Annotated in this window: 102 protein-coding genes and 1 tRNA gene (2 of these 103 running past the window's edge); 53 read left to right on the top strand and 50 right to left on the bottom strand. The window is 70.3% G+C overall.

Annotated features, from left to right (window positions below; translation table 11 throughout):
* On the bottom strand, positions 1–58 hold the 5' portion of the coding sequence (locus tag EPO13_10870; GenBank protein ID TAK68597.1) for a polyisoprenoid-binding protein. Its footprint begins 512 nt before the window's first position; only the first 58 of its 570 coding nucleotides appear in the window; its start codon is at positions 56–58; its stop codon lies beyond the left edge, outside the window.
* A 325-nt stretch (positions 59–383) separates the two neighbouring features.
* Between EPO13_10870 and EPO13_10865 the strand changes: the two genes are divergently transcribed.
* Positions 384–1,082, top strand: a complete 699-nt coding sequence (locus EPO13_10865) for a TIGR00730 family Rossman fold protein (GenBank protein TAK68708.1) — start codon at positions 384–386, stop codon at positions 1,080–1,082.
* A gap of 56 nt (positions 1,083–1,138) precedes the next feature.
* Here EPO13_10865 and EPO13_10860 read toward each other — a convergent pair whose 3' ends face one another.
* Together EPO13_10860 and folP are read right to left on the bottom strand one after the other, a co-directional pair.
* Positions 1,139–1,951, bottom strand: a complete 813-nt coding sequence (locus EPO13_10860) for a hypothetical protein (GenBank protein ID TAK68596.1) — start codon at positions 1,949–1,951, stop codon at positions 1,139–1,141.
* Between the two features lie 153 nt (positions 1,952–2,104).
* Positions 2,105–2,920, bottom strand: a complete 816-nt coding sequence (gene folP, locus EPO13_10855; GenBank protein ID TAK68707.1) for a dihydropteroate synthase — start codon at positions 2,918–2,920, stop codon at positions 2,105–2,107.
* A 273-nt stretch (positions 2,921–3,193) separates the two neighbouring features.
* Here folP and EPO13_10850 point away from each other — a divergent pair, with 273 nt between their 5' ends.
* From EPO13_10850 to EPO13_10835, 4 genes are all read left to right on the top strand, one after another.
* Positions 3,194–3,799, top strand: coding sequence for a DivIVA domain-containing protein (locus tag EPO13_10850; protein TAK68595.1), 606 nt, complete (start codon positions 3,194–3,196; stop codon positions 3,797–3,799).
* On the top strand, positions 3,796–4,260 hold the full coding sequence (locus EPO13_10845; protein TAK68594.1) for an SRPBCC family protein: 465 nt from the start codon (positions 3,796–3,798) through the stop codon (positions 4,258–4,260). Before EPO13_10850 ends, EPO13_10845 begins: the two co-directional genes overlap by 4 nt.
* Positions 4,261–4,508: 248 nt before the next feature.
* Positions 4,509–4,676 (top strand): DUF3117 domain-containing protein, encoded by a 168-nt coding sequence (locus EPO13_10840; protein TAK68593.1) that lies wholly within the window; start codon positions 4,509–4,511, stop codon positions 4,674–4,676.
* Between the two features lie 76 nt (positions 4,677–4,752).
* Entirely contained in the window at positions 4,753–6,369 is a 1,617-nt protein-coding gene (locus EPO13_10835) for a leucyl aminopeptidase family protein (GenBank protein TAK68592.1), read from the top strand.
* Between the two features lie 99 nt (positions 6,370–6,468).
* Here the strand turns inward: EPO13_10835 and EPO13_10830 are convergent, their stop codons facing one another.
* Positions 6,469–7,125 carry an O-methyltransferase gene (locus tag EPO13_10830; protein TAK68591.1) on the bottom strand — a complete coding sequence of 219 codons (657 nt, stop codon included), beginning with the start codon at positions 7,123–7,125 and terminating at the stop codon, positions 6,469–6,471.
* Positions 7,126–7,378: 253 nt separating this feature from the next.
* On the opposite strand from EPO13_10830, the gene sigE reads away from it, so the two are divergent.
* From sigE to EPO13_10805, 5 genes are read left to right on the top strand one after another with little or no spacing between them, the layout of a single operon-like run.
* Complete coding sequence (gene sigE / locus EPO13_10825; protein ID TAK68706.1) at positions 7,379–8,044, top strand: RNA polymerase sigma factor SigE; 666 nt, start codon at positions 7,379–7,381, stop codon at positions 8,042–8,044.
* Entirely contained in the window at positions 8,041–8,820 is a 780-nt protein-coding gene (locus tag EPO13_10820; protein TAK68590.1) for a hypothetical protein, read from the top strand. The genes sigE and EPO13_10820 overlap by 4 nt, the downstream gene beginning before the upstream one ends.
* Positions 8,817–9,914 carry a hypothetical protein gene (locus tag EPO13_10815; GenBank protein TAK68589.1) on the top strand — a complete coding sequence of 366 codons (1,098 nt, stop codon included), beginning with the start codon at positions 8,817–8,819 and terminating at the stop codon, positions 9,912–9,914. The genes EPO13_10820 and EPO13_10815 overlap by 4 nt, the downstream gene beginning before the upstream one ends.
* A gap of 56 nt (positions 9,915–9,970) precedes the next feature.
* On the top strand, positions 9,971–11,380 hold the full coding sequence (locus EPO13_10810; protein ID TAK68588.1) for a PDZ domain-containing protein: 1,410 nt from the start codon (positions 9,971–9,973) through the stop codon (positions 11,378–11,380).
* The gene (locus tag EPO13_10805; GenBank protein TAK68587.1) at positions 11,377–11,976 is read left to right on the top strand and encodes a hypothetical protein; all 600 of its coding nucleotides are present in this window, start codon (positions 11,377–11,379) and stop codon (positions 11,974–11,976) included. Before EPO13_10810 ends, EPO13_10805 begins: the two co-directional genes overlap by 4 nt.
* 103 nt (positions 11,977–12,079) lie before the next feature.
* On the opposite strand, the gene EPO13_10800 is transcribed toward EPO13_10805, so the two are convergent.
* The 4 genes from EPO13_10800 to EPO13_10785 form a co-directional block, all read right to left on the bottom strand.
* On the bottom strand, positions 12,080–13,222 hold the full coding sequence (locus tag EPO13_10800) for a DUF59 domain-containing protein (GenBank protein TAK68586.1): 1,143 nt from the start codon (positions 13,220–13,222) through the stop codon (positions 12,080–12,082).
* Positions 13,223–13,315: 93 nt separating this feature from the next.
* Entirely contained in the window at positions 13,316–15,046 is a 1,731-nt protein-coding gene (locus EPO13_10795; protein ID TAK68585.1) for a type II/IV secretion system protein, read from the bottom strand.
* A gap of 47 nt (positions 15,047–15,093) precedes the next feature.
* Positions 15,094–15,696 (bottom strand): DUF1003 domain-containing protein, encoded by a 603-nt coding sequence (locus tag EPO13_10790; GenBank protein ID TAK68584.1) that lies wholly within the window; start codon positions 15,694–15,696, stop codon positions 15,094–15,096.
* On the bottom strand, positions 15,686–17,095 hold the full coding sequence (locus EPO13_10785; GenBank protein TAK68583.1) for a magnesium transporter: 1,410 nt from the start codon (positions 17,093–17,095) through the stop codon (positions 15,686–15,688). Before EPO13_10785 ends, EPO13_10790 begins: the two co-directional genes overlap by 11 nt.
* A gap of 110 nt (positions 17,096–17,205) precedes the next feature.
* On the opposite strand from EPO13_10785, the gene EPO13_10780 reads away from it, so the two are divergent.
* Complete coding sequence (locus EPO13_10780) at positions 17,206–18,177, top strand: CoA ester lyase (protein ID TAK68582.1); 972 nt, start codon at positions 17,206–17,208, stop codon at positions 18,175–18,177.
* Positions 18,178–18,233: 56 nt separating this feature from the next.
* On the opposite strand, the gene EPO13_10775 is transcribed toward EPO13_10780, so the two are convergent.
* Entirely contained in the window at positions 18,234–18,641 is a 408-nt protein-coding gene (locus EPO13_10775; GenBank protein ID TAK68581.1) for an ATP-binding protein, read from the bottom strand.
* Positions 18,642–18,648: 7 nt separating this feature from the next.
* On the bottom strand, positions 18,649–19,599 hold the full coding sequence (locus EPO13_10770; protein TAK68580.1) for an alpha/beta hydrolase: 951 nt from the start codon (positions 19,597–19,599) through the stop codon (positions 18,649–18,651).
* Positions 19,600–19,634: 35 nt separating this feature from the next.
* Between EPO13_10770 and EPO13_10765 the strand changes: the two genes are divergently transcribed.
* A complete protein-coding gene (locus tag EPO13_10765) occupies positions 19,635–20,393 on the top strand; it encodes a ParA family protein (protein ID TAK68579.1) in 759 nt (252 codons plus the stop codon).
* Between the two features lie 61 nt (positions 20,394–20,454).
* On the opposite strand, the gene EPO13_10760 is transcribed toward EPO13_10765, so the two are convergent.
* A complete protein-coding gene (locus EPO13_10760; protein TAK68578.1) occupies positions 20,455–22,482 on the bottom strand; it encodes a DEAD/DEAH box helicase in 2,028 nt (675 codons plus the stop codon).
* On the opposite strand from EPO13_10760, the gene EPO13_10755 reads away from it, so the two are divergent.
* The gene (locus EPO13_10755) at positions 22,481–23,155 is read left to right on the top strand and encodes a tRNA 2-methylthio-N6-isopentenyl adenosine(37) hydroxylase MiaE-like protein (GenBank protein TAK68577.1); all 675 of its coding nucleotides are present in this window, start codon (positions 22,481–22,483) and stop codon (positions 23,153–23,155) included. The two genes, EPO13_10760 and EPO13_10755, sit on opposite strands and share 2 nt — an antisense overlap.
* Positions 23,156–23,169: 14 nt before the next feature.
* Here EPO13_10755 and EPO13_10750 read toward each other — a convergent pair whose 3' ends face one another.
* From EPO13_10750 to EPO13_10735, 4 genes are all read right to left on the bottom strand, one after another.
* The gene (locus tag EPO13_10750; GenBank protein TAK68576.1) at positions 23,170–23,697 is read right to left on the bottom strand and encodes a hypothetical protein; all 528 of its coding nucleotides are present in this window, start codon (positions 23,695–23,697) and stop codon (positions 23,170–23,172) included.
* A gap of 14 nt (positions 23,698–23,711) precedes the next feature.
* A complete protein-coding gene (locus tag EPO13_10745; protein ID TAK68575.1) occupies positions 23,712–24,305 on the bottom strand; it encodes a hypothetical protein in 594 nt (197 codons plus the stop codon).
* A gap of 58 nt (positions 24,306–24,363) precedes the next feature.
* The gene (locus EPO13_10740; GenBank protein TAK68574.1) at positions 24,364–24,591 is read right to left on the bottom strand and encodes a DUF3107 domain-containing protein; all 228 of its coding nucleotides are present in this window, start codon (positions 24,589–24,591) and stop codon (positions 24,364–24,366) included.
* A 138-nt stretch (positions 24,592–24,729) separates the two neighbouring features.
* Positions 24,730–25,389, bottom strand: coding sequence for a TetR/AcrR family transcriptional regulator (locus EPO13_10735; GenBank protein ID TAK68573.1), 660 nt, complete (start codon positions 25,387–25,389; stop codon positions 24,730–24,732).
* A gap of 212 nt (positions 25,390–25,601) precedes the next feature.
* Between EPO13_10735 and EPO13_10730 the strand changes: the two genes are divergently transcribed.
* Together EPO13_10730 and EPO13_10725 are read left to right on the top strand one after the other, a co-directional pair.
* Positions 25,602–26,843: a hypothetical protein gene (locus EPO13_10730; protein ID TAK68572.1), complete on the top strand. Its 1,242-nt coding sequence runs from the start codon at positions 25,602–25,604 to the stop codon at positions 26,841–26,843.
* Positions 26,840–27,790 (top strand): alpha/beta fold hydrolase, encoded by a 951-nt coding sequence (locus tag EPO13_10725; GenBank protein ID TAK68571.1) that lies wholly within the window; start codon positions 26,840–26,842, stop codon positions 27,788–27,790. Before EPO13_10730 ends, EPO13_10725 begins: the two co-directional genes overlap by 4 nt.
* Positions 27,791–27,871: 81 nt before the next feature.
* Here the strand turns inward: EPO13_10725 and EPO13_10720 are convergent, their stop codons facing one another.
* The gene (locus EPO13_10720; protein TAK68570.1) at positions 27,872–28,408 is read right to left on the bottom strand and encodes an alkyl hydroperoxide reductase; all 537 of its coding nucleotides are present in this window, start codon (positions 28,406–28,408) and stop codon (positions 27,872–27,874) included.
* A gap of 2 nt (positions 28,409–28,410) precedes the next feature.
* Positions 28,411–28,998 carry a peroxiredoxin gene (locus EPO13_10715; GenBank protein ID TAK68569.1) on the bottom strand — a complete coding sequence of 196 codons (588 nt, stop codon included), beginning with the start codon at positions 28,996–28,998 and terminating at the stop codon, positions 28,411–28,413.
* Between the two features lie 209 nt (positions 28,999–29,207).
* Here EPO13_10715 and EPO13_10710 point away from each other — a divergent pair, with 209 nt between their 5' ends.
* Both EPO13_10710 and moeZ read left to right on the top strand, forming a co-directional pair.
* Complete coding sequence (locus EPO13_10710) at positions 29,208–30,155, top strand: LysR family transcriptional regulator (protein TAK68705.1); 948 nt, start codon at positions 29,208–29,210, stop codon at positions 30,153–30,155.
* Between the two features lie 128 nt (positions 30,156–30,283).
* Entirely contained in the window at positions 30,284–31,474 is a 1,191-nt protein-coding gene (moeZ, locus tag EPO13_10705; protein ID TAK68568.1) for an adenylyltransferase/sulfurtransferase MoeZ, read from the top strand.
* Positions 31,475–31,509: 35 nt separating this feature from the next.
* On the opposite strand, the gene EPO13_10700 is transcribed toward moeZ, so the two are convergent.
* Entirely contained in the window at positions 31,510–33,936 is a 2,427-nt protein-coding gene (locus EPO13_10700) for a flippase-like domain-containing protein (protein ID TAK68567.1), read from the bottom strand.
* A gap of 422 nt (positions 33,937–34,358) precedes the next feature.
* On the opposite strand from EPO13_10700, the gene EPO13_10695 reads away from it, so the two are divergent.
* From EPO13_10695 to EPO13_10680, 4 genes are all read left to right on the top strand, one after another.
* Positions 34,359–37,820 (top strand): ATP-dependent helicase, encoded by a 3,462-nt coding sequence (locus EPO13_10695; GenBank protein ID TAK68566.1) that lies wholly within the window; start codon positions 34,359–34,361, stop codon positions 37,818–37,820.
* On the top strand, positions 37,814–41,137 hold the full coding sequence (locus EPO13_10690) for an ATP-dependent helicase (protein TAK68565.1): 3,324 nt from the start codon (positions 37,814–37,816) through the stop codon (positions 41,135–41,137). Before EPO13_10695 ends, EPO13_10690 begins: the two co-directional genes overlap by 7 nt.
* A gap of 240 nt (positions 41,138–41,377) precedes the next feature.
* Positions 41,378–41,824 carry a hypothetical protein gene (locus tag EPO13_10685; protein TAK68564.1) on the top strand — a complete coding sequence of 149 codons (447 nt, stop codon included), beginning with the start codon at positions 41,378–41,380 and terminating at the stop codon, positions 41,822–41,824.
* The gene (locus tag EPO13_10680) at positions 41,821–42,234 is read left to right on the top strand and encodes a hypothetical protein (GenBank protein ID TAK68563.1); all 414 of its coding nucleotides are present in this window, start codon (positions 41,821–41,823) and stop codon (positions 42,232–42,234) included. Before EPO13_10685 ends, EPO13_10680 begins: the two co-directional genes overlap by 4 nt.
* A 91-nt stretch (positions 42,235–42,325) precedes the next feature.
* Here EPO13_10680 and EPO13_10675 read toward each other — a convergent pair whose 3' ends face one another.
* Positions 42,326–43,519, bottom strand: a complete 1,194-nt coding sequence (locus tag EPO13_10675) for a Fic family protein (GenBank protein TAK68562.1) — start codon at positions 43,517–43,519, stop codon at positions 42,326–42,328.
* A gap of 324 nt (positions 43,520–43,843) precedes the next feature.
* Here EPO13_10675 and EPO13_10670 point away from each other — a divergent pair, with 324 nt between their 5' ends.
* Positions 43,844–44,626 carry an SDR family oxidoreductase gene (locus EPO13_10670; GenBank protein TAK68561.1) on the top strand — a complete coding sequence of 261 codons (783 nt, stop codon included), beginning with the start codon at positions 43,844–43,846 and terminating at the stop codon, positions 44,624–44,626.
* A gap of 31 nt (positions 44,627–44,657) precedes the next feature.
* Here EPO13_10670 and EPO13_10665 read toward each other — a convergent pair whose 3' ends face one another.
* Together EPO13_10665 and EPO13_10660 are read right to left on the bottom strand one after the other, a co-directional pair.
* Positions 44,658–45,515, bottom strand: coding sequence for an XRE family transcriptional regulator (locus tag EPO13_10665; GenBank protein ID TAK68560.1), 858 nt, complete (start codon positions 45,513–45,515; stop codon positions 44,658–44,660).
* Positions 45,516–45,599: 84 nt separating this feature from the next.
* Complete coding sequence (locus EPO13_10660) at positions 45,600–46,805, bottom strand: acyltransferase (GenBank protein ID TAK68559.1); 1,206 nt, start codon at positions 46,803–46,805, stop codon at positions 45,600–45,602.
* Between EPO13_10660 and EPO13_10655 the strand changes: the two genes are divergently transcribed.
* Positions 46,804–47,889, top strand: coding sequence for an NAD(+) diphosphatase (locus tag EPO13_10655; protein TAK68558.1), 1,086 nt, complete (start codon positions 46,804–46,806; stop codon positions 47,887–47,889). The genes EPO13_10660 and EPO13_10655 overlap by 2 nt on opposite strands.
* Positions 47,890–47,967: 78 nt before the next feature.
* Here the strand turns inward: EPO13_10655 and EPO13_10650 are convergent, their stop codons facing one another.
* Complete coding sequence (locus tag EPO13_10650) at positions 47,968–48,210, bottom strand: mycoredoxin (GenBank protein TAK68557.1); 243 nt, start codon at positions 48,208–48,210, stop codon at positions 47,968–47,970.
* Positions 48,211–48,391: 181 nt separating this feature from the next.
* On the opposite strand from EPO13_10650, the gene EPO13_10645 reads away from it, so the two are divergent.
* The 5 genes from EPO13_10645 to EPO13_10625 all read left to right on the top strand — a co-directional run bounded on the left by EPO13_10645 (position 48,392) and on the right by EPO13_10625 (position 53,144).
* A complete protein-coding gene (locus tag EPO13_10645; protein ID TAK68704.1) occupies positions 48,392–50,557 on the top strand; it encodes an ATP-dependent DNA helicase UvrD2 in 2,166 nt (721 codons plus the stop codon).
* Positions 50,558–50,572: 15 nt separating this feature from the next.
* A complete protein-coding gene (locus EPO13_10640) occupies positions 50,573–51,598 on the top strand; it encodes a Gfo/Idh/MocA family oxidoreductase (protein TAK68556.1) in 1,026 nt (341 codons plus the stop codon).
* 122 nt (positions 51,599–51,720) lie between these two features.
* Positions 51,721–52,077, top strand: a complete 357-nt coding sequence (locus EPO13_10635; protein ID TAK68555.1) for a hypothetical protein — start codon at positions 51,721–51,723, stop codon at positions 52,075–52,077.
* A gap of 113 nt (positions 52,078–52,190) precedes the next feature.
* Positions 52,191–52,784, top strand: coding sequence for a WhiB family transcriptional regulator (locus tag EPO13_10630; protein TAK68554.1), 594 nt, complete (start codon positions 52,191–52,193; stop codon positions 52,782–52,784).
* A 174-nt stretch (positions 52,785–52,958) separates the two neighbouring features.
* Positions 52,959–53,144, top strand: a complete 186-nt coding sequence (locus EPO13_10625) for a hypothetical protein (GenBank protein ID TAK68553.1) — start codon at positions 52,959–52,961, stop codon at positions 53,142–53,144.
* A 134-nt stretch (positions 53,145–53,278) separates the two neighbouring features.
* Here the strand turns inward: EPO13_10625 and EPO13_10620 are convergent, their stop codons facing one another.
* Positions 53,279–54,673, bottom strand: a complete 1,395-nt coding sequence (locus EPO13_10620; GenBank protein TAK68552.1) for an AarF/ABC1/UbiB kinase family protein — start codon at positions 54,671–54,673, stop codon at positions 53,279–53,281.
* Positions 54,674–54,734: 61 nt separating this feature from the next.
* Complete coding sequence (locus tag EPO13_10615; GenBank protein TAK68551.1) at positions 54,735–55,805, bottom strand: hypothetical protein; 1,071 nt, start codon at positions 55,803–55,805, stop codon at positions 54,735–54,737.
* Between the two features lie 1,233 nt (positions 55,806–57,038).
* Between EPO13_10615 and EPO13_10610 the strand changes: the two genes are divergently transcribed.
* A complete protein-coding gene (locus EPO13_10610) occupies positions 57,039–57,722 on the top strand; it encodes a M48 family peptidase (protein TAK68550.1) in 684 nt (227 codons plus the stop codon).
* A gap of 22 nt (positions 57,723–57,744) precedes the next feature.
* Here the strand turns inward: EPO13_10610 and EPO13_10605 are convergent, their stop codons facing one another.
* Positions 57,745–58,263: an NUDIX domain-containing protein gene (locus EPO13_10605; GenBank protein TAK68703.1), complete on the bottom strand. Its 519-nt coding sequence runs from the start codon at positions 58,261–58,263 to the stop codon at positions 57,745–57,747.
* A 77-nt stretch (positions 58,264–58,340) separates the two neighbouring features.
* On the bottom strand, positions 58,341–59,765 hold the full coding sequence (locus EPO13_10600; protein ID TAK68549.1) for a zinc-dependent metalloprotease: 1,425 nt from the start codon (positions 59,763–59,765) through the stop codon (positions 58,341–58,343).
* Between the two features lie 211 nt (positions 59,766–59,976).
* On the opposite strand from EPO13_10600, the gene EPO13_10595 reads away from it, so the two are divergent.
* The 3 genes from EPO13_10595 to EPO13_10585 all read left to right on the top strand — a co-directional run bounded on the left by EPO13_10595 (position 59,977) and on the right by EPO13_10585 (position 61,828).
* The gene (locus EPO13_10595; protein ID TAK68548.1) at positions 59,977–60,399 is read left to right on the top strand and encodes a molybdenum cofactor biosynthesis protein MoaE; all 423 of its coding nucleotides are present in this window, start codon (positions 59,977–59,979) and stop codon (positions 60,397–60,399) included.
* Positions 60,400–60,510: 111 nt separating this feature from the next.
* Entirely contained in the window at positions 60,511–60,783 is a 273-nt protein-coding gene (locus EPO13_10590) for a hypothetical protein (GenBank protein TAK68547.1), read from the top strand.
* Between the two features lie 37 nt (positions 60,784–60,820).
* Positions 60,821–61,828 (top strand): PDZ domain-containing protein, encoded by a 1,008-nt coding sequence (locus tag EPO13_10585; GenBank protein TAK68546.1) that lies wholly within the window; start codon positions 60,821–60,823, stop codon positions 61,826–61,828.
* A 124-nt stretch (positions 61,829–61,952) separates the two neighbouring features.
* Here EPO13_10585 and EPO13_10580 read toward each other — a convergent pair whose 3' ends face one another.
* Positions 61,953–62,459 carry a hypothetical protein gene (locus tag EPO13_10580; GenBank protein ID TAK68545.1) on the bottom strand — a complete coding sequence of 169 codons (507 nt, stop codon included), beginning with the start codon at positions 62,457–62,459 and terminating at the stop codon, positions 61,953–61,955.
* Between the two features lie 39 nt (positions 62,460–62,498).
* Between EPO13_10580 and EPO13_10575 the strand changes: the two genes are divergently transcribed.
* From EPO13_10575 to EPO13_10540, 8 genes are all read left to right on the top strand, one after another.
* A complete protein-coding gene (locus EPO13_10575) occupies positions 62,499–65,438 on the top strand; it encodes a UPF0182 family protein (protein TAK68702.1) in 2,940 nt (979 codons plus the stop codon).
* A gap of 238 nt (positions 65,439–65,676) precedes the next feature.
* A tRNA-Met gene (locus EPO13_10570) sits at positions 65,677–65,750 on the top strand.
* A 765-nt stretch (positions 65,751–66,515) separates the two neighbouring features.
* Complete coding sequence (locus EPO13_10565; protein TAK68544.1) at positions 66,516–66,941, top strand: hypothetical protein; 426 nt, start codon at positions 66,516–66,518, stop codon at positions 66,939–66,941.
* Positions 66,942–66,984: 43 nt separating this feature from the next.
* The gene (locus tag EPO13_10560; protein ID TAK68543.1) at positions 66,985–67,506 is read left to right on the top strand and encodes an XRE family transcriptional regulator; all 522 of its coding nucleotides are present in this window, start codon (positions 66,985–66,987) and stop codon (positions 67,504–67,506) included.
* Positions 67,506–67,754 (top strand): hypothetical protein, encoded by a 249-nt coding sequence (locus EPO13_10555; GenBank protein TAK68542.1) that lies wholly within the window; start codon positions 67,506–67,508, stop codon positions 67,752–67,754. The genes EPO13_10560 and EPO13_10555 overlap by 1 nt, the downstream gene beginning before the upstream one ends.
* Positions 67,755–67,769: 15 nt before the next feature.
* Complete coding sequence (locus EPO13_10550; protein ID TAK68541.1) at positions 67,770–68,189, top strand: hypothetical protein; 420 nt, start codon at positions 67,770–67,772, stop codon at positions 68,187–68,189.
* A gap of 75 nt (positions 68,190–68,264) precedes the next feature.
* Positions 68,265–69,029 (top strand): DUF1837 domain-containing protein, encoded by a 765-nt coding sequence (locus tag EPO13_10545; protein TAK68540.1) that lies wholly within the window; start codon positions 68,265–68,267, stop codon positions 69,027–69,029.
* A complete protein-coding gene (locus tag EPO13_10540) occupies positions 69,019–72,528 on the top strand; it encodes a DEAD/DEAH box helicase (protein TAK68539.1) in 3,510 nt (1,169 codons plus the stop codon). The genes EPO13_10545 and EPO13_10540 overlap by 11 nt, the downstream gene beginning before the upstream one ends.
* A 128-nt stretch (positions 72,529–72,656) precedes the next feature.
* Here the strand turns inward: EPO13_10540 and EPO13_10535 are convergent, their stop codons facing one another.
* The gene (locus tag EPO13_10535; protein ID TAK68538.1) at positions 72,657–73,967 is read right to left on the bottom strand and encodes a nuclease PIN; all 1,311 of its coding nucleotides are present in this window, start codon (positions 73,965–73,967) and stop codon (positions 72,657–72,659) included.
* Between the two features lie 125 nt (positions 73,968–74,092).
* On the bottom strand, positions 74,093–75,997 hold the full coding sequence (locus EPO13_10530) for an SIR2 family protein (GenBank protein TAK68537.1): 1,905 nt from the start codon (positions 75,995–75,997) through the stop codon (positions 74,093–74,095).
* A gap of 1,014 nt (positions 75,998–77,011) precedes the next feature.
* Here EPO13_10530 and EPO13_10525 point away from each other — a divergent pair.
* The 4 genes from EPO13_10525 to EPO13_10510 all read left to right on the top strand — a co-directional run bounded on the left by EPO13_10525 (position 77,012) and on the right by EPO13_10510 (position 87,618).
* Positions 77,012–77,866: a hypothetical protein gene (locus EPO13_10525; protein ID TAK68536.1), complete on the top strand. Its 855-nt coding sequence runs from the start codon at positions 77,012–77,014 to the stop codon at positions 77,864–77,866.
* Between the two features lie 176 nt (positions 77,867–78,042).
* Entirely contained in the window at positions 78,043–81,576 is a 3,534-nt protein-coding gene (locus EPO13_10520) for a DUF3883 domain-containing protein (protein TAK68535.1), read from the top strand.
* Entirely contained in the window at positions 81,468–84,275 is a 2,808-nt protein-coding gene (locus EPO13_10515; protein TAK68534.1) for a DUF1156 domain-containing protein, read from the top strand. Before EPO13_10520 ends, EPO13_10515 begins: the two co-directional genes overlap by 109 nt.
* 1 nt (position 84,276) lies before the next feature.
* Positions 84,277–87,618, top strand: coding sequence for an ATP-binding protein (locus EPO13_10510; GenBank protein ID TAK68533.1), 3,342 nt, complete (start codon positions 84,277–84,279; stop codon positions 87,616–87,618).
* 91 nt (positions 87,619–87,709) lie between these two features.
* Here the strand turns inward: EPO13_10510 and EPO13_10505 are convergent, their stop codons facing one another.
* Together EPO13_10505 and EPO13_10500 are read right to left on the bottom strand one after the other, a co-directional pair.
* Complete coding sequence (locus EPO13_10505) at positions 87,710–87,979, bottom strand: hypothetical protein (GenBank protein TAK68532.1); 270 nt, start codon at positions 87,977–87,979, stop codon at positions 87,710–87,712.
* An 84-nt stretch (positions 87,980–88,063) separates the two neighbouring features.
* On the bottom strand, positions 88,064–88,651 hold the full coding sequence (locus EPO13_10500) for a deaminase (GenBank protein ID TAK68531.1): 588 nt from the start codon (positions 88,649–88,651) through the stop codon (positions 88,064–88,066).
* 179 nt (positions 88,652–88,830) lie between these two features.
* Here EPO13_10500 and EPO13_10495 point away from each other — a divergent pair, with 179 nt between their 5' ends.
* On the top strand, positions 88,831–89,409 hold the full coding sequence (locus EPO13_10495; GenBank protein TAK68530.1) for a GNAT family N-acetyltransferase: 579 nt from the start codon (positions 88,831–88,833) through the stop codon (positions 89,407–89,409).
* A gap of 67 nt (positions 89,410–89,476) precedes the next feature.
* Here the strand turns inward: EPO13_10495 and EPO13_10490 are convergent, their stop codons facing one another.
* Genes EPO13_10490 through EPO13_10475 form a run of 4 tightly spaced genes read right to left on the bottom strand, consistent with a single transcriptional unit; the run spans position 89,477 to position 93,010 of the window.
* Complete coding sequence (locus EPO13_10490; GenBank protein ID TAK68529.1) at positions 89,477–90,682, bottom strand: ABC transporter permease; 1,206 nt, start codon at positions 90,680–90,682, stop codon at positions 89,477–89,479.
* Positions 90,682–91,374, bottom strand: coding sequence for an ABC transporter ATP-binding protein (locus EPO13_10485; protein ID TAK68528.1), 693 nt, complete (start codon positions 91,372–91,374; stop codon positions 90,682–90,684). The genes EPO13_10490 and EPO13_10485 overlap by 1 nt, the downstream gene beginning before the upstream one ends.
* On the bottom strand, positions 91,371–92,471 hold the full coding sequence (locus tag EPO13_10480) for an HlyD family efflux transporter periplasmic adaptor subunit (GenBank protein ID TAK68527.1): 1,101 nt from the start codon (positions 92,469–92,471) through the stop codon (positions 91,371–91,373). Before EPO13_10480 ends, EPO13_10485 begins: the two co-directional genes overlap by 4 nt.
* Positions 92,468–93,010: a hypothetical protein gene (locus EPO13_10475; protein TAK68526.1), complete on the bottom strand. Its 543-nt coding sequence runs from the start codon at positions 93,008–93,010 to the stop codon at positions 92,468–92,470. The genes EPO13_10480 and EPO13_10475 overlap by 4 nt, the downstream gene beginning before the upstream one ends.
* A gap of 171 nt (positions 93,011–93,181) precedes the next feature.
* On the opposite strand from EPO13_10475, the gene EPO13_10470 reads away from it, so the two are divergent.
* The 4 genes from EPO13_10470 to EPO13_10455 all read left to right on the top strand — a co-directional run bounded on the left by EPO13_10470 (position 93,182) and on the right by EPO13_10455 (position 98,154).
* On the top strand, positions 93,182–93,838 hold the full coding sequence (locus EPO13_10470; GenBank protein ID TAK68525.1) for a response regulator transcription factor: 657 nt from the start codon (positions 93,182–93,184) through the stop codon (positions 93,836–93,838).
* A complete protein-coding gene (locus EPO13_10465) occupies positions 93,835–95,163 on the top strand; it encodes a HAMP domain-containing protein (protein TAK68524.1) in 1,329 nt (442 codons plus the stop codon). Before EPO13_10470 ends, EPO13_10465 begins: the two co-directional genes overlap by 4 nt.
* Before the next feature lie 24 nt (positions 95,164–95,187).
* A complete protein-coding gene (locus EPO13_10460; protein TAK68523.1) occupies positions 95,188–96,075 on the top strand; it encodes an alpha/beta hydrolase in 888 nt (295 codons plus the stop codon).
* A 75-nt stretch (positions 96,076–96,150) separates the two neighbouring features.
* On the top strand, positions 96,151–98,154 hold the full coding sequence (locus EPO13_10455) for a peptidase M13 (GenBank protein TAK68522.1): 2,004 nt from the start codon (positions 96,151–96,153) through the stop codon (positions 98,152–98,154).
* Between the two features lie 111 nt (positions 98,155–98,265).
* Here EPO13_10455 and EPO13_10450 read toward each other — a convergent pair whose 3' ends face one another.
* The 4 genes from EPO13_10450 to EPO13_10435 all read right to left on the bottom strand — a co-directional run bounded on the left by EPO13_10450 (position 98,266) and on the right by EPO13_10435 (position 101,129).
* The gene (locus EPO13_10450; GenBank protein TAK68521.1) at positions 98,266–98,700 is read right to left on the bottom strand and encodes a hypothetical protein; all 435 of its coding nucleotides are present in this window, start codon (positions 98,698–98,700) and stop codon (positions 98,266–98,268) included.
* 72 nt (positions 98,701–98,772) lie between these two features.
* The gene (locus tag EPO13_10445) at positions 98,773–99,417 is read right to left on the bottom strand and encodes a uracil-DNA glycosylase (protein TAK68520.1); all 645 of its coding nucleotides are present in this window, start codon (positions 99,415–99,417) and stop codon (positions 98,773–98,775) included.
* 18 nt (positions 99,418–99,435) lie between these two features.
* Positions 99,436–100,209 (bottom strand): hypothetical protein, encoded by a 774-nt coding sequence (locus tag EPO13_10440; protein ID TAK68519.1) that lies wholly within the window; start codon positions 100,207–100,209, stop codon positions 99,436–99,438.
* Entirely contained in the window at positions 100,206–101,129 is a 924-nt protein-coding gene (locus EPO13_10435; protein TAK68518.1) for a ParA family protein, read from the bottom strand. Before EPO13_10435 ends, EPO13_10440 begins: the two co-directional genes overlap by 4 nt.
* A 194-nt stretch (positions 101,130–101,323) precedes the next feature.
* On the opposite strand from EPO13_10435, the gene EPO13_10430 reads away from it, so the two are divergent.
* A complete protein-coding gene (locus EPO13_10430; protein ID TAK68517.1) occupies positions 101,324–102,016 on the top strand; it encodes a metal-dependent transcriptional regulator in 693 nt (230 codons plus the stop codon).
* Between the two features lie 128 nt (positions 102,017–102,144).
* Here EPO13_10430 and EPO13_10425 read toward each other — a convergent pair whose 3' ends face one another.
* Together EPO13_10425 and EPO13_10420 are read right to left on the bottom strand one after the other, a co-directional pair.
* A complete protein-coding gene (locus tag EPO13_10425; protein ID TAK68516.1) occupies positions 102,145–103,404 on the bottom strand; it encodes a methyltransferase domain-containing protein in 1,260 nt (419 codons plus the stop codon).
* 12 nt (positions 103,405–103,416) lie between these two features.
* Positions 103,417–104,826 carry an FAD-binding oxidoreductase gene (locus EPO13_10420; protein ID TAK68515.1) on the bottom strand — a complete coding sequence of 470 codons (1,410 nt, stop codon included), beginning with the start codon at positions 104,824–104,826 and terminating at the stop codon, positions 103,417–103,419.
* A gap of 187 nt (positions 104,827–105,013) precedes the next feature.
* Here EPO13_10420 and EPO13_10415 point away from each other — a divergent pair, with 187 nt between their 5' ends.
* Complete coding sequence (locus EPO13_10415; protein TAK68514.1) at positions 105,014–105,541, top strand: peptidase; 528 nt, start codon at positions 105,014–105,016, stop codon at positions 105,539–105,541.
* Between the two features lie 36 nt (positions 105,542–105,577).
* Here EPO13_10415 and EPO13_10410 read toward each other — a convergent pair whose 3' ends face one another.
* The 4 genes from EPO13_10410 to EPO13_10395 are packed head-to-tail and all read right to left on the bottom strand — an operon-like array spanning position 105,578 to position 108,829.
* Positions 105,578–105,862, bottom strand: coding sequence for an N-acetyltransferase (locus EPO13_10410; GenBank protein TAK68513.1), 285 nt, complete (start codon positions 105,860–105,862; stop codon positions 105,578–105,580).
* Positions 105,863–105,917: 55 nt separating this feature from the next.
* The gene (locus EPO13_10405) at positions 105,918–106,421 is read right to left on the bottom strand and encodes a DUF664 domain-containing protein (protein ID TAK68512.1); all 504 of its coding nucleotides are present in this window, start codon (positions 106,419–106,421) and stop codon (positions 105,918–105,920) included.
* 10 nt (positions 106,422–106,431) lie between these two features.
* Positions 106,432–107,397 (bottom strand): aldose 1-epimerase, encoded by a 966-nt coding sequence (locus EPO13_10400; GenBank protein ID TAK68511.1) that lies wholly within the window; start codon positions 107,395–107,397, stop codon positions 106,432–106,434.
* Positions 107,398–107,434: 37 nt separating this feature from the next.
* Complete coding sequence (locus EPO13_10395; protein TAK68510.1) at positions 107,435–108,829, bottom strand: MBL fold metallo-hydrolase; 1,395 nt, start codon at positions 108,827–108,829, stop codon at positions 107,435–107,437.
* 264 nt (positions 108,830–109,093) lie between these two features.
* Between EPO13_10395 and EPO13_10390 the strand changes: the two genes are divergently transcribed.
* Positions 109,094–109,981, top strand: a complete 888-nt coding sequence (locus EPO13_10390) for a hypothetical protein (protein ID TAK68509.1) — start codon at positions 109,094–109,096, stop codon at positions 109,979–109,981.
* 91 nt (positions 109,982–110,072) lie between these two features.
* Here EPO13_10390 and EPO13_10385 read toward each other — a convergent pair whose 3' ends face one another.
* Positions 110,073–111,062 carry an ABC transporter substrate-binding protein gene (locus tag EPO13_10385; GenBank protein ID TAK68508.1) on the bottom strand — a complete coding sequence of 330 codons (990 nt, stop codon included), beginning with the start codon at positions 111,060–111,062 and terminating at the stop codon, positions 110,073–110,075.
* A 125-nt stretch (positions 111,063–111,187) separates the two neighbouring features.
* Here EPO13_10385 and EPO13_10380 point away from each other — a divergent pair, with 125 nt between their 5' ends.
* Positions 111,188–112,150, top strand: coding sequence for a sulfotransferase (locus EPO13_10380; GenBank protein ID TAK68701.1), 963 nt, complete (start codon positions 111,188–111,190; stop codon positions 112,148–112,150).
* On the opposite strand, the gene EPO13_10375 is transcribed toward EPO13_10380, so the two are convergent.
* The 4 genes from EPO13_10375 to EPO13_10360 form a co-directional block, all read right to left on the bottom strand.
* Positions 112,125–113,036: a hypothetical protein gene (locus EPO13_10375; GenBank protein TAK68507.1), complete on the bottom strand. Its 912-nt coding sequence runs from the start codon at positions 113,034–113,036 to the stop codon at positions 112,125–112,127. The two genes, EPO13_10380 and EPO13_10375, sit on opposite strands and share 26 nt — an antisense overlap.
* 109 nt (positions 113,037–113,145) lie before the next feature.
* Entirely contained in the window at positions 113,146–113,520 is a 375-nt protein-coding gene (locus tag EPO13_10370; protein TAK68506.1) for a helix-turn-helix domain-containing protein, read from the bottom strand.
* 252 nt (positions 113,521–113,772) lie between these two features.
* Positions 113,773–114,270 carry an NADPH-dependent oxidoreductase gene (locus EPO13_10365; protein TAK68505.1) on the bottom strand — a complete coding sequence of 166 codons (498 nt, stop codon included), beginning with the start codon at positions 114,268–114,270 and terminating at the stop codon, positions 113,773–113,775.
* A protein-coding gene (locus EPO13_10360; GenBank protein TAK68504.1) for an LLM class flavin-dependent oxidoreductase crosses the window boundary here: on the bottom strand, positions 114,267–115,343 show its 3' portion. 72 nt of this gene lie beyond the right edge of the window; only the last 1,077 of its 1,149 coding nucleotides appear in the window; the start codon falls outside the window, past its right edge — the gene reads right to left on this strand; its stop codon occupies positions 114,267–114,269. Before EPO13_10360 ends, EPO13_10365 begins: the two co-directional genes overlap by 4 nt.

Raw genomic sequence — 115,343 nt, 5'->3', positions numbered from 1 at the left:
GGGTGGTGTGGGTCGGATCGATGGTCCAGGTGCCGGTGTACTGGCTGAGGTCGGTCATGACAGCTCCTCGATCGGTGAGGCAAGGCGGTGGGTGGTCAGGGCGTCAGGCGTGGTGCCGGGACCGGCCCCGATCTCGTTGAATCGGGGATAGTCAAAGCGTCAACCACCTGAGTAGTTGAACACGAAACGATTCACGGCGCAAGTCGTCGCGAAATCCCGCCTTGGGCGTCGCCCACCCCACGGGCCCACGGCCCAGCGGAACGGGCCGGGCGGGCAGCGACAACGGCGGCTAGCGTGAGCCCGTGCCCGCGACCTGGTACGGCGACGACCCCGATCCCGACCCCTCGGGTCCCCCGCCGGAGCGGCAGCGCGGCCCGGTCACGCTGCGGCGCGGCCAGATCCAGACGTCGACCACCGACCAGCGGCTGCTGGACACCCGCGGTCCGGGCGACTGGGTGCACACCGACCCGTGGCGGGTGCTGCGCATCCAGGCGGAATTCGTCGAGGGCTTCGGGGCCCTGGCCAACCTCGGTCCGGCCGTCAGCGTGTTCGGCAGCGCTCGTACGTCGCCCGGCGACGCGGACTACGCGCTGGCGCGCGAGGTGGCCTGGCACCTGGCCGACGCCGGCTACGCGGTGATCACCGGCGGGGGGCCCGGGATCATGGAGGCGGCCAACCACGGGGCGGTCGCCGCCGGCGGCCTGTCGGTCGGGCTCGGCATCGAATTGCCGTTCGAGCAGGGCCTCAACGAGTGGGTCGACATCGGAATCAACTTCCGCTACTTCTTCGCCCGCAAGACCATGTTCGTCAAGTACGCCCAGGGCTTCGTCGTGCTGCCCGGCGGGTTCGGCACCCTGGACGAGTTGTTCGAGGCGCTCACCTTGGTGCAGAACCGGAAGGTGACGTCGTTCCCGGTGATCCTGGTCGGGTCGGACTACTGGCGTGGTCTGGTCGACTGGCTGTCGGGCACCATGGCCGCCGCCGGAAAGATCCGCCCGGGCGAATTGGACCTGTTCAGCGTGACCGACGACCCGGCTGAGGTCGCCCGCATCATCGTCAGTTCAGACGACCGGCGCCACTAGCCGCTCAGACGACCGGCGCCACCAGCCGGGGCCACGCGGGCGCGACTGCCCGCGGCTCAGGCCGCCGAGGCCGACGGGCTCGCCGAGCCGGTGGCACTCGGCGTACCGCTCGGTGCCGTGCTGGGGACGTCGCTCGGCTTGCCGCCCGGGGCCTTGCCGCCCTCGTCGCCGTGGTGGTCGCGCCACTTCTCGACGCGGTCGCGCAGGCCATCGACCTTGTCGGCGAAGTCCTGTCGCCGTTGCTCCAGCGCCGCGGCGGCCTCCGGGCTCAACGCGACGACCACGCGTCCGGTCACCGTGTCCCCGGACACCGTGCCGAGGACGAAGACCGTGTCGTCGGCGGTGATCGCCGACGCCTTCACCTCGTCGCGGTCCCGGTAGACCGTGGTGTCGCCGGTGATCGCGTACGTCGACTCGTAGCCGTCGGTGCTGCGGACCGTGATCGAGCTGTCCGAGGTGGCGGTCGCCTTGCCGCGCTGCAGCCGCAGCGTCGTGGCCGTGCCGGACTTGTCGGCCACGGCGATGTCGCCGTGCAGCAATCCGCCTGCCGCGAGATCCCGGACCTGATCGAGCGCCTGCCCGGCGTCGGCCAGTCCGCCGAGGAAGCCGACGCCGGCCAGTCCGCCGAGGAAGCCGAGGCCGCCGAGCCCCGGCAGGCCGAACCCGGGACCGCCGCCTGGCCGGCGCGGACCGGACGTGGCGTCCGGGCTGGGAGCGGCGTCAGCGGCAGCGGCGTAGTCGCCGTTGGCCGGTCCGTTGCCCTGCACGGCATTCACCCCGGCGAAGGCGACGCCGGTCAGCACGGTGGCGCCGACGGCACCGGCAGCGGTCCAGGCGGCGGCGAGGGCGATCGTGCGAGAGCGGCTCACGGGGTCCTCCAGCGACGGCAGCGACGGGCGTTCCACTGTGCACAGCCGGACCGCGACGAAGCCAGGTCCGCGGTGTTCGGGCCATGTACGAACGCTTTTAGCGCCGGGCTAACGACGCCCATGAGCCGGCCCGGTAGTGCCCCGGTACGCCGGTCAGGCCAGCCCGCGACGGCTCAGGTACGGCTCCCGCGTCCCGCGGATCGACGCGACCATGTCGAGCACCGCACGCGTCGCGGCGACGTCGTGCGCCCGGAAGACCCGGGCGCCGAGCCAGGCGCAGACCGCCGTGGCCGCCAGCGTGCCGGTGAGCCGGTCGGCCGGCTCGGGCAGGTTGAGTGTCTCGCCGACGAAGTCCTTGCGGGACAGCGAGACCAGGACCGGCCAGCCGGTGTCGACGAGGTCGCCGAGCCGGCGGGTGACCTCCAGGGAGTGCCGGGTGTTCTTCCCGAAGTCGTGACCGGGATCGACGATGACGGACTCCCGGGCGACGCCGAGGGCGACGGCACGCTCGGCCTCGGCCGTGGTCCGCCGTACGACGTCGGCCATGACGTCGTCGTACGCGACGCGGTGCGGCCGGGTCCGTGGCTGCTGCTCGCCGGCGTGGGTACAGACCAGGCCGGCGCCGTAGCGGGCCGCCACCGCCGCCAGCTCCGGCTCGATACCGCCCCAGGCGTCGTTGAGCAGGTCCGCCCCGGCGTCGCAGACCGCGACGCCGACCGCCGCCCGCCAGGTGTCCACGCTGATGACCAGGTCGGGATAGCGGGACCTCACCGCGGCCACGAAACTCGCGGTACGGCGGATCTCCTCGGCCGCGTCGACCTCGGCGCCGGGGCCTGCCTTGACCCCGCCCACGTCGACGATCGCCGCACCGCCCGCGACGGCGACCTCGACGGCGGCCATGGCGGCGTCGTCGGCGACGTACGCGCCGCGGTCGAAGAACGAGTCGGGCGTGCGGTTGACGATGGCCATCACCACGAGTTCGTCGTCGCCGAAAGTACGGCGGCCTAGCCGGAACGGCACCAGTCCTCCTCCGCCGGATGGCCCGGCTCCAGGCCGCAGCGTGGCACCATCGTCGCAGCCCAATGAGCCGGGGCCCGGTGGGCGACGACGAGGGCCGCCGGGACGGCGATCGGGCAGGACCCGACCGGGCAGCCGGCGCCAGCGGCGGTCAGCGGCGAGAGTGAGCGGCGACGGGCAGCGTGATCGCGCGACCGGACGTTCGCGGGTGGGAGGAGGCAGGCCATGTCGTGGTTGTTCGTGATCGTGGGGATCGCTGTGGTGGTCGGCGTGGCACTGCTGGCCGTCGGTGGCCCCGACGGACTGCCCGAGCCCACGCGTGACCGGGTGCCCGACCTCACCGCTGCCGACCTGTCCGCCAGCGACCAGCCGGCCAGCGACCGCTCGGCCAATGACCTGCTGGCCGGCGACCCGGTCGCGCGTGACCTGGCCGGCACCGGCCTCGCGGCAGCCGACCCGGCGGCCAACGAGTTGCCTTCGGCCGGCCTCGCGGATGGCGCGCCCGGCGACACACCCGCTGTGGCACGAGCCGTCGACGTCGACGAGATCCGCTTCGACATCGGGCTGCGGGGCTACCGGATGGACGAGGTGGACGAGGTTCTGGACCGGTTGGGCGACGAGCTGTCCGCCCGCGACGCTCGTATCGCGGCCCTGCAGGCCCGCCTCGACCAGGCGACAGCCGGACCTGGGCACGAGGCCGGACCCGCGTACGCGGCCGGACCCGAGTTCGAAGCCACACCTGTGTACGAGGCCACACCTGCGTACGAGGCCGGACCCGGGTCCGAGGCACAGTCGGGCGGCGCCGTACGCCGGGACGAACCGGGCCAGTGACCGAGCTACGGGTCGACCTCGCCGTCCGGGCACCCCAACACGTGGTGTTCGACGCGCTCACGCAGTGGCCGTCACAGGGCGCCTGGATGGTCGCGACGACGGTGGAACTCATCAGCGGCGACGGCCGCGGCCCGGGGTCGGTGCTGCGGGCGGTCACCGGCCGTGGCCCGCTTCGCGTCGTCGACACGATGACGGTGAGTGCCTGGGAGCCGCCGGACCGGGTCGAGGTGCGGCATACCGGCCGGGTGGTGCGCGGCCTGGGGATCTTCGAGGTCCAGGCGATGGCCGCTGACCGGTCCCGGCTGGTGTGGACCGAGCGGCTGGACGTGCCGCTCGGCTGGCTCGGCCGGTGCTGCTGGCTGCTGCTGCGACCCCTCGTCGCGGCTGGCATCCGCCGGTCCTTGCGGACGTTCGCGGAGCTGGTCGCGGCCGGCGAGCTTCCCGCGACTGGCCGGACCTGAGGGAAGCCGGCTCGCGATCGGCCGGCTCAGGCGCATTCCCGGCGCGCGACGGGGGTCGCAGGGGCGCGCTCCGGATGGCGCTGGGATCCCGCGAACGGCCCGCTCGGACGTACGGCCGACCAGCGGCGTGGGGGTCATAGCGGGCCATTGATCACGACATCGTCGCCCTACGACACCCAGCCAGCGGCCGGTCGGCGATAATGACCGCAGCCCGCGTCGTCGACGCGGGACCGATCGAAGGAGAGCCGATGGCCGCCATGAAGCCGCGGACGGGTGACGGCCCGCTCGAGGTGACCAAGGAGGGACGCGGCTACGTCATGCGCGTCCCGCTCGAAGGCGGCGGCCGTCTCGTCGTCGAGTTGTCCGCAGACGAGGCGCGCGATCTGGGGGACAAGCTGCTCGCCGTCGTCGCCTGATCCGCCGGACCCCGGCGTGCCCGGCGGACTCGTACGTCCGCCCCGGCGCCGGGGTCCTCCATTGCCGGGAGGCCAGATGCCCGCCGCCGCGACCCCTGCTCGGCCGGCCCGGCCACGGCTGGACATCCTGACGCGAGCCGAGGTCGACGACGGCACGGCAGCGCCCGCGGTCGTCGTACTGGCGCTGCGCGAGGGCGGCTCGCCGGCTGCGTCCGACGTCGAACTGGCCCGCGAGTACGGCGTCGACCTGCCGCGGCGCCTGGCCCGGGTCGACGCGGCCGGGGCCGCAGCCGACATCACCGTCGTCGATCTGGAACGTGACGGGCCGCATCGGCTGCTGGTCGCCGGGCTCGGTTCGGCCGAGCCGCAGCCGGTGCGGCGTGCCGGGGCTGCCGTGGCCCGCCGGTTGCCCCGTACCGGGATCGTGCGCATCCTCGCCACCGCCGCCCTGCCGGCCGATTCCGTGCGCGCCTTCGTCGAAGGCCTCGTGATCGGCGGGTACTCGTTCTCCCGCAAGTCCGGACTGCCGCGCGGCGCAGCCGGGCCCGGTACGCCGCAGGTCGCGGAGCCCGCGACGATCCAGCTGGTCGTGCGGGACGCGGCGGCGGCAGCTGCCGCCCGCCGAGGACTGCTGACCGGGGACGCGGTCTGGCTGGCCCGAGACCTGGCCAACACCCCGTCGCGGGAGAAATCCCCGGCCTGGCTGGCCGACCAGGCCGTCGCGGTGGCCGAAGCGGCCGGCCTGACGGTGACCGTCCGCGACGAGGTCGCCCTGGCCGCCGAGGGTTTCGGTGGCCTGCTGGCGGTCGGTGGCGGCAGCGTCCGGCCACCCCGGCTGGTGACGCTGCGCTACCGGCCGGCGGCCCGGCACGGCACGGCGGCCCGGCACGGCACGGCGGCCCGGCACGACAAGGCAGCACGGCACGACAAGGCAGCGCGGCAGGGCACGCCGGACCGGCACGTGCTGCTGGTGGGCAAGGGCATCACCTTCGACTCCGGCGGCCTGTCGCTGAAGCCCCCGGAAGCGATGATCCCGATGAAGACCGACATGGGCGGCGCGGCGGCGGTGCTGGCGGCGATGTCGGCGCTGGCCGCGCTCGACGTACCCGTGCAGGTCACCGCCCTGCTGGCCTGCGCGGAGAACCTGCCCAGCGGTACGGCGATGCGTCCGGGCGACGTCGTCACCCACTACGGCGGTCGAACGACGGAGGTCCTCAACACCGACGCCGAGGGCCGCTTGGTGCTCGGCGACGCGTTGGCGTACGGCATCGCCGCGCTGCGGCCGGATCTGGTCGTCGACCTGGCAACGCTGACCGGCGCGGCCACGCTGGCGCTGGGCCGCCGCCACGCCGCGCTGTTCAGTCCCGACGACCGGCTCGCCGCGGAGTTGTCCGCCGCCGGGGACCGGTCCGGCGAGTTCCTCTGGCGTATGCCGCTGGTCGAGGACTACGCCGCCGCTATCGCGTCCCCGGTCGCCGACGCCGTCAACGCGGTGCGTGATCCGACCGTTCGTGGCGGGGCGATCACCGCGGCGCTGTTCCTCGCCGGTTTCGTCGGTGACGCGCGGTGGGCCCACCTGGACATCGCCGGCCCGGCGCGGGCCGACAGCGACCGGGACGAGTTGACCAAGGGCGGCACCGGCTTCGGCACCCGGGTGCTGCTGCACTGGCTGGAGGCCGGCGCTCCAGCCTGACCGGCGTCCGCCTCAGCCACCCAAGGCCGAGGGGCGCACGTCAGCTACCCACGGGGCGTAGCGGCTTCAGCTGCTCAGGACCCCGGCCCTGGAGGCCCGTCAGCTACGCAGGACCGCGGCGAGCAGGCCGTCCCCGACGGTCAGCAGCGCCGGGACCAGCCGCTCGTCCTCGCGGAGCGACGTACCGACCTCCCGCAACGCGACGGTGTCGGCGTCACGCTGCGCCGGGTCGGCGACCCGGTCGTGCCACAGGGCGTTGTCGAAGACGACGATTCCGCCGGGCCGCAGCAGCCGGAGCGCCTGCTCCAGGTACGCCGGGTACTCGGCCTTCTCGCCGTCGACGAAGACCAGGTCGTAGGCCGCGTCGGTAAGGCGGGGCAGCACGTCCAGCGCCCGGCCGGCGATCAGCCGGATCCGCGAGGCGGGGTAGCCGGCCGCCGTGAACGTCGCTCGCGCCACTCGTTGGTGCTCGGCCGATACGTCGACGGACGTCAGCACCCCGTCCGCGGCCATCCCGGCCAGCAGGGCGAGGCCGGAGACCCCGGTCCCGGTCCCGATCTCCACGACATGGCGAGCGCTGACGGCGGCGGCAAACAACCGCAGCGCCGTGGCAGCACCCGGAGACACCGGGGGCGCCGGCAGCGCAGCGGCCCGGCTACGGGCTGCTGCCGCCACGTGGTCCTCACCGCCGTACCCCTCGGCGTACGCCCAGGTCGCCGCGGTCGGCGGCGGGAACGGGTCCGGTTCCTCAGCCATGGGGGGCAGCGTAGTGGTCGGCGGCGGCGGTGATCAGCGGTCGACCGGTCACGTCCGGGGCCGGGGCGGGGGAACCCTCGGGCCGCCCCGCACGTCGCCGCAGGTGCCCGGTCCGCGGCCCGAGCGGTCAGCTCGGTCCGACGCTCCTGCCGTGCCGGAATTTGGCGCACCCGACCCTCGGAGAGGCACCATGGTGTTGACGACGCTGCCTGGCAGCGCCGACGTCGCGACCGGCCGGCAGTCCCGGCCGACGATGTCGCTCCCACGGTTGGAAGGGCGGAGTCGGATGGCTGAGCGGAGCGCGCCACCGTCGCTGGAGTCCACCGCGGTCGAGGCGACGGCGGACAGCTGCCCCAGCTGGGACGACGTCGTCACGCTGCACGGAGCGCGGGTCTACCGCCTGGCCTACCGGCTGACCGGAAACCGGCACGACGCCGAAGACCTCTCCCAGGAGGTCTTCGTCCGGGTGTTCCGGTCGCTGTCCCAGTACACCCCCGGCACCTTCGAAGGCTGGCTGCACCGGATCACCACCAACCTCTTCCTCGACCTGGTACGCCGCCGCGCCCGGATCCGCTTCGACGCGTTGCCCGATGACGCTGCGGACCGGCTGCGTGGTCGGGAACCGAGCCCCGCCGAGCACCATGCGGACCGCAGTTTCGACGCCGACGTGCAGGCGGCGCTGGACCGGCTGTCGCCGGACTTCCGGGCCGCCGTCGTGCTCTGCGACGTCGAGGGATTGACGTACGACGAGATCGCGGCCGTCCTCGACATCAAGATCGGGACGGTCCGGTCGCGTATCCACCGCGGTCGCGCCCAGCTGCGCGCCGACCTGGCGCACCGGGCGCCGCGGACGGCCACCCGACTGCCGGCCACCGAGCCGCTGGCTGCCCCGGGGCGGGCCGGAGAGCAGGCCTGGTGAGCGCGGATCGTCACCTCGGGGAATGGGTCTCCGGGCTGCTCGACGGTGCGCTGAGCGGTGCGGAGCGGGATCGGGCGCTCGCCCACCTGGCCCGCTGCCCGCAGTGTCGCGACGAGGTCGACGCCGTACGGCAGCTCAAGGCGGCGTTGCGCGACTGCCCTCCGCCACCGCCCGGTCTGCTCGACCGGCTGCGTGAAGCGCCGCCGCGGATCGTGCGGGCCGCCGACGCCGCGACCGAGTCGCTTCCCGTGGTCGACGGCGGAACGAGCCCGGCAGCCCTCACCCCGACCGGACTTACCCCGACCGGATCGCGGCCGGGGCGGCTGTACCGCACCAACCGGCGCGCGGGCCGGCTCGCGCGTCCGCAGTGGCGCCGCGCCCGGGTGACCCTGATCGCCGGCGGCGACGCGCCGCGCGCTGCGCAAGGCGTCGCCGCTGCGGCCGGCGTACCGCGGTCCGGCACGGCGACCGGTGCAGCACGCGGGGAGCGCACCCGGCCCGGCCGCCGCCGGTCGCCCGCGCTGTCGGCTGGCCAACCGCGCCGGCACCGGCACCTCCGCTCGGTGGTCGGCGGCGCCGCGGTCGCCGCCGTGGTCTGCGTGCTCGGGGTCGCCCTGGTGGTTCCCCATCGCGGGGCGGACCCGGTCGTCGTTCCGCCGGTGGGCCGGTTCGCCGCCGAGCACGACGCGACGACGGGTGGCCTGCCGGTGACGTCGCCGGGATTGCGGGTCAGCCAGGTCGGTATCTCCGAGGGCCTGGGGGCGGCAACGCCGTGAGACCGGTGGTACTCGCCGTTGGCGCGGCGGGTGCGGCGGTCGTGCTCGCACTGGCCGCCCTGCTCATGCTGGGCTCGGCGCCGGCGGGGACCGGGACCGCCTGGAACGGCGCGGTGGTGCCGGCGCCGCGCCCCGACCTGCCCGACGACCCCGCCGCGGTCGCCGAGCTGACCCGCGCGGTGTCCGCGTCGGCCTCGGTGGGCTACTCCGGTGTCGCGGTGGTCCGTGCGTTCGCCGCCGGCCGCGAATCGACCCGCTCGGTCAACGTCGTACGGGCGCCGGGGACCGGCACCTCGCTGACCGTGCTGGGCAAGGGCGGCAAGGTCGTCGGCAGCCAGTTCAGTCCCGACGAGGGCGGCCCCACCGCGGTACCGGGCGACGCCGGGCGCATGCTCGGTTTGGTCGCCGACAACTACGGCGTCGGCTCCGGCCCCCCCGGGTCGGTCGCCGGACGTCCCGCCAGCGTCGTGGTCGTGCAGCGGGCCAGCGCCGAGGTCGCCGCGCGGTTCTGGATCGACCGGCAGACCGGTCTGGTGCTGCAACGGGAGCTGTACGACAACCAGGGTGACCTGGCGCAGTCCGCGGCGTTCCAGTCGCTCAGCGTGGGCACACCCGTCCTCGCTCCCGAACTATCCGCCGACGCGGTGTGGACGCATCCGGTCGACGACGCGCGATACGACCAGATGCGCGCATCCGGCTGGACCTGCCCGGCGGCGCTGCCGTTCGGCCTGTCGCTGTACGAAGTCCGCGAAGGCGAGGCCGACGGGGCCGACGTGCTGCAGATGATCTATTCGGACGGGCTGACGACCGTGTCGCTGTTCGAGCAACGCGGTTCGTTGGACGGGAACGGCCCGGCCGGTTTCACCCGGGCGGACATGGCCGGTTCGGTCGCATGGACCAGGACCGGGCCGCCCACCCAGGTGGTCTGGCAGTCCGAGGCGTCGGTGTTCACCCTGGTCTCCGACGCCCCGGACGACCTCGTCCGATCGGTCGTGGCGGCACTGCCGGGCAACCCGGTGACCGCGGACGGCTGGTCGGACCGGATCGCGAGAGGATGGGGCCGAGTCGTCGACGGCCTGAGTCCGTGGTCGTGACGGCGAGCCCGGTGCCGCCTGCCGACGTCGTTGACGTCCGTCTCCCGTGAGGTCCCATGGCCGACGAGTCCGACGCCGCCGCGTGGGCGCCTCCGCCCGCGAGCGAGCCCACTCGCTCCGAGCCGGCCGCGACGCCGCCGTACCCGAGCCACCCCACCGACGCCGGGTCGCCCCCGGCTGACGCCAGCCTGACTCCAGCGGGCCCGACGGACGCCGAGTTCTATCCGGCGGGTGCCGAGCCACCGGCGCCGCAGCCGGCGGACGCCGGGTCGTATCCCGGCCCGCCGGAGTACGGCCACTACCCGTATGCCGGGCACGACCCGTACGCCGCGCCGTACCCGTACGGCGGCCAGTACCCGAGCCAGCCGTCGTACGCCGGGCCACCCCGTCGCGCCGGACTCGGCGGCGGCCGGCTGATCGCCATCGTCGCGGTGGTCGCCCTGCTGGCCGGTCTGATCGGCGGCGCCACCGGTTTCGCGCTGGCCCGCCGGACCGCGCCGGCCGCCATCGTCCCGCTGCCGCAGGCGCCCGGGGACACCTCACCGCGGGGGGCCACGACGATCGCCGGGATCGCCGCGGCGATCCTGCCCTCCGTGGTGTCGTTGCGCGTCAACGGGTCTCAGGTGTCCGGCACCGGGTCGGGCTTCGTGGTCCGGGCCGACGGGTACCTCGTGACGAACAATCACGTCGCGGCGCCCGCGGCCGCTGGCGGCGCGATCGAGGTCGTGTTCAACGACGGCAGCCGCGCGAAGGCGACGGTGGTGGGCCGCAACGTGTCGTACGACCTGGCCGTGCTCAAGGTCGACCGCAGCGGCCTGCCGGTCGCGGCGCTGGGCAACTCCGACTCGGTCGAGGTCGGTGACCTCGCCATCGCCATCGGCTCGCCGCTGGGGCTGTCCGGCACCGTCACGTCCGGGATCGTCAGCGCGCTGGACCGGCCGGTGACGGCCGGCGGCCGGCAGGAGGCGTCGTACATCAGCGCGATCCAGACCGACGCCGCCATCAACCCCGGCAACTCCGGTGGACCGCTGCTGGACGGCGCCGGTCAGGTCATCGGGGTCAACTCCGCCATCGCGACGCTGGCCACCGAGGGCGCCTCCGGCCAGGGCGGTTCGATCGGGCTCGGCTTCGCCATCCCGGTGAACCAGGCCAAGCGGATCGCCGAGGAGATCATCGCGACCGGACGGTCGACCACCCCGGTCGTCGGTGTGTCGCTGGACCTGCAGTACGCCGGCTCCGGTGCCCGCATCGGCGACCTGACCAGCGGCGGACCGGCCGCCGGGGCGGGGTTGCGCGTCGGCGATGTCGTCGTCGCGGTGAACGGCCGGCCGGTCGACGACGCGACGTCGTTCATCGTCGCCGTGCGCAGTTCGGCACCCGGCGACACCGTGGTCCTCACCGTCGAACGCGACGGCGACCGGCGTGAGCTGAAGGTCCAGCTCGGCGCCGACACCTCGGGGGGATGAGCGGCGCCGGCGGCGCCTACGCTGGGTCGGGTACGGCATCCGGCGCCTCGGCCAGTGGCTGGGGGCGGTGCGGTGGAGCGTCAGGAGCAGCCATGTTCGACGTCGGTCCGTGGGAGTTCGCCGCGGTCGCCGTCGTCGCGCTGCTGGTGCTCGGCCCGGAGAAGCTTCCCAAGGTCATCGGCGATGGCGCCCGCTTGCTGCGGCAGTTGCGGGACATGGCCACCGGGGCGCGGCGGGAACTGGCGGAGTCGTCCGGGCTGGACCTCAAGGAGACCCTCGAACCGCTCCGTGAGATCGCCGACCTGCATCCGCGGCGGCTGGCCGCGTCGATCCTGTCCGACGTCAACGACGACGGGCTCGCCGGCCCGCGCGGCCGAGCCGGCGGCGCGGGGGCGTCTGGGGATGTCGCCGCTCGATCCGCGGCCGGCGAGGCGGATCCGGCCGAGTCCGGCCGCGGCGCGGGAACGTCCGGGTCGGCCGGTTCGGCAGGACGGCCCGGCTCCGCCGGATCGCCGGGCACAGGGTCGCCGGCCACACGGTCGGCGAGCAGCCCCGGAGCCGACGGCGTACCGCTGTTCGACCCCGACGCGACCTGACCGGCGTCGCGCCGTACGCGATCTGACTCGCTGACGGGCGTAGCGCCGTACGCGATCTGACTCGTTGACCGTCGCTGTCCGATGCGAGCTGGCCGGCGTCGGGCTAGGCCCGGCCGGCCGGGGTGAGCCCGAGGGATCGGCCGGCCAGACCGCGGGGCCGCAGCCCGAGCCGGCTCGCGACCTGCCGGAGCACGGTCGCGGCACCGCTGTCCGGGTCGCTGGCCACCAGCGGCGAGCCCGTGTCGCCGCCCTCGCGCAGCCGTACGTCGAACGGCACCCGGCCGAGCAGCGGGACGTCCGTACCGAGCTCCGCGGACAGTTGCGCGGCGACCCGCTCGCCGCCACCGGACCCGAACAGCTCCAACGGTTCGCCGCAGTGCGGGCACGGCACGCTGCTCATGTTCTCCACCACACCGGCGACTTTCTGGTGGGTCTGGGCGGCCAGCATCCCGGCCCGCACGGCCACCTCCGCCGCCGCCAGTTGCGGCGTGGTGACGACGATCAACTCGGCCCCGGGTAGCAGTTGCGCGGTGGAGATCGCCACGTCACCGGTGCCGGGAGGAAGGTCCAGCAGCAGCACATCGAGGTCGCCCCACCACACGTCGGTGAGGAACTGGTTGAGGGCCCGGTGCAGCATCGGACCGCGGAACGCGACCGGCTGGCTGACCCCGCCGGGCTTGAACGGCAGCATCGAGATCGCCCGGACGCCGTAGGCCTCCGACGGCATGATCAGCCCGTCCACGACGGTCGGTGCCTCGGTCAGGCCGAGCATCCGCGGGATCGAGTGGCCGTAGATGTCGGCGTCGATGAGCCCGACGGTCAGCCCGAGGCCGGCCATCGCGACCGCGAGATTGGCTGTGACAGAAGACTTCCCGACGCCGCCCTTGCCGGAGGCGACGGCGTAGATCCGGGTCAGCGACCCGGGCCGGGTGAACGGGATCTCCTTGTCCTCGCGCCCCCGCAGCCGGGTACGCAGCGCAGCGCGCTGCTCGTCGTTCATCACGTCGAGGACCACGGTCACACCCGTCACGCCGGGGACCGCGGATACGGCGGCGTCGACCCGCTCGGTGATCGTGTCGCGCATCGGGCAGCCGGCCACGGTGAGCCACACGTGCACCTGGACCTGCCCGGCCGGATCGACCTCGACGGCCTTGACCATGCCGATCTCCGTCAGCGGCCGGTGGATCTCGGGATCCTCGACGGTGGCCAGCGCCGCAGTCACGGCCTCGACAGTGGGGGCGGGCATGCCCCGATCGTAGGCGGCGGCCGACCGGCCCCTGCCGCTGGCCGGACCTGGCCAGGACGGCTCGGCGCCCGGCTGCGGCAGGCCGCCGCCGGCTCAGTCGGCGAGGGTGGTCGCGACGACCCGGAGCACTTCGGCGATGGTGGTCCGGCCGGCCGCGGCGGCCAGTACCGCGCGCTGCGCGAGCGGCAGCCAGCCGGTGGCGAGCGCGGCTCGTCGTACCTCGGTCTCGCCGGCCCCTGACAGCAGCGCGTCGCGGACCGCCGGGGTGACGACGAGGGTCTCGAAGACGCCGATCCGGCCGGCGTAGCCGGTGTCGCCGCAGTGCGCGCAGCCGACGGCCCGCGGATAGGCGTGGGTGGCGTACTCCCCGGTCAGCCCGAGCCGGGTCGCGACGTCGGCGGGCATGGGCTCGTGGACGACGCAGTCCGGGCAGGGCCGCCGCAGCAGCCGCTGCGCGAGGACCAGCGACAGCGACGACGCGACGAGGTACGGCGCGACTCCCATGTCGGTCAACCGGGTCAGCGCTGCCGGCGAGTCCAGGGTGTGCAAGGTCGACAGCACCAGGTGGCCGGTGAGGGCCGCGCGGATCGCCAGTTCGGCGGTCTCCTGGTCCCGGATCTCGCCGACCAGCACGATGTCGGGGTCCTGCCGCAGTACCGCGCGCAGCCCGCGAGCGAAGGTCATCCCGACCTTCTCGTCGATCTGGACCTGCGTCGAGCCCGGCAACTCGACCTCGACCGGGTCCTCCAGCGTGATGACGTTGCGCTCGGCGTCCACCACCTCGCTGATGCCGGCGTACAGCGTGTTGGTCTTGCCGGACCCGGTCGGGCCGGTGATCAGCACCAGTCCCTGCGGCAGGTGCAGGACGTCGCGCAGCACCCGGGACTGGTCCTCGGCCATGCCGAGACCGTCCAGGGTGGGCAGCGACCGGCTGTCCGGCAGCAACCGCAGCACGACCTTTTCGCCCCGCAGCGACGGCAGCGTCGAGACGCGCACGTCCAGCGCGCGGCCCTCGATGCTGATCCGGGTGCGGCCGTCCTGCGGCACCCGCCGCTCGATGACGTTCAGCCCGGAGATGATCTTGAGGCGGGCCACCATCGAGCTGTACGCCGCCTGCGGCAGGTGCAGCACCTCCCGCAGGATGCCGTCGACCCGCATCCGGACCCGGACCCCGTCGCGCTGCGGTTCGACGTGGATATCGCTGGCATTGAGGCGAGCGCCGTGCGCGAGCACCCGGTCGACCATCTTGATCGCCGCGGCGTCGTTCTCGTTGCCGGTCTCGGCCTCCACGGCCTCCGGCGTGACCTCTTTGAGGAACTCGTCGTACACGGCCTGGTCGACCGCCTCCGACCACACCGTCTCCAGCGCCGCGGCGATCTGGCTTTCCGGGGCGACCGAGACGTCCAGCCCGGCCGCGCCGGCCAGTGTCCGGACGTCGTCGAGGGCCACCACGTCGACCGGGTCGGCGACCGCGACCCGCAGCAGCCGGCCGTTCCAGCCGAGCACGAGCACCTTGTGACGTTCAGCCGCTCCCCGCGGGATCAACTGGGCGGCAGCCCGATCCAGCCGCGTGGCGTCCAGGCCGATCACCGGCAGGTTATGGACGCGGGCCAGTGCCGCGGCGATCTGCCGGTCGTCGACCAGGCCGAGCGACACCAGCACCGTGCCCAGCCGCCGCCGGGGCTGCGGTTCGCTGGCCTGCAGCTGCAGGGCGCGGGCGAGGTCGGCCTCGCTGACCTCCCCCGCGGCGACCAGGACGTCGCCGAGGCGCAGCCGGGCGATCGCCTCCCCGACGGGACGAGTGGAAGAGGTGGGAACGCTCACCTAGGCCCTATCGGCACGAACCCCGGTTCACCTTGACCCCGGGCCGGTCAGGACGGTGCCGGCCGGTCGCGCGGCCGCTCTGTTGACCGGTCGCTGGACCGCTCGGTGGGCCGCGCATGGGTCCGGTCGACCGTCCGGTCACCGGCTCGGTCGCCGGGGCGGTCGGCCGCGCTGTCGAGCTCGGCCAGCAGGTCCCGCAGCTCGCTGCGGACGAAGTCGCGGGTGGCGACGTCGCCGACCGCCATCCGCAGCGCCGCGATCTCGCGGGCGAGGAACTCCGCGTCGGCCAGCAGCCGTTCGGTGCGAGCCCGGTCGTCCTGGTACTGCACCCGGTCACGGTCGGCCTGCCGGTTCTGCGCCAGCAGGATCAGCGGTGCGGCGTACGACGCCTGCAGGCTCAGCAGCAGCGTCAAGAAGATGAACGGGAACGGGTCGGGTCGCAGGTCGACCGGAGCAGCGACGTTCCAGCCGATCCAGATGACGACGAACGCCGTCATCCAGGCGATGAAGCCCCAGGAGCCGATGTAGCGCGCGACCCGTTCGGACAGCCGCCCGAACGTCTCCGGGTCGTATGTCGGCCGCAGCGTTCGGCTGCGCTCCAGCGGCTGGTCCAGCCGCGGGGTACGGCGGTCCTCGCCGTCACGCGCCACGACGTGCCCCGCTGTCCGGTCCCGTGGTACCGCCGGTCGCCGTCCCGGGGGTCGCCGAACCGGGCGTCGACCGCGCGGCGTGGCCGGCCGCGTCGTCGTCGACGTCGTCCGGGTCGTCGTCCGGATCGATGTCCGGGTCCCGCCAGCCCTCGGGCAGCATGTGGTCGACCACGTCGTCCACGGTGACCGCGCCGAGCAGGTGGTCGCCGGCGTCGACGACCGGTAGCGCGACCAGGTTGTACGTGGCGAAGTACCGCGCCACCTGCCCCAGCCGGGCGTCCGGGCCGATCGGCTCCAGGTCGTTGTCCACGACCGCGGAGACCAGCGCCGCCGGGGGCTCCCGCAGCAGCCGCTGGAAGTGGGCCACTCCCAGGTACTTGCCGGTCGGCGTCTCGACCGGCGCGCGTACGACGTACACCTGGGCGGCCAGCGACGGCGACAGGTCGGGGTTGCGTACCCGGGCCAGCGCTTCGGCGACCGTGGCGTCGGGGGGCAGCACGACCGGCTCGGTCGTCATCATCCCGCCGGCGGTGTCGTCGTCGTACGCCAGCAGCCGCCGCAGGTCGGCGGCCTCGTCCGGTTCGATGAGCGCGAGCAGGCGGTCGGCCTGCTCCGGCGAGAGCTCGCCGAGCAGGTCCGCTGCGTCGTCGGGGTCCATCTCCTCCAGGACGTCGGCGGCCCGTTCGGCTTCCAGCAGGCCGAGGATCTCGACCCGGTCGTCGTCGGGCAGCTCTTCCAGGACGTCGGCGAGGCGTTGGTCGTGCAGCGCGCGGGCGACCTCCAGCCGGCGCTTGGGTGACAGCTCGTGCAGCACGTTGGCGAGGTCGGCCGGACGCAGCTTCTCGATGGTGGCCAGCAGGTGCGAGGCGCCCTGGTCGGGCGCCGGCCCCGCGGCGGACAGCCCGCGGACCGCACCCCATTCCACGACCCGGCCGTCGGCCCGCCGGCGCAGCCGGTTCGGCTCCACCCGCAGCCGGCGGCGGCCGGTGTCGGGCCGGACGTAGAGCCGGGTGACCAGCCAGTCGCGGGACCGATCCGCCTCGATCCCGACGTCCATGACCGTGACCTGCTCGGCGGTGTCGGCGAGCGTCACGTGCCGGTCGAAGATCTCGGCCATGACCAGCGTTTCGCCGTCTCGCTGCTCGAATCGCTTGAGGTTCACCATGCCGGAGACCACGACCGCCCCCGGGTCGATGGAGGTCACCCGTCCGATCGGGACGAAGATCCGCCGCCGCGGCTGCACCTCCACCACGAGGCCGAGCACGCGGGGCTGCTGCTGCCCGGACCGCAGGGTCACCACGACGTCGCGGATCCTGCCCACCTGGTCGCCGTCGGGCTCGAACACCCCGACACCGGCCAGCCGCGCGAGGAAGATCCGCGAAGGCGCGCCCGTGCTCACGCTGCGCAGGCTACCGGCGGGGCGGGCGGCAGACCGGTTGGCGCGGTCGGCGTCGGACTAGGGTCGCGCTGCGGGTGAGCGCCCGCCGACCTCGCCCTTGGAGGCCTGCCGTGACGCCGTCGCCCGCCCGCCCGCTGCGTTCCCGCCGCTCCTGCCTGGCGGTCCCCGGGTCGAACCCCCGCTTCCTGGAGAAGGCCCGCGAGGTCGGCGCCGACCAGGTCTTCCTCGACCTGGAGGACGCCTGCGCACCGCTGGCCAAGCCCGGCGCCCGCGGGCTGATCGTCGAGCACCTCAACGCCGGCGGCTGGGGGGACACCGTCCGGGTGGTCCGGATCAACGACGCCTCCACGCACTGGGCGTACCGCGACGTGATCGAGGTGGTCGAAGGTGCGGGGGAGCACCTGGACTGCCTCATGCTGCCCAAGGTCACCGACGCCGGCCAGGTGGTGTGGCTGGACACGCTGCTGACGCAGGTGGAACTCACGATGGGCCTGCCGGTCGGCGGTATCGGGATCGAACTGCAGATCGAGGATGCCCGCGGCCTGGTCAACGTGGATGCGATCGCCGCGAGCAGCCCGCGGGTGGAGACGATCATCTTCGGGCCCGCCGACTTCATGGCCAGCATCGCGATGAAGACCCTCGTGGTCGGCGAGCAGCCGCCCGGCTACGACGTCGGCGACGCCTATCACTACGTGCTGATGCGCCTGCTGATGGCGGCGCGGGCCTTCGGAAAGCAGGCCATCGACGGGCCGTACCTGCAGATCCGCGACGTCGACGGGTTCCGGCGGGTGGCGGGACGCTCGGCCGCGCTGGGCTTCGACGGCAAGTGGGTGCTGCACCCGGACCAGGTCGGCGCGGCCAACGAGATCTTCTCGCCCCGACAGAGCGACTACGACCACGCCGAACTGATCCTGGATGCGTACGACTGGCACACCAGCGCGGCGGGCGGCGCCCGAGGTGCGGCGATGCTGGGCGACGAGATGATCGACGAGGCGTCGCGCAAGATGGCCCTGGTGATCTCGGCGAAGGGCCGCGCGGCGGGGATGGTCCGGACCGAGGTCTTCACACCGCCGGTCAGTTGATAGCAGAGCCGATGAGTCACGTGGTACGGCGAGCCGACAGCCGCCGGCAGCCCCGATCAGGCTGTGATCGGCAGGTCGAACTCTGCCCAGACGATCTTGCCCCCGTGGTCGGGGTCCACGCCGTACCGGTCCGCGGTAGCCGCGATGATCGCCATACCCCGTCCGCGCGTCGCCATGGCATCGGCATCGACCACCGGGATCGGGGGATCCGGCGACCCGTCGTGGACCTCGACGCGCAGCGTGCTGCCGGACAACCGCAGCCCCAACCACACCGGCGGCAGGCCGTGCACCACGGCGTTGGTGGTCAATTCGCTGACGGACAACACGATGTCACCCAACAGGTCCGGGTCGGCAGTTCGCCGTTCTCCGAGCCAGGTACGAACGGCCGACCGTGCTTCCCGCACCGCGGTCGGGCCGGGCGGCAGGGCCAGCTCCATACTCACCGGCCCTCTGTACCCCGACATCGTGGACCTACACCTGCTCGTCCGGCGCCGGTGCGCCTGCGGTGGCCGGGCCGTCCTGGACCGGGCCCGCGGTGGCCGGGCCGTCCTGGGCGGACCTGGACCACAGCTGGTCGAGGGTGGCTGCGGTGGTGTCGGGCAGTTCCGCGGTGGGGCTGTGGCCGCAGCCGGCGATGACGACCGGAGTGACGCCGAGCACCCGGGCCATCTGGTCCTGTTGGGCGGTCGGCCAGACGTCGTCGCCGTCGCCGTACACCACGTGGACCGGCACCGCGCCGAGTGTGGCCGCCAGCGCGGCCGTGCTGTCGGTGGTCGTCACCAGCTGGTCGGCCAGCGCCCGCAACGACCAGGGGTTGTTGGCGACGAACCGGTCTCGGCAGAACTGTTCGACCGCGGCGCTGGGGGGGACCCAGCCGGCGGCACGGTCCCGCTCCTCGCGGATCGCCCCGATGACGGCCAGCGGGGTGGTCGGCAGGGCGCCGTGCAGTCGCCGCAGCGGCCCGTGCTGGTCGGCCGGCAGTCCCGTCGGCCCGGAGCACAGCAGGGTGACGCTGGCGAACGCCTGGGGTGACCGGGTGGCCGCGGTGCGCAGCACGAGGCCGCCGAACGAATGCCCGACCGCGTGCACCGGTCCCGCGCCGAGTTCCGCGACGACCGTGAGCAGGTCGGTGCCGAGGGCGTCGACGGTGTACGCCGATTCGTCGTCGGGGCCGGGACTCTCGTACTGGCCGCGCTGGTCGTACGCCAGCACCGACCAGCCGCGCTGCTGCAGCGGAGCGAGGACGGCGATGAAGTCCTCCTTGCTGCCGGTGAAACCCGGGACGAAGACCACGGTGCCTCGGGGTACGCCAGCCGCCGGCGCCCACAGCGCAGCCAGCGGGCCGCCGGGGACGGCCAGCTCGCGGCGCTCGGTCCCGGCGGGGATCTCGACGAAGGGCGGCGTACTCACCTGCCGCACAATAGGGTCCTACCGCGCGGCGGGAGGTGGTGGAGGACGTGACCCGCACCATCGCGGTGGCCAATCAGAAGGGCGGCGTCGGGAAGACGACGACCGTCGCCACCCTCGGCGCGGCACTCGCCGAACGCGGAGCGGCCGTCCTGGTCGTCGATCTGGACCCGCAGGCGTGCCTGACGTTCTCGCTCGGGCTGGACCCCGAGGGCGTCGCGTTGTCGGTCTACCACGTGATGCTGCAAGGGGTGCCGGTCACCGCGGCGGTCGTCGACACCGACGACCGGGTGGATCTGCTGCCGGCGACGATCGAGCTGGCCGGGGCGGAGGCCGCGCTGGTGGCTCGGGCCGGCCGGGAACACGTCCTGCGGCACGCGCTGACCGAGCTCGCCGACGCCTACGACTTCGTCCTCATCGACTGCTCACCGTCGCTCGGTGTCCTGACGATCAACGCCCTGACCGCGGCCGGCGAACTGCTGGTGCCGTTGCAATGCGAGACCTTGGCGCATCGCGGCGTCGGGCAGCTGCTCGACACCGTCGCGGACGTCCGCCGGCTCACGAACCCCTCGCTTCGGGTGCTCGGGGTGCTGCCGACGTTGTACGACGGCCGCACGCTGCACGCCCGCGGAGTCCTCGGTGACATCGGTGACCGGTACGGCGTCGACGTGCTGGATCCGATCGCGCGGTCGATCCGGTTCGCCGAGGCGCCCGCGGTGGGTCGCTCGATCCTGGCCAGTACCGGCACGTCGCGGGGGGCCGACGACTACCGGGCGCTGGCCGGCCGGCTGCTCGGCTCGGCTGCCTGACCGGCACGCGGAAACGCCTGAGCCGCAGGGGGATCCGGCTGGCCGCCGCTGGCCCAGTGGTTCAGCCGTCGGTGGCCGGGCTCGCCGGAGTGTCGGTGGCTGCGCCGGTCCCCGCCGTACCACGGCCCCGGCCGCCGCGCCGCCGCCGGCGACGAGCCGGGCCTGAGGCAGCAGTCGGCTGGTCGCCGTCCGGTGCTGCCGCGGTGTGAAGCTCCCCGGTGGTGTCCGGCTGCGCGGCGGGGGCGGCGTCGGGAGCGTCAGCTGTCGTGACGCCGCCGGCGAGGACGGTGCGGGTACGCCGGCGCGGGCGTCGTGCCGGCCGGTCGCCGTCGGTCCCCTCGCGTGGCGTCGGCTCGGCACTGCCGGAGGCTCGGCCGCTGTCACGGCTCGGGCGGGGGGCGCGTCCGCGGTCGCGGTCGTGGCGGCTGCGGGGGGCCTTCCCGGTCTCGCCGAGGTCCTCGACCGCTTCGGCCTGCAGGCCGGCGCGGGTCCGGTTCGCGCGGGGCAGCGTGCCGCTGACCCCGGCGGGAATGCCGAGCCCGGTGTAGATGTGCGGGCTGGACGAGTAGGTCTCCAGCGGCTCGGCGAACGGCAGGCCGAGGATGCGGTCGATCATCTGCCAGCGGGCGACGTCTTCCCAGTCCACCAGCGTGACGGCCACGCCGGAGGCGCCGGCCCGGCCGGTGCGTCCGATGCGGTGCAGGTAGGTCTTCTCGTCGTCCGGGCACTCGTAGTTGACGACGTGGGTGACCGCTTCGACGTCGATGCCGCGGGCGGCGACGTCGGTCGCCACGAGGACGTCGACCTTGCCGTTGCGGAACGCGCGCAATGCCTGCTCGCGAGCGCCCTGGCCGAGGTCGCCGTGAACCGCGGCGGCAGCGAACCCGCGCTCGGACAGTTCGTCGGCGACCTTCTGGGCGCGACGCTTGGTCCGGCAGAAGATCATCGTGAGGCCGCGGCCCTCGGCCTGCAGCACCCGGGACAGCAGTTCGACCTTGTCCATCGGGTGGGCGCGCCAGACGTGCTGCTCGATCGCGTCGACCGTGGCCCGGTCGTCGCCGGGGTCGGCGGCCCGGATGTGGGTGGGGCGGTCCATGTAGCGGCGGGCCAGGTTGACGATCTGCCCGGGCATCGTCGCGGAGAACAGCATCGTCTGCCGGGCCACCGGTAGCTGCGCGACGATGCGCTCGACGTCGGGCAGGAAGCCCATGTCGAGCATCTCGTCAGCCTCGTCGAGCACGAGGATCTTGACCTTGGACAGGTCGAGGTGGCGCTGCTGGGCCAGGTCGATGAGCCGGCCGGGGGTGCCGACGACGACGTCGACGCCGTTCTTCAGCGCCTCGACCTGGGGCTCGTACGCGCGCCCGCCGTACACCGTGAGCACCCGCACGCCTCGCTTGCTGCCGGCCCGGGCCAGATCGCCGGCGACCTGGACGCCGAGCTCCCGGGTCGGTACCACGATGAGCGCCTGCGGCTTGCCGGCGACGTCCGCCGGGAGGTCGTCGTAGCCGGGGTCGGTGACGGTGACGACCCGCTGCAGGATCGGGACGCCGAAGCCGAGGGTCTTGCCGGTGCCGGTCTTGGCCTGCCCGATGAGGTCGTGCCCGTCGAGGGCGAGCCCGAGCGTCATCTCCTGGATCGGGAACGCGTGCACGATCCCGGCTTCGGCTAGCGCCGCAACGATGTCCGGGTGGGCGCCGAGTTCGGCGAACGTCGGCCCGGGACCGCTGCGCGCAGCGTCGCTCTCAGCTGGGGTGCCGCTGTCCGGCGCGCTGGCGTCAGCTGGAATGCCGCTGTCGGCTGCAGTGCTGGTGTCAGGTGCGGTATCGGAATCGGGTGCGGTGGTGCTGGTCAGAGTGGGCTCCGGTGCTCTGGTCGGGGCGCACGCACCCGGTCCACCGCGTGAGCGGAGTCCGGGGGCGCCGGCAGCGACGTTCGTGGGGCCCTCACGGACCCGTCCCGTAGACCCGTGGGGTCCCGGCGACCACAGAAGGGTCGAGCGCAGTGTACGCCGCCGCCCGGCCGCCGGCGCGTTCGCCGTACGCCGGCCGGCCGCGGGGCCTCCGGTCGCGTGAGAGGCTGCGGCCATGACCGACCTGTCCGTCCAGCGCGCTGCGGTCTCGCCGGCGCCGTCGGGCATCGTCGAGTTGCTCGGCATGCTGGCCTGCGCCGAACTCTTCGCGTTCGAGCGGCTCGCGGCCGACGCAACGATGGCGCCCGTCCTCGCCGACAGGGCGGCGCTGGCCCGGATGGCCGCGGCCGAGTGTGACCACATGGAACGGTTGCGCGCCCGGCTCGGCGACCTCGGCTGTGACGCCGACCAGGCAATGGCTCCGTTCGTCGCCACGTTCGAGGCCTTCCACGCGCTGACCGTGCCCAGCGACTGGCTCGAAGGCCTGGTCAAGGCGTACGTCGGTGACGGTCTGGCCGCGGACTTCTATCGGGAGATCGCGGCGTCGGTCGACGCCGACACCCGCGACCTCGTCCTCGAGGTGTGCGCGGACCTCGGTCACGCCGCTTTCGCCGAGGACCGGGTGCGGGCGGCGGTCGCCGCCGATCCGCGCGTCGGCGCCCGGTTGGCGCTGTGGGGCCGTCGTCTCGTGGGAGAGGCTCTCGCGCAGGCACAAGCGGTCGCCGCCGAACACGACGCGCTGGCAGGCCTGCTCGTCAAGGGCGCCGACCTCGCCGAGCTCAGCGCGATGTTCACCCGGCTGACCACCGCTCACGCTCGCCGGATGACGGCGCTGGGACTAGCCGGCTAGATCGTGCTCCGCGACTAGCGCTGCAGCCCCGGTCGGCTGAGGTCGACCACGTGCGACTCCTGGATCAGGTACCCGACGACGGTCACGCCGTCTCGGGCGTAGACGGTTAGTTTCGGCGGATTGCCCAGGGCGCGCTGGCGTTCTCGTTCTGCCTGCTGGGCCAGGGCAATCTCCGGCGAGGCGGGCGCATCCTTGCTGAGGTCGCCGACCCGGGAGTAACCCAGTACGCCGTTGCTCGCCATCGTCTCGACCAGTTCGGGAATGCGCTCGGCCCCGGTGTCCGACACGACACCGTCACCGTCGACATCTCCGGGGTAGGGCCCGAATGCGGGCCGCGATTCGGTGACCGACGCAGCGTCGGGCGGCGCCGACTGAACCACCGGAGCGGCCGCGGACGATGTTGAGAAGGTGTCGGTCGCCGCGGTCCCGGCGGTAGCCGATTGGCTTGCTCCGGCGACGGCAGCCGTGACTAGGCCGATAGCCGAGCCAGCGGCGACTACCAGGCCGACGGTCGAGACCTTGATGATTTTCGTGAGGGACATGGACCCGCCCGTTCTCAGAAGTTGAGATTGGGGCTGTTGACGTCTGTCGGAGCCGTCACATAGCCACCGGTGTTGGGATTCCACTCTCTGCCCCGTGCCCGAGCAAAGTAGCCACCCGAGAGGCATGAACCAGAATTGGACCAGTAGACGCCACGCGCGAGACCGTTTGAATCCTGCATGACGTACTGCCAGTCGGTATCGCCACAGACAATCCCACCTGGCCCCGAGGTGCCCTTGATGAGGAAGACCCGGACGGCGAGCCAACCGGCGGGTCGGTTCTCCGAGGACTGGCACGGCGTCGAGGCCCACGCGTCAACGAGTCCGAGGGCCATCTTGTCTGGCGCATTCGACAGGTAGGCCTGCTCCTTCGCGCAATGCTGGAGTCCGCCTTGGCTGTACTCGCCAAACTTGACCTTGGCACTATTGGTCTGGGCGGCCCAAGCGATGCCGCCGCTCAGTAATGCTGAACCGACCAAGGCCGCAGCAAGGAGCCCAGTCCAACGAAGTCGATGCATCAATGACCCCCGTGGGAACTGTTGAGATGTCAATTCTTCTACAACAAGCAACCGGCCACGACAGTAGCGCCGATCTGCCACCTGCACAAGCATCTTGACGCACCGTCGAACGGGGTCGGTCACAACGGGGCGGCGAAGCCGCCCTGGTCGGTCAGAGCCGGGCGGCGAAACCGACCCGGCCGCGCTCGGTGGCCCCGATCTCGACGTACGCGATCTTCGCGCCGGGGATGACGACGACGCGACCCTTCTCGTCCTCCAGCTGCAACAGCGAACCGTCGCTGACGGCCGTGGCGACGGCCTTGCCGACCTCGGCGGGCGTCTGCGTGCTCTCCAGGACGATCTCCCGGCCCGCGTGCTGCACGCCGATCTTGATCTCCACGGCACAACTCCTCGTCGTCGGTGGCACCGGATCCGTGCCGCTGATGGCGCGCCGCCCGCGCCCGATCACCCTAACCAGGCTCGTATCGCCGGCCGTCCCGCCTGCGGGGACCGGGACGTACGCCGAACGCGAACGCCCTCAGCCCGACGGATGCGACAGCGGGAAGCCGCCGATGCCGCGCCAGGCCAGCAGATCCACGAGTGCCGCAGCGTCCTCGAGCGGGACGGTGTCGCGGTCACGAAGCCATCGCCGCGCGCTGACCTGCGCCATCCCGAGCAGGCCCGAGGCGAGCAGTCGCGCCTGAGCCGCCGACAGCCCGGTGTCAGCGGCGATCACCGCACTGACCAGGTCGGCGCACTGTCGGTCGAGAATCTCCAGTCGCCCCCGCACCGCCGGGTCGTTGGTGAGGTCGCTTTCGAACACCAGCCGGTAGGCACCGGCGGGATCGTCGACGAAGGCGTAATAGGCGAGCACGGTCGCCTGCACCCGCAGCTTGTTGTCCTGCGTGGATCCCAGCGCGTCCCGTACCGCGGCGACCAAGGCGTCCGCGCCAGCGTCCAGCAGCGCCAGGTAGAGATCCAACTTGCTCGGGAAATGTTGGTAGAGAACGGGTTTCGATACTCCGGCGCGGACGGCGATGTCGTCCATGGCCGCCGCGTGGTAGCCGTGGGCGACGAAGACCTCGCGAGCGGCCGCGAGCAGCTGTTCGCGTCGTTCGCGCCGGGGGAGCCGTACGGCGCGGCCGGACTCGGCTCCGGCATCGGCCGGCGCACTCGCCGCCGCCGGTCCGCTGATCATGGCGCGGGAGTCTACTCGCCGGTAACCGGCGCGACGATCCCCGGAGTCGGACCGGCGTGAGTTGCCGGGTGGACGGCGTGACGGGACCGGGCGGATCCGGTACGCCGCTGTCGTGTGCGGACCGGTGCGCGCGCCGTACGGCGCCGTACGGCGTAGCCCGGACGGGCCGTAGCCCGCGCCCCGGCGGCCCCGGCGCGGCTAGCCTCGCGGACATGACAGCCGTCGACCGCCTCGCCGTACAACGGGCGCTGGCCGACGTGCCCGGCGTGCTGTCGGCCGAAGTCGAGTCGGGCTCGGATGGCGCCGGGACACTGCGGGTTTCGCTGGCGCCGGGCGCCGACGACCACGCGGTTGCGGCGGCCGTCGACCAGCTCCTGCGGGAGCGGTTCGGCATCGGCGTCGGGTCGGGTCGGGTCGAGCCCGGCGCCCCTGATGCTCCCGCTGCGCCCCCTGCCCCAGGTGTTCCGGTCGGTCCCGGTGTTCCCGCTGTTCCCGGCGGAGAGACCGCCGCCGCGGTCACTCCGCCGGTTACTCCGGTCGGGGACACCGAACTGCCGGAGGTCGCGCCGGCGGCTCAACCTGCGGCCCCGGTCGAGCTGGCCACCTTCCTGCAGGGCCTGCCGTGGGGCGTGCCGCACCTGCAGGTCGTGCCGTCGCCGTGGGACGACGACGTCGAGCCGGAACCGGAGCCTGCGGCGCAGGCGAGTGCCGAGGCGCTCGATCCGGCGTTGATCGCGCGGGTTCGCCGGCCTGGGGTCGCGGAACCCGAGCAGCCGGCCGAACCCTGGCAGGCCGGTGCAGCGCGACACCCGTCCCGGCTCGGTCCCCGGCAGGCGCCGTCGGATCCCGAGGTGCCCGCAGCGGCCGACCAGCCGGTTGCGGAGCGGATCGCGGGTTCCGCGGACCAGCTGCCCGTGGAACCTGTTGCGGGCGACCGCCCCGCCGCAGAGCTGCCCGCTGCGGGCCGGCCCGATGCAGACCACCCGGCCGTGGCTGACGAGGAACCGGCCACCGACTATCGGCTGCAGCTTCGGCGGTTGCGGGTCGCGGCCGCCGACCTCGGGGTCGCGGTCGCGGTGACGCTGCGACGCGGCGAGCTCGAGTTCGTGGGCGAGGCGGTGGGGCCTGCGACCGCCGCCGGGGTGAATCGAGCCGCCGCCGAGGCCACGGTCCGCGCCGTCAGCCAGGCCCTGCAGCCCCGGGTGCGCATCGACGTCGACCAGGTGGACGTCGCCGTCGTCGGGTCTGCTCCGGTCGCCGTCGTGCGGCTGGTGCTGGCGTCGCCACTGGGCGTCCAGCCGCTCACCGGCGCCGGCGACGTCCGGCAGGACGTCAGGCAAGCGGTCGTCCGCGCGGTGCTGGCGGCGACGAACCGGCAGGTGGCCCGGTACCTCGCCGAGGCCGATGCGGCTGCCGCAGCCTCGCCGCCGGACGCCGGCGACGACGCGGGATGACCGGCGTACCGGCGATCAGCGGTGGGCAGCACGACACCGTGGAGTTGCCACCCCCGTGGCCGGGAGCAGACGTCCGGTTGGCCGACCGGACCCTGTTCGTGCGCGAGGCGCGCTCGACCGGGGCCCAGCCGGAGCCGGCGGTGATGATCCACGGACTGGGTGGATCGTCGCTGAACTGGACGGACCTTATGGCGGCGCTGCAGGATCGATTGGCCGCTGTCGCACCGGATCTCAGCGGTTTCGGCGCCTCGCCGCCGCCGCGTGACGGCGACTACAGCCCGGCCGGGCACGCCCGCGGGATGGCCGCCCTCATCGAGCACCGCTTCGGCCGGCGAGCCGTCCACGTCTTCGGCAATTCGCTGGGCGGGGCGGTCGCGGTCCAGCTCGCCGCCCGGCGGCCCGATCTGGTCGCCAGCCTGACGCTGGTCTCGCCGGCGCTGCCGGACCTACGGCCCAAGCGCACCAACGTCCACCTGCCGATCGCGTCCATCCCCGGCGTCGGCGAGGCTGCCCTGCGGCGGTACGCCCGGGTCGATGCCTCGGCGCGGACCCGGGCCACGCTGCAGCTGTGTTTCGGCGACCCGACCCGGGTGAATCCTCGCCGGTTCGCCGAGGCCGTCGAGGAACTGGAACGCCGAGATGACCTGCCGTACGCCGGCGACGCGCTGCTGGGCTCGCTGCGCGGGCTGATCGCGACGTATCTCGACGCCGGGCGGGACCGGCCGTGGCGGCTGGCCGAACGCATCACGTGCCCGGTCCTGCTGGTGTACGGGCGGGCCGACAAGCTGGTCGATGTGCGGGCGGCACACCGCGCGAGCCGGCACTTCCGCGACGTCCGGATCACCGTGCTGTCCGACACCGGGCACGTCGCCCAGATCGAGCACCCCGACCGGGTCGCGCTGGCCTGGACGACTCTGCTCGATCGCCGCCGGCCGACGACGCCGTGACCGGCCCGCCGGTATGACCGACGCGCGAAACGGCCGGGCGGCCGACGCCCCGCAGGACGCCGGCCGCCGGGCCGCTGGACGCTAGACCGCCTGCAGGACCGCGGCGGTGTCGACGGCCTGAGCGGCCGCCGAGACCACCGCGGCGATGCGCAGTGCGTCGTGCACCTGTTCGCGCGAGAGGCCGCCCTCGCGGACGACGTGCTCGTGAGACTCCAGGCAGCTACCGCAGCCGTTGATGGCCGACACCGAGATCGCCCACAGCTCGAAGTCCACCTTCGGTACGCCGGGGGAGCCGATGATCTGCATGCGCAACCGCGCCGGCAGGTCGTCGTACCGGCCGTCGAGCAGGTGTCGCGACCGGTAGTAGACGTTGTTCATCGCCATGATCGAGGCCGCCGACAGGGCTGCGGTCACCGCCGCCTCCGAGAGGTGTCCGCGTGCCTCCTCCAGCAGTTCGACCAGCACTCGCGGCGAGCGAACCGCCGCAGCAGAGGCGAGCACCGCGCCCCAGTGCTGCTGCTCGGACAGCGTCGCCGGCGTACCGACGATCGAGCCGAGGTTGAGCCGGGTGTCCTTGGCCCAGTCGGGAATTCCCGCGCGCAGCGTCTCCAGCGACACGGTCAGACGCCCGCCTTCATGAGGCTGCCGGCGTCGATGGTCGACTGCCCCTTCTTCCAGTTGCACGCGCACAACTCGTCGGTCTGCAGGGCGTCGAGCACCCGCAGCACCTCGTCGACGTTGCGGCCGACCGAGCCGGCGGTGACCATGACGAACTGCACGATGCCGTCGGGGTCGACCAGGAACGTCGCGCGGTCGGCGACGCCGTCGGCGTTGAGCACGCCGAGTGCGCTGGTCAGCTCGCGCTTGACGTCGCTGAGCATCGGGAACGGCAGGGTCTTCAGGTCGTCGTGGCTGGTGCGCCAGGCGAAGTGCACGAACGCGGTGTCGACCGAGGCGCCGTACACGACCGCGTCACGGTCGGCGAACTCGCCGTTGAGCCGGCCGAACGCCGCGATCTCGGTGGGGCAGACGAACGTGAAGTCCTTGGGCCAGAAGAAGACGACCTTCCACTTGCCGGGGGCGTCGTCCGACGTCACTGTCGTGAAGTAGTCCTCGGGCTTCTTGGCGTCGACGGCCGACAGGTCGCCGGGGATGACGGCTTCGAGCGAGAACTCCGGAAATGCGTCGCCGATGGTGAGTAGGGGCACGGTCTCTCCTCAGAGTACGAGCGCGGCAGTGAACAGTCGGACGGTCGAGCAGCAGCATGCCGGTCGCCGACTCATATGTGTAATCATGAAGTCAGTCAGGATAGATAAGACAAGGCGATGATCAAGGGTGGCCGTCGAGCGAGCCACCCGGGCAGGAGGCGACGTTGTCCTGGGCTGACACGCTGGCTCACCAGGACCCGGTCCCGGGGGTGGCGACGCCGACGGTGCCGCAGTTGCGCGCCTTCGTTGCGGTGGCCGACCTGCGTCACTTCGGCGATGCCGCGGCCCTGCTCGGAGTCTCCCAACCGGCTCTGTCGCAGGCGTTGTCCGCCCTCGAGCACTCGCTGGGGATCCAGCTGGTCGAGCGTACGACGCGACGCGTGCTGGTCACCGCCGACGGCGTGCGGCTGCTGGACCCCGCCCGTGCGGTGCTCGACGCCGTCGACCGGTTCCGGATCGCCGCCGACGCCGACCGGGGCCTGTTCGCCGGGCCACTGCGCATCGGGGTGATCCCGACAGTGGCGCCGTACCTGCTGCCCGCGGCCCTGCGGTCCCTGGGCCGGCAACTGCCCGCGGTCACACCGCAGATCCACGAGGAGCAGACCGGGCGGATCCTCACCGCGCTGCGCTCCGGGACCCTCGACGTGGGCATCCTGGCGCTGCCGACGGGCGAACCGGGTCTCGCGGAGGTCCCGTTGTACGACGAGGACTTCCTGCTGGTGGTGCCCGCAGGTCACCGGTGGGCCGGTGTGACCGACCTGCCGCACTCGGCGCTGGGCGAGGCCCGGCTGCTGTTGCTCGACGAGGGTCACTGCCTGCGCGACCAGGCGCTGGAGGTGTGTGCCCAGGCCGGCGCGCACTCTCCGGAGGCCGGGTCGACGCGGGCGGCAAGCCTCGCGACCGTCGTGCAGCTGGTGGCCGCTGACCTCGGGACGACCCTGCTGCCGGAGTCCGCCGTGGCCGTGGAACTGCGGCGCGGTGCCCTCGCGACCGCCCGTTTCGCCGATCCCGCGCCCGGCCGGCGGATCGGGCTGGTGCATCGCGGTTCCAGCGCGCGTACGGCGGACTACGAACGGCTGGCCGCCGTCCTGCGCAGCGCCGTGCGGACCGCGCGGGTACCGGTACGGCCGGTTGTCGCCGAGCCGGCGACCGGGTGAGCCGTATCCGGGCCGCCGCCGTACCCTCGACGCCGGGAATGGCGTCCTGCGCGGCACCGTTGTCGTCGCACGAGGCACCCGCACGCACCGGCTCGGCAACGAGATCGGCCAGACCAGGAGGATCATCCGTGGCCCTGCCACCGCTCGTCGAGCCCGCCGCCGACCTGACCGTCGACGAGGTACGCCGATACAGCCGGCACCTGATCATTCCCGACGTCGGGATGGCCGGCCAGAAGCGGTTGAAGAACGCCCGGGTGTTGTGTGTGGGCGCCGGCGGTCTGGGCAGTCCGGCCCTGATGTACCTGGCCGCGGCGGGTGTCGGCACGCTCGGCATCGTCGAGTTCGACACCGTCGACGAGTCGAACCTGCAGCGGCAGATCATCCACGGGCAGAGCGACATCGGCCGCAGCAAGGCGGAGTCCGCGCGCGACTCGGTGAAGCAGATCAACCCCTACACCGAGGTCGTCATCCACGAAACCCGGCTGGACTCCGACAACGTGATGGACGTCTTCAGTCAGTACGACCTCATCGTCGACGGCACGGACAACTTCGCCACCCGCTACCTGGTCAACGACGCGTGCGTGCTGCTGGGCAAGCCGTACGTCTGGGGGTCGATCTACCGGTTCGACGGCCAGGCCGCGGTGTTCTGGGCCGAGCACGGGCCGTGCTACCGGTGCCTGTACCCGGAGCCCCCGCCGCCGGGCATGGTGCCGTCCTGCGCTGAGGGCGGTGTGCTGGGAGTGCTCTGCGGTTCGGTCGGGTCCATCCAGGTGACCGAGGCGATCAAGCTGCTGACCGGCATCGGCGAGCCCCTGGTCGGCCGCCTGATGATCTACGACGCCCTTGAGATGTCGTACCGCACCGTCAAGGTCCGCAAGGACCCCGAGTGCGCGGTCTGCGGCAAGAACCCCACGGTGACCGAACTCATCGACTACGAGGCGTTCTGCGGTGCGATCTCCGACGAGGCCGCGGAGGCCGCGAAGGACTCCACGATCTCGGTCCGCCAGCTCAAGGACATGCTCGATGCGCGGGAGCGCGGCGAGATCGACTTCGACCTGATCGACGTCCGCGAGCCGAACGAGTGGGACATCGTGTCGATCCCCGGCGCGCGGCTGGTTCCCAAGGGGGAGTTCCTCGCCGGCACCGCGCTGGAGCAACTGCCGCAGGGCAAGCGACTGGTGCTGCACTGCAAGGTCGGGTCTCGCTCGGCCGAGGTTCTCGCCCTGGTCAAGGCCGCCGGCTTCGCCGACGCGATCCACGTCGGTGGCGGGGTCGTGGCGTGGGTCAACCAGATCGAGCCGGCCAAGCCGATCTACTGATTCCGGGTGGCCGGCCTTCGTTGGGCGGGCCGCGGCTACAGGTAGTCGTGCTTCTGCAGCCAGTTGAAGGCGAACCAGCCGGGGACGGTGGGCACCCAGAAGGTGACGACGCGGTAGAGCAGCACCGCCGACAAGGCGATGCCGGCGTCTACCCCTGCGACGGTGAGCGCACCGGCCATCACACCTTCGACCGCTCCGACGCCACCCGGGGTCGGCGCGGCCTGACCGATCGTGGCACCGGCCAGGTACACCACGGCCACGGTCGCCACCGGCAGATCACCGCCGAACGCCTTCACGCTGGCAACGAGGACGGCGATGTACGCCAGGTTCAGCAACACGATCCCACCGAAACCCTCGACCAGCTTCAGGGGACGCTGCGCGATGGTGATCATGCGGGGACCGACTTCCCGCAGCAGCGGCGCGACCCGTTGTGCCAGTTGACGACGGACCGGCGGCAGCGGCGTCGCCGCGAGGGCCAGCGCTGCCAGTACCAGGATGCCGATGACCACCCAGCGGGGCGGGTCGAAGCTGAGGTCGGTCTGGGTCCCGGCCGCGATACCGAATCCGACCAGCAGGCACAGGTGGACACCGAACGCCGCGACCTGGGAGACCCCCACACTGGCGCCCGCCAGCGCCGGATGCAGGCCGGCCTTGGTGAGGAACCGCACGTTGATGGCGACCGCGCCGAGTGTGGGCGGCGCGACCAGGGTGGCGAAGTCACCGGCGACCTGGGCAAGCATGGTGCGCAGCAACGAGATCCGCTCGGGTACGAAGCCGGATAGCGACAGTGTCGCACCGACGTACGTGATCAGGCTCGCGATAGCGGCGACGACGGCCCACTCCCACTGGGCGGACCGGAAGACGGCGACGAGGTCGACCTGGGCCAGCTGCGATACCAGCACGAAAGCGGCGATGAGGCCCGCGAGAATCGTCAGGATGGTTCGCGGCCGGATCCGCTCCAGCTTGATCTGCTCGACCGCCGCGTCCGGCCGGATCTCTTGCAGGCCATCGCGAAGCGCGAGCAGCAGCCCCTTGTTGCGCCGTACCGCCCGGCGGGTCGATGGTGAGAGCGCCACCGGCTGCAGCGCCGGCAGCGCCCGGGCCAGTGTCGTGACGCCGAGGACCTGCTGCCCGGTGCGAAGCGCCCGGCCGGGGTCGGTGAGCAGGGCCAGCGTGCACAACAGTTCGGCGATGTCGATTCGTTCTGCCACGTCGCTGGCCGCGATCGATCCGCTGGCGGTGCCCAGCAGCCATACCCGGCCGTCGACGCCGCGCAGCAGGTGGTCGGCGGTGAGCGCGCGGTGGGCGACGCGTCGCCGGTGCAGGGTGGCCATGGCCCGCCACGCCCCGACGAGATCGTCGTCGGTGAGGGTGTCGCCGAGTTCGTCGAAACGCTTGCCCTGCACCCGTTCGTGGACCAGTACGGCCGAGTCCGGGCCGACCTCGCTGGCCAGCAGCAGCCGTGGGATGGGCGCGTCGGCGACTTCGGTGGCATACGACATCAGGGCGTGGTGGTCCAGGGCGCGGCGCATGTTGAACACGCCCGTGCCGGGGTCGTCTGCCAGCCGGATCGCCCGCCACGCCGACCGCACCAGCCCGGCGCCTTCGAGGTCGCGGTCGAGGACGACGACGGTCAGCGCCTCACCGGACCGCGTGGTGGCGATGTAGCGCCGCCCGACCTCGGTGGTCTCCTGGGCCCGTAGGACCGAGACGCCGAAACCGCCGCGCTCCATCGCTTCCGCGACCTCGATGCCGCGCGGCCGGGTGGTCGGCGTGCCCAGGCTGTAGCGGACAATCAGCCCGACCGCCCAGCCGAGCAGGATCGACAGCGCGATACCGGCGGTGGTGATGTCGGCGCGGAACAGCGCGACGACGCCGAGCGAGCCGACGACGAGCACCGTCAGCACGTTCCAGCGCGACCGGCTGATCAGCCGCGCGACGGTGACGAAAGCGACGATCGCGGCCAGCGGTGCACTCAGTGGGGTCGAGTCCGGCGCGACACTGCCGGCCAGGGCCAGGATCAGCTGGCGGTTGTCGTACAGGTGCAGCAAGGCGTTGGCCGCCAGCACGATCCCGGCGGCGAGCACGAGCGCGACCAGCGCGTCGAGCAACTGTCGGCCGCGGCGGCGTACCAGCAGGTCGATGGCGGCGGCGATGGGGAGCCCGACGACGCCGAGGATTGCCGCGAGGTTGAGCAGCAGCTGGATGATGTTCGGCAGGTTCCGTGAGGCGCTGGTCAGATCGGCGTCGATACCGGTGGTCGTGCTGGTGGCGAAGTACGCCAGCAGGACCACGCCGGCGAACGCCGCCAGGGCGAACCCGAACCGGACCAGGTCGAGCGGCCGGCGCAACCGGCGGGGGATGACGCCGTCCTCGATCACCAGGGTGCCCGGACCCAGGTCGGCGTCCGGTCTGGCCGATGCCGGAAGCGATGCGGACGCCGGAGGTGGTGCCGGAGCCATCGCCGCATCCGAAGTGTTACGGGGCGTTGCTTCCGGCGGATTGAGCTGTCGTTCGCCGGCTGGTGCGTTGCCTGGTGGTTGGCCGGCTTGCGGCCTCTCGCCTTCGGGCCGGTTGGTCGGTACGTCGCCGGCTTGCTGCCGGTCATGTGGCGGCTGGTCGCTTCGAGGCTGCTCATGTGGCGGCCGGCTCGTTGCGGAGGTGGGCAACGGGTCGGAGCCCGGGCCGAGCGGTGGCCACGCGACAGCGGCGACGTCGTTCGCCGGATGCGCGTCCTGCTCGGTCATCGCCCGATGGTCGCAGAGGTACCGCTCGCGCGCCGGAGGCGACACGGCAGCGCCGGCCGCCCGGCCGTTGTCGGTGCGAGGTGCTGTCATCAGCGGCGCCGGCGACAGGCGCCGGTCCTACGGGTGGAGGCCCGACGATGACCCTGCTGCTCGACCGGTCGGCCCCGGCGCCGCCGGCGGCGATCCGGCTCGATGCCGCCCAGCGACGCGTCGTCGCCCATCGGCACGGGCCGTTGCTGGTGCTCGCCGGCCCCGGGACCGGGAAGACCACCACGTTGGTCGAGGCCATCGCCGCTCGACTGGCCCGTAGCCCATCCGACGGCACCCCAGCCGATGGCCACCCATCCAACGGCGGGCCCGACCGAAACAAGGCTGACGACCGCCCGTCCGGCGGGAACCCATCCGACGGAAGCGGGTCTGATCCTGACTGGCTCGCTTCGGGCCGGACCGACGCGGCGCGACTCGAGCCAGACCAGGTGCTCGCGCTGACCTTCGGCCGTCGAGCGGCCGCCGAGCTTCGCGATCGCGTCATCGCCCGGGTCGGCGGTGGGCTCGTGCCGACCGTGACCACGTTCCACTCGTTCTGTTACGCCCTCGTGCAGCAGTGGTCGGACCCGGCATCGCTGAGTGGCCCGCCGCGATTGCTGTCCGGACCGGAACAGGAATGGCGAGTCCGCGATCTGCTGGCGGGTTCGGCCGGTGCCCAGTGGCCGGCGAGCCTGCGCGCCGGGCTGGGCACCCAGGGTTTCGCCGAGCAGGTTCGTGACCTGCTGTCCCGGCTGCGATCTGCCGGGCTCGACCCCGCCGACCTGGCTGCGGCCGCTGCAGCCAGCGGTGTCGCGGAGTGGGAGCAGCTGGCCTGCTTCGCCGAGGAGTACCTCGACGTGCTGGACGCCGAAGGCGTCGTCGACTACGCCGAACTCGTCCACCGCGCGGTCCTGCTGGCCGAACGTCCCGACGTGCAGGAGGCGTTGCACCGGCAGTTCCGGGCGGTGTACGTCGATGAGTTCCAGGACACCGATCCCGCCCAGGTGCGGCTGCTGCGCGCCCTGGTCGGCCCGACCGCGAGCCTGGTGGTCGTCGGTGACCCGGACCAGGCGATCTATTCCTTCCGCGGGGCCGCTGTCCGCGGCCTGTTGCAGTTTCCCGCCGAGTTCGCCGGCCCGGGCGGCGTGCCGGCCGGAGTCGAGGTGCTGGATCGCACCCGGCGGTTCGGTCCGGTGATCGCCGCGGCCGCGCGCGCTGTCCTCGGCGATCAGGTCCCGGCCGGCCTGCCTGCGGCTCACCTGCGTCGCCACCGGGCGGCGCGCTGCGAACCCGGCGTCGTACCGGGCCGCGTCGATGTGCTGACGTTCGACGACCCCGCAGCGCAGGCAGCCCACATCGCCGACCTCGTCCGGCGGGCGCACCTCGACGACGCAGATCCGGTGCGGTGGGCCGACATCGCCGTGCTGGTGCGCTCCGGGACGCGACAGTTGCCAAGCCTGCGGCGTGCCCTCGTCGCCGCCGGAGTGCCGGTTGAGGTCGCCGGCGACGAGCTGCCCTTGGCGGCCGACCCGGCGGTTGGCGTCCTGCTGCGGGCGTTGGATGTCGCTGCCGCACTAGCTGTTGCGGGCGAGCGCGACGTCGACCAGGTCCTTCCGGTGGACGTCGCGCGCGACCTGCTGGTGTCGCCGCTGGGCGGTGCGGATCCGTCTGACCTGCGACGGCTCGGGCGGGCCCTGCGCCGCCACCACGACGATCGGCTGCCTCGCAGCGATGACGACCCTCTGGTGCCGGCGCCGTCGGCGGCGGTGTTGCTGCGCGACGCTGTCCTGCATTCCGACCGGCTCGCCGCGGTCGACCTGCCGTACGGCGCTGCGCGCGCGGGAGCCGCCGTACGCCGGGTCGGCCGGCTGCTGGCCGCGGCCGCTGCGCGGGTGGCCGAGCACGCCTCACCCGAGGAGGTGCTGTGGACGTTGTGGTCGGGGACGGGTTGGCCCCGCCGGCTCGAACGCGCCGCGCTGGCCGGCGGACCCGCAGGTCGCCGGGCCGACCGTGATCTGGATGCGGTGTGCGCGCTCATGGACGCCGCGGCGCGCGCGCAGCTGCGCTGCGGCGTCAGCGGCGTGCAGGCCTTCGCCGCTGAGCTGGCCCAGCAGGCGATTCCCGCCGACGCGTTGGCCGAACGACCGGTGCGTGGGGACGCGGTGCGGCTGCTCACCGCCCACCGGGCGAAAGGCTTGCAGTGGCGTTGGGTCATCGTCGCCGGAGTCCAGGAGGGCACCTGGCCGGACCTGCGCCGCCGCTCGACGCTGGTGCGCGGCGAGGAGTTGCTGCCGGTGATGGCGGGCGCCGGCGACGGGGCACCGGACACGCCCGGCGGCCCGGCGGGTCGCTCGCCGGTCGGCCCCACGCGGTCGGAACTGCTCGCCGAGGAACGCCGACTGCTGTACGTCGCCTGCACGCGGGCCCGGGAACGGTTGGTGGTCACCGCGGTACGCGGCGGTGGCGGCACGCCCGACGTCCCCTCGCGGTTCCTCGACGACCTCGGCGTCCCGGTGCGCCACGTGTCCGGCCGACCGACCCGGCCGTTGTCGACCGCGGGACTGGTCGCTGCGTTGCGGGCCAGGGCGGAGGATCCGGCGACGTCAGCCGGCCTCCGTGCGGCAGCCGTGCGGAGGCTGGCGGTGCTCGCCGGGCTTCGCGATCGCAGCGGCAAACCGCTGGTGCCGGCAGCGAACCCGGATCGCTGGTGGGGCGTCGCCAGGCGCACCGAAGGCGCGGCGCCGGTGCGTCCGGCGGACGCGCCGGTAACGCTGTCCGCGTCCGCGTTGACGGCGTTGGAACGCTGCCCCCTGCAGTGGTTCCTCAGCCGTGAGGTCGGTGCCGACGGCGTCGGAGGGCCGGCCGCAGGCGTCGGTGCCCTCGTCCATGTGCTCGCGGACGCCGTGGCCCGCGGCGAACTGCCGGATGATCTCGACGGTCTGCGGGGCATCCTCGATTCGGTCTGGCCAGCAGTCGGTTTCGGGGTGCCGTACGAATCGCAGCGGCAGCGGGAACTGGCCGACGCGGTGCTGGAACGCCTCCTGGCCTACCACCGGCGTGGCGGCCAGGTCCTGGTCGGATCGGAGGTGCCGTTCGACGTCGTCCTCGGTGTGCCGGCGCCCGACGGGTCGACCGTTCCCGTCCGGCTGCGGGGCACCTTCGACCGGGTGGAGATCGACGCCGCCGGCGCGGTCCACGTGGTCGACCTGAAGACGTCGGCGACCAAGCCGACGGCGCGTGACCTCACCGAGCATCGCCAACTCGGTGCCTATCAAGCGGCGGTCGCCGCCGGCGCCGTACCGGATGCGGGCACGGTCTCCGGGGGAGCGGAGCTGGTCATGCTCGGCGTCGGTGTCCGAGGCGACGACAGCGCGCCGGTCGTGCTCGGGCAGGTCCCACCGGGCACGGCCGCTGCCGAGGAGCCCGGACCAACGTGGGTCGACCTGGCTCTGGGACGGGCAGCTGCGGCAGTGCGAGACGAGCAGTACCCGGCGCGACCAGGCCCGGCATGTCAGACCTGTCGGGTGAAATCGGCGTGTCCAGCTGATTCGAGGGGAGCGCGGCCATGGTGATCACTCCGGGTCGATTGCGCGACCTCATCGGCGTACCGCTGTCCGACGACCAGCTTGAGGCTGCCACCGCACCACTCGCGCCCGGCGTGATCGTGGCTGGCGCCGGGACCGGCAAGACGACGGTGATGGCCGCCCGGGTGATGTGGCTCGTGTTGACCGGTCAGGTGGCGCCGGAGGCTGTGCTCGGTCTCACCTTCACGACCAAGGCCGCTGCCGAACTGCATGGCCGGGTCCGGGACCTGTTGCGGCGCAATGCGCAACGGGCTGAGCTGCCCCGCGCCGAGGTCGAGCCGACCGTCACGACGTACCACGCGTTCGCCGACCGGCTCGTCGCCGAACACGGGCTTCGGCTGGGCCTGGAGCCGTCGGCGCGGCTGCTCACCGACGGTGCCCGCCACCAAGTCGCGTACCGCGTGCTGTGCCGGACGGGCCGGCCACTGCGCTCCTGGCACACCCGTCCCGTGCATCTGGTCGGTCAGTTGCTTGCTCTTGACGACGCCCTCACCGAGCACGCCGTCGCCCCGGAGGACCTCATCGCCGAGGACGAGGCGCTGGTTGCCCTCGTCGCCGACGACGGTCGGCCGCAACGGATCGCCGTCGACATGGCCGCCACCGCGCGACGGCGGATCGAACTCGCCGAACTGGTCGTCGAGTTCCGCGAAGCCAAGGCGGCCGCCGGAGTGCTGGACTTCGCCGACCAGCTGCGGCTGGCGACGATGCTCGCGCGGCGCTGCCCGGAGGTTGTCGCGGACTGTCGATCCCGGGCCGCTGTCGTGCTGCTCGACGAGTATCAGGACACCTCGGTGACGCAGCGCCTGTTGCTGCAACACCTGTTCGGCGGTGGGCATCCGGTGACTGCCGTGGGCGACCCGTGTCAGGCGATCTATGCCTGGCGCGGCGCCAGTGTGCACAACATCGACACCTTCGCCGAGCACTTCCCGGGTTCGTCGGCGGTGGGCCAGCCACGGCCCACCCGTCGGTTCTCGTTGCGGGACAACCGGCGATCCGCGTCCGCCGTGATCGACGTCGCTAACCGCGTCGCTGCCCCGTTGCGGTCGTATCACGCTGGTGTCCGCGCGCTGCTCGGCGGTGCAGGCAAGGGCGGGGGCGAGCTGCGATACGGGCTGTTCGACACCCATGCCGCGGAACTGGACTGGATCGCCGGCCAGGTCGTGGACCTGCAGCAGAGTGGGCGGGGCTGGTCGGACATCGCGATCCTCTGCCGGGCCGCCAGCGAGTTTCCCGCCCTCGCCGCAGCATTGGCCGCGCGCGACGTACCGGTCGAGGTGGTCGGCTGGGCCGGTCTGTTGCAACTGCCGGACGTCGCTGACGTCGTCAGCGTGCTGCAGATCCTGCACGACCCGACCGCCAACGCCGCGCTCGTCCGGTTGCTCACCGGTCCCCGCTGGGCGATCGGTCCGCGTGACTTGGCCGCGCTCGGTCGCCGTGCCCGCGCTCTTGCCGGTCCGACCGTCGGCGGGCGCCGCCCGGGTCGGGATCGTGTGAGCGGCGACCATCTCGCCGAGGACGCAGCAGGCTCGGATCCGGTGGCAGCGCAGGGATCTGACCCGGGGCGCGACGGCTTGTCGGCGGCGCTGCGCCGGGTCGTCGAGGGATCTGACGCCGCCGATGCGGTGGCGCTCGCCGACGCGCTGGACGACCTCGGCGACGAGCCGGTGTCGTCGGCGGCGCGGCAGCGGTTCTCCGCGTTGGCCGCCGAACTGCGTGAACTGCGCCGGTACGTCGGTGAACCGTTGGGAGATCTCGTCCACCGGGTCGTCGCGGTCACCGGGCTCGACGTGGAACTCGCCGCGGCTATCGGGGACAGCGCCGGTCAGCGCCAGGCGGCCGTGGCGGCGCTGGTCGAGCTGGCCGCCGAGTACCGCGATGTGGACGGCCGCGCCGGTCTGGGTGGATTCCTGGCGTGGATCGCCGACCTGGATCGGTTCGATGTCGCCGTCGGGGTCCCGCAGCCGCCTCGCATCGACGCGGTCCAGGTGCTTACCGTCCATCGGGCGAAGGGACTGGAGTTTCCCGTCGTCGTCCTGCCGTCCCTGTGCCGCAAGGTGTTCCCGTCCGACCGCAGCCAGGACCGCTGGCCGACCTCGCCGGTGGCCCTGCCGTACGCCGTACGCCACGAGCCAGCGCCGCAGGCTCTGGCGGCCTTCCCGGGTCCGGACGGCCCACGCCGCGTCGACCATCAGCAGTTCGCGACCGACAGCGCGCAACTGGAACTGCTCGACGAGACCCGGCTGGCGTACGTCGCGGTCACCCGAGCGGAGGAGGTGCTGGTCGCCAGCGGTCACTGGTGGGGTCCCACCCAGTCGACGCCCCGGGGACCCAGCCCCTTCCTGGAGCAGATCCGGGCCGTCGCTGACGTCCTCGGACAGCCGCCCGGTCCGTGGGCACCGGCGCCGGGTCCCGACGGTCGCAACCCCGCGGTCGACGCGGACCGTGTCGTGGCCTGGCCCGTGCCACTCGACGTCGCCCGTGCGGCGCCTCGGCGCGCTCTCGCCGAGGCGGTGGCCGCGCAGCTCGATACAGCTCACGGCGACACCGACTGGCTGCCGGACCCCGCCGAGCAGTTGGGTTTGAACGCCGCGGACCGGGGCGTTCTGGCCGAGTGGGACGCCGACGTACGGACCCTCCTGACCGAACTCCGGCGAGATGAGGGCGGTGACCGCGTCGTCCACTTGCCCGCGGCCCTCACGGCCACGCAGCTGCAGCAGCTGGCCCGCGACCCGACCGGTCTTGCCCGGGCCCTGGTCCGGCCGATGCCGCGACCGCCGGCCGCGCGCGCCGTGCAGGGGACCCGGCTCCATGCGTGGATCGAGACCCAGTACGGCCAACGACCGCTGCTCGATCCTGCGGAACTGCCCGGTGCTGCAGACGACGGCATCGACAGCGACATCGATCTTCGTGACCTGCAGGAAGCCTTCCTGGACACCGACTATGCGGCGCGGACCCCGGTCGCCATCGAGGAGCCCTTCGCCGTCCTGCTCGGCGGACGGGTGGTTCGCGGCCGCATCGACGCGGTGTTCCATACCCCGGGCGGCGGTTGGGAGGTCGTCGACTGGAAAACCGGACGAGCCGCCTCAGCCGATCCGCTCCAGCTGGCGATCTACCGGTTGGCCTGGGCCGAGCGCGTCGGCGTCGAACCCGACCAAGTGGAGGCGACGTTCCTGCACCTGCGGACCCGCACCACGTCGACGCCGGCCGGACTGCCGGGTCGAGCGGAGTTGACGGCACTGCTCACCGGCACCGGGTCCGCCGACCAGAGCGGCTCCGTCGACGGCGCGGCGGGGACGGCGGCGTGAGTCGGTGGACCGCGTGTTCCCTTACAGCGCGGCGGATACGGCGGTCGCCTTAACGTCGTTGAGGACGTCGACGAGTGCATCGATGTCGGCGCCGCTGAACAGCGCTTCCCGGTCAGGCCGGTGCGTGGTCGGTGAAAGGAGCTTCATAGATGCGGGCGACATCCGTCGCCAGGAGCCGATCCAGTCGATGCAATGGCTGAGCTTGTGACTCCGATATCTGGCCGCCGCTACAATGTAGTCATGGGTAGTGGGTTGCCGAGGTCGATCCGTTTCGAGGAGGCGGTCGGCACGCGGCTCTCGGCGTACGTCGCGCGGCACCCCGGATCATCCGGATCGTCGGTGGCGAATCGCTTCGTCGATGAGGGCCTTCGCATGGACGAGCATCCGGGCGTCCTGTTCCGCGACGGCCGCAGCGGCCGCCGGGCAGTTCTTCTGGGCGGTCCCGATGTGCGCGAGGTGATCCGCGCGGTCAAGTCCTCCCGTGCGGCTGAACCGCAGTTGGATGCCGCCGGCATCGTCGCCCTCGTAGCGTCGAACACCGGTGTGCCGGCGCGACTGGTCGACACCGCGGTGCGCTACTGGTCGTCGTACCCGCACGAGATCGACGCCTGGATCGCCGATGTCGACCAGCTTGAGGCAGACGCACTCGCCGCGTGGGAGCGTCAGCAGCATCTCCTGGCCCAGTGACCGGGACACGGCGAGCCCGGCTGCTGCTTGACGAGATGCTCAGCGGCACCATCGCCGCCCGGCTCCGCGATCACAACCTCGACGTGACGGCCGTCGTCGAAGAGCCTGCCCTCCTCTCGACCCCGGACGAGGATCTGCTCGCCTTCGCAACTGACCAGCGCCGCGTCCTCGTCACCATCAACATCGCTGACTTCGCCCCCATCGCCAACGATTGGCGACGTGTCGGACGCACCCACCACGGCCTCGTCTACGTTGCCAATCGGACTTTCCCCCAAGATCGATCCTTCGTCGGGGCCATCACCAACGCACTCGTTTCCCTCTGTGCATCCGGTGCAGCTCCACGACCCGGTACTGAGGTGTTCCTGGCCCGCCTAGATGGCCGAACCGGGCGCGGCGCAGTCAAGGATTGAACGGCGGGAGCGACTTTTGCGTGAACGACCCGATCGCCCGTACCTTCATTCAGCACTGAACTCGTACGAGATCAAGGGCGGCAGTGGTCGGTCACCTGCCGCGCCTTCCAGCGCGGGCTGCGAAGTCGTCTAGGGCAGTGAGGATCTCGGTCGCCTGCCACATTCGGTTGCGCTTGAAGCCGGTGAACTCGGTGAGTATGCCGCCTTCGACGAGTGGCCTGATCGCACGTTGGACGTTCTGCGGCGCGAGATCGAGCTCGGCGGCGACGGCGGATGCATCGACCACTGGCTGATGTACGAGGAGGTCGGCAAGGCGCCAGGCAGCCGCACCCCGGCGTGCCTTGATCTTGGTACTCCAGCTCGCGCGGGTGGATCGCAGTTCGTTCACCAGCTGTCGGCCATTGATGATGGCGGCGAGTGAGGCGTCGGCCAGCTTGGCGACGATGGCGGTGGGGTTGCCGTCCCGGTAGGCAGTGAGGGCCTGGAAGTAGCCGCTGGTGTCCGTGAGCAGACCGGCTGAGACCGGCACGGTGACGTTGCGGGTCAGCCCGTGGCCGCGAAGCATCGCATGGATCAGCGCCCGTCCCGTTCGGCCGTTGCCGTCCGGGAACGGGTGGATGGTCTCGAACTGGGCGTGCGCGATCGCGACCTGCACGAGCAGCGGCAGGTCGACGCGTTGAGTGAAACGGACCAGATCATCGATCAGGGCGGCCACGTGCTCATGGTGCGGCGGAACGAATGAGGCCGTGTGTGGGCCGATGGAGGTGCCGCCGATCCAGACCTGCTCAGTACGCCACTGCCCTGTCATGCCGGGCTGTACGTCGCCGAGCAGCGCCGCGTGCATGGCGATGATCGCCGCGCCGTCCAACCTGTCGGCAAGATCAAGCGCCGCCCGCATGGCGGCCACGTTGCCCACGATCTCGGTGGCATTCCGCTTGTCTCTGCTACCCAGTTCGGCCAGCGCGATCGACTTCGCTCCGGAGGTCAGGTTCTCGATCATGGATGACGATGCGGACTCCGAACGCAGCAGTACGGCCGAGAACGGTGCAACCTCCGCGCCCACCTCGGCGTCGAATCGCGCGATCTCGGTGCTTGCCTCGTCGGCAGCGGCGAGCAGCTCACCCGGCAAGGTCGGTGTCAGGTCGGCGATGCGGGGCACGACAGCGGCGCGATACGGCCCCGTATGACGTCGGCGGACGGCCGCCGAGATCAGGTCGGGCGCGATTCGGGGCGTCCACGGCCGATCTTCCCAATCGATAGACGGCCACGCTGCTTCTGATGCCACCTCGCGATCGTACTATCAGATAGCAGATAACTGATACTAAGCAAGCCGGCTATGCCCACTTACGTTGGGCATCCCGTCATGCCCACCGACCTCCCAACCGCACCACGTCGTCGCTGCCGGTCACCCCAGGCCCTCGCGGGTGACCCTGCCAGTACTAGTCAACGCGGGGTACTGGCTTGCCGGCCCTCTCCGTCGCACGGTGAACGCACCAACCAAAGGTGGCGGTCTGTCGCGGGATCCGTTGCGCGAGGCGGCCCGTCGCGTGAGCACTGCGCCGGCCGCGACGAGCGAACCCACAGCGGACGTAGGAGAGACGGAGTCCTGATGCACCTTCACCTCGATGACAAGGTCGTGATCGTCACCGGTGGTACCAGCGGTATCGGCCTGGCGGCCGTTCGCGAACTGACCGCCGAAGGTGCCCATGTCGTCGCCGTGGCTCGCCGCCCTCCCGAGGAGGGCGTACTGCCTGACGGTGCCGCCTTCGTTGCGTCCGACCTCACCGACCCGGCAGCCGCCGGCACCACGGTTGCATGGGCAACCGAACGCTACGGTCGCGTCGACGGCCTGGTGAACAACGCCGCGCTCTTCGATACCAGGGACTCCTTCGCCGACCTCGACGACGAGCTGTGGCGGATGACGTTCGAGGTCAATCTGTTGGCCGTCGCCCGACTGACCCGTGCCGTCCTGCCTGCCATGCGGGCGGGCGGCGGCAGCATCGTGCATGTCGGCAGCGAGGCGGGGCGGGCGCCCGACCCGACCATGGCCGCCTACGCGGCCTCGAAAGCCGCGCTCCTGTCCTTGTCGAAGGCCGTTGCGGTCGAGTTCTCGCCGGCGGGTATCCGCTCCAACGTCGTCTCGCCGGGACCGACCCGCACCGCGTTGTTCGATGCACCAGGGGGTTTCGCCGATCAACTGGCGGCGCGGTACGGCGGCGAACCCGGCGCCGCGGTGGACAAGTTCATCCGCGAAGAACGCCGCCTGCCGACCGGCCGTATCGGTGAGCCCGAGGACGTCGCGGGGCTGATCGCCTATCTGCTGTCGCCGCGCGCCTCGCAGGTCACCGGCGCCGAGTGGTCGGTCGACGGCGGTGCCCTGCGCCAGATCTGAATCAGGTCCGGTCGTACGGCCAGCCGGCGGCTCAACTCGTCGTGAGCAAACGCAGCGCAGCGTACGAGGCACTTCCCGGCTCGGCGGTGTGGGCGAGAATGCGCTGGCCGCTGCCCTCGGGTAGCTGAAGTACCTCGTAGTCCAGTCGCAGTTCGCCTACCGTGGGATGCCGCAGCCGTTTGGTCCCGCTGGTGCACAACCGCACGTCATGTCCGGCCCACAGCGTGGCGAACTCCGGGCTGCGCACCTGCAGTTCGCTGACCAATTCGGCCGAGCGCCGGTCGTCGGCGAACTGTGCTGAGATGTACCGCAGCGATGCAACCGCCAGGGCGGCCTCGTCGTTCCAGTCGAGGTACAGATCCCGCGTGCGCTTGTCCAGAAACAGCATCCGCAGCTGATTCGGCCGCTCTGCTCCGGCATTGGGCGCCTCGTAGTCCAGGTGGCCGGCCAGCAGTACCTGTCCGGCACGGTTCCACGCGAGGATGTCGTGGAAGCGGCCCAGCAACACTGCGGGCACGTGTCCCATAGCCTGCAGCAGTTGTGCCGCGCCCGGTTTCGCCTCCTCCTGCGCGACGTTGCGGCGCCGCTGCTTTCGGGCGGGGTGGGCAAGGACGCCCAGATGCGTCCGCTCGTCGGCGTCGAGCTGCAGAGCGAGCGCGAGCGCATCGATGACAGCGTCGGACGCGTTCTGCGACTGACCCTGTTCAAGGCGCGTCAGGTACGTCACCGACACGCCGGCGAGCTGGGCCAGCTCCTCCCGGCGGAGGCCAGGAACCCGGCGCCGTCCGTGACTGCGGACGCCGGCATCCTGGGGAGTGAGCCGGTCGCGGCGGGATCGGAGGAATTCGCCCAGCTCGGTCACCGGACGTTGTGCATCGGGTGTTCGCAACTGCGCCCCCCTCCAGACGGTTCGTACCCGCAGGCGCTCGCGGCCGCTGCCGGCACCGGTCGACCTACTGTGCCACCGGCCAGGTCAGCTCCGGTGCAGTTCCGGCTCGGCCACGGCCCGGCGCCGGACGCCGACCAGCCCGCGCATCCATTCCCGCGCCGGTTCTTCGACGTACCGCCACATCAGCCAGGCGATCAGCAGGGCGCCGGCGACGAGTGCCACCACGCCGACCGCGTACAACGCCCCGCCGGTGATGTGGACCGCGTTCATCCCGGCCCGCCACAGGCCGTACCAGACCAGGTGCGTCATGTAGAGCGAGTACGAGATGAAGCCGCCGAGCACGAGCGTTCGGGTGGACAGCCACCGCGAGACTCCGCGCCGCGACAGCGCGAGCGCGCCGATCCACAGTACGAGCAGCGGGACGACGAGCAGGTGCAGGTACGGCGGCAGCGGCTCGGCGTCCGGCGAGGTCGAGGTGATCGGCGCCTGCAGCGACGGGATCCGCGACAGCACCACGGCGCCGACGATCACCGCGACCGGCAGCGCTGCCGACAAGGTCGTGGCGAGCCGTTCCACCCGCGGGCGGGCGCGCCCGTCGACTGTCAGCCTGGCCACCACGAGGTAGGTGACGGCGCCGGCGGCGAACTCCGACAGGACGCGGATCGTCGAGCCCCAATGGTCGGTGTAGTACGGGTCGCTGCGGGTGAACGCGTAGCCGACCAGCGGGGCCATCGCCACCAGCCAGGCCAGCACGAGCACGCCGCGCGAGGCGCGCCGGTGCAGCTGCCACAGCACCAGCGCCAGCAGCGGAAAGAGGAGGTACGCCAACCATTCCATCGACAACGACCACGCGACGAAGTTCCAGCCACGCTGCGGTTCCGGCCCCCATTCCTGCAGCAGCAGCAGGTTCTTCAGGTAGTCCAACGGGTTCATCCAGTCGCGTTCCCGCGATTCGGACGAACTGACCACGGACTGGGCGATCACTGCCAGTCCGGCGACGTTGAGCATGACGAAATGCACCGGGTAGATGCGGGCCAGCCGCAGCCACCAGAAGCGGACGCTGGGCCCACCGGCCAGCCGCGGACCCAGTCGGGTCAGGTAGGTGTGGGTCAGGATGAACCCGGACAGTGCGAAGAACAGGTCGACGCCGAGGCGCCCGACGCGCAGCACGTCGGCCAGGACGGGGACCAGCAGGTTCAGCCGGTCCAGCGGCGCCTGCAGGTGATAGGCGAGGACCCAGGCCGCCGCGACGAACCGGACACCGGTGAGCTGGCGGATGAACTGCTCCATGGTGGGCTCATGCTCGCACGGGCCCGGCCGTAGGGTCGGCAGCGTGACCGCCGCGCCGGACGCCGACCGCGCCCTGCTCACCGATCTCACCCTGGCCCGTGGCACGGTCGATCGAGCGGCGGAGCGCCGTACCGACGACTCCTGGTTGACCGCCAGCTGGGCCGACCCGGCCACCCGGGTCCTGCTGGCCGACGGCGGTCGCGCCCCGGTGGTTACCGACTCCGGGCGTGTCGCCTTGGCGCTGGTGCCGACTCGGGGGATTCCGGCGTCGTACGAGCGCCACCTGCTCGGCGTGGACGCTGCGGGGACGGCGTACTGGTCGGCCCGCCCGACAGCGTCTGCCGTGCAAGCCCAGTCCGCTGCCGCCGCGTTGCCCGGCCCCGGGGCCGTCACGGGGACCGCGGGCGACATCGCGTCCGACGCCGCAGGGCTGGTGCCGGCAGACGCTCGGTGGGAGTCGCTGCGCAAGGTCGGATCGGCCCTGGACGACCGGGACGCGGGCCTGTTCGTCACCGCCGTGGCGTTGGACAACTGGCACGACGTGCACGTGCGGTGCCCCCGCTGCGGCGCTCCCACCGAGCCGGTGCACGCCGGCTGGGTACGCCGCTGCTCCGCGGACGGTTCCGATCACTTCCCGCGCACCGACCCCGCGGTGATCATGCTGACGATCGACGCCACCGACCGGGCCCTGCTGGGCCGGCGCGCGACCTTCCCCGGCGGGTTGTTCTCCACCCTCGCCGGGTTCGTGGAGCCGGGGGAGTCCGCGGAGGCGGCGGTCCGTCGCGAAGTGGCCGAGGAGGCCGGCGTCGCGGTCGGCGAGGTGGTCTACCTCGGCAGCCAGCCCTGGCCGTTCCCGTGCTCCCTGATGCTGGGCTACCACTGTGTCGTGGCTGACGGCGCGGATCCGGCATCGGCCCACGCGCGCGACGGGGAACTCGCCGAGGTCCGCTGGTTCAGTCGCGAGGAACTGGCAACCGCATGTGCCAGTGGCGATGTCGGCCTACCCCCGGCGCTGTCGATCGCCCGGCGCCTCATCGAACGCTGGTACGGCGGTCCGCTGCCGGTGATCCGCGGCTGGCGCTGAGCGCGGCCGGGCAACGCAACCGCCAGGCCGGCCCCTGCCGCCGCGGTCCGGCAGCGGCGCCGTCAAGCTCGCGCCGAGTCAGGCCAGCGCCGCGATCTTCGCCTGAACCTGGTCGAGGGACGGGTTGGTCAGCGCCGAGGAGTCGGGGAAGACGACCGTGGGCACGGTCTGGTTGCCGCCGTTGACCTTCTCGACGAAGCGGGCCGCGGCGGGGTCCTTCTCGATGTTGATCTCGCGATAGCCGATGCCGACCCGCGTCAACTGCGCCTTCAGCCGGTGGCAGTAGCCGCACCACGGCGTCGAGTACATGATCACCTGCATCGGACGGTGCCCTCCTCGGTTCGTCACATCGTCAACCATCCCGGCTGGGCTTTCCTTCCCCCACCGGGCGGTCCCGACACCCGCGGAGTGACCCGGGCGGGGCGTGTCCACCGGTCGCAACGGCGCGCGGCCGGCCGTCCGTGCCTCGTGCGAGCATCGGCGCGTGCCTGCCGAGCCCTCGCTGTCCGCCGGGCCCGGCGTGGCCGGCGGTCCGGATTCCGCCGAGGTCGTACTCGCCGGGCTCGACCCGGAGCAGCGCGCGGTGGCGACCGCGCTGCACGGTCCGGTGGTGGTGCTCGCCGGTGCCGGGACGGGCAAGACCCGGGCGATCACGCACCGGATCGCGTACGCCGTCCGCACCGGCGCCCACGACCCCCGCCGCAGCCTCGCGGTGACGTTCACCGCCCGGGCCGCCGGCGAGATGCGGGAACGGTTGCGCGCGCTCGGGGCGTCCGGCGTACAGGCCCGGACGTTCCACGCGGCCGCGCTTCGCCAGTTGCGGTACTTCTGGCCCCGCGCGGTGGGCGGCCCGTTCCCGGAGCTGATGGCGAGCAAAGCCCGGCTGGTAGCCGAGGCGGCCTCCCGGACCCGGGTCGCGACCGATCCGGCGACCGTGCGGGACCTGGCCGCCGAGATCGAATGGGCGAAGGTGAGCCAGTGCCTGCCGGAGGCCTACCCGGCCGCCGCCGGCCGCGCCGGGCGCGACGGTCCGGCGGGGGTGAGCCCGGAGCTGGTCGGGAGGGTCTACGCGACGTACGACGAACTCCGGTCGGCACGCGGCCGGCTGGACTTCGAGGACGTCCTGCTGCTGACCGTGGGAATCCTGCAGTCCCGGCCGGACATCGCCGACGAGGTCCGCGCGCAGTACCGGTGGTTCACCGTCGACGAGTACCAGGACGTCAACCCGTTGCAGCAGCGGCTGTTGGAGTTGTGGTGCGGCGAACACCCGGACGTGTGCGTGGTCGGCGACGCCGCGCAGACGATCTACACGTTCACCGGCGCGACCCCGGCGTACCTGCTGGACTTCCGGAGCCGGCACCCGGATGCGACGGAGGTCCGGCTGGTCCGGTCGTACCGTTGCTCGCCCCAGGTGGTCACGCTGGCCAACAAGGTCCTCGGCTCCGCCAGCGGTCCGACGGCCCGGCTGCGGTTGCAGTTGATCTCCCAGCAGCCCCCGGCGGCCGAGCCCACGGTCACCTCGTACGACGACGAGACCGCGGAGGCCGAGGGCGTCGCCAGCAGCGTCGCCGCCCTGGTGGCCGGCGGTACGGCGCCGCGTGACATCGCCGTGCTGTTTCGCGTCAACGCGCAGTCCGAGGTCTTCGAGGCCGCGCTGGCCGATGCCGGGGTGCCGTGCGTGGTCCGCGGCGCCGAGCGTTTCTTCGAGCGGCCGGAAGTGCGCGAGGCGGTCACCCGGATCCGCGGCCAGGCCCGCGCGACGCCGGCCGGTGGCGGTGGCGGTGTCGTCGAGGATGTCGTGGCCGTGCTGGCGGCCATGGGGTGGGATCCCGCGCCGCCCCGTGGGACCGGCGCGACCCGGGAACGATGGGAGTCGTTGGCTGCGCTGGTCACGCTGGCCGGCGACCTGGTCGCGGCCGGCACCGCCGACGACCTGCCCGGCCTGGTCGACGAACTGGACCGGCGGGCCGAGGTGCAGCACGCGCCGGTGCACGACGGCGTCACGCTGGCGTCGCTGCATTCGGCGAAAGGCCTGGAGTGGGAGGCGGTGTTCATCGTCGGCGCGGTCGAGGGGATGCTGCCGATCGTCCACGCCGACACCCCCGAGCGGGTCGAGGAGGAACGCCGGCTGTTCTACGTCGGCGTCACCCGCGCCCGGTCCGGCCTGCACGTGTCCTGGGCCCGGGCCCGGCAGCCCGGCGGCCGACAGGGCCGGCACCGCAGCCGCTTCCTCGACGACGCGCTCGGCGCCGAACCGATCCGCGGCGGTCACGGCGCGCTGGTCCGACCCGGTCGCGGGACGGCACGGGCCGAACGCCGGCGCCGCGGTCCGGCGCCGTGCCGCGTATGTGGCAAGGCGCTGGTCACCGGACAGGAGCGCGCGCTGGGCCGCTGCGTGACCTGCGAGTCGCCGTACGACGAGGACCTGCTCGCTCGGCTGAAGGACTGGCGGCTGCAGGAGGCGCGACGGCGGGCGGTGCCGGCGTACGTCGTGTTCACCGACGCGACCCTGCTGGCGGTCGCCGAGACGCGGCCGGCCGGTGCGGCCGACCTGGCCGCTATCACGGGGGTCGGGCCGGGCAAGCAGCAGCGGTACGGCGACTGCCTGCTGGCGCTCGTGGCCGGCGAGCCGGTGCCCGAACCGGCAGACCCGGATGCCGCCGGTTGACAGTCCAGGTCCAAGATGACGCGCATGTCAGCCACGCCGCCCCTGCGCTGGGGAATCCTCGGGACCGGTCAGATCGCCAAGAAGTTCGTCGCGGACCTGGCGTTCTTGCCTGAGGGCGAGGTGGTTGCGGTCGGTTCCCGATCAGCTGACACCGGGCAGGAGTTCGCGCGCCAGTTCGGCATCGCGCGGTCGTACGACAGTTACGAGGCGCTGGTCGCCGATCCCGATGTGGAGGCCGTGTACGTCGCCACGCCGCACCCGTGGCACCGCGACCATGCGCTGCTGGCCATCGCAGCCGGCAAAGCGCTGCTGATCGAGAAGCCGTTCACCCTCAACGCTTCCCAGGCGCAGGAGATTGTCGACGCCGCGCGGGTGGCGGGCACCTTCGTCATGGAGGCGATGTGGAGCCGGTTCCTGCCCCACATGGTGCGGTTGCGGCAGTTGCTGGCCGACGGCGCGATCGGCGACGTGCGTAACGTCACCGTCGAACACAGCATCGGTTTCGGGGTTTCCGCCGGGCATCGGATCCTGGACCTGGGTGTCGGCGGTGGTGCCCTGCTCGACCTCGGCATCTACACCGTGTCCTTCGCCTCGATGATTCTGGGCGAACCGACGTCGGTGACCGCGGTGTCGAACCTGGGCCCGACCGGGGTCGACTCGCAGACCGCCCTCGTGCTGACTCACACCGGTGGCCGGCTGTCCACCCTGTTGACGTCGCTGGAGGCCACCGGCGCCAACCGCGCTGCGGTCATGGGGACCGGCGGCCGGATCGAGTTGGATCCCTCGTTCAACCTCGCCGGTGGCCTCACCCTGGTGTCGCGCCAGCCGGATTCGGTGAAGGTCTTCCGCGACGGGGAAGTGTCCCGGTACGACGAGCCGCATGAAGGCGACGGCCTGCGCCACCAGGCCGGCGAGGTCGCCCGCTGCGTGCGGGCCGGCCTGACCGAGAGTCCGATCCTGCCGTTGGCGGAGACGGTGTCGATCTTGCGCACCACGGACGAGGCGAGGCGTCAGATCGGCCTGCGGTACCCGACGGAGTGACCGCCGGCGCGGTCGCCGGAACTCCGTCGCGGAAAAACTCCGTTGCGGATCGCGGCGGCGCGCAGGTACGGTCGCGGGCAGCGGGTCGACCTGTCACGCCCGCCCTGACGAGGAGCAGTCCGATGCGGAGCACCAATCAGCCAGTGGCCGTTGTGGCCGCCGCTGGCGTGCCCGCTGCCTCGTCCTCGTGGCGATACCGGCGTGGGCTGCATGACGCCGGCCCTGCCGTGCCTGCCCGGCGACCGCTGACCACCTCGATCGCGACGGCTCCGGTCGTCACCGCGCCCGTACGGACGCAGGCGACGACCGAGGCGATGGCGACCGAGGCCACCGCGGCCCAGGCCCTGGCCACCGAGGCGATCGCCTGGAAGGCGATGGCCACCAAGGCAATCGCGTCCAAGGCAATGGCCACCAAGGCAATGGCCACCAAGGCAATGACGATCGAGCTCGTGGGTCCCCGACTGGGGGCGCCTGTCTAGCGCATTGACGACAGCCGCCTCCAAGGCCGCGGACCCGTACGACGGGCCCCGCGGCCTTTGTGTTTGCCCGGGCCTGATTCCGACCACATCCGTTGCGACCCAGGATGATCGAGATGACGACACTGACCGTGACCCGACCCGGGACAGCCCGGGCACCAGGCCGCGTCGGCCGGACACCCCGTGTGCCGGACCGGGCACCCACGCCACCCGCACGGACTCCGGCACCGGCCCCGGGATCCGCACCGACTCCGGTACCGGTGTCCCTGCCGACTGCCGCGCCGGAGCGGACCCCGCTGACCGCGCCGGCGGTCGAGCAGTCCCGCCTGCCGGCGCCCGCCACGTCGACGGCCCTGTCGTTGACGGGTCTGCCGCTGACGGGTTTGCCCTGTCACCAGGGCGACCCGGACCTGTGGTTCTCCGAGGACGTCGACCAGATCGCGGCCGCGCAGCGGTTGTGTGAGGACTGCGCCTTCCGGAGCGCCTGCCTTGCCGGAGCCGTGGCGCGCGCCGAGCCCTGGGGCGTCTGGGGTGGCGAGCTGTTCGACGGCGGCACCATCGTGGCGCAGAAGCGGGCAAAGGGCCGTCCCCGCAAGGACGCCGTGGCGACCGAACAGGCGGCGCAGGCGGCGTTGCTGGCCCGGTTGACAGAACTCGGCCTGACCGAACTGCTCGACTCGCCTCGTGACGACGACGGGGCAGCAGCGTGACCGAGCTGCTCGACACACCCCGTAACGAGGACGGAGCAGCAGCGTGAGGTAGGCGATGCGGACTGCTCCGTCTGGGTTCGGTCGTCCGGTCGGCTGAATGCGGTCCAGTTCGTCACCGGTCGTAGCCGTGCGTCGGAGGCGATTTCCGGCTCGCCCGCGGCATGCTGGCGCGGGGTGGTGATGACGATGAACGTCATGGTGTGTGCGTCTTGCCGAGACCTGGTCGACATCGACGAGGAGCCGTGGCAGGCGTTGCGCTGGATGTTGTCAGTCGAGGACGGGGCAGTACGCCGCTACTGCCCAGCGTGCACTCGGATCGATCTGCACGCGGTGGAGACGGGTTTGGTCCGTCGCGGCTGACTGAAGTCCCGAAGGGCTGCGGGGCCCGGGGCACGGGGGTTGCGGGTCCGATGGCGCGATCGGCGGGGGGCCGATCCGCTGTCGGACCCGTTGCTATTGCCGGGCACGGCAGACCCAGTTGGTACTCCCGCTGCTTACGCCGGGTCGGTCGGCACGCCGTCGGTGGCCGTTGCGTCGGTGTCGGTGACCGCCGGTTCGGCAGTCACCGGTTGCCCCGGTTCGGCGGCGAAGCCCGGCACCCACCGCTGGAACTCGGCGAGGACCGGGACGTCGGCCTCCAGCTGGCACAGCACGCCGACGCCGCCCATCCAGACCCGGTGAATGAGCAGGTACGAAGGGGGCAGGTTGATCTTCAGCCCGATACTGAAATCGGGATTACGCGGATCGTTGATGCGGGCGAACTGTCCGCGCAGCCATTCGCGGGAGTAGCGGAAATGCTCGTGGCGCACCGGTTCGACGAATGGGTCGAGATAGGCCAGCAGGGCATCGGCGTCCACGTCGATACGTGGTTTGACGAAACCCTCCGCCCGTAGCCCCGCAAGCACGGTGCCGGCGTCGCCGGACAGCGCGATGGCCAGCAGTCGCCCGACCGACGGCGGCAGCCCGTCGGGCAGTTGCGCGACCGCCCCGAAGTCCAGTACGCCGAGCCGGCCGTCCGGCGTGATCCGGTAGTTGCCCGGGTGCGGGTCGGCGTGCAGCAGCCCGGCGCGGGCCGGACCGGACAGCAGGAAGCGCTGGTACAGCTGGCCGGCGTGGTCCCGCTCGGCCTGGCTGCCCTCGGCGATCAGCCGGGACAGCGGCCGTCCCTCGAGCCACTCCGAGACCAGGACGTACGGCGACGCCGCCAGCACGTGGGGTACGACGACGTCGGGGTCGCCCTCGTACGCCACGGCGAAGGCCCGCTGCGAGCGGGATTCCTTGAGGTAGTCCAACTCCTCGATGACCCGCTGCTTGAACTCCGCGAGAAGCGGTTTGATGTCCAGCCCGGGAACCCACGAGGCGAAGACTCGCCCCATGCGGGTGACCTGGTTGAGGTCCGCGGTCAGCGCCTTGTCGGCGCCGGGATACTGCACTTTCACGGCCACCTCGCGGCCGTCCCGCGCGACAGCCCGGTGAACCTGCCCGAGCGACGCCGACGCGGCCGGGACATCGTCGAACTCGGCGAACCGGTCACGCCAGCGCGGCCCGAGTTCCTGTCGCAGTACCTCGTGGACGGTCTGCGCCGACATGGGCGGGGCCGCGTCCTGCAGCTTGGTCAGGTGTTCCCGGTACGGGCCGGCGAGTTCCTCCGGCAGCGCGGCTTCGAACACGCTCAGGGCCTGGCCGAACTTCATCGCGCCGCCCTTGAGTTCACCGAGGACGCGGAACATCTGCTCGGCGGTCTTCTGCTGCAGCTCGGCGGTCACCGCCTCGGCCGGCGCGCCGACCACCCGCTTGCCGAAGCCGAGGGCCGCCCGGCCGGCCATGCCCAGCGGCAATGCCGCGATCTTCGCGCCGCGGGTCAGCGCGGTGCGGGGGAGGTCGGCCACGGGCCCATTGTCAGGTACGAGCCGCCCGGATGTGACCGGTCGTCCCGCCTCGGCCCCCGGCTCAGCCGGCCTGCCGCCAGCGGCAACCACAGCCCGGGTGCGCCGGGGCGGGTGTCGAGTGGGTCGTGCCGTCGGTGGACAACTCCAGCACCGTCGTGAAGACGTCTGGCAGCACCCCCGCCGGCAGCACCCCCGCCGGCAGCACCCCCGCCGGCAGCACCCCCGCTGCCCCGGCTCCTGTCGGCGGTGTGGTCGGCGGCGGCGCGGTCCCCGCGATCGTCGGTTCGTCGCGACCCAGCCAGCTCAACACGACGAGCGCGGCATGGGCGGCCGCCGCGGTTGCCAGCGCGACAGGGACCACCGGCCGAGGCCGTCGATACGCCAGCTGCAGGTCGACCCGCGGCGCGTGCGGGTCGCGGTCCCGTCGATGCAGCGCCAGGCAGTCCAGGCAGCCGGTCACACCCGGGACGACCAGGGGACCGACCGTGGCGCGGGCCAAATGGGCCGTGACCGGCAGGTGGACCACGTCATCGATGAGCAATGGCTCGGCGTCCACCGCGCGCAGGTGGGAGGCGTCGGCGAGGACCACCAGGTCGGGCCGGCCGACCACTGAGGTCGCGGCGGACGGGGCGGTACGGCGTACGGCCGCGGATACCGCCTCGACCGCGTCGCGCGCGTACTGCGACGGCGCGGGTCCGGCCGGAGCGCAGTCGGCGGGGGACAGTGTCCGACCCGTCGCGGGCTCGACCACCTCGACGGCGCCGACGCCGGATGCTGCCAGGACGGTAGCGACGGTTGACGCCACTCGGCCGGTCCCTTGGACTCGGATACGGCTGGTCGCCCGGACGTCGAAAGTCACCGGCCCGGCGGCGAGCAGGTCGGGGTGGAGCCGGGCTCGTTCGGCGGGACCCACGAGCCGCAGCGAACCCGCAGCGCGATCGGCGTCGTCGAGGGCTCCACTGGCCCGCAGTGCGTCCAGTACGGCGGCCGCGGTTTGCCGGCCCATCCCGGCCGTCGCCGCCGCAGCGAGCGCCTCGTCGGCGGTCCGTACGCCGTCCAAGCCGCGCAACCAGGTCACCACTCGCCGGTCGGCGGCCGGCAGTACCACCACGCTCGGAGCGTCGATACCCACCTGCAACTCGTCGTCAGCCCGCCACAGCAGCGGGACCTCCCGCCGGAGCCGGGGCCGGTACGGCAGGGGCGATCGAGGGGGAGGTGGACCGGCGCGGTCTGGGCCAGCGTCGTCTGGACCAGCGTCGTCTAGACCAGGGCGGGACGAGCCGGTGCGGTGCGGAGCTTCCATGGGGGCAGCGTGCCGTGCCCGGCTGACCGGCGGGACCAGCCATCCACAGCACGCGGACCGCGATCCGAGCCGACATCGACGACGGTGCGGCGGCGACCGATGGCAGCGTCGCGATGCGGGCGTGACATCGCACGGGCGAGGCGTCCCATGGCGTGGCGTCGCAAGGGCGGTCTACGCAGAAGAAGGGGACGCCCCGACGGGACGTCCCCTTCTTCGACAAACGAGCGGCGCCGGCCGACCGACAGGTCAGGCCGAACGCTGCGACGGGCTGGACTGCGTCAGGACGCCTTGCCCAGGATCCGGGTGACGGTCGTGCTGCACACCGGACAGGTCCCCTTGGCGATGCGTGTGCCCTTGGCGTTGACGGAGACCTCCCCGGTGAACTCGCGCTTGGCCTTGCACTTCACGCAGTAGGCCTCGCCGCTGTAAGTCTCGGCCATGGGTCCTCCTTCGTCGGGCGGACATGGGGTCGTCCGCCGGCGGCCACCGACGAGTGGCCTGATCGGTGTGAACCCTAGACGACGCGGCGCACCACCCGGCGCACCGTGCGCCGCAGTGGCTGCGTCGTGTCGGGGCGGGTAGCCCCCGAGGGCCGCGTTCGCGACCGCGAGGTCGCTGCTCGCCGTCGCTGGGGAACGAGTCGGAGCCCCCGGGTGCCGCACTGCCGCGCGCCTTCCCCTGCGCGCGCCCGTCCGTTATCCCGAGGGCTCCGTCGGGGGGGAAACCTACGAACGCAGGTCGGTGGCGTCAACGCCGCCCGGCCCCGCCTTGTGGACAGCGCTGGGGACGATCTGGGGATGGGTCGGCGCGTCGCTGTGGAGCACCGGGGGACGGCCTGGGGACACGCCTGAGCGTGTCCGGTCGGCTGCGGCCGATGACCTGCGCTGTCGTCGTCCACCGCGTGTGGGCAGAAGAAACTTGGTGTCCGGTCGTCGTCTGGCGGTTGCCCGCAGGACATCTCGCGGACGCTCCGCCCGGAGCGGCGGACGTCGGGACGCCCGCTGTGGTGGGCCTGTGTGCGTCGGCCGCGCGGAGTCGGACCCGGCGCCTACGGTGGCCGTCATGGACCGGTCCTGGGCCCCCGCGGGCGTCGAGATCCGCCGCAGCCAGCGGCGACGCCGCTCGGTGAGTGCCACTCGTGAGGATGGACGCACCGTCGTCGTGGTCCCGGCGCGGATGCCGGAGCGTGACGTCCGGCGGTACGTCGAGGAACTTGTCGCGCGGCTCGACCGGCGTAGCGCCCGCGCCGCTCGTGGTGACGGCGAACTCGCGGCCCGAGCGGCCGTCCTCGCCAAGCGCTACTTGCCCGAAGCGCCCCGGCCCGCGTCGGTGCGGTGGGTGTCGACCATGCACCGCCGCTGGGGTTCGTGCACGCCGCTGGACGCCACGATTCGGCTCTCCGATCGCCTTCAACCCATGCCGGAGTACGTCGTCGACTACGTCCTGCTGCACGAGCTCGCCCACCTGGTGGAGCCCGGTCATGGCGCGGCCTTCCAGTCCCTGGTGTCCCGTTTCCCTGGCACGGAGCGCGCCCGCGCCTTCCTCGACGGCGTCGCGCACGCGGACGCCCACGGCCGCCGTCCGGCTTCTGCTGACGACGCCGCTGGGGTGACCGGCGACGCGCGTGACAGGAGCGGCCCGCGTGCGGATCCGCAGCTGTCCGGTCGTGCGGCGTCTCGTCCTCCCGCAGCGACCTCAGACCGTTGGGATGCCTTGGGGCTGTGGGAGATCGGGACAGCGCCGTAGCGTCGCCGCCGCCCGGACCGCGTTAGGGACCCGGCCGCAGGCTGCGCGCCGCCGCGACCAGCGCGCGCACGGCGTCGTCGGTCCGTTCCGGGAGCTGATTCCAGGTGAACCAGGCGAGTTCCGTGGACTCGGCGCTGCGAACCGCCCGCGCGCCCGCCGGGGCAAGCGCGACGTACTGGACGTCCCAATGGTCCAGGACGACGTCGGGTCGGCAGCGGACTCGGTGGCGGTCCAGGTGCAGTGGCTCGGCCGATAGCGTCAGGCCGTCGATTCCACTCTCCTCCAACGCTTCACGAGCGGCCGCCGCTCGCAGGTCGACGTCACCGGGCTCGATATGGCCGCCCAGCTGCAGCCAGCGGCCCACCTTGGGATGCAAGGTGAGCAGGACGGATTCGACAGTGCTGTCGGCGACCAGCACGCTCGCGGTGAGGTGCCCGGCCAGGCACTCACGCTGCAGGCCGTCCTGATGGGCGTCGAGGAAATCGACGAAGTCCGACCGTAGCCGGGACTGCGCCGGGTCGGCCGTGTGCCACCGAGCCAGTACCTGCCGGGCTTCCGCGTGTTGGGCCGGTGCGTCGGGAGCCGGCGGGTCGGGAGCCGGAGCAGCCGCGCCGTCCGTCACCGGCCGGGGTCGGTTCCGGGGTCCTCGCCGCCGCCGGGTTCAGCCGCATCGTCCCCGCGGGGCTCGGCCGCGTCGGCTTCACCTTCGGCGACGGCCGGCAGTCCTTCGAGCTCACCGAGATCCAGCGGTGCAGAACGGCGGAGGTAGCCGGTGGGGTCGTCGAGGTCGTCAGCGGTTGGGACGAGATCGGGGTGCTCCCACACCGCGTCGCGGCCGGCGACGCCGCGTGCCTGCAGCAGTTCGGCCCACACGGTCGCGGCCTCCCGCCACCGGCGCGGCCGCAGTTCCAGCCCCACCAGGGTCGCAAACGTCTTCTCCGCCGGACCGCCGGCGGCGCGGCGCCGACGTACGGTCTCGCGCAACCGATCCGCACTCGGTAGCCGGCCGTCGACGGCTGCGTCGACGACCTGGTCCACCCATCCCTCGACCAGAGCGAGCAGGGTTTCCAGCCGGGCCAGCGCGGCCAGCTGTTCCGGACTGTCCTCAGGCTCGAATACCCCGGAACCCAGAACCTCCTGCAGCGCAGCGGGATTGCTCGGGTCGAGGTCTCGTACGGCCTCCTCGATGCGGGCGGTGTCGACGTGGATGCCACGCGCGTACGCCTCGACGGCCGCCTCGAGCCGGCTGCGCAGCCACGGCACGTGGGTGAACAGGCGCTGGTGCGCGGTCTCCCGCAACGCGAGGTAGAGCCGTACCTCGTCGGCCGGTATGCCGAGGCCGGCTCCGAAGGCTTCGACGTTGCGCGGCAACAGGACCGGGCGGCCATCCGCAGTCAGGGGTATGCCGATGTCCGCGGCGCCGACGACTTCACCGGCGAGGCTGGCCAGTCCTTGGCCCAGTTGCATCCCGAACATCGCCGAGCCCATCTGACGTGCCATCCCCAGCAGCGGGCCGGCCATCGCGGCGAACTCCGGCGGGACACCGGGTGGCAGGCCCTCGCCGGCCGAGGGCAGTACCGACCCCATTGCGGTCTGGACATGTTCGGCGACGGGCTCGACGATGCGTCGCCACGCCGGCAACGTCGCTTCCAGCCATTGGCTGCGACTCCACACCGCCGCGTCGTGCCCGGTCGCCGGGAAGGATGTGGCCTGGTCCAGCCACAAGTCGGCGAGCCGGACCGCTTCCTCGGCCGCGCGCCGGTCAGCGCCGCCGACGACCGGATCACCCTGGCTCGCCAGCTCCTGCCGGGCGACGTCGTGGGCCATCTCCCAGTTGACCGGCCCCTCGCCGCCGGTCTGCAGCATCCGGCCGAGTTGTTGCAGGGCGGCGCCGAGTTGGCCCATGTCGAACTGTCCGCCACCGCCACCGGTCAGATTCGCCAGGAATCCCAACGGATCCGCCGGGCCGCCACCACCCTGGGGACGGCCCTCGTCGTCCGGATCGTCGGGGCCACTGAAGCCGAACGGCGGCCGGTCACTCATCGCACGACCGCCGATGGTGACGCTGCGGGAAACAGCGGCGCGGGTGGACGAGGCGAGGCCGGAGAAGTGGCGTCCATGGCGACCACGGTAACCGGGCGGATAGGGCGTGACGACCGCCGCGTGTCGCTGTCCGCCACGGGCGGAACCGGCGCCCGCCCTTCGGCTGGACGCCAACCGATTGCTGTCGGCGCGCCTGCCTAGGATCCCGACCGTGGGTGAGGTCCGGCTGGTCGCGATCCGCGATACGCCGCTGCAGGTCGACGAGGTCCTGGCCGCGGTCGCCGATTCGCGTGCCGGCGGCGTCGCCGTCTTCGTCGGGACGGTGCGCGACCACGACGAGGGCATCGGCGTCGCGGCCCTGGACTATCGGGCTCATCCCAGTGCGGCCGACGTCCTCGGGGCCGTGGCCGCCGAGGTCGCCGATGAACCCGAGGTCGTCGCCGTTGCGGCCGTGCACCGCACCGGCGACCTCGCCATCGGCGACGCTGCGGTCGTGGTCGCCGTCGCATGCGCGCATCGCGGTGACGCCTTCGCCGCGTGCCGGCGGCTGATCGACGAGCTCAAGAACCGGGTGCCGATCTGGAAGAACCAGCACCACACCGACGGCTCGTCCCACTGGGTCGGCAGCCCCTAACGCGTACGCTGTGCCGCACGTGCTCAGGTCCCCTGCACGTGCTCCATGGTCCATGGCAGCTGCGGTTCGCCCGGCGGGCGACCGGCTGCCTCCGAGGTAGGAGAGGCCGGCGTGTCCCCGATCCTGTGGTGGTCGATTCCGCTGGCTGCCACGCTGCTCGGCCTCCTGTGGGCGCTGTGGCGCGGCAGGCCGCAGCGACCGGCCGACGCGCATGAGGCGATGCAGGAACGCGATCGGTTCCGGGCCGCGATGGAACGGCCGCTGCCGGAGCGCGGCCGCGGCGGGTCTGTCGCCGCCGGGCCGGCCAGCCGGCCCTCGGTGACCGGGGTTTCGGCCACCGGTCCTTCGGCGGATACGGCGCCGGCCGACAACTCGGCGGCGTGACCTGAGCCGACGTTCGGCCACGCTGCTGCTGTCCGCGGTGCTGGCCGCGGTCTTGCTTGCGGTGGCCAGCCGGTTGCCGGTGCCCTACGTGCGGCTCGCCCCGGGGCCAGTGTTCAACACCCTGGCGTCGTACGGCGGCCACGACGTCATCCAGATCAGCGGCGCGACGACGTACCCCACCACCGGCGCCCTCGACATGCTCACGGTGTCCGAACTGGGCGGACCCCGCAGCGACCTGTCGCTCGGCGTGGCGGTGTGGGCCGCGTTCACCGGTGACCAGGCCGTGGTGCCGCAGGAACTGCTCTACCCGCCTGACGCCACCGGGGATCAGGTGGACCAGGCCAACGCCCAGGCGTTCCGCAGCTCGCAGCAGGACGCGGTCACGGCGGCCGCCCGGCAGCTGGGCGTCCCGCTGACCCCGTCGGCGGTGGTGTCCAGCGTCGTCGACGGCGGCCCGGCCGCCGGCAAGCTGCGGCCCGGCGACGTCGTCGTCTCGATCGACGGTTCGCCGGTCCACACCGGTGAGGACGTCGGGCGGTTGATCCGGGCGAAGCCCGTCGGCACCGACCTGAGTTTCGCCGTACGGCGGGACGACGCCGACACCAACGTCACGGTGACCAGCGGCCCGTCGCCACGCGACCCGGCCGTGCCGTACGTGGGGATCTCGGTGGCCACCGTGGAGAATCCGCCGTTCTCCGTGACGATCACGCTGGACGATGTCGGTGGGCCGAGCGCGGGCCTGATGTTCGCCCTCGGCATCGTGGACAAGCTGACCGTCGACCAGCTCACCGGCGGCCGGGTCGTGGCCGGCACCGGGACGATCGATGCGGACGGCGCGGTCGGTGCCGTCGGTGGGATCCGGCAGAAGGCCGCCGCAGCCGCCGGTGCCGGCGCGCAGCTCTTCCTCATGCCGCAGAGCCTGTGTAGCGAACTGGCCGGTCACGTCCCCGACGGGCTGCAGGTCACTCCGGTGGCGACGTTGGACGGCGCGGTGAAGGCGATCGACCAGTGGCGTGCCGGGGCCGCGATCCCGGCGTGCTCGTAGCCGTCAGCGCTACCGGCGGCGCCGTACCGCCGGCGCTCCACCGCCCGCACGTTGCCGCCGCGGTATGCCTGCCCGGCGCGGGAGCGATCGCTGCGGCGCTACCGGCGGCGCCGTGCCGGATCGATCAGTCGGCGAGCGTCGCCGCGAGCGCGTCGGCCAGCGCCGGTGCGAGGTCGGCGCCGACCGCGACGTCGCCCGGCTCGTCGTGGCCGCGGACCCGGATCGCGCAGCTACGCCCGCCGTCCCGATCGACGGCGACGACGAGCCGGACGTCGTGTGCCGCCGGGTGGGCGGCCGCCGCGGCCGCGACATCCCCGCTGTCGGGCAGGTCGGCCTCGGCCTGCGGCGGGAGGACCACCCGCTCGATCGCCAGCGCGACGCCCGCGACCTCCGGCGGCCAGCCGATCTGGGCGAGCGCGGCTTCCAGGTCGTCGGTGGGGAACTCCTCCTGCTCGACAGGGGTCAAGGAGTACGCGTCGTCGGCCAGCCCCAGCTGGGCGGCGAGTTCGGGCTCGGCGGCCGCGAGCTCGGCGGTGCGGACCAGCGCGAACAGGCGCGCCGGCTGGTCCCAACCCTCGGAGGACACATGCTGCTCGATCTCGATCACCACGGGGGACAGGTCGCCGCTCACGCGCTCAGTGTGACGTAGGTTCGACCGGTGACCTTCTCCATGCCGGCCGCCGCGGGCGGCGGCTCCGCCACGACCCGATCCGGTCGTGGCCGGGTGCTGCTGCCGACTCTGCTGGTGCTGCTCGTGCTCATCGGCGGTTTCGTGCTGTTCACCGGGTACTGGACTGACTGGCTGTGGTTCCAGTCGATCGACAAGTCCTCGGTCTACACCACCCAGCTGACCACCCGGATCCTGCTGTTCGCGGTCTTCGGCATCGGCATGGCGGTGATCATCGCGCTGAACATGTGGCTGGCCTGGCGACTGCGGCCGGTCTTCGGCGGGATGACCCCGGAGCAGGCGTCGCTGGACCGCTACCGGGTGGCCATCGAGCCGTTCCGGCGCGCGGTGGTCATCGTGCTGCCGACCCTGCTCGGGATCCTCGCCGGGGTGTCGGCGGCGACCGAGTGGCGGACCTTCCTGCAGTGGCGCAACGCCACTGATTTCGGCCAGACGGACCCGCAGTTCGGCATCGACATCTCGTACTTCGTGTTCACGTACCCGTTCCAGCGTTTCGTGATCGGGTTCCTCTTCGTCGCCGTGGCCCTGTCGTTCGTCGCCGCGGCGGTGGTGCACTACCTGTACGGCGGCCTGCGGCTGCAGGCGGCCGGGGAGCGGGCGACCGGTGCGGCGCAAGCACATCTGTCGATCCTGGTCGGACTGTTCCTGCTGCTGAAGGCCGGTGCGTACTGGCTGGACCGGTACGGCCTGGAGATCAACCCGCAGAGCCTGGTCCAGGGCTTCACCGGGATGAAGTACACCGACGTCAATGCCGTCCTGCCCGCGACGACCATCCTGGCGTTCATCGCCGTCGGATGCGCGATCCTGTTCTTCATCAACGCTTTCCGGCGGACCTGGGCGCTCGCGCTGATCGGGCTGGGCCTGATGGTGCTGTCCAGCGTCCTCATCGGCTGGCTCTACCCGCTGATCGTCCAGCAGTTCCAGGTCCGACCCAGCGAACTGGTGAAGGAGCAGCCGTACATCGAGCGCAACATCGCCGCGACGCGGGAGGCGTACGGCATCGCCGACGCGAAGGTGCAGAACTACGCAGGGACCACCACGACACCGACCCCGCAGGTGCTGGCTGCCAACGCCGGGACGCTGGGCAACATCCGGCTGCTCGATCCGGCGGTGGTGAGCCCCACCTACGACCAGCTGCAGCAGGTCCGGGCGTACTACTCGTTCGCTGACACCCTCGACGTCGACCGGTACTCGCTGGACAACACCCAGCGCGGTGCCGTCGTCGCGGTCCGCGAGATCAACCTGTCCGGATTGCCGGACGCGCAGCGCAACTGGGCGAACGACAAGGCCGTGTTCACCCACGGGTACGGCTTCGTCGGCGCCTACGACAACGCGCAGACCGCCGACGGACAACCGTCGTTCTTCGAGTCGAACATCCCGCCGTCCGGCTCGCTGTCGATCAGTCAGCCGCGGATCTACTTCGGCGAACTGTCGCCGCCGTACTCGATCGTGGGCGCTCCCGCCGGCTCACCGCCGCGCGAGCTGGACTACCCCGACGACGCGGTCTCCTCCGGTCAGCGCAACAACACCTACGACGGCATCGGCGGCGTGTCGGTCGGGAACTTCTTCAACCGACTGGTGTTCGCGACGAAGTTCCAGGATCCCAACATCATCCTGTCCGACCTGGTGAACTCCGAGTCACGGATCCTGTGGGACCGTGACCCGCTGACCCGGGTGGAGAAGGTCGCGCCGTGGTTGACGTTGGACCGCGACCCGTATCCGGCGGTGGTGGACGGCCGGATCGTCTGGATCGTCGACGGGTACACCACGACCGACGCCTTCCCCTACTCCTCGCAGGTCTCGCTCGAGGACGCGACGTCGGACTCGATCACCGCGCGGACCGGCACGAACGTCGTCCAGCCGCAGGACCAGATCAACTACATCCGCAACTCGGTGAAAGCCGTCGTCGACGCCTACGACGGCACCGTCTCGTTGTATGCCTGGGACGAGTCGGACCCGGTCCTGGCGACCTGGCGCAAGGCGTTCCCCGGTGTGGTGCAGGACCGTTCGGCCTTCCCGACAGCCGTCGAGGCGCACGTGCGCTACCCCGAGGACATCTTCAAGGTGCAGCGCACGGTGCTGTCGCGCTACCACGTGACGGACGCGGCGACGTTCTACAACGCCACGGACTTCTGGGTGGTGCCCATCGACCCGACGAAGACGCCGGCGACGAACTTCCAGCCGCCGTACTACCTGACCCTGCAGATGCCGGGCCAGGACAAGCCGTCGTTCTCGCTCACGACAACCTTCGCGCCACAACGCAGACAGACGTTGGCGGCGTTCATGGCGGTGAACTCCACGCCCGGCCCGGACTACGGGACGATACGCGTGCTGCAGTTACCCAGCAGTACGACGATCCCGGGCCCGCAGCAGGTCCAGAACAACTTCGAGTCCGATCCGGACGTCAGCCAGCAGCTGTCGCTGTTGCGGCGCGGCGGGTCCGACGTGCAGTTCGGCAACCTGCTGTCGTTGCCGTTCAACGACGGACTGCTGTACGTCGAGCCGGTGTACGTGAAGTCGACCGGCGCGTCCGGCTACCCGCTGCTACGGCGGGTGCTCGCCGGCTACGGGCCCAAGGTGGTCCTCGCCAACACGCTGCCCGAGGCGCTGGCGCAGGTGTTCAACCCGAACGCGCCGACCACGAGCCCACCGCCGGACAACGGCGGCGGTTCGTCCACGGGCGGGACGGCCGATGCCAGAGCCGACCTGGCGGCGGCGGTCGCCGACGCGGCGAAGGCGTCGTCGGACCTCCAGGCAGCGATGCAGGCCGGCGACTGGACGGCGTTAGGGGACGCGCAGAAGCGGCTGCTCGACGCGGTGGCACGAGCCGAGGACGCCGAGAGCCGGCTGAGCGGCCCGAGCCCGTCGGCCACGCCGTCGGCGAGCCCGAGCGCGACGGCCAGTAGACGCCCGACGGCGTAGTCCACGAGCGGCCGACGGCGTAGCCGGCGGACGGCTGCGCCACGACGTGGGGACGTGGGCGGCGGGCGGGGCGTGCCGTCGCGGCTGCTGTGAGCGGCGCGGCCGCCGTGCCGCACGGTGCGCGGGTCGGGAACGCGGGGGGCGGCCGCTGAGCGCAGCTGACACGACTCCGCGGCGGTGCGACGTCGATTTGGCGGCGCGGGCCGACTGTCGTATCGTGTCGGAGCCACAAGGCCAGCGCGGGGTGGAGCAGCTCGGTAGCTCGCTGGGCTCATAACCCAGAGGTCGCAGGTTCAAATCCTGCCCCCGCTACTGATTTCAGGCCCGGGATCTACGGATCTCCGGGCCTGAAAGGTTTAGAGATTTGATTTGGTGTCCACTTGCGGCTCCTTTGATCGACACGACCGCTCATAACAGAGCGTCCCGCGCATGAGTCGCGTGTGGCTCGACGGCTGGCCCCGATGGCGGCGCAGCAGGGGCGGCTCCGGTGGCGGCGATCTCGTTCCGTACAACCTGTGGGTGAGCCCATCCCTGGACATCTGAGCCCGACGACCTTCATCTGCCCGCTGGACTGAGCGTGGGGGAGGCCGTCCGGATCGCCGACGCGATCACAGCGTCTCATGCCGAGTCCACCCGCACCATGTACGACTGGGCGTGGAGCCAGTGGGAGCGCTGGTGCGCCGCCCGCTGTGTGGTTGCGCTCCCTGCTGAGCCCGCGCTGATCTGCGCCTACCTCACCGAACGCGCCGCCGACGGACTCTCGGTCGGCAGCATCGACCTGATCTGCGGCGCCATCGCGTACCAACATCGGCGGCGCGAGCTCGATGACCCGATCCTCACCGAGGGCGTCCGCCAGGTCCGCCGCGGGCTACGACGCATCATCGGCGCCGCACCGCGGCGCCAAGCCCGTCCCCTGAGCACCGACGACATCCGCCAGATCGTCGAACACATCGACCGCACCACTCCGCTGGGTGTCCGCGACGCCGCGATGATCCTGCTTGGCTTCGCCTCGGCACTGCGGCGCTCCGAGCTCGCCGCGCTCACGCTGGCGATGTCGAGTTCAAGCCCGGCGGCGTCATGCTCACCATCCGCCGTTCCAAGACCGACCAGTACGCCGACGGCCAGGCCGTTGCCGTCGTCCATGGCCAGCACGCCACCACTGACCCCATCGCCGCCCTCGATGCCTGGCTCGCTGTCCGTGGGAACGATCCGGGGCGGCTGTTCACTGCCATGCCCCGCCGTGTCGTCACAATGGAGCCGATCTCTGGTGAGGCGATCTCGATGGTGCTCCGCAAGCGCGCCAGAGCTGCTGGTCTGGCCGCGGAGCGGATCACCGCGCACTCGTTGCGCGCCGGACACGCTACGACCGCGGCCGTCGCCGGCGTCGCGCTGGACCGGATCGCCGCGCAGACCCGTCACAAGCGGCTTTCCACCCTCATCGAGCGCTACATCCGCCCCGCCCAAGCCCCCGAGTACACCTCCAGCCGCGCCCTTGGGCTATGAATTCGGGATTTGGAGGCAGGTATCTGATCGGATACGCTGCGGTATGAGTTCCGGGAACGTGCTTGAACAGGCCCGCGAGGCCGCGGGCCTCTCGCAGGTTGCCCTGGCTCGATGGGCTGGCACCTCGCGGACTACGCTCTCTGCCTACGAGCACGACCGGAAGTCACCCACCCTCCAGACCGCGGACCGGATCGTGGCCGCGGCAGGGTTCGACCTCACCCTCACCCCACGGATCGAGTTCCGGCAGGTCGCCACCGACCGCGGTCGCCCGATCCGGGTCCCCAACGCCCTGCCTCGTCTGCCCATCGACCGTGCCCTCGCCACGGTGGAGCTTCCGCTGCACCTGAACTGGTCCGACCGAGGCCGCAGCTACGACCTCCGCGACCGCCGCCAGCGGGCCCGCGTCTACGAGATCGTCCTACGCGAGGGCGGACCCCAAGATGTCCTCACCTACGTCGACGGCGCCCTGCTCGTCGACCTGTGGGACGAACTCGTCCTCCCGCGCAGCACCCGGGCCGCGTGGAACGCCGTGGCCACGGGGCAGGCTGTCGAGCAGGCGGCTTGATGGAGCGCCCGGAACAGCTCACCGCGTTCCAGGTCGACCTCGCGGCCATCGTCTTCTCCCTCGACTCGGCCAAGGGCTATCTCGTCGCGGGCGGTGCCGCGCTCCTGGCCTCGGCCTTGATCGCTCGCCCCACCGAGGATCTCGACTTGTTCACCGCGACACCCACCACCTCGGTGATCCAAGCCAAGGACGCGTTCGTGGAGGTACTCCGGGAACGGGACTACGGCATCGTCATCGTCCAGGACTGACCCACGTTCTGTCGGATGATCGTCTCGCGGTCGGGGGAGGAGACCCTGGTGGACCTCGCCATCGACTCCCGACCCCACAGGCAACCAACCGTCACCGTCCTCGGGCCGACCCTCGCGCCGCTCGAGCTCGCCGGCCGAAAGCTGCTCGCACTCTTCGGTCGCGCCGAAGCCCGCGACTTTGCCGACGTGTACGTCCTCGCGCAACGCTTCGGCAAAGACACCCTCATCGAGCAGGCGCAAGCGCTCGATGCAGGATTCGACCTCGCCGTGCTCGCACAGATGATTGGAACCCTCGGCCGGTTCGACGACCACGAGATCCCACTTGGCCACGATGAGCTCCCGCTCGCGCGGGGGTTTTTCACAAGCTGGGCCGCTGAACTCACATGGGCCCTGTCCCAGGTGCGTCAGTTCGGCGCGAATGACTTTCCCGAATAACGCCTGTCAGGGTTCGGCTCGGGTAGCCTTTCTGAGGCGTTCAATACCCTCTTCGAACGCTGAGACGGAGAGACTGTGACCGACTTCAGGACCTGGTGCACGATTGGGGATCTGGTGCCGGTCGGTGCTCACATGTCAGGTGTCATTGAGTCGGACGACGACGCCCGCGGCATCGCGGCCGTGGCCGCAGGTCTTCCCGAGGCCTACGCCGAGCCCGACTCACTAGCACTAATCGCCGAGCGCTTCGGCAAGCGTGGTGTCGCGCAGTTTCTGCGAAACAAGCTACCGACGAAGTCAAGCGCCCGTTCCGGGGACATGGGGGAGATCCTCGCCACTAGTTACCTGTTTGAAGAGTGCGGCTACGTGGTTGGACCCAGCCGTCTCATTCAACGCGATCATCAGGAATGGGCGATGAGAGGCGACGACGTGCTGGGGGCGAAGGTGGACCCCGACGGGGGCGTCCGGATAACAAAGGTCGAGGCAAAGAGCCACCTGAACTTGGGAGAGCGCACTGTCGCCGCCGCTCGTGCGGGTCTGGCCCGCAACGCAGAGCTGCCATCACCACACTCGCTCACGCAGTTCGCCGAACGGCTCCTTCATTCCGCAGACAGCTCGGTTGGCGAAGCGGTACTCGCACTCCAACTCGCAGATGGCGTGCATCCGGACCGAATCGGTCACCTCATGTTCCTCTTCACGGGTGGTGACCCCTCCGCTCACGTAACGGCAGATCTGAACTCCTACCCAGGCTCGATTGACCAGCTCACGATCACGCTCCGAGTCAAAGGGCATCAGGCATTCATCAAGGACGCCTATCAGGAGGTGATCGACAGTGGTTCGTGAGCCAGTTGACCTCGCTGAAGCGGTGGCCACCGCAACCGAACCCGGCTTTAGGGGACGCCTGCTTGCACGTGGCCAAGCACAGTCGATGATTAGGCGGGCGGGCGTGCTGCCGCTGGACGCACCGCAGTTCAGTCCTCTCCTCGACTCAGATCTTCTCAACTACGCCTACGCGCTCTTATCAACAAGTCTCGACCTACTGGAGTCAGCCAGCGACGGTGACGCCGCGGATCATGAGACGCTGGCACGCCAGGGGTTCATCCAGGCCTCGTATGCGTTAGAAGCTGTCACCCGGAACGCTACGACCGTTGAAGACACACCATTCCAATGGCTGATTGCCGGGGCGGCAAGCCATCTGGGTGGCTACGCAGCCAGGGCTTTCTCGCTGATGCAGGCGAGCCGTCGATCGGGCCGGTTGACCCCGATGGAGATGACCCTCGCGGACCTGGCGATGCGTGACCTCAACTCGATTGAACAGCGGACGCAGGAGTTGCGGGTCTCTCCCCAAGTCTCTGACGAGGCGCTGCTGCGTGCTCTCGCCGGCGACGATGAAAGTCAAGAGGATCCCTCTTCGGCGGACCAAGTTGGCCCGCTCGTCCTCCTCCTCAGTGAGAACTACCTCGCTGCCGTCGCCACCGCTTTGTACGCGCTTGAGATCGGAAGCCCTGAACTTCTCGCGGCTGCTATCGACGACATCCAGCTCGGAGAGCAGGCTTCGTTGGACGTCGGCACCCCTGGGCCGTGGTGGGTCTATCGACTCACCCGACACCTACTCTGGGACCTTTCTGAGACAAGCATCCAGACTAACCTCCCTGACGATCCGCCAGCGGGTGCGCGTGAACACCGCAAGCGGTGGCGCTATCTCCGACGCACCTTCATTGAGTCATTGTTGGCTCGAGGTCGATCCGAGATCGACCTTTGGCCGTCGCAGCTTCATGTCGTCGACCGGATCTTCAAGGACACGCGGGATCTGGTGGTCGCCCTCCCTACGAGCGCCGGCAAGACGCGTATCGCCGAGCTCGCGGTACTGGCCTGCCTCGCTCAGAAGAAGCGCACGGTGTACGTAACTCCGCTCCGCGCCCTATCCGCACAGTCAGAGCAGGTCCTCGCGCGCACGTTCATGCCTCTCGGAGTCCGGGTTTCCTCTCTCTACGGGAGCATGGGGGTAAGCAACGTCGATGAAGACACACTTCGCTCGGGTGACATCGTCGTCGCGACCCCGGAGAAGTTGGACTTTGCGCTTCGGTCCGATCCGTCTGTCCTTGATGACGTAGGGCTCGTGGTATTGGACGAGGGCCACATGATTGGCGCCTCCGAACGGGAGATTCGCTACGAAGCCCAGATTCAGAGGCTGCTACGCCGTTCTGATGCTTCGACCCGGCGCATCCTGTGCCTTTCGGCGGTCTTCCCATCGGGGACAGAGCTCGACGACTTCGTGGCTTGGATCACGGACGACGAGCCAGATGGGCTTCACCGCGAGCCTTGGCGGCCGACCCAACAGCGCTTCGGGCTTGTCGAGTGGCGTACCGACCACGCACGACTAACGATCACGCTTGGGGCCGACCAGCCATTCATCCCCAGGTACATCGAAGCGAAGCCGCCAAGCGGACGCCGCAGGCGACTCTTCCCCGCAGATCAGCGCGAGCTTGTTGTTGCCACGGCGTGGCGGCTCGTTGAAGAAGGTCAGACAGTCTTGGTCTTCTGCCCACAGCGGAACTCGGTCGAGCCGTATGCGCAAGCGATCATCAAACTCCACGAGCAGGGCCTGGTCACGTCCGTATTGTCGCCTGCCGTCGACCTGACCAACGCGCTTGCTATCGGGGCTGAGTGGTTCGGTGCCGACCACCCCATCCTGAAGTGTCTCGAAATTGGCGTAGCCATCCACCATGGAGCGTTGCCCGGACCCTTCCGTCGCGAAGTGGAGCGACTTCTACAACTGGGCACCCTGAAGGTCACGATTGCCTCGCCAACGCTTGCTCAGGGCTTGAACCTCTCCGCCTCTGCCGTGCTCTTTCACGGGTTGCGTCGCGGCAGAGACAAGCTCAAGGGATCCGAGTTCGGGAACGTGATCGGGCGTGCTGGTCGCGCATTCGTCGACACTGAGGGCCTCGTTCTGTATCCGATCTTCGAGCCCACTGAGCAACGGCGCGGGGAGTGGTTCGATCTCACGCAAGGCGACAGCGGGAAGGCGTTGCAGTCTGGTCTTATCGAGATCGGCATCCTTCTCCTAAGAAGGATGTACGCATCCCAAGGCCTCAGTTCCATTGAGCCACTTCTTGACTACCTCACAGGTGGACCAGAATGGTCGCTACCAAGCGTCGCCAATGAACCGAATGAGGCGACTCCCGCCGCCACCTCGAGTTGGAGGTCGAGCCTCGCATTGCTCGATGTCGGCATCCTGAGCATCGTCGGTGAAAGCGATCAGGAGGTGGATGCGGACACTGCCACGCAGGTCGTCGCCGATGCATTACTCGATTCGCTATGGGAACGGCAGCTACGTCGCTTCGACGAGTCTTCCGCCGCCGCCATCCGCGGCATTGTGGAGAGTCGAACCCGGCACCTCTGGCGGACGTCCACTCCGTCGCAGCGCCGTGGCTGGTATCTAGCGGGGCTTGGAGCAGAGGCTGGATCCGAGCTTTCCCTCGTTTCTGGGGAAGTCATTGCTCTGGCGGCTCAGGCCGAAGTGGCAATCCTCGACTCGGCCTTCGGGACTGCCGAGGACCGGATAGTAGACATTGCTGAGATCGTGTTTGGGCTGGACGTCTTCGCCCCGGAGACAGGAATCGATGATTGGCCCAGTGTGTTGCGGCATTGGGTGCGTGGCTCGGCACTGAGCGAGCTGCCGGGTGACCGGGTTGCCGTGGCGCAGTTCGTCGAATCGGACCTGGTCTATCGGTTGGTGTGGGGCATCGAGGCAGCAAGGGTCTTTGAGGTCGCCCAAGGAGACCTGACTGCTGACTTGTTGATGGGCATGGCTGTGACCGCCATCGAGACGGGTACCTTCAATCGGTCGGCGTCGGTGCTAATCCGTATGGGGTTCGACCACCGACTTGCAGCCATCCTCGCAGTCACCACAACCGAGGCGACCTTTGAATCCGCCGCGGACATGCGCCAATGGATCCGAAACTTGGAACCCTCCGTTGCATTCAACCCAGCTTGGCCGACGACCGAGTCCCGCTCTGCTTGGGAGACGTTCGCATCCCGCACTAGAGCACAGCGTTCGCGTCGATGGGGCAAACAGTTGAAGAAGTTGAGAGACGTGACTTGGTATGATGCGGTCCCTGATGCAGGCACATGGCTTCGCGTGACCAACGCAGGAATGGGCCGGATCAAGATCTGGTCGACGGGTTTTGATCTGCTCGGCGAGGCATCGATTCGTCTCAACGCTAAGCGACAAGGCGCCCTGCGAGCGAGACGATCTCGCACCGGTCCTGGAATCGAACTGCGATATCGAGGTCCAAGCGACCTATACCCATCGGTTGTCAAGCGCCGGAATCGTTGAGAAGTGGCTGAGACCGACTACCCGCGCGCTACGGGCGCGCGAACCAGAAGATTTCCGATTGCTCGTCACCGAGATTCGATTTCTATCCACAACGGGGCGAGCGCCCAGATCCCTGACCGAAGGTCAGCTCAGAGGAACAAGCGGTACTGATACACGTTGTCTTCAAGGTTAGGCACGTTCGACACGACCTCGGCCAGCTTCTGCGCATACCCCAGTGTCACCGGAAGCGGGTTGTACGGGCTGTCGTTGTTCCAGTCGAGCTTGGTAAGCGCCAAGATGTCTGCGGCGAGCAAGTTGAAGTCTCCCGAACCCGTGTGGCGAGTGAACACGAGTGGTTTCGGCAGGCTCTTTCCGTCGGGGCTGAACCACCTGCCACCCACGCCCACCTCTGACGGGCCACGGGTCCACAACAACCCAGTGTGCCCGTCGAACTGCTGGACGGTGCCGCGCTTGATAGCCATCGAGTTGGGTTCCGGGTCGGGCTTGCCGGCCTTCTTCAGGTCCACGCCAATCCAGCGCGACCGTTGGAGTGAGATGCACTCGATGTCTGCCGTCGAACCCCAGGCGTCGTAAACGCCTTCGATCTCGTCGTCTCGCCAGCTGTTCTCTTTGTGGATGACGAACCGTTTAGGCATTTGGCCGGCGTGCCGCAATCGGTACAAGTCGGCAGTACGGCTCATGACAGTGCGCATCTCCTCGCGCGAGAGGTGCGGGTTGTTTCGAGGACCCCGATCCCCGGGTCCCAGGTTGTATGCAACGAACTCGAGCCCCCCGCCTTGGGAGTCGAACACCTGGGAGCAGCACGTCACGTACTCGTTCCTCGTGCCGCCACGGATGGCGTAGTGAAGTCCGACGTACGCGGTGGTGGTTGTGGTCGTCGGGGTGAGCCGCCACGGGATGCCGCCGGCCTTCGCGAAGAAGGCAAGGGAGAGCCGCCATGCGGTCGAACACCATTGTGTGCTCGCTAGCGCCGAGTTCTCCCAGAGGAACTGAACCGGGATGCCCAGCGGAGCGACGACGGCCTTAATGCGGTCGTGGAGGTCGTACTGACCGTCCGGCGACCTTCTCAACGACTCCCACTGAATCGGCAGCAAGATGGCGATAACGTCCCACTGCTCCCGAACGTTCCGCAGACCATGGATTGTGCGAATCAGCGCGTTCGTGAGATTGGTGTGGGGGTCGGCGTTCCCCTGCCCGGGTGCGTTCATAGCGACCCTCAGATGGCACCGCTGGTTCACGGAGCCGGCGAGGCGAACGCCAAAGACGTCTTCGAAACCCGGGAAGTCGGGGACATACTGTCGTCGGTCGTTCGGCTTCGCACTGCTGTGCAGTCGCTTAAGGAAGCCGAACAGTTTCTGCTGTTGTTCCGGAACGGCGATGGTTGCGACCCGCAGGCGATCGCCGGTTGGGAACGGTGCGTAGGGACCGTGAACCAGCATCCCCTCGAGTGGGTTCTGATGCCGACCCCGCGTCGGTACTTGGCGAGTCCCGAAGACGAGCGGCCGGTCGCTGACCCGGGTAAACGCAGCCAGCCCGGACCCTGTCTGAACGGGCGTAGCGGCCGTCACGCTGGCCTGCTGTATGCGTTGGTGTGACTGAGGACGATGCGACCCATTGGGGCGCCGACCTCGGAGTTGATGGTCAGTTCTGTTCGTTCGGCGGGCGCCAGAAGCGCTGACCATGCGGCGATCAACCCTGCCCAAGTTTCGTTCCTTCGCCGTTTTGCCCACACTTCACTTCGCCACGGGCCTGCGGGGTCCAGTTCATCTCGCCGGCGAGGATCGTCGGCCTCTGTCTCTCGTTTCGAGAGAGGTGCGATCCAGGTCCACGGCCGAAACAGCAGCCAATCCCGGCCGGCACGCCTGTCGAACGACAGGATGACCATCTCTGCCCAGCGCCTGTCGCCGCCGCGGTCGGTCTGTCCATACTTTGCGTCCAGGTACCCAAACAACGAGCCCTCGTAGGCGCGATTCATGCCCGTCCGAATTCTTTGGAAGCCGGCTGGCTCGCCCTCGAGAGTCCCCTCGAGGAGCAGATTGGGCGACCCGCCTCTTGCGACCCTCATCCGGACCGGTGCGACTTCGGCCACGGCTCGGGCAAGCAGTTGCAGCATGAGGTTGTGGTGATGCCGAGGTGCATCGGGAGCGAGGAGGTCCAGCTCGACTTCCTCCGCCGGGCCGGGCGTGCCTCGATCAGCCAGGTTCGGGTCCGCACGCAGGCAATCAAGTGCTGCTTCTGGTTTACCGAGACACAAGACCTCACCTGGCCCGCTGACCACTATTGGCCACTCATCGGTGGGGTGAAACGCTCTCCTCACCTCGCCTCGCCTCCAGGCGCTCGGGATGACGACGCGAGTCACGGTGACCGACGCCTCCAGAAGCGGAAGCGCATTGAAACGAAGGACTGGCCAATTTTGCCTGTTCGTCGGCAGTGCTGCGGGCACAGACCGTGGCTTCGGGTGCAGGCGGTTGAAGTACTCCCGCATCGCTTGGTCGACTGTGACCTGTCGTGAGAGCGCGGTCATCGTCTCGTCGAAGCTAGGCGCGATGACGAGGGTCGTAGACACGTTGTTCGCTGCAGCGGCTCGCAGCAGGGTCTCGACGCCGGGTACGGGGCTTTCGTGGGGTCGAATGAGCCACCAGATGCCATGAGGCCAGCCGTCTGGAAGGGTCGCAGCCTCGATCAGCATGTCCATGACCGACTCGTCCCTGCCGCTGTACCCGCTGACGACCAGGCCGAACTGCCGGCTCGCACCGACGACGAACCGGCGCAGCCCAGCTTCTTGTGTGCGCAGTTCATCGTCGGTGTTCATCAGCCGCTTTTCCCGGAAGTCTCCGTGGAGGTTCAGAACCAGGGGCCATTGACGGTTCTGCAGCGCGGTCGTTGCGCGTGCTGTTGAGTCCAGGCCGGCGACGTTCAGTTCGCGGCCGAGGTCCTGGTTCAGGTCCGTCCCTGCTCGTTGGGCTTCGGCAAAGCTCTTCTCCACAAGGCGGTCGAAGTTGGTTGTGATGACCAAGTCGCATGCCCCGGAGACGATCAACCCTCCGAAGACCCGCTGGGCGAAGCCGGGCTTCGCGCCCTCAATCAGCTGTTGAAGCAGTGCCTTTCGTGCGCTCGGTTCCGGCAAGCAAAGCGCGAACGCTGCCGAATAGTCGCCAGCGCTTCCAAGCGGCGGCATTCCGTTCGCGTCGTCAAAGAACGTATGCACCCGTTCGACCAGCGCTGGGTCGGTCTCATCCAGGTCCTGACGGACCAGCTGCTGGACTGCCGCGTATCGGTCGAACAGGAGCCGGTCTCTGATGGAGCTTGCGAGTGGCACACCGGCCGAGGCACTAGCGCCCGCACCGAGGAGCCAAGCGAATCGCTGACGTTGAACGGCCCAGGTCGTCGAGAACTCCTCCAGCGTCACCCGCTGCACGCCGTCAGCGACGAGAGCATCAAGTGCCGTCGCTGCATCCGCCGTGCTCACATCACGCTCCACTCGTTGGGGACTCTGGACAACACTCTACGAACTGCCTCCGTCAACACCGGGCATTCACTCATCTGTTCGGCCGCGACTACTCGCCCCAGTACTGCTGATGGGACTCGACCGGGGTCCATCAACTGTCCAGAAACGGTCGGTTCTACCCGGTGCTGCCCGGGTATCCTGTGACTAGCAGCGCGAGCTCTTCCCGCTCCACATCGAGGAGTTCCGTAGCTCTCAGGCATCGTCGGTCGCACTCGGCAAGGTCGTGAATCTGCCCAGAGGTCGCAGGTTCAAATCCTGCCCCCGCTACAATGCAAAACCGCAGGTCAGGGCCATGATCACCGATCATGGCCCTGACTGCTTCCCAGGTGTTTTCTGGTGAAATCCTGGTGAATATGCTCCCGGGAGCGTGTTCGCGTGAATCGCCCGTGGCCCGGACAGGCCTCGTTGGGCTGGGAAGGGTCGACTTCGTTCAGGCCGTGAGAGAGGCGATCAGCAGGCCTCGGGATGCTCGGGGAGCATCACACCAAACGCTCGGAGCAGCGCGAGACGCGCCTCCTCGCTCATTTGGTGAGTGTCAGCGATGCGGTGCGCCAGGGCGGCGTGGGCGTGCCCGATCCGCCGCAAGACGTCGTCCTTCCGGATGCCGTGAAGTCGGTTGCCCCACAGGTAGCCGGGGCCCGTCAGGCCGACCGCGTATGGGTGTGGGACCGACACTCGTGCTACCCCGTCCAGCCGGCGGCGGCTGGTGGTGAGCCCCGCGATGAGCCAGCGGTCGGCCAGCTCACTGACGAGTACGGCAGGGGACCTTGCCTGAGGAAGTTGGGTCCTCGACCGGGTTGTAGACGGCGGCGAGGACGACGTCGCCGGGACCAAATGCTGGGACGTCGTGGAGGGCAGGGCCATGAGGTTCTCCAGATCGAGCAAATGAGTCCACTGCTATCGGCGCTACCATGACTTCTGCTAGTGTTAGTGGCAGATGATGGCATCATGGTTGCGTGATAGTGAGATGGTATCATGACTGACACACCGCAAGGCCGCGACGAGCTCTCATCGCGACGCTCGTTCAGCGTCCGTATGCCCGAGGCCCTGTACCTGCAGCTTGAAGCCCTCTCCGCCCAGCGGGGCGAATCCATGAACAAGCTGGTCCAGACCGCCGTCGCCGCCCTCGCCGAACGCGGTGACCTGGCTCCTCTGGCTGCCGGTGCCGACATCCACCCCAAGATCGCCCGTGACGCTGTGCGGCAGGGCCCGGAGGCGATCGCTCCGCTCAGGGGCCTCGCCAAACATGCCACCAACAAGGACCAGATGGCGTTGGCAGCGGTGTTCTGGGCCGCGGCAGCACGGCTCGTCACAGCCCAGCAGGGCCCAGCGGCCGGCTCGCAGGAGCTAGCGCACTCTGCGGCGATCCTCGCCCGAACAAACTTCCGAGAGCTCACCATTGGGCTCCTCGAGGAGGCAGTGACGCTTGACCCCAACAACCTGGATGCGGTGAACCGCCTCGGGCAGCTCTTACACCATGCGGCGCAAGCAGAGGGCGACAATGTCGACCGCTACCGAGAGGCGGCGCGGCTGCTGTCGCGGGTCACTTTCGTGGATGACCGGGCCCGCCTGTTTCACGGTTGGTCGGCGTTGTATCTCGCCCGAGCGGATCGCGACCAGCACGCGACCTCGCGGGCGCTGGCCGAGATCGATGAAGCCATGCGTCGGTGGGCCTTCGCAGCGCGGGACCCCAAAGATCGGAGCGCTTGGGAGCGGCAGATCGATCGACTTCGGCAGCTCGACTACCGCGCAGAGGCGGAGGTGTTGATCGACTTTGCGCGGCAGCATGCGCGGTGGGGTAACGGGTCCGACAACCAGCCGGACACGTAGCCCGTGTACTCATCACCGTTTCGGAACCGGCGGTAGAAGACGCGAACCCCGGAGGTTCACGCATCCATGTACACGCCCCTGCGAAGATGACTTGGGGTGCTGACGCTGGGCGCCCGCGAGCCGGCTGTGTCGGACCTCCTGACTAGCGTCGGCAGGCTGTCGATCAGGAGGTCAAGTTGACGGGCGGTGCAGAGGGCGTCCCGGAATCCGTGGACGAATCGGGCGATGCCACATCGCTGTTCGACGTACTTCGCGTGGGTGCAACGGTCACCGGCCTTGCCGGTCCCGAGCCCGTCAAGGTCGTCGCCGTAGAGCGGCTGACGGACGACTCGGCGAACGTCATGTACCGGACCGAGTCGGGTCCGGCCGAACGCATCGTGTACGCGAACGCGGTCCACCACATCCGGGCGGTCAGGCCCGGCCTGTCGTTCAGCTTTGACGCCGACGCCAACGCGTTCCTGCTCGCGGCCGAGGCTCGTCGCATGCGGTTGGCGTATCTCTTCGACCCTCAGGCGGCTCTCGGTACAAGCGACGTTGAACCCCTGCCGCACCAGCTGCGGGCGGTCTACGAGACGATGCTGCACAAGCAACCGCTCCGCTATGTGCTCGCAGACGATCCAGGTGCCGGCAAGACGGTGATGGGCGGACTGCTCGTCAAGGAGCTGTTGCTGCGCGGCGACGCGGCGAATGTCATGGTCGTTTCCCCAGGAGTCCTCGTCGATCAGTGGGACGAGGAGATGCGGGAGAAGTTCGGCCTTGAGTTCGAGATGCTCACCCGCGACAGGATTCTCAATGAGGGCAATCCCTTTGCCCGGGGTGGCCTGTGGTTGGCACGCCTCGACGTGCTGGCCCGCAATAGCGAGGGCATCCTGGACAAGGCCTGTGAGGTCGACTGGGACCTCATCATCTTCGACGAGGCCCACAAGATGTCTGCCACGGTCTGGGGCAGCGAGGTCAAGAAGACGAAGCGATACCAGATGGCCGAGGAGCTCGGCAGACACACGCGCAACCTGCTGATGATGACCGCGACCCCTCACTCGGGTAAGGAGGAGCAGTTCCAGCTCTTCATGGCGCTGCTGGACTCCGACCGCTTCGAGGGCGTCGCCCGCGAGGGAAGCCGCAAGGTCGATGTCGACGACCTCATGCGTCGGCTGGTCAAGGAGGAGCTTCGGACGTTCGAGGGCACACGCCTGTTCCCCGAGCGCTTCGCGTTCACAGTCAAGTACGAGCTGTCGCAGCCCGAGAAGAAGCTGTACGTCGCCGTCACCGACTACGTCCGTGAGGAGATGAACCGCGCCGATCAGATCGAGGGTGACAAGCGGCGACGCACCGCGGTCGGATTCGCGCTCACCACGCTGCAGCGCCGACTTGCCTCGTCGCCGGCGGCCATCCACCGCTCATTGGAGCGACGCAAGGCACGGCTGGAGTCAGAGCTTCGCGAGTCACGCATGTACGCCGCGGTCAAGCGCGACGAGGTGGACGTCCCTGATGACTGGGAAGACCTCGACGACCTGACCGATGAGGAACGCGAGGCGCTCGAAGAGAAGGCCATCGCTGGGGCCACAAGCGCCCGCACGCCGGAAGAGCTGGAGACCGAGATCGCGGTGCTCGACCGGCTGCTGGTCAAGTCATCGGCTGTGAAGTCCTCACCGACCTACGCCAAGTGGGATGCGCTGCGCGACACGCTTGACGACAACGACGAGATGCGCGACGACACGGGTGCCCGGCGCAAGGTCATCATCTTCACCGAACACCGGGACACTCTCGACGACCTAGTGATGCGGCTGACCCAGCACCTCGGCCGAGACGACGCCGTCATCACCATCCACGGTGGCACCAAGCGAGAGGACCGCAAGAAGGCCAAGGAGACGTTCGAGCAGAACGAACGCTGCGTCTTCCTTATCGCCACCGACGCCGCAGGCGAGGGCGTGAACCTGCACAAGAACGCCCACCTGCTCATCAACTACGACCTGCCGTGGAACCCCAACCGCATCGAGCAGCGCTTCGGCCGGGTTCACCGCATCGGCCAGCCCAACACCTGCTTCATGTGGTCACTGGTCGCCGAGGACACCCGTGAGGGCGACGTCTACACCCGGCTGTTGGAGAAGCTCGAAGAGCAGCGCGCCACGCTCGGCGGTCGCGTCTACGACGTCCTCGGGCAGCTCTTCCAAGGCAATGCTCTTCGCGACCTGATGATCGCCGCCATCCGGGAAGCCAACAAGCCCGAGCGGCAGCGGTACCTCACCGAGGTAGTCGACCCCAAGATCGCCGACGGCATCCCTGAGCTGCTGCGCGCCAACCAGCTCGTGCCGTCGGCGATGGACGATGCCGAGATCGACGCGATGCGCCGCGAGATGGAACGAGCCGAGGCCGCGCGCCTCCAGCCGCACCACGTCGAAGCGTTCTTCCACCGAGCTTTCGCCGATGTCGGCGGCTCGCTGCGCATGCGGGAGAGTCATCGGTTCGAGATCAGGCGGGTGCCCTCAGAGGTCAAGGAGCGCGACCGGATCACCGGCTACGGTCAGCCGGTCGTGGACTCGTATCACCGCGTGACGTTCGACCCGAAGTTCGTCCGAGTCGAGGGGAACAACCACCTCGCGACGCTGCTTCACCCCGGGCACCCGCTCATGGCCGCCACGATGGGAGTCGTCTCCGATCGCCACCACGACGCACTGCGGCGTGGCGCGATACTCGTCGATCGATCTGACCTCTCGACAGAGCCCTACGTCGTGAGCCTCTTGGAGCACGACGTCACCGACGGCCGCGCTGCCCGAGATGGTCAGCCTTGGGTGGTCTCCCGTCGCGCGCAGTACGTCCGCATCGACATCGACGGGACCATCACCGCGCTCACCGGATCGCCCATCCCCAACTTCGAGGTGCCGACCGATGAGGAGCACACGCTGGCAGGGAAGATCCTCACCGAACCCTGGGCGCAAGCCTCCGACCTCGGCCAGCGAGTGATCCGTGGAGCGTCCGTCACCATCGCGAGAAGTCACGCCGATGAGGTCACCAAGCGCACGATCGAACGAGTCGACAAGACCGAGCGCCTGGTCCGTGAGCGCCTCACCCGCGAGATCAACTATTGGGACCAACGCGCGTTCGAGCTCGGTGAGCAGGAGCGTGCCGGAAAGAAGACAAGGCTGCCGGCCTCTCAAATGCGAGAACGCGCCGAGTCACTCGTTCGGCGCCTGGACCGTCGCGTCAAAGACCTCGAACTCGAACGCGACATCTCCGTACGGCCCCCGCGAGTCACCGGGGCATGCCTGGTCGTCCCGATCGGTTGGCTGGACGCGCAGGAAGATCCGGAAAGTGCCGACGCTCGGGCTCGCGAGACCACGCGCGTCGAGCGTCTCGCAGTCGATGCCGTCCTCCGCGCCGAGCGAACCCTTGGACACCGCCCGACAGAGATGCATCACAACAACCCCGGATACGACATCGAGTCAGACACCGGGACGCACATTGATTTCATCGAGGTCAAGGGCCGCGTTCTCGGCGCCAAGACCTTCGTCCTCACGCGCCAAGAGGCTGTGACGGCGCTCAACAAGGGTGACCACTCCGTGCTCGCGCTTGTGCAGGTCGCCGACGACGACAGCACCACAGTGTGTTACCTACGACACCCGATCACCCAACCTATCGATCCCCGTGCTGCCCGCGTGGAGTACGACTGGGAACCCTTCTGGAACGACGCAACAGAGATGAGCCAAGAGTGAGTGCTACGACCCGTAAGAGGAAGCTGATCGAGGTCGCGCTGCCACTCGACGAGATCAACGCCGCCTGCAAAGCCGACAAGGGCCGTAAGACGGGGACGATCCGTAACCTCCACAAGTGGTGGGCTCCGATGCCGTTGCCAGCTTGGCGTGCGCTGCTGTTCGCGGCGCTCGTAGACGACCCGGAAGATGACAATCAGCGGGTATATCTCCTCGACCTGATCAAGCGCTTGGTGCAGCACGGAGCTGACCTGCCTGCCGAGGCTGACCTCGCCGAGGCTCAGGCGATTCTTCGCAAGCAGTTCGGCGAGAACTTGCCGGGCGTCATGGACCCCTTCTGCGGTGGCGGGTCGACCCTGGTGGAGGCGCAGCGCCTTGGGCTCGAATCGTTTGGGTCCGACCTGAACCCGGTTCCAACGCTGATCAGTCGGACGCTGAGCCAGTTGCTCCCGCCCGTGTTTGGAAGGCAACCCCTTCACCCAGAGGTTGAATTACCGGGCGGACGCTCCGGTCAGCGACATATTGGATTCAACCTCGAGCCACGGACCTACCAGGGATATGAAGGGTTGATTCGGGACGCCAGCTACTACGCGGCAAGTATCGGCGAGCGGGCGTGGAGGGGCCTTAAGCAGCACTACAACTCGCGAGTCACTGAGCGCGTAGTCGCGTGGCTGTGGGCTCGGACCGCTGTCTGCCCGAATCCGACCTGTGGCACTGAGACGGTGCTGACGACATCGTGGCTGCTCTCCAAACGCAAAGGGGAGACTGCTTGGGTCGAGCCCCGGATCGAGAAGGACCGTGTCTCGCTTCAGGTGGTCACGGGACGTCCGATCAGTTCCCTGCCCGCGAGTCCCAAGACCGGCAACGGCGTTTTTGCTTGTTTGGCCTGCAAATCAACCCTTGATGGGAAGTACCTGCGGTCGGAGGGTGTTGCCGGCCGGCTAGGGCGAAGGATGACGGCCGTATGCATCGAGGAAAATGGAAAGAAGCGGTTCCGGTCGGCCACGCCGGCTGACGAGGCTGCTGCCAACTCGGTCCCAGAAGATTCGACTGAGTCAGCGCCACCTCTGGTCGGCAAGGCAACCATCAATGTCGGGCTCTATGGACTCTCAACGTGGGCCGATCTGTACACCCCGCGACAGTGGAAGACACTCGCTACGCACGCTGACCTCGTCGTCGACGTGAAAGAAGGCGTGCTCGCCGATGGAGGCGACGAAGGCTATGCGAACGCGATAGCGACGCTTCTCGGACTCTCAGTTGGCCGAATGGCCCAGTATCAATCCTCACAGGTCCGATGGTTCATCGACTCGCGTTCGGGTGCAGGCCAGCCTTTGCCGGCTTTCGGGCGCCACGACCTCCCGATGCAATGGGATTTTGCCGAGCCGACGCCAGAGTTCGGTGCTGGCTCGATTGTCGGCGCGGTCAAGTCCGCAGCGGCTGGTTTGCCGATGACGGCCCACGGTACGGGCACTGTCATTCGCGAGGATGCGCGCACCGCATTTCGGCCTAATAGCCTGGTGGCTACCGATCCTCCGTATTTCGAGGCGATCAGCTATGCCGATCTCTCGGACTATTTCTATGTCTGGCACCGACGGGCACTTCGCGCAATCCACCCAGACCTCTACGCGACCGTCGCAGCCCCGAAGGCCAACGAGCTCACCGCGCTTGCAACTCGGCACGATGGTGATGCGAATGCTGCACGCGACTACTTCATCGCCGGATTCACCCAGGCTTTTGAGAACCTGCAGAAGTCGATGGGGCCGGGCTTGCCGATGCTTGTTGTCTACGCCTCCAAGGAAAAGGCCGGAGCCGGCGAGGAGATTGGGAGGTGGTCTTCAATCTTGACGGCTGCCATCGATTCCGGTCTGGAGATAACGGGTACCTGGCCGATCCACGGCACCGGTGGAAACCGGATGGTAGGAATTGGGGCGAATGCAGTCGCTACCTACATCGTCCTCGTGTGCCGACCAAGAGAGTCGAATGCGGCGAGTACCTCCCTTGCAGACTTCAATCGTGCCCTCCGACGGGAACTCGCACCAGCAGTTCGCGACCTTCAAGCAGCCTCGATCCTCCCGATTGACCTCGCACAAGCTGCTATGGGCCCTGGGATGGAGATCTATTCGCGCTATCGCGCGGTGCTGGACCAGTCGGGAAGTCCTGTCTCGGTTGAACATGCCCTCAGCCTGATCAACGCGGCGCTGGCTGAGGTGCTCGATGAGCAGGAGGGGGAGCTCGACGCGGCGTCGCGCTTCGCGGTCCGGTGGTGGGAGGCACATGGGTGGCAGGCAGCGTCGTTTGGCGATGCTGACAAGACAGTCCGCCCCTTGGGTATCAGCGTCGATGACGTCGTGCGGGCTCAGGTCGTCACAAGCCAGGCGAATAAGGTTCAGTTGCGTGGAGCCCAGGGGCTGGACCGCGGCTGGACTCCAGGAAAGGACATCCTCCCTACCGCTTGGGAAGCCGTCCATCACTTGGCCGATCGCCTCATAGACGGAGGTGGCGAGTTGGAGGCCGCCAAGCTCATGGCCGAACTCGGAGACCTCCAGGATCCTGCGATGACTCTGGTATACCGGCTCCACGACATCGCGGCGGCGAAGGCCCGAACCGCGGATCAGGAGCGCTACAACGCGTTGATCAACTCTTGGTCTGAACTCCTGCGACTGAGCGGTGACGGGCGCGTGACTGCAGAGGGGTTGTTCTGACATGGCGGCACTGACTAACAAGGAGCGTGTGGGTCGCGCCCTTGATCTGGTGGCCGAGGGTCTCGGCCCGTGGATGATCACTGCGCTCCATGCGAAGTATGGAGACGGATGGGCCGCCGAGGTCGGCCGAACAGCTGGCTTGACTGGGCGTGAGGCGACACCGAACCAGTCCGATCCGGCGTACCTGTTCTGGGTCTTCGACAAGCAGTGGCACGGGCTGTTCAGGGACCAGCTCTCCTTTGAGGACAAGCGAGCGGTCTCAGCACTGTGGGATGCGCGCAAGGAGTGGGCTCACGGTGAGCGCATCTCCTCCGAACGCACCGAGCGCGTACTCATGGACGCCGAACACATCCTTCGCTCTATCGGGGCTGTGCAGCAGGCGGACAAGGCTGAGGAGATGCGCCGCGAGTTCCGGCGGCTCATGTTCGAGGAGGACCAGAAGCGACTCCAGCGTGCGCAGGAGAAGGCGCTTTCGGTCCAGGTTGACTCGACCGGATTGCCCGCGTGGCGCGATGTGGTCGAACCGCACGACGACGTGGCGCGTGGGACTTTCGAGCTCGCCCAGTTCGCGGCGGACCTCCGCCAGGTGCATCAGGGTGTCGCAGGTCCTGAGTACGGCGACCCCGTGGAGTTCTTCGGCCGGACTTACCTGACGCGCGGCCTTCGGTACCTGCTGGAGCAGGCGGTCCGGCGCCTCTCAGGTGGTGGCGGCGAGCCGGTGATCGACCTGATGACGACCTTCGGCGGCGGCAAGACGCACTCACTACTCGCGGTCTATCACGCCGCGTCCGGGCTCTCGGCCGAGAAGCTTCCGGGGATGCGTGAGCTCCTGGACGGCATCGGCATCGACGAACTGCCCGCCAAGGTCAACCGCGCTGTTCTGGTCGGGAACGACCTTTCTATCCTCGGCATGCCGAAGCCGGAGGGATTCACGGTCAACACGCTGTGGGGCGAGCTGGCGTACCAGCTCGGCGGCAAGAAGGGCTACGACCAGGTCGCTCGCTACGACGAGCAGTCTGTTCCCCCCACCACGACGGCCATCGCTGATCTGCTGGCGAAGTACGGCCCGTGCATCGTCCTGATAGACGAGTGGGTCGCCTACCTGCGGCAACTGTGGTCACGCGAGAAGACGGCTCCGGCCGGCACATTCGACGGACACATGACGTTCGTTCAGTCGCTGACCGAGGCAGTGAAGTCGGTCCCGACGGCTCTCCTCGTGGTCTCGTTGCCTGCCTCGGACGTGGTGCGGGACATGGCGGGCGCGGAAGCGCCGATCGAGAACGAGCACGAGGTCGGCGGCACCGCAGGCTTGGAGGCGCTCCGGCATCTGCGTTCAGTGATCCACCGTGTGGAGTCCGCGTGGCAGCCGGCGACGATCGAGGAGTCGTTCGAGATTGTCCGGCGCCGGGTCTTCAAGCCTTTCGGTCGGGAGCAGGATGCGGCTCGTGAACTTGTGGTACTGAAGTTCACGGATCACTACCTGCGCTATGCATCCGATGTCCCGAGCGAAGTGATGCAGCCCGGCTATCGGGCGTCGATGAAGACCGCGTACCCGATCCACCCCGAGTTGTTCGACCGGCTGTACAAGGACTGGTCGACGTTGGAGCGCTTCCAGCGCACTCGTGGTGTGCTGCGCCTGATGGCGACGGTCGTCTACGCGTTGTGGATCAGCGGCGACAAGTCTCCGATGATTCTGCCTGCCTCGATCCCGCTCGACAGTGCCAAGGTCTTCGACGAGCTCGCCAATCACCTCGATGACTCCTGGAAGCCCATCGTCGACGCGGACGTTGCCGGTGAGACGTCGACGGCCAACGTGGTCGACAGTGAGATCAAGATCCTCGGGAAGTCGATGGCGACCAAGCGCGCAGCACGTTGCGTCTTCCTGGGCACGGCGCCGATGGCGAACCTTCGCCAGCGTGATGGGAGCGCGGCAACGATCCGCGGCATCGAACAGAAGCGCGTCGTGCTCGGGTCGACTTACCCCGGCGACAACCCCGCCCACATCACCGACGGCCTGCGGCGGCTGGGGGACCTCGGCAAGTACATGAACCGAGACCAGGACCGCTACTGGCTGTCGTTGCAGCAGACGGTTGCCCAGATTGTTCAGGAGCGCGCCGATTCCTACCACGAGGACCAGGTCTTCGATGAGCTTGCCGCCGTTGTCCGACAGGAGACGGACAAGGGGCTCTTCGAACGGGTCCACCGCTTCCCGCACGGCAGCATCGACGTGGAAGACGACCCCGGCATCGGCCTCGTGATCTTCGGCCCGGACCGCCCTTTCTCCAAGCGCGGACGGTCAGTCGCCGAGGACGCGTCGACCGAGTTCCTCACCAAGCGCGGTACGAACGCGCGCATCCACAAGAACAGCCTCGTGTTCCTCGCTCCCGAGGTAGACCGGATCGACGTACTCATCAACGCCGTACGACAGCGCATGGCGTGGGAGTACATCTTGGAGAACAAGGACTCACTCAACCTCGACCAGCACAACATCAAGGTCGCCGAGTCCCGGGTCGCTCAAGCCAAGCAGACCGTGGCGGACTCGATCCGCGAGGCGTACCGCTGGATCTTGGTGCCGACGCAGGAGCCTGGCTCGTCGGAGATCGAGCTGGAGTCGATCCTGATGAACGGTGACGGAACGCTCGCTGAGCGGGTGACGAAGAAGGCCGATGCGGGTGAGTTCGTCGTGCGCTCGTTCTCGCCGTCACTGCTGCGCATGCAGATCAACAGGCTCAACCTGTGGAAGGACAAGCCGTACGTGCCCGTCGACACGGTCGTCGGATACTTCAGCCAGTACGTCTACATGCCCAAGGTCGTGCAGCCCAAGGTCGTCATGGACGTGGTCTGGCACCTCGACGAGGTGCTCAGCATCGAGCTCGACGGCTTCGCCTACGCCGACTCATACGAGGACGGTCGGTTCGTCGGTCTGACCGTCACCAACCCGACCGCGGTCCGCCAGGGCGGCCTGCTTGTCGACCCGAAGGTCGCCTTGGAACTCATCGCCAAGGACACCAAGCCCAAGGACGAGACCGACACCGAGGAGGCCCCGGAGGACGCCGACACCGAGACGTCCACTGACCCGTCGAACCCGCCCGCACCCCGAGTGGCAACGGTGCCCAAGCGATTCCAGGCGACGAAGGACCTCACGACCAATCGAGTCGTCCGCGACGTGGGCCAGATCTACGAGGAGATCGTCTCCCACTTCGTGACCAGCGAAATCCCGATCCGGGTCTCCCTCGACATCGAGTCCGACCAGCTTGACAAGCTCACCGAGGACCAGCGCACGGCTATTCGCGAGAACCTCAAGACCCTCGGCTTCGAGGACGACGACTGGTCGATGGACTGATCTCGATGTCCGCTGATGACGCGTTCGATCGCGCATGGGTCCACGTCCCGGAAGGGGTCGCCGAGCGCTTGAAGGAGTTCAGCCAGGCGTGTCATCTGCTTGGAGTTGCGTGGATCGAGCTCGGTGCGAGCCTTGGGACAGTTCCGTCGCAGGATTCGCAGGCCAGCTTGACGCCGAGCAGTTCAATGCGTTCGCACCTAATGGTGGCAACAATGTCGCGTGGGCTCCAGGACAGTTTGCGGGCCTGTATGTCGATGCTCTTGCCCAACAACTGTTCGCGCTCGAAGCGCTCCTCGACGCGCAGCGCGCCGAACCTCGGTGTCGTCCGCAGCGCCGAGGAGATCGGCCACGTGGTCGGCATCGGATCGGCTGCCGCTCATGTCGCGGATGGTACCGGGGCGACGCCTCCGGCCCGCGGGTCCAGGGAACTGTCGTGCGGCGCCGGCTACCGGCGCACCGGGTATCTCAGGTGCAAGGCCCGATTGCCCTGGACCACGGTGGGATTCTCCAGCATCAGGTGATGCTGGTCGAGGCCGCCGAAATACGAGATTCCGTCGCCGAACAGCACCGGCACCAGGCTGACGCATACCTCGTCGACCAGTCCGAGACGCAGCGCCTGCTGAATGATGTCCGCACTGGAGATGATCACGTTCTGGTCGCCAGCGATCCGGCGAGCCGCCTCGACGGCCTCCGGAACTCCGGCCACGAACGTAGTCGTCGGCCACTTCTGGGCGGCGTCAACCGGAGGGCGATGCGTGACCACGACGACCGGCGCGCCGATGGGATGGTTGTCGTCCCAGCCGTTCGTGATGTCGAACAGGCGCCGCCCGCTGATGAGGGCGCCGGAGTTGTCCGTCAGCTCGTGTAGCGCCGTAGCGCTGTCCTGGTCCACCGCAAACGAGATGCCGTTGTTAGCGGTTCGTACCGGCGTCCCGCCGGCTTCGTACCATTCGAAGAGTTCTCCGACCTGGTCCGTCGGATCGGCGATGTACCCGTCCAGGGACATCGTCATGTGGGTGAGGACCTTGCCCATCGTCGACCTCCTCGATGACAGTTGCCCCGCCGGTAAGTACTCCTAGCCAACGCCCAGTCGAGGTCAGCGGACACTGCTGCCGCTCGGACTGCCGCCATCCGTCCACAGAATCGACCTACTATCGGACCCCGGGTACGGCGGGGCACTCCGCAGCCGGCAAGGTGCCGAGGGGAGGCCCCATGAGCTTCGACATTCGACCAGCGTCCGCCGAACGCTTCGCCGACGTCGCCGTCATGCTCGGACCGAAGAACCCCACGTCCTCGGTGTGCTGGTGCCTCAGCCATCGGCTCGATGCCGCCACGAACCGTTCGCTGGTCGGTCCGGACCGCGGCCGCTACGTCGAGAACTTGTGTTCACGGGACGTCGCCCCCGGCGTCCTCGCCTACGAGGAATCCGTCGTCGTCGGCTGGGCTGCGGTGGCTCCTCGCTCGCAGTTGCCGTTCGCCCGGTCCAAGAAGATCCCGCACGTCGACCAGCTACCGGTCTGGTCGATCTGGTGCGTCCGGGTCCGACCCGGATACCGCGGTCGTGGCGTGGCGCACGCCGTACTCGGTGGCGCCGTGGATTATGCGCGGGAGCGCGGCGCTCCCGCAGTCGAGGGGTACCCGGTGGACAACAACGGCGCCCGCGTCGACCTCACCATGGCCTACGTCGGGACCCGAAAACTGTTCGAGGACGCCGGATTCAGCTACGCCGCACCCACGTCGTCGGTCAGCGGCGGGTTTCCCCGTGTCCTGATGCGCCGCGACCTGTCGTAGGGACCACCCTGCACGGCTGCCGCCCACGTGCCGGAGCGCCACGCAGGGCGCCCGGCTCCCGGAATCGTCACGGCACAGCCAAGGCCTCGGTGGGAGAGAGCCGGGCCGCCCGTAGCGCCGGATAGAGGCCGGCGATACCGCCGATGAGGACCGTGGCGACAACGGCGCCGACCGTGGTCCACGCCGGCACCGTCGTCGGCCATCCTTGGTAGCGGGCGTACCCCGCGGTGACGACGATTCCCAGTGCCACACCGCCCAACCCGCCCAGCGCGGACAGCAACAGCGACTCGGTGAGGAACTGGGTGCGGACCTGCCCACGGGTGGCACCCAGCGAGCGGCGTAGGCCGATCTCAGCCCGACGCTCGAGAACCGAGATCACCATCGTGTTGGCCACCCCGACGCCGCCGACGAGCAAGGCGACCGCGCCCAGCCCCAGCAGCAGTCCGGTGAACGCTGCACCGGCGGCTCGCTGCGCGGTCAGCGCGTCCGACGGGCGGGATACCTCGACCTCGTTGGGCGCCTCAGGATTCGCCGTCGGCCCGAGGACCGCGCCGACGGCCTCGACCTGGCTGTCGTCGGAGCGGGTGTAGACGATGCTGGCCCGGCCGTCGAAGTCGAACTCCTCCGTCGCGACCGGCCAGCCGATCAACGCGGCGGTGTCCAGTTCGGGCGCGAGCGCCACCGGATCGAGGATGCCGACGACGGTGAACCACCTGCCGCCCACCAGGATCTGGATCTGTGGGCTGGCGTGGTTGATTCCCAACCGGGCGGCTGCCGTTGAACCCAACACGACGGCTGGGTAGTGACTCGTCGCCTCGTTTAACCAGCGACCGTCGCGCACGTGGCCGCCGATCGTGTCGAGCAGGCCGAGTCGCGCGGCGTACGTCGACAATCCTCCGGTCTGTACCTTCGGTATCTGGTCGGAGCGAAAGACCTTCGCATCGGCGATCTTGCCTACCGCTGACACCGATGTCACCGGGCCGATCCGGTCGATCATCGCTTCTGCCGCTTCGGGCAAGGTCGCGTCGGCGCCGGCGAGCGTACGGCCCGGCGTGACGGTCAGCAGGTTCGTCCCCAACGAGGCCAGCGTACGGTCGAGGTCGGCCTGCGACGACGACGAGATCCCCACAACGGCGACCATCGCGGCGATACCGATCGCGATACCCAACGCCGACAACAGGACTCGGGTGGGTCTGGTGCGCAGCCCGGAGGCGCCGACGCGAACGACATCGGTGGCGCGCAGGCGCGCCGGGACGAGTTTCCGGCTGTCCATCAGGAGTCCGTTCCCGCCGAGGTGGTCACCGTGGCGCGCGAATCCAGGATGTGTCCGTCCCGCATCTGCACCTGTCGAGGCAGGCTGGCGGCGATCTCCCGGTCGTGGGTGATGACGACGATCGTCGTCCCGGACGAATGCAACTGGCGGAGCAGGCCCATCACGGCAGTTCCGGCGACAGAGTCGAGGTTGCCCGTCGGCTCGTCGGCCAGCAGCAACGGCGGATCTCCCACCACGGCACGGGCTATGGCGACGCGCTGGCGCTCCCCACCGGACAACTGGTGCGGTCGGTGATCCAGCCGATGGCTGAGACCGACCCGGTCCAGCGCTGCTGCCGCCAGCTCCCGCCGCTGGGAACGACGGACGCCGGCGTACAGCAGGCCGTCTGCGACGTTGTCCACCGCGGCGACGCTGGGCGCCAAATGGAACTGCTGGAAGACAAATCCGATGCGCCGGGCGCGCAGGGCCGACAACTGGCGATCGGACAACGTTGCGATGTCGTTGTCGTCGATCACCACGCGCCCGGTCGTGGGCCGGTCCAGCGCGCCCAGGACGTGCAACATCGTCGACTTGCCGGAACCGGACGGGCCCACGATCGCGGTGAACTCACCGCTGTCGATGCGGAGGTCGACCGAAGCCAGCGCGGTGACATCCCCGGGATACACCTTCGTCACGTCGGTCAGTTCGATCATCGGGGCACGCCCACCTTGGCGCCCTCGGCAATGCCGTCACCGCTGATCTCGACCCGGCCGTCGGCGAACAGCCCAGTGGTCACCGCGACGTAGTCACTGCCGGACCCGTCCACCACTTCCACGCCGTAGCCACCGGAGGCCAAGGCGACCAGGGCGGCAACCGGAACGGTCAGGACGTCCCGATGCTGCGCTGCGGTGAACTCCACCTCGACGGTGGCGACATCCAGATCCTTGCCCGCTGCGGCGTCGGTCAGCGAGACGGTCACCGCGAGCGTGGTCTTGTCCTCGTCGTCAGGGTTCTCAGCAGGCTCGATCTGCGTGGTGACCGCCACCACCTGCCCCTTCAGGCGGGTGCCGTCGGGCAACTCGACGGTGACCGCGCTGCCCTTCTTGGCCAGCCGCTGGTCGGCGACGTCCAGCGACAGCGTCACGACTCGGGTCGTGCCGGTCAGCTCCAGGACGGCCTGGCCGACTGTCAACGTCTGCCCCAGCGCGGCGCTCACCGCTTCGACGCGGACGGCGCCCGGCGAGAAGACCACGCGACCCAGGTCGACCCGGCCGGTCGGCTGTATCCCGTGGTCCTCCTGCCACGCCTTCACCGCGGCGGCCGTCCCGGCAGTGAACGTCCGGTCCACGACGAATCCGCTGTAGCCCAGCGCCTTGAGGTTCTCCTCCAGCTGTTTCACGTCGAGGCCCTTCGTGCCGATCGACATGGGGCGATAGGCCGGCAACGACCCGGTGAGCAGGATCACCGGGTCGTCGTCGACGTCGAACAACCGCTGATTGCGCCGTACGACGGTCCCCGGCTCCGGCAACCACGTGACCGTGCCTGCCAGCTGTGAGTTCAGCGTGCTGGTCTCGCCGTAACCGAGAGTGCCACCGAAGGTTTCCGTGTCGTTCAGGGTCTGTCGAGTGACCGTGGCGGTCGCCGACGGCGAGCTGGCCGCCGGCGTGGCGCCGCGGGCGCCACCGAAACCGACGGTCACCGCCACCACGACGCCCGCCACGACGACGACGGTCGCGGCCAACGCCACCGTCCCGCCTCGTCGCCGACGTCGCGTCGGGGTCGGCACCGGTGTCGGCAAGTCGTCGGTCATGACGCGGCCCGTCGGGCTCCGTTGGGCAAGTAGAGCTTCTCGCACTTGTCCCGGGCGGCCTCGAAGTCCGGATCCTTCATGACGGTCTCGTCGAGAATTCCGCCGCCGGACTGCGGATCGGGGAAGGCGGCTACGCCGTTCTCCCGCATGCACTGCGCCATCTTGAGCATGTTCTCGTCCTGGGCCGGGCCGGGGCCGCCACCGTCGGGCTGGGTGGGGAGCAGGTCCTTACAGGCAGCTTGCGCGGCATCGAGGTTCTGCCCTGGCTTGCCGTTGAGCGTGATCTTCAGGCGACCGTCGCTGCCCACCTCGGGGTCGGCCATGTCGATGCCGTGTTCACGCATGCATTGGGCGAACTTGAGGCCCTGCTCCGCCGCGGTGAGATTCCCCGTCGTACCCGGGCTGGCACTCGTGGTCGAGCTCGGTCCCGTCGCCACCGAGGCCACCTGCTCGCCGGTGCCGGAACTCCCGCAGCCGGCCAGCGCGATCACGACAGCGACCGTCCACGTCGCCCAGGCGAACCTGGTTCTGTTCTTCATCGATCCACCCCGCTCCTCTGCGGCCGACCAGTCTCGGCCTGCCAGCAAGGAAAGCGATCGGGCTGTTTCGCCGGCAGTTCCACGGGAGCTAACGCGGAGGAAACACGGCGATCGGCGACCATGGCGGGCGCGGGTAGAGTCGTGCGCCGGCGCACGGGCGGAGGATGGTGCATGCGAGTCTTGGTGGTCGAGGACGAGCCGATGCTGGCCGATGCGATCGCCGAGTGGCTGCGGGGCGAGGCGCATGCCGTCGATATCGCCTTGGACGGCGGTTCGGCTGTGGAACGCCTCACTGTCAGCGACTACGACGTCGTGGTACTCGACCGCGACCTCCCGGTCCTGCACGGCGATGAGGTCTGCCGAACGGTCACCGACTCCGGAGCGACGACGCGGATCCTCATGCTCACCGCGGCCGCCGAGGTGGTCGACCGGGTGGCGGGGCTGTCGATCGGTGCGGACGACTACCTCACCAAACCGTTTGCGTTCCCGGAGCTGGCCGCTCGCGTCAACGCGCTGGGCCGCCGCGCACGTCCGGCTGCGCCGCCGGTGCTGCGGGGGGCGGGCATCGTGCTCGATCCGGCGCGCCGGGAGACGTTTCGCCACGGGCGCTACATCCTGCTGTCCAAGAAGGAGTTCGGTGTCCTTGCCGAGCTGATGCGGGCGGCGGGGGGCGTCGTCTCGGCTGAACAGCTGCTGGAGAAGGTCTGGGACGAGAACGTCGATCCGTTCACCTCGGCAGTGCGGCTCACGATCCACAAGCTGCGGCGCAAACTCGGCGAGCCGCCCGCGGTCGTGACCGTGCCCGGTGTGGGGTACCGGCTCGCATGAGAATCGCCGGTCCGCGCACGCTGAAGGCCCGGCTGACGCTGATCTACGGCGGCCTGTTCTTCCTGGCCGGCACCGTCTTGCTGGGCGTGACGTACCTGCTGGTCGACCGGCAACTGCCGGCGACGAATGTGATCGCCAGTCAGATCGGGCCGCAGCCGACGAGCCAACCGACGAGCCAACCGACGGGACCGACCGGCCCGGGCCAAGCGACGGGCCCGGGGCAACCCACCGGCCAGGGCCAAGCTACGAGCCAGGGGCAGCCGTCAAGTCAGGGGCAGCCAACGCCGACGGGGAGCGCCCCGTCGCTGTGGACCGGTAGCGGCGAAGTCATTGCGGTCGAGGATGTCCCCGGCTTCCTGGCCGCCGAGGCGGTCCGGCTACGCAGCGAGACGGTGTCGTCCCTGCTGCGGCAGGGCGCAATCGCGCTGGTCCTGGTCGGCAGCGTGTCGGTCGGCTTGGGCTGGCTGGTCGCCGGACGGGTTCTCGCGCCGCTGCACCGCGTGACCGAGACGGCCAGACGCATCGCGTCGGCGCCGGCAGCCGATCGGGGGCTGCATGAACGTATTGCGCTGCCGGGTCGTTCGGACGAGGTCAAGGAGCTCGCCGACACCTTCGACTCCATGCTGGAGCGCCTGGACCGGTCGTTCGAGGGTCAGCGTTCCTTCGTCGCCAACGCGTCACACGAACTGCGGACGCCGCTGACTCTCAACCGTGCGTTGGTCGAGCTGGCGATGCATCGCAAGACCGCCTCAGCCGACGTCCAGCAACTCGGCGAGGCGTTGCTGCAGATCAACACTCGCCACGAGCGCCTGATCGCCGGACTGCTGCTGCTCGCCCGCTCCGACAGCGAGGTACTCAGCAGGTCGCCGGTGGATCTCGCCGATGTCCTGCACCACGTCGTCGCGCAGTCCTCCGGCGACGCTCAAGCCGCTGGCGTCACGCTTCGTACCCGAGCCGAGGCGGCGCCGACCACCGGTGACCCGCTGCTGCTGGAGCGACTGACCCAGAACCTCGTGGACAACGGCATCAAGTACAACGTCGCGACACCGGACGGCTTCGTCGTCGTGACCAGCGGTGTGGTCGACGACCGGGTCGAATTGGAGGTGGAGAACTCCGGGCCGGTGATCCCCGCCTACGATGTGCCGGTGCTCTTCGAACCGTTCCGCCGGTTGGGCACCGAACGACTGGTCACGGCGAAGGGAGCCGGGCTCGGCCTGTCGATCGTCCGCTCGATCGCGCGCGCCCACGGCGGCGAGGTCATCGCTCGCGCCCGCGAAGCCGGCGGTCTGGTCGTCACGGTCCGGCTTCCGGCGGAATCGAGCTGAGGACAACCCGGATCGGAGTCGCTGATGGGGGCAGGGTTCGACGGTTTCGACGAGTTCGACATCGCCACAGCGGAGTCACACATCCACGGGCGACGCGGTGGCAGCGGGCCGCCGCTGTTGCTGCTGCACGGCATTCCCGAGACGCATCTGATGTGGCGGCGGGTGGCGCCAATCCTGGCGCGGCACCACACGGTCGTGGCGACCGACCTGACCGGATACGGCGACTCCGGTGCGCCGCCGAGCGCACCGGACCACGCGCCGTACTCGATGCGTCGACTCGCCCAGGAGCAGCTCGATGTCATGCAGCAGTTGGGCTTCCAGCGATTCTTCGTCGCCGGGCACGACCGTGGCGCGCGTTGCGCCTACCGGATGGCCCTGGACCACCCGCACGCGGTCGAACGGCTGGCCGTGCTCGACATCGTGCCCACCGGTGATGCCTTCGACCGGGCGGACATGGCCTTCAGCCTCGGCTTCTGGGTGTGGTCCTTCCTTGCGGCGCCGTACCCGGTCCCGGAGGAACTGATCGCGGCGAACCCCGCTGTGCTGGTCGACCACATGCTGCAGACGTGGTCGGACGATCCGGCTGCCTTTCCCGCCGAGGTCCGCAACGAGTACGTCGCGAAACTCTCGCGGCCGTCGGCGATCCATGCAGTCTGCGAGCAGTACCGAGCTGCCGCCACCGTCGATGTCGAACACGATCGGGCCGACCGCGGGACACGTGGTATCGCGTGGCCCCTCCTGGTGCTGTGGAGTGACTCCGGCCCGCTTGCCAGCTGGTACGACCCGCTGCAGCTGTGGCGGCAGTGGGCGACCGACGTCGAGGGCTGGCCGGTGCGGTCCGGCCACTTCATTCCGGAGGAGGCGCCCGCGGTCACTGCCGCCGCCTTGCTGCGCTTCCTCCACCGGGCCTGACCTGCCGCGGTGGCACGGCCGTGGCGGGCATGATCGGGTGATGCGACGACCTGGCACGTTCGGACGGAGATCGCGATGACGCAGACGGTGACCGGATCGGCCGCGGTGGACGGCGGCGATCCCGAGGTCAGGCCGCAGGACGACCTGTTTGGGCACGTCAACGGCTCGTGGTGGCGCAGCGTCGAGATCCCTCCCGACCTGCCGATGGCCGGCGATTTCGTCTGGTTGGGCGTGCAGACCGAAGCCGACATCGACGCCATCCTGCGCGAGGCAGCCGAACTGTCACTGTCGGCACCGGCAGCCCGGACGTCGCCGCTCGCCGCCCCGGGCACCCCGTTGCAGCAGGTGGGCGACCTGTACCGGTCGTTCCTTTCCACCGACCACGTCGAGGAGCGCGGTGCCGAACCGCTGACGGACCTGCTGGCGGCGGCCGCTGCCGTCGTGACACCGCCACAGCTCGTCGAGCTGTTCGGGCGGCTGGCTGCGGTCGGGGTCCCCGGCGCGTTCGACGTGCAGGTGCGGACCGACGATCGGCAGGCCGACCGGTACGTGGCCTACCTCAGCCAAGCCGGTCTCGGCCTGCCGGACGAGACGTACTACCGGCAGGAACCGTTCAACGCCGTACTCCCGGCGTACCGCAATCACATCGCGGCGATGTTGCGCTTGCTCGGCGACGACCCGGCGGCAGCGACCGCCGCCGCCGACCGCGTCGTGGCCCTGGAAACCCGGATCGCGGCGGTGCATTGGGACCGGGTGGCCGTGCGCGATGTCGTGCGCGGCTACACGCTGCTCGACGCCGACGAGTTCGCCGTGACGGCGCCAGCGCTGGACCTGACTGCGTGGCTGCGCGGTGCCGGCGCCGACGAGGGTCTGCTGCCCGAAATCGTGGTGCGGCAGCCGAGTTTCGCCGCCGGCCTCAGCGAGCTGCTCGGCGACGCAGAACTCCCGTCGTGGCGCGATTGGCTGCGGTTCCACATCGTCCGGTCGTACGCCGGCTACCTGAGCGCGCCGTTCGTCGACGAGCACTTCGAGTTCTACGGCAGGACGCTCACCGGATCGGCGGAACTCAAGCCGCGCTGGAAACGGGCGGTGGCGCTCACCAACCAGGTGCTCGGCGAAGCCGTCGGGAAGCTGTACGTCGAACGGCACTTCCCGCCGGAGTCCAAGACGCGCATGGAGATTCTCGTCGGGAACCTGATCGAGGCGTACCGTCGTGACATCGAGTCGTTGGACTGGATGGGACCGCAGACTCGGCAGCGAGCGTTGGACAAGCTCGGGCAGCTGCGGACGAAGATCGGCTATCCGACCCGGTGGCGCGACTATTCGACGATCGAGATACGGCCTGACGACCTGGTCGGCAATGTGATGCGGGCACGGGCGTTCGAGAGCGCCCGCGAGCTGGGCAAACTCGGGCAGCCGGTGGACCCCGATGAGTGGTTCATGACTCCGCAGACGGTCAACGCCTACTACAGCCCCGGGACGCACGAGATCTGCTTTCCCGCGGCGATCCTTCGCCCGCCGTTCTTCCACCCCGACGCCGACGACGCCTACAACTACGGTGGCATCGGCGCTGTCATCGGCCACGAGATCGGTCATGCCTTCGACGATCAGGGATCCCGGTACGACGGGGCGGGCAACCTCGCCGACTGGTGGACCGACGACGACCGAGCGCGTTTCCAGCTGCGGGCCGACCGCCTGATCGCGCAGTACGACCAGTTCGAGCCCCGTGACCAGCCGGGGTTCCGTGTCAACGGCGGCCTGACCGTCGGCGAGAACATCGGCGATCTCGGCGGGCTCCAGATCGGCCTGCAGGCATACCTGATCAGCCGCGACGGCAGCGTGCCGCCCGTCATCGCCGGACTGACCGGCGTCCAGCGGGTCTTCACCAGTTGGGCACTGTGCTGGCGGCTGAAGGCGCGGGCCGAACTCGGCGCTCAGTTGCTGGCCGTCGATCCGCATGCCCCCGCCGAGTTCCGGGCCAACGTCGCACGGAACCTCGACGAGTTCCACGAGGCCTACCGCACCGAGCCCGGGGACGGCATGTGGCTCGACCCGCCGGATCGGGTGCGCATCTGGTAGTCGCCGCGCCCCCCGTACGCCGCTGCGCTGGCCCGGGCCGGCGGACCCGACCGGGGCCAGACCGGACCGGATCGGACCGGGGGCCGGGCGGTGGACCATGGCAGTCGGCACTTAGGCCGCTGGCCGGCCTTGCTGCCCGCCGTCGGTGTCCGGTTGTCCCGCAGGCCGTTCCGGGGTCGGGCTTGCCGGCGTCGTCGCTGCCGGGGTTGTCGCCACCGGGGTTGTCGCTGCCGGCGGTGATCCGGCAGCGGGCGCCGTTGTCGAACCGGGCTGCGGCGACCGCCGCCGGCCAGGCGGCGCGACCGGCGGGCGGGACGACTCCGCGGCGGTACGCCGGCGCGCGCCGCGCAGCATCGCCCGCAGCAGCACGGCGGCCACGACCCGCGCGACCTGCACCCCCGCCCCGACGGCCAGCGCCAGCCCGACGAGGGCGGGAACCGGCCAACCGAGCCGGGCCGCGACCAGCGCGCCGGCCGCGACGCCGAGCAGCGGCGCGACGACCGCGTGCACGTCATCCGCTGGCTCGCCCGTCCGGTTCCGGCGCATGAGGTCAGGATGGCGGCCGGCCACGGCCTCACGGCGCCGACACGCGGCGTCGGCGGGACGACGGCCGGGTGACTAGCGAAGCGCCAGCGCAGCTACTCGCAGATCGGCCACGAACGCCTGGTACGCCGCCTCGCGGTCGTCGGCGCGCAGAATGCTGGACGGGTGCACGGTGACCAGCCACCAGGCGGGCTGGACGTGGGCGGGTTCGTCCGGCCAGGTTTGCCGGCTGATGAGCCGTCCGCGGTCGCGGGTGACTCGGACCGAGGGGCCGAGCAACGAGGCCGTTGCCGTCGCTCCGAGCAGGACGACGACCTGCGGGTCGACGATCCCGAGTTCGGCCAGCAGCCACGGCCGACAGGCCCGGACATGTTCTGTGCCAGGTGTCTTGTGGAGCCGGCGGCCGGACGACGTTCGTTCGAAACGGAAGTGTTTCACCGCGTTCGTCACGTAGGCGTGGTCGCGGTCCAGTCCCACGTCCAGCAGCGCGCGGTCCAGCATCTTGCCGGCTGGGCCGACGAACGGCTGCCCGACGCGATCCTCTTGGTCGCCCGGTTGTTCGCCGACGAAGGCGAGCCGGGCAGCCGCTGATCCGGCCGAGAACACCGTCTGCGTCGCCGGTTCGCCGAGTTCACAGGCGCGGCAGTCCGCGGCCGCGCTGCGTAGTCCGGTCAACGACAGTCCCGGCGGGACCTGCGCCTGCGGCGGGTCGGTGTCCACCGGCGTGGTCTACCAGGATCAGGAGCTCTTGAACCACTGGTGCAGTGCGGCGGCGACAACCTCGTCCGGTGTCGTACGCCGCGCCTGTGCCTCCGCGCGCACCAGGCGGCGGACGGTTCGGCTGACGTTGACGTCGAGCGCGACCGGCAGGTCGGCTTCCGGCGTCAGCACGGTGTCAGCGGTGGTGGCTCCGGCCCGGGCGGCGCGAGTTGCCGGTGGCACCGTCGGCTGCCCGGCGTCTGCTGGCCGGGGGACGTCGAGCGCGGCGGGCGAAGAGAGCGAGCCCTTGGGCCGCTTGCTCTTCTTGCCGCTCTTGCCCTTGCGGTCCTTGCCAGCACCACCGGCCTGCGCAGCGGTGTCCCCCGGGCCGTCGGCGCCCTTCCGCTTCGACGGCTTGCCGGCCTTGGCCTTGCGCGGGTCCGCGTCGTGGTCGGTCGACTGCTGCCGGCCGGGCTTCTTCCGGTGGCTCTTGTGCTTCTTTCCGGACGGTGCTGGCGTCCCGGCCGGTTCGGGCAACGATGCCGGCCGCTTCCGATCTGCTGTCGTACGCCGATCAGCCGTCGTACGTCGATCAGCTGTGGTGTCCGGATCGTCGGCGTCGGCCCGGGCCGGGCCGGCAGCGCCGGGATCGTCCGGAGCGGCATCGGTGGGGGCGGGGGGCAGCAGGGCGCTGACCCACGGCGACTCGCGGACCGCGCGCAGCGGCGGCCGGGGGACGGCCGGGTGCACGCCGGCGTCGGCGGCGCGCCGCAGCGCCGGGCGCGGAGCGGGATTGCGATCGCCCGCGCTCACGACGACCTGCCCCCGACGGCGACAGCGTCCACCGACCCGCCCCCGACGACGCGGGTCCCGAGTGACTGGGCGCCCAGTGACGGGGAACCCACTGACGGCGAACCCAGTGACGGCGAACCCAGTGGTCGAACTCCGCCGGCCAGGGCCGGACCGGCGTGGTCAGCGGGTGCCAGCAGTTCGTCGAGCAGGTCGTCGAACGCGTCGATCACCTCGCCGATCCCCGGTGAACGCCAGGCTTGCACGGGCACGCAGGCGCCTTGTGCCTGGGCCACCGCGGCGCGTTCGAGGACCGGCGGGTCGAGTACCAGCCCGCCGTAGGTCCGGCGGAGCTCATCGAGCCGGAAGACGTGCTCACGGAGGCTGGGCCGCAGCCGGTTCACCACGATGCCGGCCGCGCGCAGCGCCAGGTTGGTGGTGTCGCGGACGACGGCGACGGCCTCCAGCGCCTGCGCTGCCCCCTGCAGGGCAAAGAACCCGGGTTCGGTCACGATGAGGGCGCGCTGGGCCGCCGCCAGGCCGTTGCGGGTCAACTCGCCCAACGACGGGGGGCAGTCGACGAGCACGACGTCGTAGCGGTCGGCGACACCGTCCAATGCCACGCGCAGCCGATGCGACGAGCCGTGGGTCTCCCGCGCGTTGCGATGCTCCAAGGCCTGCTCGCTGGCCAGCAGTTCGACCCCGCGGCCCCAGCCGGAGGCGACGATCGCGTCTGCGGCGATCCCGGGCCGCGCATCGGCCAGCACGTCGCCCACCGAAAGCCGCGCGTCCACCGGGTCCAGGGTGGCCGTCGAGTTGGCCTGCGGGTCCAGGTCCACCACCAGCACGCGCAAGCCGAGTTCCCAGGCGGCGCCGGCCAATCCGAGGGTGATCGTGCTCTTGCCGACCCCACCCTTGAGGGAGGTGACGGCGACGATCGGCATGGCCCGAGTGTGCCATTGCCCACAGCGCAAAGCCGGTTGCGCGGCCGCGTGGCGTGACCGCGCGTCGAGCGTCTGCGGCGTCGCGGAACCAGGATGCGTGGACCCTGACCACCGGCGGCGGCGAAGGGACACAATGGAGGCGGTTGACCGCACCGGCGCTCCTCGCCGGCCGACAGGGAGCAGTGAGGCGCCGCGTGAGCGAACTCATCGACACCACCGAGATGTACCTCCGGACGATCTTCGAGTTGCAGGAAGAGGGCATCCCGCCGCTGCGCGCCCGGATCGCCCAGCGGCTCGGGCAGAGCGGGCCGACCGTCTCGCAGACCGTGGCGCGGATGGAGCGTGACGGCCTGCTCACCGTCGAGGGCGACCGGCACCTGGAGTTGACCCCCGCCGGTGACCTGCTCGCGACCCGGGTCATGCGCAAGCACCGCCTCGCGGAGTGCCTGCTCATCCAGGTGATCGGGTTGCCGTGGGAGGACGTGCACGACGAGGCCTGTCGCTGGGAACACGTGATGAGTGACGCCGTCGAACGTCACCTGCTGGACCTGCTCGGGCACCCCACCGAGTCGCCGTTCGGCAATCCGATCCCCGGGCTGGCCGAACTCGATCCGGCGAGCCGGCAGACCGGGACGGGCGCCGACCTCACCAGCCTCGCCGACGCGTCGCGCGAAGACCGCTCCCGGGTACGGGTGCAGAGCATCAGCGAGCCGCTGCAGGCCGACCACCCGCTCATGGCGCGGTTGAAGAAGGTCGGGGTGCAGCCTGGCGAGGTCGTGCGTATCAGCCGTTCCGCGGCCGGCGCGGTCATGGTCGGCGCGGCCGGCGAATACACCGAACTCGACGACGGCACCGCGTCGCACGTCCTGGTCAGCCGGCTCGGCTGACCGCGTCCTGGTCACGCGGCTGCAGTAACCATCACGCGGCTGCACTGACCGCGGCACCGCCGGGTCGATCGTCGTACGGCTGCGTTGACGGTTGTACGGCGGTCAACGCCCCGCCGACACGGCGGCGGTCAGTTCAGCCGGTTGCGTGCCCGTTCGAAGTCCAGTCGCAGCTCGACGTCGGAGCGGCCGTCCTCGTGCGGCTTCACCGCGAGGAACTGGTGCAGCTGGATCATGTTGCGGTCGAAGCCCATCCGTGAGGCTGCCATATACAGCCGCCAGATCCTGGCCCGGCGGATCCCGACCTCGTCGACCGCCGCTGCCCAGTTCTCCTCGAGATTGTCACCCCAGGCCCGCAGCGTCAGCGCGTAGTGCTCCCGCAGGTTCTCGGAGTGCCGCAGTTCGAAACCCTCGCCGGTCATGGCCGTCAGCACCGCCGCCGGGCCGGTGAGTTCGCCGTCCGGGAAGACGTAGCGGTTGATGAAACCGCCGCGGTACTGCGTCTTTCCCTTGTCGTCTGCCCGGGTGATGCTGTGGTTGAGCAGCCGGCCGCCCGGCCGCAGCTTGCGGTGCAGCGAGGCGAAGTAGGACGGGTAGTTGGCCTTCCCGATGTGTTCGGTGAGGCCGATCGACGAGATCGCGTCGAAGTCGGATTCCGGGACGTCGCGGTAGTCGCAGAAGCGGACCTCTGCCCGGTCCTGCAAACCGGCGTCGGCGATACCCTGCTGCGCCCACTCGGCCTGCTGCTGCGACAGCGTGGCGCCAATCGCGGTGACGCCGTAGTTCTTCACCGCGTGCATGACCATGCCGCCCCAGCCGCAGCCGACGTCGAGCAGCCGCATGCCGGGCCGCAGCGCCAGCTTGCGGCAGACCAGGTCGAACTTCTCCTCCTGGGCCTGTTCCAGCGAGGCGTCGGCGTCGGGGTACACCGCGCAGGTGTAGGCCATCGACGGCCCGAGCACCCAGGCGTAGAACCGGTTGCTGACGTCGTAGTGGTGGTGGATGGCCGCCGCATCGCGACGCCGGGTGTGCTGGCGCCAGCCGGACACGTGCGCCTCCTCCGGCGGCGGCGCCTCACGCTTCAGCAGGTAGGGAGCCAGCTCGCGGGCGATGCGTGCCTTGTCCTGCACCGAGACCGGACGGTTCTTGATGTCCCACAACAGCGTCAGCGCGGCATGCAGGTCGCCGTGGATCTCCAGGTCGCCGGCCACGTAGCCGCGGGCGAGTCCCAGCTGGCCGGGTGAGGCGGCGAAGTACGACATGGCCCGCGGCCGGCGCACCTCGACCCGTACCGGCGCGCCAGGCTGGCCGGTACGGCTGCCGTCGTACGCGGTGAACTCGACCGGGAAGTCCGGCCCGGCGACGAGGGCGAAGATGTCAGCGATCTGCACGGTGAACTCCTGTCATCGACTCTCGACGCACTTGCCATAGAGGTCGAGCAGCCTTCCATCGGGGTCGTACGTCTTCTTCAGTGAGGCGTAGGTGTCGCCGCCGTAGATAGCGGCGAATTCGTCGCGACCGTAGAAAGCGCTGGAGTACAGCGACTTGCGGCCACCGAGCTCGGTGACGACCTGCTCGATACGGCGGTTGAGACGCCCGGACGCAGGATCGACGCCGCGCGGCAGCGGCACGGTGCCCCAGAACCCGACGTTGACGTACGTCTCGTGCGGGTCGAACTGGTAGAGCGGCCAGTGCGCCGACGGGTCGCGCTGCCGCAGCGGGCACACCCATACCGGCCGCATGCCGATCTCCCGGTGGAAGAACTCCAGGAACTCGGCCAATCGTGACGCCGGGACCTCGATGTCCTGGACGACGAACTCGCGCTCGGGCCGGCCGAGCACGGCGTCCAGCCGGCGGGATACGCCGTAACGCCGGTCGAGCGCGACGAGCTTCCAGTAGGTGTCGCTGCGCAATCGGGACTTGGGCCACAGCCGGCGTACGACGGGGTGCTGCGCACCGAAGGCACGCGAGCACCAGAACCAGTCGGTGTCCCACCGCCACAGGTAGTCGCTGATGGTCAGCAGGTCCTCGGACCGTTGCTGGATGGACCGGTAGTAGATCTGTCCACCGGTGTAGTCCGACGGCGTTGGGGTTGCCGGCGGCGGCACGGCGACCTTCGTGCCCAGCGTGAGGTACTGCTCGTGCGGGCCGAAGACCGTGCCGTCCATGAAGTCCACCCGGACGCCGTCCCAGCTGTGCTCGGTGGTGATCCGGGCGGCGACCTCGGCCAGTTCGGCTGCGGTGCCCAAGCGGAGGTGGCGCAGCTGCACGTACGGCTCGACCGGCTCCAGCTCGATCCGCAGCCGCAGCGCGTATCCGAGGGTGCCGTAGGAGTTGGCGAACCCGAAGAACAGGCCGCGGTGGGGGTCGTCGGGGGCGCCGCTGACCGTTCGTACCTCGCCGTCCGCGGTGAGCACATCCATCTCGAGCACGGACTCGTGTGGCAGGCCCGCCCGGAAGCTCGCGGACTCGATCCCGAGCCCGGTGACCGCGCCGCCGAGGGTGATGGTCTTCAGCTGGGGCACGCACAACGGGACCAGGCCGTGGGGGAGGGTGGCCGCGACGAGGTGTTCGTACGTCGTCATCCCCTGGACGTCCGCGGTCCGGGCGACCGGGTCGATCGCCAGCACCCCGTCGAAGGCGGCGACGTCCAGCCCCGGTCCGGCGGCGGCCTGTCGCGCGCGGAAGAGGTTCGAGGTCCGCTTGGCCAGCCGGACCGGCGTCCCGGCGGGGATCGCGTCGTACTGCTGCCGCAATGCCTCGACCCGGGCGGCGTAGGCCCGCCACGGCTCGGCGACGGCCTCGGTGGTCATGGGCGAACCGTAGTCAATTCGGCCGCAGTCGCCGCGCAGCGGTCGCAGCCGTGACCGCCAGCGGTAACCGGGCTGAAACACCCGTGGCGTTCTCGGCGGCGACACCCGATGTCCGCCAACGGTTTCAGCGCGCATGTGGCCGGCTGTCGTGCCATGCTCGGCCTTCGAGACGTCGTGGAGGTGTGTCGTGCCGGACGGGATCGTGCAGGTGTCGGCCTTCCAGCGGTCTGATCGGAGCCTGGCGGGATTCGTCATGGCGGGCCGCTGGCCGGAATCCACGCGCGAGTGGGCGCAGTTCCTCGCTGTGGCCGTGCGGATCGCGGCGCTGCCCGGTCTGCTGGCGACCACGGCGGTGTTCCGCGCTGACGACGTCCTGCCCGACGAGCCGTCGGGGGACGTGGTGGGTCGGGTCACCTGGGCGGGCCCGATCGTCGGCGACGGCGCTGCGCAGCCCGGTCAGTTCGCCGAGCCGCAGCCGTCGGCTCTGGTGGTGCTGCATCCGCCGTCGGAGACCGCTCCGTCGACGCCGGAGGTGCTGGGCGCGGCCTCGGGCTGTGTGCTGCTGCCCGGAGTGCCCCACCTGGGGTTGGAGCACCGAGCTGCCTGGGTGGAGGCCGAGCCCGACGGGACGGTAACCCGCCTGGTGTCGGCTGTCGGCGTGAACCCGTTCGCCGATCCCGATCTGGCCGTCCTCGCCACGCTGTGCGCCGCCTGATCGGTCACGGCCGCCGGGCCGCAGGGCCAGCGGGAGCTAGCCGGCGGTGAGCAGGTCTTCGTAGCCGGGATGAGTCGTCAGCCAGCGAGCCACGAAGGGACACTGCGGATCTGCCGTCAGGCCCGCTGCCCGGGTCGCCTCCAGGGCGGCCCGGGCCAGCTCGCCGCCGAGGCCGCGGCCGCCGTACGCCGGGTCCACCTCGGTATGGATCAGGGTGCGGACGCCGTCGTGGTCGCGGTAGCCCAACTCGCCCGCCCTGGCGCCGTCCACAGTGACCACGAATCGTCGATGGGCGGCGTCGGCGGTGACCTCGACGCTCACCTCGCCGTGGCCGAGGCCGTGGCGGCGGCCGGGCAGCCGCGCCGGCGCGGCCCGGTCACCCGAGCAGTCCGCGGACGTACGCCGCCTGCCCGGCGTGCTGCAGGTCGTCGGACAGGATGCTGAGCAGCCGCACCCCGAGGGTGACCGGCGGGTCCCACCGGGTGTCGACGATGCGGTCCAAGTCGGCCGCGGTCAGTCCCGCGAGGTAGGCCCGGCTCGACCCGCTGACGGCCTCGGCGTACCCGCGCAGCAGCGGTGCGGTGACCGTACTGAGCAGGTCGACCTGGCCACGGTCGTGCGCATAGCCGGTGTCGTGGCTGGGCAGCGGCAGCGCGAAGCGCTCCTGCCAGCCGTCGGCTACCCAGCGCTGCGGCTGGTCGGCGACGTCGGCGATGTGGTCGTCCTGCACCCGGAAGAGGTGCCAGATCAGCCAGCCGATCGGGTTGGCGTCCGGGGTGACGCGGCGGTGCAGGTGATCGTCGGGCAGGTCGTCGAGGACCTCGGCGACCACCTCGTCGACGCGGCTGAATCCGTCGAGCAGCAGCGCTGCGACGTCCACGGCGGCCTGCTCAGACCGCTTCGACGGTGATGGAGAAGATGCCGGTGTACCACCCGCCGGGCGCGACGGTTCGCAGCGGGAACCGCCCGGAGAACGGGTCGATCGGCGCGGTCATCGGCTCGATGCAGACCGCCTTCGGGTCGGCCGGCGCCCACAGCAGCGCGTACGAGTAACCCTGCTCGATCGTCAACGCCAGGCGGCGGCCACCGCCGGTCACGCTGGCGCGAGCGCCCTCGGGCACCTCGGCGTACAGCGTCTCGTGGGTCGCGTCGCCGAGCGGCCCACTCAGCGCGGGAGTGTCGACGACCTCGCCGGTCGGCAGGTGATCGGCACCGGTGACGACGCGGCGGGTGAGCGGGACGTCCAGTTCCCAGTCGGCGCGGTCGGCACCGGCCGGAGCGAGGTACGGGTGCCAGCCGAAAGCCACCGGGACGTGTCGCGTGCCGGTCGCCGCGAGCGTCGTCGCGATGGTCAGCGTGCGGTCCATCAGGCTCGCGGTCACCGTGAGCCGGTGGGTGTACGGGAACGACTCGAAGCGCGGCCTGCCGTACACGTGGTCCAGGTGTGCGGTGACCGACGCCGGCCCGTCGATCGGCGCCCGGCTGGTGGCCAGATCCCAATCCGGGTGGGCGGCGAACAGCCCGTGGATCGGCTGCCCGGTGTCGCCGTCGATGCGGATGCCGGTCGCTGTCGGGGACAGGTCGATCGACTGGCCGGCCGCTTCATAGTGCAAGCTGGACAAGCGGTTTGCCCAGGGCGCCAGCAGCGGGATGCCGAATGACGAGCCTCGATCGAGGTACGCCGACATCCCGCCGCGAAGGCCCAGCAACTCCACGCCGTCGTCGGTCAGCGAACACCCGACCATGCCGGCGCCGGGCACGAACGTCGCGCGCAGGCCACTGGGCGAACTCAGGGTGACCGTCGCCAGTTCGGGGTGGTCGGGATGCTTGCCGTGGGTCACGTCGTAGTCGGCCATGTCCCGAACCTTAGGTCACCGCGGCGTCGTTGCCAGGTCAGGCACTGGCCCGATCGCCGGACCCCGTGAGCACGGTGAGCCCGGCCGCCGCGGCCCGGTCGAAGTGATCGTCGACGAGGACCGCCTGCCGACCGTGCCGGGCGAGGATCGAGGCCGCCGCAGCCGCCCGGTATCCCACGCCGCAATGGACCCACAGTTCGCCCGGCGGTACGTCGTTCACCCGGCGGGGCAACTCCGGCAGGGGGACGTGCACGGCGCCGGCCAGGTGCCCGCCGGACCACTCGCCGTCGCGCCGGACGTCGAGGACGACGACCGGCCGGCCCCGCCGGGCCGCGGCGAGGTCGTCGAAGGTGGCGGTACGCCATCGGCCCGGCTCGGCCGATCCGGACAGCGTCGCCGGGGCGGCCGTCGACACCGCGCGCGGCCGGTCGATGCCGATGCGCGCCAACTCCCGCTGGGCGGTGGCGATCTGCTCGTCGCTGCCCAGCAGGGTCACCGGCGTCCCCGGCGGCAGCAACGAGCCGAGCTGGACCGCCAGCGGGCCGTCCGCGCCGAGGTTGATGACGCCCGCGAGGTGCGCAACGGCGAACGCCGATCGGGACCGCAGGTCGATCACCCATTCCCCGGCCGCGATCCGTTGCCGCAGTTCGGCTCCGTCGATTACCGGCGGCGGTGACAGATCGATGGCCGGCGGTCCGGCGAGATTGGCTGGACCGATCCGCGCGTAGTACGCGGGCGGTTCGTCGAGGTCGGTGAGGGCGGCGACGACGAAGGCATCCCGCCCGAGCAGGAGGGCCGGGTTCGAGCCGGCCTGGCCGCCGATGGTCGCCTCGCCCGGGTCGTCGCTCGGCGAGCCGGTCGCGCACAGGCTGCCGAAGCCGTGGGTGGGATGGACGGCGACGACGTCCGGAAGCGTCATGGCCAGGGTTCGTGCCGAGCGCCACTGCTGGCCCGCCAGTTCCCGGGCATGGTCGGGGCCCAGCAGGTCGGTCCGCCCGGTGGCGCCCAGCAGGAGTGAGCCACCGGTGAAGACCGAGTGCGACGCGTCGTCGACATTGAGGACGTAGGACAGGTGAGTCCTGGTGTGTCCTGGGGTCGCCACCACCCGCACGGTGGTGCGGGTGCCCAGCGGCACGACGTCGCCGTGGCTGACCGGCCGTCGCGGGAAGGCGACCGGGTCGTCGCGGTTGATCAGGTGGTCGGCGCCGCTGTCGCGCGCGAGCGCATGGCCTCCGGTCAGGTAGTCGTTGTGAATGTGGGTTTCGGCGACGGCCACGATCTCCGCATCGTGTGCTGCGACGACCGCCTGGACCCGGTCGATGTCTCGTTGCGGGTCCACCACCAGCGCGCGGCGGCCGTCGATCACCACGTAGCTGCGGTCACCGAGCGACGGTGTGTCGATCGTGACGACGTCGACTCTGCTGCCTGCCATGGCTGTTCTCCCCTCCGCCGGTCCACCACTAAGACAACTAACAATACATGAAATGGGGAGGGGCGAGGAGTGACTGTCGCGGCGTGTCCGTCCGGTTCGGCCTGGCTCGATGCGTGGTCGCAGCGGCGAGCCGCTCGCCTTCGGAGCGACGGAGCGATGTTTCCGGAGCGACCGAGCGACCCATCGGTACGGTGACGCGGCGGAACTGCCCGGGAACGCCGCCGCTGCCGTGGGCGTCCGAGGCCGCAGAGTCGAGGGGGCAGCATGCAGCGGACCAGGATGGCCGGTGTCGGGGTCGTCGCGCTGGCGCTCGCGTCGATAGCCGGTTGCGGGACGTCCGGATCGACCGGGCCACACGTGTCGACCGGGCCACACGTGTCACCGAGTGGCACGTCGCCGCCCGCTGGCGGCGAGCTACCGCTGGGCCGCTGGGTGGCCCACGACGCAGTCGGTGAGCCGACCGAGGTCGCGGTGCGGATCGGCGAGGAGCTGGAGATCCATCGCGGCTGCTGGGCCCAGCGGGCGACGTGGGATGCGGCCCCCGACGGTGGCTTCGTCGCCACCGTGACTGGAGCGCAGGGCGCCTGCCACGTCGATCTGGCTGCCGCGCCGGCGGTTCCGTGGCTCGAGACGGCGCGGCAATACCGGCGTACCGAGCGCGGCTGGCAATTGCTCGCCGCCGACGGCAGCGTGACCGCCACGCTGCTACCGGCGGACGCGGGAAGCCCTCGATGGCCGTCGTCGTGGCCGTACCTGGCTGCGGTGCCTGACGCCATCGCCACGAGGAGTGCCGGGCCGGCGGCATTGCCGAGTCCGCTGCGCCCGGCGACCACGGCCGACCTCACCGGGACCTGGTTGCCTCCCGTGACTGTCCGGACTTCGACTCGTCCGTTCGCCACGGTCTCGGCGGTGGGCGACCTGACCGGTTCGGACGGCTGCAACGCGACAACCGGCCGCGTTACGGTCGGCGAGGGCGGCCGGGTGGTCGCGGTGCTGCGCCCGCAGACCGCGGTCGGCTGCGACGGCTATCCGGTCGCTGCGAACCTCGCCGGCGCGGCCCGGCTGGGCCTGGCGCCCGATGGCCGGCTGGTCGCAGTGGACGCGCGCGGCACGGTGACGGCCGAGTTGGTCCGCGGCGCCGCGCCACGGTGAGGCGCGGCTGTGGTGTCCGGCGCCGTACGGCGATGACGTCGTTGGTCCCGCCGTACGGCGGCGCCGGGCTACCGCCGTACGGCGACGCTGCTCAACCGACGACGGAATCGAAGATGTCCTTGGCAGCGACCGGTTTCGGCATGACACCCAGCGAGACGTAGTCGTCGATGGTGGCCTGCGCGTCGGCGACGACCTTGTCCGAGAGGGGGATCAGTCGCTGGTCCTGCTTGGCGATCACCGCGGTCGCGACATCGACCGGGAGTTTGGTCAGCGAGGCATACCACGCACCGGCTGCGGCCGGGTTGTCGATCCGCCACTTGTAGGCGCGGTCTACCCGTTGCAGATAGTCGGCGATCGCGGCACGTTTGCCCGGATCGGCCAGTGCCGCCGTCGAGGCAGGGAAGGTGAACAGCCCGTCGCTCAGGCCGGTCGAGTCCTCGATGACCTTTGCGCCGGCCCGCTGCGCGGTGACGAGATAGGGATCCCAGGTCTCCCAGGCGTCGATGCGGCCGGAGGCAAGCGCGGCCTGCGCGTCCGCCGGTGCCAGGAAGACGATGTTGACGTCCTTGGGATCCACCCCGGCGCGTTTGAGCTGGCGGATCAGGATCAGGTGCGCCGGGCTGCCTTTCAGGTTGGGGGCCACCGTCTTGCCGCGCAGGTCCGCCACGCTGGTGATCGGCGAGCCTTGCGGGACCAACAGGCCCAGCCCGTCGCCGCGGCTCTGCTTGAAGATGCCCGCAACCTTCAGCGGCGCACCGGCACCGATCGCGTTCACCGTCGTCGACAACGCCACGCCACCGAAGTCCGATGCGCCGGCCCGGATCGCCTCCAGCAACGGTGCACCACTGTCGAAGCGGGAGTACTCGACCCGGTAGGGCATTCCCACGTCCTGGCCGCTGGCCGCGAGCATCCCGCCGATCTGGCCGAGCTGGTCGCCGGTCCGGATCGTCACGGTGGTCAGATCAACCGGACCCGACGCGGCGGGTGCAGCGCCCGCCGACCCGCAGGCGGCCAGGATCAGGGCGGCACCGCCGGCGACGACGGCGAGTGCAGCAGAGCGGATTCGGGTGACGCGGGGCACGAGAACTCCAAGGTCGGGGTGGATGGCCGGGGCAGCATACACACAAAAGCCATGGACTTTGTATTGAGCTTTCGGACCTGGACAGCTTCAGCACACAACCGGTGCTGAAGCTGTACATTCGCGCGATGGCCCTGCCGGACTTCTTCATCGCCGGCGTCCCGAAGGCAGGCACGACCGCGCTGCATCGGGCGCTGGCGGCCCATCCCGACCTCTTCCTGTCCGCGGTCAAGGAGCCCAAGTACTTCCTGACCGGCGACCGGCGGCCCGCACCGTCGACGCAACGGGGGCCCGGGGATGCCCACAGTGCGCAGGAGTGGATCTGGCAGCAGGATCGTTACGAGGCCCTGTTCGCCGCTGCCCCGAGCACCTCGTTACGTGGCGAGAGCACACCGTTCTACCTGTACGACGCCACCGCGCTCGAGCGGATCGTCGCGGCGGTACCGGCCCCGCGTTTCGTCGTGGTCATCCGCGACCCGGTCGACCGGGCGTACTCGAACTGGATGCACCTGTGGTCGGACGGTCTGGAGACGCTGTCCTTCCCCGACGCCTGTGACGCCGAGGATGCCCGGATCGCGGCTGGCTACGCACCGTTCTGGCACTACCGGCGGGTCGGCCGCTACGGGGAGCAACTGCGCCGGCTGCTCTCGCTCGTGCCTGCCGACCAGGTCCTCGTGCTGCGCTACCGCGATCTGGTCGACGACAGCGATGTCACCCTGGACCGGGTCTGCGGTTTCCTCGGCGTACGACAGGGTGTGGTCCATCGGACCGGGTCGGACAATGTCCGCCCGTATGTACCGGCGACGGCCTGGACGAATGCTCTCGGCACGACGCTGCGCGCCGGCGCGGCCGTCGGCAGTCGGCTGCCACCGCAACTGTGGCGGCAGGTCAGCCGGCCGCTGTTGCGGTTGCGCTACGCGGCCGGCGCCGGGGCACCGCGGCCACAATTGGCGCCGCAGACGCGACGAGAACTGGTGACCTACTACGCCGACGACATCGCCGAGCTGCAGCAGCTGACCGGCATGGATGTCACCGACTGGTTGGGAGACAGCGGCTCCGGTGAGTTCAGGGAGCGGCGACGAACTGGGTGACCAGCGCATGTGACCCGTCGCTGGACGCCAGTTCGTAGTACAACCGCCAGCCCCCCTCGGGCAACGGCACGACGCTGAGGTAGCGCAGCGCGCCGTCGCCGTACGGCGATTGCGCGACGGGCCCGCCGTCCAGCGGCGTGAATCCGTGCCCGGCGGTGTATGCGGCTACACCCGTCCGCTCGGCCCAGTTCTCCGCTGCGGTGGCGCGGCCGTCGTAGAACACGACCGGCTGGTCGCCGGGCAGGACGGCGGTGATGCGGGCTCCGCGGGCATCCCAGGTCCCGGGGCGCCCGCGCAGCACCTCGTTGCCCCAGGTCCACGACAGTCCGTCGACGCTGTGGAGGTGGAACGAGCTCATCCGGTCGGTCGCGTCCGGGTCGTCGAGCGGATGGACGCACGCCCACATGTCCCACCGGCCGTCGGCGAGCCGGACGACCGGATCCTTGACCGCCGTACGGCTGTCGCCGGGCAGCACGACTGTGCGGCGACCCGATCCGAGTCCGTCGATGCGCTCGGCGTCGACCGCCTCGATCCACCAGTGCTTGCTCGCCGGGGTGGCGGCCGATACGTAGAGCCGCCAGCCGCCGTCGGGGAGCTGCACCAGCGCAGGACGTTCCAACGATTCGGCGCCGAAGGTGTCCCGGTGCACGGTGGTCACCGGAGCGAAGTGCACACCGTCCTCGGACCGGGCGATGACCACCCCGACCCCCCGACCGCGATCGAGCGGGTATCGCTCCCGGTACGCCAGCCAGAAGGCGCCGTCGGCGAGGACTGCGCTCGGCGCACCGGCCCACCAGCCAGGACCGGTCCCTGGCGCGGGGACGACGACGGTGCAGTCCTCGACCTGCGGGACGGGCAGGGGTCCTGTTGTCGTCGTGGGAATCACACCGCCACGATAGCGCCGAGGAGTTTCCGGTGGCGATGCAGCTGGGCGCTGCGTGACGGGCCAGCCCTGGGCGGCCGGTCGCGACGGAGTATCTGTGGCGCAGGCGGTATCAACTGTCGCCCCGACTGTCCTCGACAGCGGCGAGCCGGCTCAGTCCGTGGCGGGTCAGCACGCGATGGACTGTCGACGGATTCATTCGCAGGATCCGGGCGATTCGAGCGGGCCCCAGTCGCTGCCCCCGGCGAAGCGACACGATGCGCGCCTCAAGGGGCCCGTCGGTGCGGTTGGGAGAGTTGAGTGGACGGCTGGGTCGGTCACGCAGGCCGGCGACACCGTCGGTGTGGTGGCGGCGCAGCCACTTGTACACGGTCGATCGCGAGACCCCCATCGTCTCGGCGACCTCGCTGGCCGGGCGGCCGGCCTGGACGAGTTCGACGAGTCGCAGCCGGGCGGCCGGCGTCAGTCGCGACGTGCTCTGCCCCATGAGCTCAGCTTCGGTGTGCCCGGCCGACACCACTGGTCACACCGTGATCGCGTCGGCTGCGACATCGCACCGTCACTGCCGATGCCGGCCGGACCGATCTCGCACTCGTGGCTGTCTCGGGCACGTCGGCTCCTCGGTGGCTCGTCCGCGATAGCACACTATGGCGATTGACATTCTAGTCATATCGATTTGGTGAATGCCGCGAAGTCGTTGATCGGCAGCCCGGATCGCGGCCGGACATCGACGGCGCGTTCAGTCCGGCAGGAGCCGGCGGAGGACAGGGTGGATGCCGTCTACGTACGCGGCGATCGGCGCTGTGTCCCCGTCCAGTTCGGCCGCGGTGAGCACGAGCGAACGGAACGGGACGAGCGCGCCGAGTTCGACCAGGACCGGGCGTAGGTGAACCTCGGCGGCCAGTGAGTGCCCGGGGCCGCCGACGGTCATCAGGGGGAGAACAACCCTGCCCGCCAGGCTTCCCGTGGGAAGGTAGTCGAGGAAGACCTTGAGCAGTCCGGTGTAGGACGCCTTGTACGTCGGACTCGCCACGACGACGATCTGGGCGTCGGCCAGCGCACTGCCCTGCGCCGCGGCCACCGCGGGGACGTCGCCGAGCGGAAGGTCGCCGAGGTCCAACGAGGACTGCACGGCGGCGGGCAGGACCGCTGCCACCGCGTCGGCGAGCGCGACCGCTGCTCGATGCGTGCGGGATGCCCGCTGCGGGTTGCCGGTTACCACACTGATACTGGTCATCGGATTCCTTCGACTCGGCGGTGTGGCCAGATCGGTTGGCCAGCGGGTAGATCGGGCGGTACGGACAGCAGGCCTCGGGCGCGCAACACCGGGAACAGTTCCTCGCCGATGCGCACGGCCTCCTCGAGGTGGGGCTGGGCGGACAGGATCACGTGAGCAATGCCGACAGCGGCATACTCCTCGAGCCGGTCGGCGACCTGGTCATGGCTTCCGATGAGCGCCAGGCCCGCGCCGCGGCGGAGCAGTCCGATCCCGGCCCACAGATTCGGGCCGACGACGAGCCGGTCGCCCTGACCCCCGTGCAGGGCGGCCATCCGCCGCTGACCGACCGAGTCGGCCGCAGCGAACCGGTGGTGCGCCTGCTCGATCTGCTCGCGGTCCATCCCGGCCAACAACCGTTCGGCGTGATCCCATGCTTCGTCCGCGGTCTGCCGGCTGATGACGTGCACCCGCACTCCGACAGCCACCTGCCGCTGCGCCGCTGCGGCGAACCGCTGCAGGCGTGACACGGTGTCGGTCAAGGCGTCCAGTGGCTCCGCCCAGGTCAGGTGGACGTCGGCGTACCGGGCGGACACCCGCAGCGACGGATCCGACGACCCGCCGAGGAAGACCGGTGGCATCGGTTCGGGCCGGGTGTGCACGGTCGCACCGGCAACCCGGAGATACCGCCCGTCCAAGTCGAACGGGACGCCGGTGCTCGCGCCGCGGAACACGGCGAGGAACTCCTCGGTACGGGCATAGCGCTCGTCGTGGTCGAGCCAGTCACCGAAGCGGTGTTGCTCGCCGCGGTCGCCACCGGTGACGACGTTCAACAGCAGCCGTCCGGCCGACAGCCGTTGGTACGTCGCGGCCATCTGCGCGGCCAGGGTCGGGGACATCGCGTCGGCACGCAGCGCGACGAGGAACCGCAGCCGACGGGTGCTGCCCAGCAGGGCAGCGGTGGTCAGCCAAGGATCCTCGGCCCAGGTGCCGACGGGCGTCAGGACCGACTCGAAGCCGGCGAACTCCGCGGCCTGGGCGACCAGGGCGAGGTAGTCCAGGGTGGGCGGTCGCGGACTGGCCGCACCGCCGGT

This window comes from Actinomycetota bacterium (assembly GCA_004297305.1).
Taxonomy (GTDB): domain Bacteria; phylum Actinomycetota; class Actinomycetes; order S36-B12; family FW305-bin1; genus FW305-bin1.
This window is presented reverse-complemented; position numbering and strand designations above follow the sequence as displayed.

Bases quoted from the DNA above. Each gene is read 5' to 3' on its own strand.
- EPO13_10400 (TAK68511.1), bottom strand. From the start codon at position 107,397: ATGGCCGACTACGACGTGACCCACGGCAAGCATCCCGACCACCCCGAA.
- EPO13_10635 (TAK68555.1), top strand. From the start codon at position 51,721: ATGCGGAGCACCAATCAGCCAGTGGCCGTTGTGGCCGCCGCTGGCGTG.
- EPO13_10535 (TAK68538.1), bottom strand. From the start codon at position 73,967: ATGCTGGTTCACGGTCCCTACGCACCGTTCCCAACCGGCGATCGCCTG.
- EPO13_10555 (TAK68542.1), top strand. From the start codon at position 67,506: ATGGAGCGCCCGGAACAGCTCACCGCGTTCCAGGTCGACCTCGCGGCC.
- EPO13_10695 (TAK68566.1), top strand. From the start codon at position 34,359: ATGACCCTGCTGCTCGACCGGTCGGCCCCGGCGCCGCCGGCGGCGATC.
- EPO13_10480 (TAK68527.1), bottom strand. From the start codon at position 92,471: ATGACCGACGACTTGCCGACACCGGTGCCGACCCCGACGCGACGTCGG.
- EPO13_10465 (TAK68524.1), top strand. From the start codon at position 93,835: ATGAGAATCGCCGGTCCGCGCACGCTGAAGGCCCGGCTGACGCTGATC.
- EPO13_10505 (TAK68532.1), bottom strand. From the start codon at position 87,979: ATGCCGACCACGTGGCCGATCTCCTCGGCGCTGCGGACGACACCGAGG.
- EPO13_10550 (TAK68541.1), top strand. From the start codon at position 67,770: ATGATCGTCTCGCGGTCGGGGGAGGAGACCCTGGTGGACCTCGCCATC.
- EPO13_10640 (TAK68556.1), top strand. From the start codon at position 50,573: ATGACGCGCATGTCAGCCACGCCGCCCCTGCGCTGGGGAATCCTCGGG.
- EPO13_10435 (TAK68518.1), bottom strand. From the start codon at position 101,129: ATGCCGATCGTCGCCGTCACCTCCCTCAAGGGTGGGGTCGGCAAGAGC.
- EPO13_10370 (TAK68506.1), bottom strand. From the start codon at position 113,520: ATGGGGCAGAGCACGTCGCGACTGACGCCGGCCGCCCGGCTGCGACTC.
- EPO13_10775 (TAK68581.1), bottom strand. From the start codon at position 18,641: ATGTCGGGGTACAGAGGGCCGGTGAGTATGGAGCTGGCCCTGCCGCCC.
- EPO13_10850 (TAK68595.1), top strand. From the start codon at position 3,194: ATGTCGTGGTTGTTCGTGATCGTGGGGATCGCTGTGGTGGTCGGCGTG.
- EPO13_10365 (TAK68505.1), bottom strand. From the start codon at position 114,270: ATGACCAGTATCAGTGTGGTAACCGGCAACCCGCAGCGGGCATCCCGC.
- EPO13_10560 (TAK68543.1), top strand. From the start codon at position 66,985: ATGAGTTCCGGGAACGTGCTTGAACAGGCCCGCGAGGCCGCGGGCCTC.
- EPO13_10420 (TAK68515.1), bottom strand. From the start codon at position 104,826: ATGACCACCGAGGCCGTCGCCGAGCCGTGGCGGGCCTACGCCGCCCGG.
- EPO13_10725 (TAK68571.1), top strand. From the start codon at position 26,840: ATGACCGGCGTACCGGCGATCAGCGGTGGGCAGCACGACACCGTGGAG.
- EPO13_10650 (TAK68557.1), bottom strand. From the start codon at position 48,210: ATGCAGGTGATCATGTACTCGACGCCGTGGTGCGGCTACTGCCACCGG.
- sigE (TAK68706.1), top strand. From the start codon at position 7,379: ATGTCGCTCCCACGGTTGGAAGGGCGGAGTCGGATGGCTGAGCGGAGC.
- EPO13_10755 (TAK68577.1), top strand. From the start codon at position 22,481: ATGACCGACCTGTCCGTCCAGCGCGCTGCGGTCTCGCCGGCGCCGTCG.
- EPO13_10380 (TAK68701.1), top strand. From the start codon at position 111,188: ATGGCCCTGCCGGACTTCTTCATCGCCGGCGTCCCGAAGGCAGGCACG.
- EPO13_10475 (TAK68526.1), bottom strand. From the start codon at position 93,010: ATGAAGAACAGAACCAGGTTCGCCTGGGCGACGTGGACGGTCGCTGTC.
- EPO13_10685 (TAK68564.1), top strand. From the start codon at position 41,378: ATGGGTAGTGGGTTGCCGAGGTCGATCCGTTTCGAGGAGGCGGTCGGC.
- EPO13_10510 (TAK68533.1), top strand. From the start codon at position 84,277: ATGGCGGCACTGACTAACAAGGAGCGTGTGGGTCGCGCCCTTGATCTG.
- EPO13_10700 (TAK68567.1), bottom strand. From the start codon at position 33,936: ATGGCTCCGGCACCACCTCCGGCGTCCGCATCGCTTCCGGCATCGGCC.
- EPO13_10490 (TAK68529.1), bottom strand. From the start codon at position 90,682: ATGGACAGCCGGAAACTCGTCCCGGCGCGCCTGCGCGCCACCGATGTC.
- EPO13_10805 (TAK68587.1), top strand. From the start codon at position 11,377: ATGAGCGGCGCCGGCGGCGCCTACGCTGGGTCGGGTACGGCATCCGGC.
- EPO13_10600 (TAK68549.1), bottom strand. From the start codon at position 59,765: ATGAGTGACCGGCCGCCGTTCGGCTTCAGTGGCCCCGACGATCCGGAC.
- EPO13_10745 (TAK68575.1), bottom strand. From the start codon at position 24,305: ATGCTTGTGCAGGTGGCAGATCGGCGCTACTGTCGTGGCCGGTTGCTT.
- EPO13_10670 (TAK68561.1), top strand. From the start codon at position 43,844: ATGCACCTTCACCTCGATGACAAGGTCGTGATCGTCACCGGTGGTACC.
- EPO13_10575 (TAK68702.1), top strand. From the start codon at position 62,499: ATGCCGGCCGCCGCGGGCGGCGGCTCCGCCACGACCCGATCCGGTCGT.
- EPO13_10455 (TAK68522.1), top strand. From the start codon at position 96,151: ATGACGCAGACGGTGACCGGATCGGCCGCGGTGGACGGCGGCGATCCC.
- EPO13_10390 (TAK68509.1), top strand. From the start codon at position 109,094: ATGCAGCGGACCAGGATGGCCGGTGTCGGGGTCGTCGCGCTGGCGCTC.
- EPO13_10660 (TAK68559.1), bottom strand. From the start codon at position 46,805: ATGGAGCAGTTCATCCGCCAGCTCACCGGTGTCCGGTTCGTCGCGGCG.
- EPO13_10730 (TAK68572.1), top strand. From the start codon at position 25,602: ATGACAGCCGTCGACCGCCTCGCCGTACAACGGGCGCTGGCCGACGTG.
- EPO13_10450 (TAK68521.1), bottom strand. From the start codon at position 98,700: ATGCGCCGGAACCGGACGGGCGAGCCAGCGGATGACGTGCACGCGGTC.
- EPO13_10655 (TAK68558.1), top strand. From the start codon at position 46,804: ATGGTGGGCTCATGCTCGCACGGGCCCGGCCGTAGGGTCGGCAGCGTG.
- EPO13_10470 (TAK68525.1), top strand. From the start codon at position 93,182: ATGCGAGTCTTGGTGGTCGAGGACGAGCCGATGCTGGCCGATGCGATC.
- EPO13_10395 (TAK68510.1), bottom strand. From the start codon at position 108,829: ATGGCAGGCAGCAGAGTCGACGTCGTCACGATCGACACACCGTCGCTC.
- EPO13_10735 (TAK68573.1), bottom strand. From the start codon at position 25,389: ATGATCAGCGGACCGGCGGCGGCGAGTGCGCCGGCCGATGCCGGAGCC.
- EPO13_10500 (TAK68531.1), bottom strand. From the start codon at position 88,651: ATGGGCAAGGTCCTCACCCACATGACGATGTCCCTGGACGGGTACATC.
- EPO13_10495 (TAK68530.1), top strand. From the start codon at position 88,831: ATGAGCTTCGACATTCGACCAGCGTCCGCCGAACGCTTCGCCGACGTC.
- EPO13_10800 (TAK68586.1), bottom strand. From the start codon at position 13,222: ATGCCCGCCCCCACTGTCGAGGCCGTGACTGCGGCGCTGGCCACCGTC.
- EPO13_10525 (TAK68536.1), top strand. From the start codon at position 77,012: ATGACTGACACACCGCAAGGCCGCGACGAGCTCTCATCGCGACGCTCG.
- EPO13_10485 (TAK68528.1), bottom strand. From the start codon at position 91,374: ATGATCGAACTGACCGACGTGACGAAGGTGTATCCCGGGGATGTCACC.
- EPO13_10610 (TAK68550.1), top strand. From the start codon at position 57,039: ATGGACCGGTCCTGGGCCCCCGCGGGCGTCGAGATCCGCCGCAGCCAG.
- EPO13_10630 (TAK68554.1), top strand. From the start codon at position 52,191: ATGACGACACTGACCGTGACCCGACCCGGGACAGCCCGGGCACCAGGC.
- folP (TAK68707.1), bottom strand. From the start codon at position 2,920: ATGGCCATCGTCAACCGCACGCCCGACTCGTTCTTCGACCGCGGCGCG.
- EPO13_10830 (TAK68591.1), bottom strand. From the start codon at position 7,125: ATGGCTGAGGAACCGGACCCGTTCCCGCCGCCGACCGCGGCGACCTGG.
- EPO13_10760 (TAK68578.1), bottom strand. From the start codon at position 22,482: ATGGCCGCAGCCTCTCACGCGACCGGAGGCCCCGCGGCCGGCCGGCGT.
- EPO13_10460 (TAK68523.1), top strand. From the start codon at position 95,188: ATGGGGGCAGGGTTCGACGGTTTCGACGAGTTCGACATCGCCACAGCG.
- EPO13_10690 (TAK68565.1), top strand. From the start codon at position 37,814: ATGGTGATCACTCCGGGTCGATTGCGCGACCTCATCGGCGTACCGCTG.
- EPO13_10835 (TAK68592.1), top strand. From the start codon at position 4,753: ATGCCCGCCGCCGCGACCCCTGCTCGGCCGGCCCGGCCACGGCTGGAC.
- EPO13_10565 (TAK68544.1), top strand. From the start codon at position 66,516: ATGCTCACCATCCGCCGTTCCAAGACCGACCAGTACGCCGACGGCCAG.
- EPO13_10840 (TAK68593.1), top strand. From the start codon at position 4,509: ATGGCCGCCATGAAGCCGCGGACGGGTGACGGCCCGCTCGAGGTGACC.
- EPO13_10750 (TAK68576.1), bottom strand. From the start codon at position 23,697: ATGTCCCTCACGAAAATCATCAAGGTCTCGACCGTCGGCCTGGTAGTC.
- EPO13_10810 (TAK68588.1), top strand. From the start codon at position 9,971: ATGGCCGACGAGTCCGACGCCGCCGCGTGGGCGCCTCCGCCCGCGAGC.